The 114,966-nt window shown below is 71.0% G+C and carries 103 protein-coding genes and 2 pseudogenes (2 of these 105 only partly in view); 55 read left to right on the top strand and 50 right to left on the bottom strand.

What is annotated here, in order from left to right; translation table 11 throughout:
- The 3 genes from V5E28_RS17985 to V5E28_RS17995 all read right to left on the bottom strand — a co-directional run.
- A protein-coding gene (locus V5E28_RS17985; RefSeq protein ID WP_442945828.1) for an alpha/beta hydrolase family protein crosses the window boundary here: on the bottom strand, positions 1-132 show its beginning. It extends 747 nt beyond the left edge of the window; the window shows 132 of its 879 coding nt (coding positions 1-132); it begins with the start codon at positions 130-132; its stop codon lies beyond the left edge, outside the window.
- Between the two features lie 98 nt (positions 133-230).
- Positions 231-2,951, bottom strand: a complete 2,721-nt coding sequence (locus V5E28_RS17990) for a LuxR C-terminal-related transcriptional regulator (RefSeq protein WP_336208077.1) — start codon at positions 2,949-2,951, stop codon at positions 231-233.
- A 109-nt stretch (positions 2,952-3,060) separates the two neighbouring features.
- The gene (locus V5E28_RS17995; protein ID WP_336208078.1) at positions 3,061-3,687 is read right to left on the bottom strand and encodes a phosphotransferase; all 627 of its coding nucleotides are present in this window, start codon (positions 3,685-3,687) and stop codon (positions 3,061-3,063) included.
- 167 nt (positions 3,688-3,854) lie between these two features.
- Between V5E28_RS17995 and V5E28_RS18000 the strand changes: the two genes are divergently transcribed.
- Positions 3,855-5,543: an ABC transporter ATP-binding protein gene (locus tag V5E28_RS18000; RefSeq protein WP_336208079.1), complete on the top strand. Its 1,689-nt coding sequence runs from the start codon at positions 3,855-3,857 to the stop codon at positions 5,541-5,543.
- 4 nt (positions 5,544-5,547) lie between these two features.
- Positions 5,548-7,305 carry an ABC transporter ATP-binding protein gene (locus tag V5E28_RS18005; protein ID WP_336208080.1) on the top strand — a complete coding sequence of 586 codons (1,758 nt, stop codon included), beginning with the start codon at positions 5,548-5,550 and terminating at the stop codon, positions 7,303-7,305.
- A gap of 564 nt (positions 7,306-7,869) precedes the next feature.
- On the opposite strand, the gene V5E28_RS18010 is transcribed toward V5E28_RS18005, so the two are convergent.
- Together V5E28_RS18010 and V5E28_RS18015 are read right to left on the bottom strand one after the other, a co-directional pair.
- Positions 7,870-9,246 carry an alpha/beta fold hydrolase gene (locus V5E28_RS18010; protein ID WP_336208081.1) on the bottom strand — a complete coding sequence of 459 codons (1,377 nt, stop codon included), beginning with the start codon at positions 9,244-9,246 and terminating at the stop codon, positions 7,870-7,872.
- 141 nt (positions 9,247-9,387) lie between these two features.
- Positions 9,388-11,460: a S9 family peptidase gene (locus V5E28_RS18015; protein ID WP_336208082.1), complete on the bottom strand. Its 2,073-nt coding sequence runs from the start codon at positions 11,458-11,460 to the stop codon at positions 9,388-9,390.
- 45 nt (positions 11,461-11,505) lie between these two features.
- Between V5E28_RS18015 and mshB the strand changes: the two genes are divergently transcribed.
- From mshB to V5E28_RS18030, 3 genes are read left to right on the top strand one after another with little or no spacing between them, the layout of a single operon-like run.
- Positions 11,506-12,411 carry an N-acetyl-1-D-myo-inositol-2-amino-2-deoxy-alpha-D-glucopyranoside deacetylase gene (gene mshB, locus V5E28_RS18020; protein ID WP_336208083.1) on the top strand — a complete coding sequence of 302 codons (906 nt, stop codon included), beginning with the start codon at positions 11,506-11,508 and terminating at the stop codon, positions 12,409-12,411.
- An 11-nt stretch (positions 12,412-12,422) separates the two neighbouring features.
- A complete protein-coding gene (locus V5E28_RS18025; RefSeq protein WP_336208084.1) occupies positions 12,423-12,836 on the top strand; it encodes a DUF6113 family protein in 414 nt (137 codons plus the stop codon).
- Positions 12,837-12,853: 17 nt separating this feature from the next.
- Positions 12,854-13,354, top strand: coding sequence for a flavin reductase family protein (locus tag V5E28_RS18030; protein ID WP_336208085.1), 501 nt, complete (start codon positions 12,854-12,856; stop codon positions 13,352-13,354).
- Between the two features lie 60 nt (positions 13,355-13,414).
- Here the strand turns inward: V5E28_RS18030 and V5E28_RS18035 are convergent, their stop codons facing one another.
- A complete protein-coding gene (locus tag V5E28_RS18035; RefSeq protein WP_336208086.1) occupies positions 13,415-14,344 on the bottom strand; it encodes a hypothetical protein in 930 nt (309 codons plus the stop codon).
- Between the two features lie 75 nt (positions 14,345-14,419).
- Here V5E28_RS18035 and V5E28_RS18040 point away from each other — a divergent pair, with 75 nt between their 5' ends.
- The gene (locus V5E28_RS18040) at positions 14,420-14,839 is read left to right on the top strand and encodes a hypothetical protein (RefSeq protein ID WP_336208087.1); all 420 of its coding nucleotides are present in this window, start codon (positions 14,420-14,422) and stop codon (positions 14,837-14,839) included.
- A 119-nt stretch (positions 14,840-14,958) separates the two neighbouring features.
- Here V5E28_RS18040 and V5E28_RS18045 read toward each other — a convergent pair whose 3' ends face one another.
- The 8 genes from V5E28_RS18045 to V5E28_RS49550 form a co-directional block, all read right to left on the bottom strand.
- The gene (locus V5E28_RS18045) at positions 14,959-17,469 is read right to left on the bottom strand and encodes a penicillin acylase family protein (protein WP_336208195.1); all 2,511 of its coding nucleotides are present in this window, start codon (positions 17,467-17,469) and stop codon (positions 14,959-14,961) included.
- A 340-nt stretch (positions 17,470-17,809) separates the two neighbouring features.
- Positions 17,810-19,177 carry a cysteine--tRNA ligase gene (gene cysS, locus V5E28_RS18050; protein WP_336208088.1) on the bottom strand — a complete coding sequence of 456 codons (1,368 nt, stop codon included), beginning with the start codon at positions 19,175-19,177 and terminating at the stop codon, positions 17,810-17,812.
- Between the two features lie 19 nt (positions 19,178-19,196).
- On the bottom strand, positions 19,197-21,041 hold the full coding sequence (locus V5E28_RS18055) for a sigma factor-like helix-turn-helix DNA-binding protein (protein WP_336208089.1): 1,845 nt from the start codon (positions 21,039-21,041) through the stop codon (positions 19,197-19,199).
- A 48-nt stretch (positions 21,042-21,089) separates the two neighbouring features.
- Complete coding sequence (locus V5E28_RS18060) at positions 21,090-22,949, bottom strand: UvrD-helicase domain-containing protein (RefSeq protein WP_336208090.1); 1,860 nt, start codon at positions 22,947-22,949, stop codon at positions 21,090-21,092.
- A 5-nt stretch (positions 22,950-22,954) separates the two neighbouring features.
- Complete coding sequence (locus tag V5E28_RS18065; protein WP_336208091.1) at positions 22,955-24,949, bottom strand: hypothetical protein; 1,995 nt, start codon at positions 24,947-24,949, stop codon at positions 22,955-22,957.
- A 135-nt stretch (positions 24,950-25,084) separates the two neighbouring features.
- On the bottom strand, positions 25,085-25,861 hold the full coding sequence (locus tag V5E28_RS18070; RefSeq protein ID WP_336208092.1) for a class I SAM-dependent methyltransferase: 777 nt from the start codon (positions 25,859-25,861) through the stop codon (positions 25,085-25,087).
- Between the two features lie 101 nt (positions 25,862-25,962).
- A complete protein-coding gene (locus V5E28_RS18075) occupies positions 25,963-27,021 on the bottom strand; it encodes an ABC transporter substrate-binding protein (RefSeq protein ID WP_336208093.1) in 1,059 nt (352 codons plus the stop codon).
- Positions 27,022-27,038: 17 nt separating this feature from the next.
- Positions 27,039-27,269 (bottom strand): putative acetyltransferase, encoded by a 231-nt coding sequence (locus tag V5E28_RS49550; protein WP_442945829.1) that lies wholly within the window; start codon positions 27,267-27,269, stop codon positions 27,039-27,041.
- A gap of 115 nt (positions 27,270-27,384) precedes the next feature.
- Between V5E28_RS49550 and fdxA the strand changes: the two genes are divergently transcribed.
- The 3 genes from fdxA to V5E28_RS18095 all read left to right on the top strand — a co-directional run bounded on the left by fdxA (position 27,385) and on the right by V5E28_RS18095 (position 29,675).
- The gene (fdxA, locus tag V5E28_RS18085) at positions 27,385-27,708 is read left to right on the top strand and encodes a ferredoxin (RefSeq protein WP_336208095.1); all 324 of its coding nucleotides are present in this window, start codon (positions 27,385-27,387) and stop codon (positions 27,706-27,708) included.
- Positions 27,709-27,785: 77 nt separating this feature from the next.
- Positions 27,786-28,901, top strand: a complete 1,116-nt coding sequence (gene dapC / locus V5E28_RS18090) for a succinyldiaminopimelate transaminase (protein ID WP_442945830.1) — start codon at positions 27,786-27,788, stop codon at positions 28,899-28,901.
- 105 nt (positions 28,902-29,006) lie between these two features.
- Entirely contained in the window at positions 29,007-29,675 is a 669-nt protein-coding gene (locus tag V5E28_RS18095; RefSeq protein WP_336208097.1) for a DUF4178 domain-containing protein, read from the top strand.
- A gap of 9 nt (positions 29,676-29,684) precedes the next feature.
- On the opposite strand, the gene V5E28_RS18100 is transcribed toward V5E28_RS18095, so the two are convergent.
- Positions 29,685-30,509, bottom strand: a complete 825-nt coding sequence (locus V5E28_RS18100) for a hypothetical protein (RefSeq protein ID WP_336208098.1) — start codon at positions 30,507-30,509, stop codon at positions 29,685-29,687.
- 37 nt (positions 30,510-30,546) lie between these two features.
- Here V5E28_RS18100 and V5E28_RS18105 point away from each other — a divergent pair, with 37 nt between their 5' ends.
- The 6 genes from V5E28_RS18105 to V5E28_RS18130 all read left to right on the top strand — a co-directional run bounded on the left by V5E28_RS18105 (position 30,547) and on the right by V5E28_RS18130 (position 35,361).
- Positions 30,547-31,380: a 2,3,4,5-tetrahydropyridine-2,6-dicarboxylate N-succinyltransferase gene (locus V5E28_RS18105; RefSeq protein WP_336208099.1), complete on the top strand. Its 834-nt coding sequence runs from the start codon at positions 30,547-30,549 to the stop codon at positions 31,378-31,380.
- Positions 31,377-32,432 carry a succinyl-diaminopimelate desuccinylase gene (gene dapE, locus V5E28_RS18110; RefSeq protein WP_336208196.1) on the top strand — a complete coding sequence of 352 codons (1,056 nt, stop codon included), beginning with the start codon at positions 31,377-31,379 and terminating at the stop codon, positions 32,430-32,432. The genes V5E28_RS18105 and dapE overlap by 4 nt, the downstream gene beginning before the upstream one ends.
- A 249-nt stretch (positions 32,433-32,681) precedes the next feature.
- On the top strand, positions 32,682-33,479 hold the full coding sequence (locus V5E28_RS18115; protein WP_336208100.1) for a TIGR00730 family Rossman fold protein: 798 nt from the start codon (positions 32,682-32,684) through the stop codon (positions 33,477-33,479).
- An 11-nt stretch (positions 33,480-33,490) separates the two neighbouring features.
- Positions 33,491-34,075: a TIGR00730 family Rossman fold protein gene (locus V5E28_RS18120; RefSeq protein WP_336208101.1), complete on the top strand. Its 585-nt coding sequence runs from the start codon at positions 33,491-33,493 to the stop codon at positions 34,073-34,075.
- 69 nt (positions 34,076-34,144) lie between these two features.
- Positions 34,145-34,810 carry a hypothetical protein gene (locus V5E28_RS18125; protein ID WP_336208102.1) on the top strand — a complete coding sequence of 222 codons (666 nt, stop codon included), beginning with the start codon at positions 34,145-34,147 and terminating at the stop codon, positions 34,808-34,810.
- Positions 34,807-35,361 carry a DNA-3-methyladenine glycosylase I gene (locus V5E28_RS18130; protein WP_336208103.1) on the top strand — a complete coding sequence of 185 codons (555 nt, stop codon included), beginning with the start codon at positions 34,807-34,809 and terminating at the stop codon, positions 35,359-35,361. The genes V5E28_RS18125 and V5E28_RS18130 overlap by 4 nt, the downstream gene beginning before the upstream one ends.
- 42 nt (positions 35,362-35,403) lie before the next feature.
- On the opposite strand, the gene V5E28_RS18135 is transcribed toward V5E28_RS18130, so the two are convergent.
- From V5E28_RS18135 to V5E28_RS18145, 3 genes are read right to left on the bottom strand one after another with little or no spacing between them, the layout of a single operon-like run.
- Positions 35,404-37,647 (bottom strand): polysaccharide lyase 8 family protein, encoded by a 2,244-nt coding sequence (locus V5E28_RS18135; protein ID WP_336208104.1) that lies wholly within the window; start codon positions 37,645-37,647, stop codon positions 35,404-35,406.
- 43 nt (positions 37,648-37,690) lie between these two features.
- The gene (locus V5E28_RS18140; protein WP_336208105.1) at positions 37,691-38,467 is read right to left on the bottom strand and encodes an enoyl-CoA hydratase-related protein; all 777 of its coding nucleotides are present in this window, start codon (positions 38,465-38,467) and stop codon (positions 37,691-37,693) included.
- Entirely contained in the window at positions 38,464-39,267 is an 804-nt protein-coding gene (locus tag V5E28_RS18145) for a PaaX family transcriptional regulator (protein WP_336208197.1), read from the bottom strand. The genes V5E28_RS18140 and V5E28_RS18145 overlap by 4 nt, the downstream gene beginning before the upstream one ends.
- 156 nt (positions 39,268-39,423) lie before the next feature.
- Here V5E28_RS18145 and V5E28_RS18150 point away from each other — a divergent pair, with 156 nt between their 5' ends.
- Complete coding sequence (locus tag V5E28_RS18150) at positions 39,424-39,591, top strand: DUF3117 domain-containing protein (RefSeq protein WP_020545024.1); 168 nt, start codon at positions 39,424-39,426, stop codon at positions 39,589-39,591.
- A gap of 78 nt (positions 39,592-39,669) precedes the next feature.
- Complete coding sequence (locus V5E28_RS18155; protein ID WP_336208106.1) at positions 39,670-41,079, top strand: leucyl aminopeptidase; 1,410 nt, start codon at positions 39,670-39,672, stop codon at positions 41,077-41,079.
- A gap of 6 nt (positions 41,080-41,085) precedes the next feature.
- Here V5E28_RS18155 and V5E28_RS18160 read toward each other — a convergent pair whose 3' ends face one another.
- Positions 41,086-41,724 (bottom strand): O-methyltransferase, encoded by a 639-nt coding sequence (locus tag V5E28_RS18160; protein ID WP_336208107.1) that lies wholly within the window; start codon positions 41,722-41,724, stop codon positions 41,086-41,088.
- A 161-nt stretch (positions 41,725-41,885) separates the two neighbouring features.
- On the opposite strand from V5E28_RS18160, the gene sigE reads away from it, so the two are divergent.
- The 5 genes and pseudogenes from sigE (at position 41,886) to V5E28_RS18185 (ending at position 46,083) form a co-directional block, all read left to right on the top strand.
- Positions 41,886-42,611 (top strand): RNA polymerase sigma factor SigE, encoded by a 726-nt coding sequence (gene sigE, locus V5E28_RS18165; RefSeq protein WP_442945831.1) that lies wholly within the window; start codon positions 41,886-41,888, stop codon positions 42,609-42,611.
- 1 nt (position 42,612) lies between these two features.
- Positions 42,613-42,705 (top strand): annotated as a pseudogene (locus tag V5E28_RS18170) (zf-HC2 domain-containing protein); the annotation flags it as partial.
- Positions 42,706-43,005: 300 nt separating this feature from the next.
- Positions 43,006-43,152, top strand: a complete 147-nt coding sequence (locus V5E28_RS18175; protein ID WP_336208204.1) for a hypothetical protein — start codon at positions 43,006-43,008, stop codon at positions 43,150-43,152.
- 165 nt (positions 43,153-43,317) lie between these two features.
- Entirely contained in the window at positions 43,318-45,243 is a 1,926-nt protein-coding gene (locus V5E28_RS18180) for a S1C family serine protease (RefSeq protein ID WP_336208108.1), read from the top strand.
- A gap of 480 nt (positions 45,244-45,723) precedes the next feature.
- The gene (locus V5E28_RS18185) at positions 45,724-46,083 is read left to right on the top strand and encodes a sec-independent translocase (RefSeq protein WP_336208109.1); all 360 of its coding nucleotides are present in this window, start codon (positions 45,724-45,726) and stop codon (positions 46,081-46,083) included.
- Positions 46,084-46,205: 122 nt separating this feature from the next.
- Here the strand turns inward: V5E28_RS18185 and V5E28_RS18190 are convergent, their stop codons facing one another.
- Complete coding sequence (locus V5E28_RS18190) at positions 46,206-47,345, bottom strand: Mrp/NBP35 family ATP-binding protein (RefSeq protein WP_336208110.1); 1,140 nt, start codon at positions 47,343-47,345, stop codon at positions 46,206-46,208.
- Positions 47,346-47,526: 181 nt separating this feature from the next.
- Between V5E28_RS18190 and V5E28_RS18195 the strand changes: the two genes are divergently transcribed.
- Positions 47,527-47,997 (top strand): MarR family winged helix-turn-helix transcriptional regulator, encoded by a 471-nt coding sequence (locus tag V5E28_RS18195; RefSeq protein WP_336208111.1) that lies wholly within the window; start codon positions 47,527-47,529, stop codon positions 47,995-47,997.
- Here the strand turns inward: V5E28_RS18195 and V5E28_RS18200 are convergent.
- Positions 47,981-48,448, bottom strand: a complete 468-nt coding sequence (locus V5E28_RS18200) for a DUF1003 domain-containing protein (protein WP_336208112.1) — start codon at positions 48,446-48,448, stop codon at positions 47,981-47,983. The genes V5E28_RS18195 and V5E28_RS18200 overlap by 17 nt on opposite strands.
- Complete coding sequence (locus tag V5E28_RS18205; protein ID WP_442945832.1) at positions 48,445-49,650, bottom strand: magnesium transporter MgtE N-terminal domain-containing protein; 1,206 nt, start codon at positions 49,648-49,650, stop codon at positions 48,445-48,447. Before V5E28_RS18205 ends, V5E28_RS18200 begins: the two co-directional genes overlap by 4 nt.
- 97 nt (positions 49,651-49,747) lie before the next feature.
- Between V5E28_RS18205 and V5E28_RS18210 the strand changes: the two genes are divergently transcribed.
- Positions 49,748-50,713 (top strand): EamA family transporter, encoded by a 966-nt coding sequence (locus tag V5E28_RS18210; protein WP_336208113.1) that lies wholly within the window; start codon positions 49,748-49,750, stop codon positions 50,711-50,713.
- Here V5E28_RS18210 and V5E28_RS18215 read toward each other — a convergent pair.
- On the bottom strand, positions 50,650-51,072 hold the full coding sequence (locus V5E28_RS18215) for a hypothetical protein (protein WP_336208114.1): 423 nt from the start codon (positions 51,070-51,072) through the stop codon (positions 50,650-50,652). The genes V5E28_RS18210 and V5E28_RS18215 overlap by 64 nt on opposite strands.
- A gap of 44 nt (positions 51,073-51,116) precedes the next feature.
- Here V5E28_RS18215 and V5E28_RS18220 point away from each other — a divergent pair, with 44 nt between their 5' ends.
- Entirely contained in the window at positions 51,117-52,055 is a 939-nt protein-coding gene (locus V5E28_RS18220) for an HpcH/HpaI aldolase/citrate lyase family protein (RefSeq protein ID WP_336208115.1), read from the top strand.
- Here the strand turns inward: V5E28_RS18220 and V5E28_RS18225 are convergent.
- Both V5E28_RS18225 and V5E28_RS18230 read right to left on the bottom strand, forming a co-directional pair.
- On the bottom strand, positions 52,052-52,600 hold the full coding sequence (locus V5E28_RS18225) for a DUF6529 family protein (protein ID WP_336208116.1): 549 nt from the start codon (positions 52,598-52,600) through the stop codon (positions 52,052-52,054). The genes V5E28_RS18220 and V5E28_RS18225 overlap by 4 nt on opposite strands.
- On the bottom strand, positions 52,597-53,325 hold the full coding sequence (locus V5E28_RS18230; RefSeq protein WP_336208117.1) for a hypothetical protein: 729 nt from the start codon (positions 53,323-53,325) through the stop codon (positions 52,597-52,599). The genes V5E28_RS18225 and V5E28_RS18230 overlap by 4 nt, the downstream gene beginning before the upstream one ends.
- Before the next feature lie 206 nt (positions 53,326-53,531).
- Here V5E28_RS18230 and V5E28_RS18235 point away from each other — a divergent pair, with 206 nt between their 5' ends.
- The 3 genes from V5E28_RS18235 (at position 53,532) to V5E28_RS18245 (ending at position 59,552) form a co-directional block, all read left to right on the top strand.
- Positions 53,532-54,428: a CPBP family intramembrane glutamic endopeptidase gene (locus V5E28_RS18235; protein WP_336208118.1), complete on the top strand. Its 897-nt coding sequence runs from the start codon at positions 53,532-53,534 to the stop codon at positions 54,426-54,428.
- A gap of 503 nt (positions 54,429-54,931) precedes the next feature.
- A complete protein-coding gene (locus V5E28_RS18240; protein ID WP_336208119.1) occupies positions 54,932-58,177 on the top strand; it encodes a hypothetical protein in 3,246 nt (1,081 codons plus the stop codon).
- A gap of 70 nt (positions 58,178-58,247) precedes the next feature.
- Complete coding sequence (locus V5E28_RS18245) at positions 58,248-59,552, top strand: MFS transporter (protein ID WP_336208120.1); 1,305 nt, start codon at positions 58,248-58,250, stop codon at positions 59,550-59,552.
- A gap of 3 nt (positions 59,553-59,555) precedes the next feature.
- Here V5E28_RS18245 and V5E28_RS18250 read toward each other — a convergent pair whose 3' ends face one another.
- Entirely contained in the window at positions 59,556-59,951 is a 396-nt protein-coding gene (locus V5E28_RS18250; protein WP_336208121.1) for an NUDIX hydrolase, read from the bottom strand.
- A 74-nt stretch (positions 59,952-60,025) separates the two neighbouring features.
- Here V5E28_RS18250 and V5E28_RS18255 point away from each other — a divergent pair, with 74 nt between their 5' ends.
- The 3 genes from V5E28_RS18255 (at position 60,026) to V5E28_RS18265 (ending at position 62,436) form a co-directional block, all read left to right on the top strand.
- Positions 60,026-60,652 carry a DUF6758 family protein gene (locus V5E28_RS18255; protein ID WP_336208122.1) on the top strand — a complete coding sequence of 209 codons (627 nt, stop codon included), beginning with the start codon at positions 60,026-60,028 and terminating at the stop codon, positions 60,650-60,652.
- Positions 60,653-60,719: 67 nt separating this feature from the next.
- Positions 60,720-61,442 (top strand): MBL fold metallo-hydrolase, encoded by a 723-nt coding sequence (locus V5E28_RS18260; protein WP_336208123.1) that lies wholly within the window; start codon positions 60,720-60,722, stop codon positions 61,440-61,442.
- A gap of 1 nt (position 61,443) precedes the next feature.
- Complete coding sequence (locus V5E28_RS18265; protein ID WP_442945833.1) at positions 61,444-62,436, top strand: RecB family exonuclease; 993 nt, start codon at positions 61,444-61,446, stop codon at positions 62,434-62,436.
- A 3-nt stretch (positions 62,437-62,439) separates the two neighbouring features.
- Here the strand turns inward: V5E28_RS18265 and V5E28_RS18270 are convergent, their stop codons facing one another.
- Both V5E28_RS18270 and V5E28_RS18275 read right to left on the bottom strand, forming a co-directional pair.
- On the bottom strand, positions 62,440-63,366 hold the full coding sequence (locus V5E28_RS18270; protein ID WP_336208124.1) for an oxygenase MpaB family protein: 927 nt from the start codon (positions 63,364-63,366) through the stop codon (positions 62,440-62,442).
- A complete protein-coding gene (locus V5E28_RS18275) occupies positions 63,356-64,246 on the bottom strand; it encodes an alpha/beta fold hydrolase (protein WP_336208125.1) in 891 nt (296 codons plus the stop codon). Before V5E28_RS18275 ends, V5E28_RS18270 begins: the two co-directional genes overlap by 11 nt.
- Positions 64,247-64,328: 82 nt before the next feature.
- Here V5E28_RS18275 and V5E28_RS18280 point away from each other — a divergent pair, with 82 nt between their 5' ends.
- Complete coding sequence (locus V5E28_RS18280) at positions 64,329-64,892, top strand: GNAT family N-acetyltransferase (RefSeq protein WP_336208126.1); 564 nt, start codon at positions 64,329-64,331, stop codon at positions 64,890-64,892.
- Positions 64,893-65,419: 527 nt separating this feature from the next.
- Here the strand turns inward: V5E28_RS18280 and V5E28_RS18285 are convergent.
- Positions 65,420-66,850: pseudogene (locus V5E28_RS18285) on the bottom strand (DEAD/DEAH box helicase); the annotation flags it as partial.
- A gap of 350 nt (positions 66,851-67,200) precedes the next feature.
- Between V5E28_RS18285 and V5E28_RS18290 the strand changes: the two are divergent.
- The gene (locus tag V5E28_RS18290) at positions 67,201-67,845 is read left to right on the top strand and encodes a ferritin-like fold-containing protein (protein WP_336208128.1); all 645 of its coding nucleotides are present in this window, start codon (positions 67,201-67,203) and stop codon (positions 67,843-67,845) included.
- 331 nt (positions 67,846-68,176) lie between these two features.
- Here V5E28_RS18290 and V5E28_RS18295 read toward each other — a convergent pair whose 3' ends face one another.
- From V5E28_RS18295 to ligD (V5E28_RS18315), 5 genes are all read right to left on the bottom strand, one after another.
- Positions 68,177-68,410, bottom strand: a complete 234-nt coding sequence (locus V5E28_RS18295) for a DUF3107 domain-containing protein (RefSeq protein WP_336208129.1) — start codon at positions 68,408-68,410, stop codon at positions 68,177-68,179.
- Positions 68,411-68,492: 82 nt separating this feature from the next.
- On the bottom strand, positions 68,493-69,113 hold the full coding sequence (locus tag V5E28_RS18300) for a TetR/AcrR family transcriptional regulator (protein ID WP_336208130.1): 621 nt from the start codon (positions 69,111-69,113) through the stop codon (positions 68,493-68,495).
- Positions 69,114-69,173: 60 nt separating this feature from the next.
- A complete protein-coding gene (locus tag V5E28_RS18305) occupies positions 69,174-69,374 on the bottom strand; it encodes a hypothetical protein (protein WP_336208131.1) in 201 nt (66 codons plus the stop codon).
- Between the two features lie 42 nt (positions 69,375-69,416).
- A complete protein-coding gene (gene ligD, locus V5E28_RS18310; protein ID WP_336208132.1) occupies positions 69,417-70,298 on the bottom strand; it encodes a non-homologous end-joining DNA ligase in 882 nt (293 codons plus the stop codon).
- 34 nt (positions 70,299-70,332) lie between these two features.
- Entirely contained in the window at positions 70,333-71,214 is an 882-nt protein-coding gene (ligD, locus tag V5E28_RS18315) for a non-homologous end-joining DNA ligase (RefSeq protein WP_336208133.1), read from the bottom strand.
- An 83-nt stretch (positions 71,215-71,297) separates the two neighbouring features.
- On the opposite strand from ligD (V5E28_RS18315), the gene ku reads away from it, so the two are divergent.
- Together ku and V5E28_RS18325 are read left to right on the top strand one after the other, a co-directional pair.
- Entirely contained in the window at positions 71,298-72,182 is an 885-nt protein-coding gene (gene ku / locus V5E28_RS18320; protein ID WP_336208134.1) for a non-homologous end joining protein Ku, read from the top strand.
- Positions 72,183-72,991: 809 nt separating this feature from the next.
- Complete coding sequence (locus V5E28_RS18325) at positions 72,992-73,318, top strand: hypothetical protein (RefSeq protein ID WP_336208135.1); 327 nt, start codon at positions 72,992-72,994, stop codon at positions 73,316-73,318.
- A 274-nt stretch (positions 73,319-73,592) separates the two neighbouring features.
- Here V5E28_RS18325 and V5E28_RS18330 read toward each other — a convergent pair whose 3' ends face one another.
- From V5E28_RS18330 to V5E28_RS18345, 4 genes are all read right to left on the bottom strand, one after another.
- Positions 73,593-75,080, bottom strand: coding sequence for an MFS transporter (locus V5E28_RS18330; RefSeq protein WP_336208136.1), 1,488 nt, complete (start codon positions 75,078-75,080; stop codon positions 73,593-73,595).
- A gap of 8 nt (positions 75,081-75,088) precedes the next feature.
- Positions 75,089-75,706: an NADPH-dependent FMN reductase gene (locus V5E28_RS18335; RefSeq protein ID WP_336208137.1), complete on the bottom strand. Its 618-nt coding sequence runs from the start codon at positions 75,704-75,706 to the stop codon at positions 75,089-75,091.
- Positions 75,707-76,254: 548 nt separating this feature from the next.
- Entirely contained in the window at positions 76,255-76,491 is a 237-nt protein-coding gene (locus V5E28_RS18340; protein WP_336208138.1) for a hypothetical protein, read from the bottom strand.
- Between the two features lie 521 nt (positions 76,492-77,012).
- Complete coding sequence (locus tag V5E28_RS18345; RefSeq protein WP_336208139.1) at positions 77,013-77,258, bottom strand: hypothetical protein; 246 nt, start codon at positions 77,256-77,258, stop codon at positions 77,013-77,015.
- Between the two features lie 631 nt (positions 77,259-77,889).
- Between V5E28_RS18345 and V5E28_RS18350 the strand changes: the two genes are divergently transcribed.
- From V5E28_RS18350 to V5E28_RS18410, 13 genes are all read left to right on the top strand, one after another.
- Positions 77,890-78,330, top strand: a complete 441-nt coding sequence (locus V5E28_RS18350; RefSeq protein ID WP_336208140.1) for a hypothetical protein — start codon at positions 77,890-77,892, stop codon at positions 78,328-78,330.
- Positions 78,331-78,406: 76 nt separating this feature from the next.
- A complete protein-coding gene (locus V5E28_RS18355) occupies positions 78,407-79,657 on the top strand; it encodes a serine hydrolase domain-containing protein (protein ID WP_336208141.1) in 1,251 nt (416 codons plus the stop codon).
- 746 nt (positions 79,658-80,403) lie between these two features.
- Positions 80,404-81,300 (top strand): alpha/beta hydrolase, encoded by an 897-nt coding sequence (locus tag V5E28_RS18360; protein ID WP_336208142.1) that lies wholly within the window; start codon positions 80,404-80,406, stop codon positions 81,298-81,300.
- 42 nt (positions 81,301-81,342) lie between these two features.
- Positions 81,343-82,524, top strand: a complete 1,182-nt coding sequence (gene moeZ, locus V5E28_RS18365; RefSeq protein WP_336208143.1) for an adenylyltransferase/sulfurtransferase MoeZ — start codon at positions 81,343-81,345, stop codon at positions 82,522-82,524.
- A 49-nt stretch (positions 82,525-82,573) separates the two neighbouring features.
- Complete coding sequence (locus V5E28_RS18370) at positions 82,574-83,293, top strand: hypothetical protein (RefSeq protein ID WP_336208144.1); 720 nt, start codon at positions 82,574-82,576, stop codon at positions 83,291-83,293.
- Positions 83,287-84,504 carry a S8 family serine peptidase gene (locus tag V5E28_RS18375; protein WP_336208145.1) on the top strand — a complete coding sequence of 406 codons (1,218 nt, stop codon included), beginning with the start codon at positions 83,287-83,289 and terminating at the stop codon, positions 84,502-84,504. Before V5E28_RS18370 ends, V5E28_RS18375 begins: the two co-directional genes overlap by 7 nt.
- Before the next feature lie 56 nt (positions 84,505-84,560).
- A complete protein-coding gene (locus tag V5E28_RS18380; RefSeq protein WP_336208146.1) occupies positions 84,561-85,463 on the top strand; it encodes a hypothetical protein in 903 nt (300 codons plus the stop codon).
- Positions 85,464-85,468: 5 nt separating this feature from the next.
- On the top strand, positions 85,469-86,614 hold the full coding sequence (locus tag V5E28_RS18385) for a S8 family serine peptidase (RefSeq protein WP_336208147.1): 1,146 nt from the start codon (positions 85,469-85,471) through the stop codon (positions 86,612-86,614).
- 22 nt (positions 86,615-86,636) lie between these two features.
- Positions 86,637-86,996, top strand: a complete 360-nt coding sequence (locus V5E28_RS18390; protein ID WP_336208148.1) for a hypothetical protein — start codon at positions 86,637-86,639, stop codon at positions 86,994-86,996.
- Complete coding sequence (locus tag V5E28_RS18395; protein ID WP_442945835.1) at positions 86,984-87,304, top strand: MGMT family protein; 321 nt, start codon at positions 86,984-86,986, stop codon at positions 87,302-87,304. Before V5E28_RS18390 ends, V5E28_RS18395 begins: the two co-directional genes overlap by 13 nt.
- Positions 87,305-87,503: 199 nt before the next feature.
- Complete coding sequence (locus tag V5E28_RS18400) at positions 87,504-90,251, top strand: CDP-glycerol glycerophosphotransferase family protein (RefSeq protein ID WP_336208149.1); 2,748 nt, start codon at positions 87,504-87,506, stop codon at positions 90,249-90,251.
- Positions 90,252-90,442: 191 nt separating this feature from the next.
- Positions 90,443-93,613 (top strand): ATP-dependent helicase, encoded by a 3,171-nt coding sequence (locus V5E28_RS18405; RefSeq protein WP_336208150.1) that lies wholly within the window; start codon positions 90,443-90,445, stop codon positions 93,611-93,613.
- Positions 93,607-96,864: an ATP-dependent helicase gene (locus V5E28_RS18410; RefSeq protein ID WP_336208151.1), complete on the top strand. Its 3,258-nt coding sequence runs from the start codon at positions 93,607-93,609 to the stop codon at positions 96,862-96,864. The genes V5E28_RS18405 and V5E28_RS18410 overlap by 7 nt, the downstream gene beginning before the upstream one ends.
- Here V5E28_RS18410 and V5E28_RS18415 read toward each other — a convergent pair.
- The 4 genes from V5E28_RS18415 to V5E28_RS18430 are packed head-to-tail and all read right to left on the bottom strand — an operon-like array spanning position 96,861 to position 102,165.
- Positions 96,861-97,934, bottom strand: coding sequence for a type III PLP-dependent enzyme (locus V5E28_RS18415; RefSeq protein WP_336208152.1), 1,074 nt, complete (start codon positions 97,932-97,934; stop codon positions 96,861-96,863). The genes V5E28_RS18410 and V5E28_RS18415 overlap by 4 nt on opposite strands.
- Positions 97,931-99,547 (bottom strand): IucA/IucC family protein, encoded by a 1,617-nt coding sequence (locus V5E28_RS18420; protein WP_336208153.1) that lies wholly within the window; start codon positions 99,545-99,547, stop codon positions 97,931-97,933. The genes V5E28_RS18415 and V5E28_RS18420 overlap by 4 nt, the downstream gene beginning before the upstream one ends.
- Complete coding sequence (locus V5E28_RS18425; RefSeq protein WP_336208154.1) at positions 99,548-101,032, bottom strand: IucA/IucC family protein; 1,485 nt, start codon at positions 101,030-101,032, stop codon at positions 99,548-99,550. It lies immediately after the preceding gene.
- Positions 101,029-102,165 carry a siderophore biosynthesis protein gene (locus V5E28_RS18430; protein ID WP_336208155.1) on the bottom strand — a complete coding sequence of 379 codons (1,137 nt, stop codon included), beginning with the start codon at positions 102,163-102,165 and terminating at the stop codon, positions 101,029-101,031. The genes V5E28_RS18425 and V5E28_RS18430 overlap by 4 nt, the downstream gene beginning before the upstream one ends.
- A 146-nt stretch (positions 102,166-102,311) precedes the next feature.
- Here V5E28_RS18430 and nudC point away from each other — a divergent pair, with 146 nt between their 5' ends.
- A complete protein-coding gene (gene nudC, locus V5E28_RS18435) occupies positions 102,312-103,286 on the top strand; it encodes an NAD(+) diphosphatase (protein WP_336208156.1) in 975 nt (324 codons plus the stop codon).
- Positions 103,287-103,364: 78 nt separating this feature from the next.
- On the opposite strand, the gene V5E28_RS18440 is transcribed toward nudC, so the two are convergent.
- Both V5E28_RS18440 and V5E28_RS18445 read right to left on the bottom strand, forming a co-directional pair.
- Positions 103,365-103,613, bottom strand: a complete 249-nt coding sequence (locus V5E28_RS18440; protein WP_336208157.1) for a glutaredoxin family protein — start codon at positions 103,611-103,613, stop codon at positions 103,365-103,367.
- Positions 103,614-103,682: 69 nt separating this feature from the next.
- On the bottom strand, positions 103,683-104,480 hold the full coding sequence (locus tag V5E28_RS18445; RefSeq protein WP_336208158.1) for an alpha/beta hydrolase: 798 nt from the start codon (positions 104,478-104,480) through the stop codon (positions 103,683-103,685).
- A 258-nt stretch (positions 104,481-104,738) separates the two neighbouring features.
- Between V5E28_RS18445 and V5E28_RS18450 the strand changes: the two genes are divergently transcribed.
- The 4 genes from V5E28_RS18450 (at position 104,739) to V5E28_RS18465 (ending at position 108,531) form a co-directional block, all read left to right on the top strand.
- Positions 104,739-106,781 carry an ATP-dependent DNA helicase UvrD2 gene (locus V5E28_RS18450; RefSeq protein WP_336208202.1) on the top strand — a complete coding sequence of 681 codons (2,043 nt, stop codon included), beginning with the start codon at positions 104,739-104,741 and terminating at the stop codon, positions 106,779-106,781.
- Positions 106,782-106,888: 107 nt separating this feature from the next.
- Positions 106,889-107,773, top strand: a complete 885-nt coding sequence (gene tesB, locus V5E28_RS18455) for an acyl-CoA thioesterase II (RefSeq protein ID WP_336208159.1) — start codon at positions 106,889-106,891, stop codon at positions 107,771-107,773.
- 95 nt (positions 107,774-107,868) lie between these two features.
- Entirely contained in the window at positions 107,869-108,132 is a 264-nt protein-coding gene (locus V5E28_RS18460; protein WP_336208160.1) for a hypothetical protein, read from the top strand.
- 129 nt (positions 108,133-108,261) lie between these two features.
- Positions 108,262-108,531 (top strand): WhiB family transcriptional regulator, encoded by a 270-nt coding sequence (locus V5E28_RS18465; protein ID WP_189141775.1) that lies wholly within the window; start codon positions 108,262-108,264, stop codon positions 108,529-108,531.
- A 412-nt stretch (positions 108,532-108,943) separates the two neighbouring features.
- On the opposite strand, the gene V5E28_RS18470 is transcribed toward V5E28_RS18465, so the two are convergent.
- The 6 genes from V5E28_RS18470 to V5E28_RS18490 all read right to left on the bottom strand — a co-directional run bounded on the left by V5E28_RS18470 (position 108,944) and on the right by V5E28_RS18490 (position 113,759).
- Positions 108,944-109,534: a hypothetical protein gene (locus V5E28_RS18470; protein WP_336208161.1), complete on the bottom strand. Its 591-nt coding sequence runs from the start codon at positions 109,532-109,534 to the stop codon at positions 108,944-108,946.
- A 269-nt stretch (positions 109,535-109,803) separates the two neighbouring features.
- Complete coding sequence (locus V5E28_RS18475; protein WP_336208162.1) at positions 109,804-110,160, bottom strand: DoxX family protein; 357 nt, start codon at positions 110,158-110,160, stop codon at positions 109,804-109,806.
- Complete coding sequence (locus V5E28_RS18480; RefSeq protein ID WP_336208163.1) at positions 110,154-110,558, bottom strand: hypothetical protein; 405 nt, start codon at positions 110,556-110,558, stop codon at positions 110,154-110,156. The genes V5E28_RS18475 and V5E28_RS18480 overlap by 7 nt, the downstream gene beginning before the upstream one ends.
- A gap of 197 nt (positions 110,559-110,755) precedes the next feature.
- Entirely contained in the window at positions 110,756-111,064 is a 309-nt protein-coding gene (locus V5E28_RS49555) for a phosphotransferase-like protein (RefSeq protein ID WP_442945837.1), read from the bottom strand.
- Positions 111,065-111,170: 106 nt separating this feature from the next.
- Entirely contained in the window at positions 111,171-112,505 is a 1,335-nt protein-coding gene (locus tag V5E28_RS18485) for an ABC1 kinase family protein (protein ID WP_336208164.1), read from the bottom strand.
- 63 nt (positions 112,506-112,568) lie between these two features.
- Complete coding sequence (locus V5E28_RS18490; protein ID WP_336208165.1) at positions 112,569-113,759, bottom strand: thiamine biosynthesis protein ThiF; 1,191 nt, start codon at positions 113,757-113,759, stop codon at positions 112,569-112,571.
- A 258-nt stretch (positions 113,760-114,017) separates the two neighbouring features.
- Between V5E28_RS18490 and V5E28_RS18495 the strand changes: the two genes are divergently transcribed.
- Both V5E28_RS18495 and V5E28_RS18500 read left to right on the top strand, forming a co-directional pair.
- Positions 114,018-114,800 carry an enoyl-CoA hydratase/isomerase family protein gene (locus tag V5E28_RS18495; RefSeq protein ID WP_336208166.1) on the top strand — a complete coding sequence of 261 codons (783 nt, stop codon included), beginning with the start codon at positions 114,018-114,020 and terminating at the stop codon, positions 114,798-114,800.
- 67 nt (positions 114,801-114,867) lie between these two features.
- Positions 114,868-114,966 carry the 5' portion of a M48 metallopeptidase family protein gene (locus V5E28_RS18500; RefSeq protein WP_336208167.1) on the top strand. The gene runs 417 nt beyond the window's last position, so the window shows 99 of its 516 coding nt (coding positions 1-99); it begins with the start codon at positions 114,868-114,870; the stop codon falls past the right edge of the window.

Here is a 114,966-nt window from a genome sequence, read left to right on the forward strand (position 1 = left end):
GCTGTCGGTGGGGTCTGGGCCGCGATCGTACGGACCGGCGGCGTTGGCGGTTGGGGCGATGGCGAGGGTGGCGCACGCCATGGTCACGACCATGGCGAGCTTGGTGAGGGTTCTCGCGGTGGGCAGAGGCACGTCGGGAACTCCATGTGCTCAGGGGGTCTGGGGGGTTGACCCGTCCGCCGACATTGTTGAACCCGCCCGTCGGCCCCGCATCGCGTGAATCGCCGGTCTCAGGACAGCAGGCGCGCCAGCTCGACCCGTGAGCGCACGCCCAGCTTGGCGAAGACGTTGCGCAGGTGGTGGTCGATCGTGCGCGGGCTGAGGAAGAGCTGCGCCGCGACCTCCCTGTTGGTCGCGCCCTCCGCGACCAGCCGGGCGATCCGCAGCTGCTGGGCGGTGAGCAGGCTTTCCGGATCCCCGGCGGGTGAGACGCGGGCCACGGTCTCGCCCGAGGCGCGCAGCTCCGCGCGGGCCCGTTCGCTCCACAGCACCGCGCCCAGCCGCTGGAACGTCTCCAGCGCCCCGTGCAGGTGCTCCCTCGCGGCGCCGGGCCGTCGTTCCCTGCGCAGCGCCCCGCCGTACAGCAACTGCGTGCGGGCCGTCTCGAACTGGCACGCCCCCTGCCGGTGCAGCTCAAGGGCCTGGATGAACAGCTCGCCCGCCTCGCCCTGCGTGGCGAGCAGCGCCCGGCAGCGCGCCACGAGCGCGCGCCGGTCGGGGCTGCTGGTGCTGCCCACCCACCGCTCCAGCACCCGCAGGGCGGCCGCGGCCCTCCGTTCGTCGCCGGTACGCGCGGCCGCCTCGATGAAGTGCGGGCTGGCCATGACCCGGATGACGACATGGTCGTTGCCCCGGTGGCCGCGCAGCCTGGCCGCGGCGTCCGCCGGGCGCCCGGCGGCCAGGTCGAGGTGGGCGAGCGCCCAGTTGCCCAGGGTGGTGGCGATGCCCAGGCCGTGGGACTCGGCCAGGCCGAGTGCGGCGTTGGCGTGGTCGCGGCAGCCTTCCGCGTCGCCCTGGACCGCGGCGGCGTGCGCCAGCCAGGCCAGGTGCTGGGCGGCGGCGTTGAGCTGACCGGACGCCTGCGCCAGCCGCAGACCCTCGGCGGCGTGGGACGCGACGGACGCGTAGCGGCCCAGCCAGAACTGCGCCTGGATCACCGACTCCAGCAGTTGCGGCACGACGGTGACCGCGCCGCGCCGGCGGGCCGTGTCGATGGCGCGGGCCGCCAGCTCGATCGCCGTGGCGTCCTCGCCGAGCAGGAGGCTGGCGACGCAGGCCCACACCAGCGTCACCGGGCTCGTCACCGCCGAGGCCAACTCCACGACCCGGCGCAGCGGCGCCGCGGCCGCGCCGTGGCGGCCGCCGAAAGTGGCCGCCATCCCCTCCAGATACTCGAACATGAGCTGCGCGGCCGCGCAGTCGTCGCTGCGGCGCAGCAGCGCGGCCTGTCGGGCGATGACCTGGAAGCTGCGGATGTCGCCGGCCATGTAGCTGGCCTCCGCCGCGTGCAGCAGGGCCTTCACCCCGACGAGCCGGTCGTGTTCGAGCAGCCAGGTGGCCGCGGCCAGGAGTTTGTCGCGGGCGCTGTCGGCGTGGCCGCTCAGCAGCTCCAGCCGTCCGTACATGAGCTCCGCCTGGCCGCTGGAGGAGTCGGACACCACGGGGCAGCGCAGCCGGGCCAGGAGTGACCTGGCCCGCCGGAAGTCGCCGGACGTCCACGCGTGGCGGGCGGCCGTGGCCAGCCAATCGGCCCTGTTCGCCTCGTGGCCGGTGAGCTGCGCGGCGCGCTCGTACGCCAGCGAGGGGCCGGGATGGCCGTGCCGGGCGGAGGTGGCGGCCGCGGTCACCAGCTCGGTGGCGAGCCGTTCGGGCGGCCCGTCCAGCGCGATCGCCCGGTGCCAGGCCCTGGCGAGCCGCCGGTGCTCCGCGCCGGGGAGGTTGCCGAGCAGCCGGTGCGCCGCGCGCCTGCGGGCCAGCGGCGCGTCGGCGTAGGCGACGGCACGCACCGTCTCGTCGGTGTATACGTACCGGTCCGCCTCGACGCGGATCACGCCCGCCTCCTCCGCGGGCGCCAGCACTGACAGCGGGTCGGCGGGCTCGGCGGCCAGGATCAGGGTCGCCGTGTCGAGACCCGGATCGGCCGCCAGGAGCAGCAGCAGGAACCTGGTGTCCTCCGGCAGCCCCGCCAGCCGGCCGGCGTGGGCCCGGTGCAGCCGTCCGCCGACCGGCAGGCCGTCGGGCGGCGCGGCCAGCCCGGCGAGCTGCTCGGCGCTCAGCGAGTCCACGAGCTCGCGCAGGGCGAGCGGGTTGCCCCGGGCCACCTGTTCCAGAGCGGCACGCAGATCGTCGGAGAGCCTGCCGGGCAGCAACTCGTCGGCCAGCGCGCGGCTGGCCGCCTGGTCCAGCGGGGCCAGGGCGCGCACCGGCAGATCGTCGGGCAGCTCGCCGGCCTGCCTGGCCGCGAACAGCATCGCGACCCGCTCGCCCGCGAGCCTCCTGGCCGCGAACGCGAGCGTCTCGCGACTGGCCCCGTCGAGCAGGTCCACGTCGTCGACGCAGACCAGCACCGGCTCGGCGGCGGACAGCTCGCTCAGGAACTCCATCAGGGCGGCGGGCAGCGCCACCCCGCCGTCGGTGACGCCGAGCCGCAGCGCCCACGTCAGCACGTGCGACCGGATCAGGCCCGACACCGGGTGCAGCAGCGCGTGCAGGCCGGAGAGCGGCAGGTGCGCCTCCTGCCGGATCCCGCAGGCGCGCAGCACGGTGAAATCGCCCGCCAGCGCGGCTGCGAGGTCCAGGACGGCGGTCTTGCCGATACCCGGCGCGCCCAGCAGGGCCAGTGCGCCGCCGTCGCCGTTGCGGGCCCGGTCGAGCAGCCGGTGCACGGCGTCCTCCTCGGCGGCACGGCCATGCAGGGCCGGCGGGCGCGTGACAGGGGAGGCTAACGACATGACCAGAGTGTTACTCGCCAGTGTCAACTGATAAAGGGGGGTGATGTAAAGGCGTCGGGAACTGGCGATATCGCCGATGCACCGGGTGATCATCCAGCGGCGGGAGCCGTTACGGCTCGCCGATCCAGGTCGTGGTGTCGTCGATCCGCTGCCGCCACAGCTTCTCGCCCTCGCCGCCCGGCTCCCACCGGGTGGTGAACTCGAGCAGGTTGCGGCAGCGGGCCAGCATGCAGGCGTGCCGGTCCGCCCACGGCGGCGCGGGAGCGCCGTACGCCTCGAAGAAGTGCCGCAACTGATGCACGTGCTCCGGGTGGTGGGCGCGGACGATCCACTCGCACCAGGCGAGATCCTCCAGCGGGTGGCCCGGGTGCGCCCACTCCCAGTCGAGGATCGCGGCCGTCTCGAACGTCTCCGGGTCGAACAGCATGTTCTGCGGGCCGTAGTCGCCATGCACGATGCCCAGCCGGTGCAGACGCGCCAGCGTGCGCCCGCACTCGGCGAGTACCTCGGCGGCCCGGCCGTCGTCGAGCAGGTCCTGCCCGTGCGCGCCCGCCACGAACCGCATGCTCACGCTCGTGTCGGTGACCGAATGCACCCGCGGCACGGGCAACCGGCCCCGAAGCCGCCGCAGGAACCTGGCCTCAGTCCTGAGCCGGACCCCGGCGTCAGGGCCCTGGTAACACTTGACGACCAGAGCGCCGTCTCCGACCGTGCTGTTGGTGTACCCGTGCTCCACAGGCAACGATTGTGGCGTACTCCTGGGGCAGGTGTTAGCTGACGCGCCCGGATCGTTCACGTGTTGTACGGCGCGTCATGTTGATCATAGTTTCGGTCACTTCACGCTACGGCTCCGCCGGAAAATCGTTTGTGTGACCAGCGATCTTTTGAAAATCTTAACGGGCTATGCGCTCCCTTCCTGAAGCCGATCCCGGCGTGCCCGACATCCGCAGCCCGCTCCGCTATCTGTGGTGGAACGCCCGGCGGCAGAGCCGTGCCCTGCTGACCGGCATCGCCTTCGCCACCCTCTGGTGGCTGGGCCAGGCGCTGGTGCCGGCCGTGCTCGGCAAGGGGGTCGACGCCGTCAGGGCCGAGGACACCCGCGCTCTGCTCACCTGGTCGGCGATCCTGCTGGGGCTCGGCCTGGTGCAGGCGTTCACCGGGATCATGCGGCACCGCTACGCCGTCTTCAACTGGCTGTCCGCCGCCTACCGCACCGTCCAGCTCACCGCCAGGCACGCCGCCCGGCTCGGCGCCACCCTGCCCAAGCGCCTGTCGACCGGCGAGGTCGTCAGCGTCGGCAACTCCGACATCGCCCACATCGGCAGCTCGATGGACATCCTGCTGCGCGGCACCGGCGCGATCGTGGCGATCGTCACGGTCACCGTGATCCTCATCTCCACCTCGCTGCCGCTCGGGCTGCTCGTGCTGTTCGGCGTGCCGGTCATGGCCGTCGCGGTCGGGCCGTTGCTGAGGCCCCTGCACCGGCGGCAGAAGCGGCACCGTGACCTCACCGGAGACCTGTCCACCCGGTCGGCCGACATCGTGGCCGGCCTGCGGGTCCTCCGCGGCATCGGCGGCGAGCAGGTGTTCGCCGGCCGCTACCGCGAGGAGTCCCAGCGCGTCCGGCACGCCGGCGTCGGCGTCGCCCGGGTCGAGTCGCTGCTCGAAGGCGCCCAGATCGTGCTGCCCGGCGTGCTCATCGCCATCGTCACCGGCGTCGGCGCGTCGTTCGCCGTCGCCGACGAGATCACCCCCGGCCAGCTCGTCTCCTTCTACACCTACGCGGTGTTCCTGATCGGGCCGATGCGCACCGTCACCGAGGCCGCCGACAGGCTGACCAAGGGCCACGTCGCCGCCCGCCGCGTGGTGCGGATCCTGTCCATCGAGCCGGAGATCTCCGGCGGCGCCGGCGACAGCCCCGGCGGCGTGCTGCGCGACTCCTACAGCGGCGTGACCGTCCAGCCCGGCAAGCTGACCGCCCTCGCGGCCGGCACGCCCGAAGAGGCCATGGCGATCGCCGACCGGCTCGGCCGCTACTCCGAGGGAGACGTCACCTTCGGCCCAGCCGACCTGTCCACGCTGCCCATGGACGAGGTCCGCTCGCGCATCCTGGTCGCCGACAACGGCGCCCGCCTGTTCACCGGCATGCTCCGCGACGAGCTCGACGTGCGCGGCACCGCCACCGCCGAGCAGCTCCGGCAGGCCCTGCACGCCGCCTGCGCCGAGGACATCGTCGAGGCGCTGCCCGAAGGGCTCGACGCCCAGGTGGCCGAGGCCGGGCGGGAGTTCTCCGGCGGCCAGCAGCAGCGGCTCCGGCTGGCCAGAGCCCTGCTCACCGACCCGGAGGTGCTGATCCTGGTCGAGCCCACCAGCGCCGTCGACGCCCACAGCGAGGCCCGCATCGCCGAGCGGCTGGTCAAGGCCCGCGCCGGCAGGACCACGCTGGTCTGCACGACCAGCCCGCTGGTGCTCGACCGCACCGACCAGGTGATCTTCGTGGAGGACGGCAGGGTGCACGCCGAAGGCGCGCACCGCGACCTGCTGGACTCCTCACCCGCCTACGCCGCGACCGTGACCCGAGGGGAGGACTGACGAGATGGCACGCGAGATCCTGCCCGTCGCCGATCAGAAACAGGTGCGCGCCTATGCCCGGCGGCTCACCCTGAAATACCCGCGCCAGCTCGCCGTCGCCCTCGGCCTGCACGGGCTCGCGGCCGTCGCCGGGCTCGCCGTGCCGTGGCAGCTCGGCGACCTGGTGCAGGACGTGCAGGACGGCGCTCAGGTGAGCCCGGTCCTCGTCGCCGTCGGCATCGGCGGCTTCCTGCTGCTCCAGGGCCTGCTCGTGCGCTTCGCGGTGCTCGCCTCGGCCAGGCTGGGCGAGAAGGTCCTCGCCGAGCTGCGCGAGGAGTTCGTCGACCGGGTGCTCGCCCTGCCGCTGTCCACGGTCGAACGCGCCGGCGCCGGCGACCTGCTCACCAGGACCTCCCGCGACGTCGACTCGCTGTCCAGGACCGTGCGGCACGCGGTCCCGGAAACGCTGATCGCGGTCGTCACGTTCACGATCACGATCGGCGCGCTGGTGCTGGTCGGCCCGCTGCTCATGCTGCCCGTGCTGATCGCCGCCCCGCTGCTGTTCTTCACCACCCGCTGGTATCTCAGGCGGGCCCGCGACGGCTACCTGCGCGAGAACGCCGCCTACGCCGAGATGACCGAAGGGCTGGCCGAGACCGTCGAAGGCGCCAGGGCCATCGAGGCGCTCGGCCTGCACCAGCGGAGGCAGGAGCGCACCGACCGCGACATCGCCGGCTCGTTCGCCGCCGAGCGCTACACGCTGGGCCTGCGCACCGTGTGGTTCCCCGCCGTGGAGCTCGGCTACGTCATCCCGGTCGTCTCGACGCTGCTGGTCGGCGGCCTTTTCTACACCCGCGGCTGGGTCACGCTGGACCAGGTCGTCACCGCCACCCTGTTCGCCCAGCAGCTCATCGACCCGCTCGACCGGTTCCTCATGTGGATCGACGAGCTGCAGGTCGGCGGCGCGGCCATGTCCAGGCTCCTCGGCGTCGCCAACGTGCCCGACGACCGGACCCCCGCCGACGCCCGCCCCACCAGCGAGCTGCTGCGGGCCGAGGACGTCCGCTACGCCTACCGCCCGGGGCGCGACGTGCTGCACGGCGTCTCGCTCACCGTGCGGCCCGGGGAGCGGCTGGCCATGGTCGGCCCGTCGGGCGCCGGCAAGTCCACCCTCGGCAGGCTCCTCGCCGGCATCCACGGCCCGCGCACCGGCGCGGTCTCCGTCGGCGAAGTCCCCCTTGTGGACCTGCCCCTCGACGACCTGCGCGGCCACGTCGCGCTGGTCACCCAGGAGCATCATGTCTTCAAGGGCAGCCTGCGCGACAACCTGCTGATCGCCCGCCCCGGCGCCGACGACACCGCCGTCCGCGCCGCCCTGACGGCGGTGGACGCCCTCGACTGGGTGCTCGCCCTGCCGGACGGGCTCGACACCGAGGTCGGCTCGGGCGGCGTCACCGTCTCGCCGGCCCACGCCCAGCAGCTCGCCCTGGCCCGCCTCGTGCTGGCGGACCCGCACACGCTGGTCCTGGACGAGGCCACTTCGCTGATCGACCCGCGAGCGGCCAGGAACCTGGAGCGATCCCTCGCGGCGGTCCTCGACGGCCGCACCGTCATCGCCATCGCCCACCGCCTCTACACCGCCCACGACGCGGACCGGGTCGCGGTGGTGGAGGACGGCCGCATCAGCGAGCTCGGCTCCCACGACGAGCTGGTGGCGGAAGGCGGCTCCTACGCGGCCCTCTGGGACAGCTGGCACGGCACCCCGACCAGCACCCGCACCTGAGATGCGACGGGGGCGCCGCGAACCCGGCGGCCCCGTCCCGGGGTGGACCGTGGCACTCGGCGCAGGGCACAGGCGGCGTGGCCTTGAGGTCTGCTGAGGCGGGGGCTGAGGTGGGGTGGTCTTGAGGTTTGGCTGCGGGGTGCACGGCTGGACAGTCCTGGGACTGTGTGAAGGGTGCCGCCGGTGCCTGCTACGGGGACTCGTCCGGTGCGACGGCGAGTCGTGGTGAACCAGGCCCGAACCGGCGACGTTGATGGGGGCGTCAAGCAGAAGCGCTTTCATCCGGTGAGCGGAGTGGCGATGACTCGGCCTCGAACGGGGCCAGGCAGAGGTCGGCGTGACCATCGGCGTGGAGGGCCTCTCAGAAGGTGTCCGAACTTGTCAGGGAAACCCTCCGACGCCGTTCACCATCCAGCTCGACGAGCCCCTGGGCGACCGGGTGCTCATCGACGCGTCGGTCCACCCACGTCGCCGGATCACCCATCCCTGATGGTGTCCGCGTGAGCATCGCTCGCCGGCCTCATCAGGCCCGGCCAGGTGTGGGTGCCGGGCACCTTCCCCAGGTCAGCACTTCGTGCCCTGAGGCGGGACCACCTTGTCGGCGAAGTAGCGGTTGATGTGGTCGCGGGCGCAGGGGTTGGCGCCGTAGAGGGTGTGGCCGGGGCCGTCGTGGCTGATCGTGGAGCTGCCGGCGATCGGGGCGAGGACCCGCCCGACCGCATCGGACTCGCCCCACGCGCCGGCGCCGAGCAGGGGCGGGAGGGTCTTGGGCAGTGGGGTGGGCGGGTTGGTCACGGGTGCGGGCCAGCCGATGCAGGAGAGCGTCCCGGTGGCCAGCGTGTTGGCGGCACCCGCGTTGGGGGCGACGCGGCGCAGGCGGGCGACGATGGAGTCGAGCTCTGCTCGGGTGGTGGCCCGGGGCCAGTCCAGGCACTCGGTGATGCCGGTGGACTGGTCGGGGTAGCGGAGGCCGCGCTCGGGGACGAAGCCGGCGGCGTTGCCGCCATGGGCCTCGCGGATGGCCTTGGCCAGCGCGGGCCAGGCGGCCTCGCCCCGCTTGGCCGCGCCGATCGCGAAGGACTGCAGGTCGCGGCCGACGTAGGCGACACCGTTCCCGGCCGGGACGGGGGTGCGGTCGGCCCGGGCGACGAGAGAGCGCCACTTGCGCGGCACGTCGCGGCACTCACCCGCGGCGCACCAGGTGAAGAAGCGGGTCAGGAGCTTCTCGTTGCTCTTGGCCATCTCCTCCAGCTCGCGGCCCCAGTCGGCGGAGCTGTGGCTCCAGGTGCCGTCGAGCACCATCGTGCGGACCTGGCCGGGGAACAGGCGGGCGTAGGCCTGGCCGTAGAAGCCCGCGTAGGAGGCGCCGTAGTAGTTGAGCTTGGCGCCTCCCAGCGCCTTTCTGATGGCCTCCATGTCTCTGGCGTGGTCTGCGGAGCTCATGTTGGCGAACAGCTCGGGGTCGCTCTGGCGGCAGGGCTCGGCGATGCCCCGGTTGGTGTCGGACAGGCGGGCGAAGTCGGCGTCGTCCTCGGGGAACTCGGCGATCGGGGTGCGGGACCAGAGGCACGGCAGGCCGGTGCCGAGGCCGCCGAACTGCTTGCCGTAGCCGCGGGTGTCCCAGGTGACGATGTCCATGCGCTCGCGCAGCTCGGCCCACCACTCGGGGACACTCTGGGTGAGGCCGACGCCGGGGGCACCCGGGCCGCCATAGGCCACCAGGGCCGCCCCCTCGGAGGCGCCGGTGGCCTTGAGGCGGCCGAGCTTGAGCGTGATCCGCCGGCCGTCGGGCTTGTGCCAGTCGACCGGAACCTGCAGGTCGGCGCACTCCATGCCGATCCTGTCGTTGGGGCACGCGCTCCAGGCGAGGGCGGCGGAGTGCTGCGCCTGGACGCCACCCGAACCGAGGACGGCCAGGGCGATCACGATTGACTTCAACATGCGGCCCACGATCGCGGAACCGGCATCCCTTCCACATCAGACCACGGTCTGGTCCGGGAGGGCGCAGATCAGCCCTGGGTCTGTCATCCCAAGCCGGCCGGCCCGAGGTCCGTCAGCCCGGGCCCGGCCGGCTCGGAGGCGTCATCCCAGCACGTGCAGCGACCTCTTGAGGAACTCGACCTGGAGCAGCATCAGGTTCTCGGCGACGACCTCCTGCGGCGTCATGTGGGTGACGCCCGACAGCGGCAGCACACTGTGCTGGCGGCCCGCCGCGAGCAGGGCGGACGACAGGCGGAGCGTGTGGGCGGCGACCACGTTGTCGTCGGCCAGCCCGTGGATGAGCAGCAGCGGCCGGTCGAGCTTGGCCGCGTCGCCGAACAGCGAGGAGTTGTCGTAGACCTCGGGCTGCTCGTCGGGGTGGCCGAGGTAGCGCTCGGTGTAGCAGGTGTCGTAGAGCCGCCAGTCGGTCACCGGAGCCCCCGCCACGGCGGCGTGGAACACCTCGGGCCTGCGCAGCACCGCCAGCGCGGCCAGGAAGCCGCCGAACGACCAGCCGCGGATCGCCACCTTGGTCAGGTCGAGGTCGTCGGGATACTGCTCGGCCACGCCGTGCAGGGCGTCGACCTGGTCCTCCAGCGCGGGGGTGGCCAGGTCGCCGAGCACGGTGCGCTCGAAGTCCGGCCCTCTGCCCGGGGTGCCGCGCCCGTCGGCCACGATCACGGCGAAGCCCTGCTCGGCGAACCACTGGCTCTCCAGATAGCCCGCGCGCCGGTTGAGCACCCGCTGCGCGTGCGGACCCCCGTACGGGTCCATCAGTACCGGCAGCGGGCGCGAGCCGGGCTCGTGCCACGAGGGCAGCACCACGGCGGTGGCCAGCTCGCGACGGCCGGAACGGCCGAGCGAGACGCGCAGGTCGAGGCCGGGACGCTCGGCGAAGGAGGGGATCGGGATCGCCATGCCGTCGCGCCGTACCACTGTGGTGGCGACGCCTTCGACGTCGAGGCTCTGCTCGCTCAGCACGCCCACGCCGCCGGCCATCCGCCCGCTGAACACGCCGGACCTGGTGGAGACGGGCAGCAGCGAGTGGCCGTCCCAGGTCCACAGCTGGATCTCGGTGGGGTCGCCGCTCGCGCTGAACAGCACGCTGTCGTGGTCGACGTCGAGGACGGCGCGCACCTGCAGGGTGGGCGGGGTGACCGCGCGGTCGCCGACGAACAGGCGGTTCCCGCCGTCGGCGGAGGCCACCCAGACCAGGGAGCCGTCGTCGAGGTGCGCGGGCACGCCTCCGACGATGTCGACCCAGGCCGGGTCGGTGTCCTCGCGCACCAGCGTGGACCGCCCGGTCGCGGGATCCACCGTGAGCAGGCGCATCGCCTTCTGGTCGCGCGACAGCGTCACGATGGACAGCGCGTGGGAGTCCCAGGACGCGTTCGCCAGGTATTCGTGCTCGTACGGCACCACGACCCGGGACCCGTCGAGACCGAGGACGTACAGCTCGGTGACGGCGTTGGGCGTGCCCGCGGCAGGGTAGCGCTGGGCCGCGGCCGGCCGCTCGGGGTTGGCCGGATCGGCGATGTACCAGGTGCGGACCGGTGCCTCGTCCACCCGCTCCACCAGGAGCGCGTCGCTCGACGGCGACCACCAGTGGCCGCGCATCCGGTCCATCTCCTCGGCGGCGATGAACTCGGCCAGCCCGTAGGTGACCGTCGAGGACTCCGGTGTGGCCAGCACCCGGTTAGCGTCGGTGACCAGGTCACGCACGTGCAGGGCGCCGCCGGCGACGTAGGCGACATGTCGCCCGTCGGGGGAGATGCGGGGGTCGATGACCGCCCCCGCGGTCTCCAGCCTGCGCGTCCGGCCGTCGGGCAGCTCGGTGACGTAGAGGCTGCCGGACAGGGCGAAGGCGGCCCTGGTCACCGTGGAGTCCGTGGAGTAGGCGACCACGCCGCCGGCCTGCTCGCGGCTGCGCTCGCGCCTGGCGCGCTCCTCCGGCGGGAGCTCACCGTCGTCGCCGTCGAGCGTGCGCGGGTCGACGACCAGGCGCTCGACGTGCGTCTCGGTCTCGAGCTCCCAGAGGCAGGTCACCGGGTCGGTGCCAGCCTTGGTGCGCAGGAACACCACCCTCCCGCCGTCAGGCGAGATCGTGAAGCCCCTCGGCACTCCAAGGGTGAACCGGCGGGTCCTGGCCGACATACGCGGGAAGCTCTCACTCATGGGCCCAATCCTGCCAGCACGCAGGTGTTGGTTACGCTCGGGACCATGATTGACCGACGGCTGCTGCTCGTGCACGCCCACCCGGATGACGAGTCGATCGGCACCGGGGCGACCATGGCCCGCTACGTCGCCGAGGGCGCCCACGTCACCCTCGTGACCTGCACGCTGGGCGAGGAGGGAGAGATCATCCCCGGCGAGCTCGCGCACCTGGCCGCCGATCGGGACGACACGCTCGGGCGGCACCGCATCGGCGAGCTCGCCGCCGCCTGCACGGCGCTCGGCGTGGAGGACCACCGCTTCCTCGGCGCTCCCGGGCGCTGGCGCGACTCGGGCATGATGGGCGCCGCCTCCAACGACAGGCCCGACGCGTTCTGGCAGGCGGACCTGGACGAGGCGGCGGGGGAGCTGGTCAAGGTGATCCGCGAGGTGCGGCCCCAGGTGCTGGTCACCTATGACGACAACGGCCACTACGGACATCCCGATCACATCCAGGCCCATCGCGTCTCCCGGCGGGCGGCCGAGCTGGCCGCGGACAGCGGGTTCGGCGAGGGCGAGCCGTGGGTGATCGCGAAGTTCTACCACACGGCCAGCGCCAGGTCCGTGATGCGCCGTACGAACGAGGCTCTCGCCGAGACCGGCGTGGGCTTCATCGTCGAGAGCGTGGACGAGATGCCGTTCGGCAGCCCCGACGAGGCGATCACCACCGAGATCGACGCGCGCCCGTGGGTCGGGCACAAGGTGGAGGCCATGCGCGCGCACGCGACGCAGATCACCGTGAAGGAGCCGTGGTTCGCGCTGTCGAACAACATCGGCCAGGAGGTGCTGGGTGTGGAGCACTTCATCCTGGCCGGCGGGGTGCTCGGGCCCTCCGTGCCGGGTCCGCCGATGGAGGCCGGAGGGCTCGGCGAGCCGCACGACCGCGAGAACGATCTGTTCGCCGGGATCCACTAACCTCGTTCGACATGGAGCAACGCAGCCAGGCCGAGTCCGCCCTGGCGGGAGCCGCCTACGGCATGCTCTTCGTGCTGGGCGTCGTCATGGGCGTCGTGGGCGGGTTCACACAGGCGAGCTGGAAGGCCGGGCCGATCCCCGTCACGGCGATCATCTGGCTGCTCGCCCTGTTCGGCGTCTGCCTCGGCGCGGGGAAGATGATGCGCTCGCGCCTCGGCTCCGGCGTGACCGCGGCCGGGTGGGTCCTGGTGTCGATGGCGTTCTCGTTCGAGCTCGGCGCGGGGGATCTGGTCATCTCGGGGAATCCCGCAGGGTACGTCTATCTCTACGGGGGGATCGTGGCCGTGATCGCGGCCTTCCTGCTGTCGCCCTCATCAGGCGGTTCGTGGTTGCTGCACGGGCACCCGGAGAGCAGCCGGTCATAGCCGCATAAAGTAACTTCGTGCACCATGGATCTATAGAGCGGCACGTAGATCGGCAAACCTACCGTAAGGTCGTCGGCCGTTTCGCCACGGGCGTGGCGATCGTCACCACCCGGATCGGCGACATCGACCACGCCATGACGGTGAACTCGTTCACCTCCGTGTCGCTGCATCCCCTGCTCGTGCTCTTCTGCGCGGAGAAGGTGGCCCGCTTCCACGACGCCGTCCTGGAGGCCGGGGTGTGGGGGGTGTCGGTGCTGCCCGAGTCCATGGAGGACGCCTCACGGTTCTTCGCACACCGCGGCCGTCCGCTCAACGGGCAGCTCACCTCGTGGCCGCACCACCGCGGGGAGTCGGGAGTGGCCCTCTTCGACGCCGCGCTGGCGACCGTGGAATGCGGCACGCACGCGGTTCATCCGGGCGGGGATCATTCGATCATCGTGGGGGCGGTGACCGCTCTGGGAACGCCCGCCGAAGGCTCTCCGCTGATCTATCACGAAGGTCAGTACAGAAAACTGTAAAGGTGATTCAGTCTTCCGGCCCGGCGCCTGAAGGGAGACGCCGGGCCGGAAGAGGTCGCGTTACTGAACCGGGGGCTCAGGGTCGGGAGTCGTCGTTTCCGTGGGGATGTCGGTCGGCGTCTCGGTGGGAACGTCCGTCGGGGTCTCGGTCGGGGTGGGGCAGACGGGGATCTCCTCCGTCGGCACGTCCGTGGGGGTCTCGGTCGGCGGAGGGGTGTCCGTCGGCACGTCCGTCGGGGTCTCGGTCGGCGGAGGCGTGTCTGTCGGCACGTCCGTGGGCGTGACCGTCACGGTGGGTGTGTCCGACACCGTGGGCGACACCGTGGGCGGCACCGAGGGGGTCACCGTCGGAGGCTCTGTCGGGGGCTCCGACACGGTGGGCGTGTCCGACACCGTGGGAAGGTCCGTAGGCGTCGTGGGAACCGGCTGGCAGGTGAACGTCACCGTCGGCCCCGGCTCCGTGACGGTGACCGTGACCTCCTGTGTCACCGTCTCCGTGACCGTTTCGGCCGGCGGGGGCGGCTCGGTGACCGTGACCGTCGCCGTGGGCGTGGCCGTCACCGTCTGCGTCGGCCCGGGGAGGGGCGTGACCCTGATCCGGGGCTTGCCGCGCAGCTTGTACGTGCCCTTGCCGATCTTCTTCTGGATCTGACCCGCGCCTGTGGTCACCGGAAGCTGAGCGCTGGCGGTCTTGCAGGACTTGCTCTTGCAGGCTCGCTGCTTGACGCTGAATCTTGCGGCTCCGTCGTAGGCGATGGAGACGTCCAGGTAGGAGATGCCCTTCTTCTTGACGATCTTCGTCTTCGCGGTGTAACGCCCGTTGGTGGGGGTCGGAGTGGGGGCTGAGACGGCGCGTAACGCCATCTGCGCACCGGAAGGAGATTCGGTGAGACGTAGGGGATCGGTCGCTGATGTCTGGGTGATCGCGATTCCGCCGGCTCCAGCCAGAGCTGCAGTGCCGAGCAGCGCGCCCAGGATTGTGAATCTCATAATCCTGCTCTTGTGGGAGATTTCAGGACGCAGATCATTATTCCGATTTGTCAAGATTGGTCAAGACTGAGACGCATGAACAGGCGACACCGGTTCCGGCGGGTGGTCAATTACCTCAACCTCACCACTCCGCTAGGCCTGCTGATCTCCATCGTCGGCGGCGCATCCAGGCAGCCCGGACCCGACGGGCTCGTGCTCGCCTGCGGTTACCGCTTCCGCTTCCCCGTCGCCGGCGCGTTCACCGTCGGCAACGTCGTCCTGACCAGGCGCGACTCGCTCGACGAGCGGTTGCTGAGACATGAGAGCAGACACGCGACCCAGTGGGCCTGCTGCGTGGGCCTGCCCATGCTCCCGCTGTACCTGCTGTCGATGCTGGTCTCGGTCGTGGTGTGCGGCGACCAGGCCTCCTACAACCCCTTCGAGCGCCTGGCGAACCTGGACGACGGCGGCTACCCGCGCGCGTCACCGCGCTGGCGCAGGCGCGCGGGCGCCTGACCGCCTTTCCGAGTCGTTACTGCGTGAGGCTTTGACGTGCCTCACGTCGGCGGCGATCATCTCAGCACGCAGTGTTTCCCAGGTGAGAGAGCCCGGAGCCGAGCTGCTCCGGGCCCCGGTCACGGGGTGAGGCGGAGGGTGTGGACGGCGGCCTTCCTGACGGAGTCGGCGTCCGAACGCATCGGCAACAGCTCACCCTTGGCCCACAGCGGCGCCTGGTCCCAGTAGTTGTCGTGGAAGGCGTGGCCGGAGGCGCCGGTCAGGTTGATCCACTGCGACTTGTCCAGGTCACCGAGGTCCACGATCATCCGCATCGATGGCACGGTGGTGACCGAGTAGTCCTTCTGGACGTTCCAGCCGATGGCGTTGACCGCGTCCTTGCCGCCCGGCGCCTCGATCGGGCCGCGGTTGAACAGGGGCTCGATCGGCGTGATCCCCGACGTGCCGAGCGAGCCGTGGGTGAGCGTGAGCCGGTGCAGCTCGCCCCACCGCCACGCCGTGACGTCGCCGCCGAGCAGGCCGGAGACCTCCTGGTAGGCCGAGGCCATGGCCTGGCGCAGGATGTCGTCGCGGCGTTCGACGAGCTCCTTGGTCGCGGTGTCGTCCCAGAAAGGGTCGTCGGGGGAGTCGAGCAGCCGCCCGACGACCTCGTACCAGCGGTCGCCGCCGCTCGGCCGGGCGTCCTCGGGCAACTCGTCGTGGAAGGTCAGCTCCAGCAGGTGGCGCCAGACCGCGTTGAAGTACGCCGCGGGGGCCGAGTCGACGCCCTGGGAGCCGTCCCAGTCGTCGAGCAGCTTCCTTGCCTCGACGCTCGGGCCGGCCAGGTCCACCTCCATCAGCGCCGGGACCAGCCTCGGCGCGAACCTGTTGCCGGTGTCCTGCTGGACACGCGACATGGTGGCGGCGTCCACCTTGCCCGTGGCGATCTCCTGGTTGAGCCGGTCCACGATGCGCTGGGAGCGGTAGCCGTACGCCCAGTCCTTCGTCAGCAGCGGCCGGTAGCGCTGGGGGTCGATGACGGAGTTGTTGGCGGTGACGATGTACCCGTCGGCCGGGTTCTGCACCGACGGGAGCTGGTCGTACGGGATGGGGGCGGTCTTCCAGTCGTACTCGCCCGTCCAGCCGGGGACCGGCACGGTGCCGTCGCCCTTGGCGCGCACCGGGATGCGGCCGGGGGCCTGATAGCCGATGGTGCCGGCGGTGTCGGCGTAGACCAGGTTCTGGGCGGGCACGTCGAACAGGGCGGCGGCGGCGCGGAACTCGTGCCAGTCGCCGGCCTCGTTCAGCGCGAAGATCGCGTCGACGGTCCTGCCGGGGGTCAGCGCCGTCCACGACAGGGCCACGGCGTCGGCCTCGCCGCTCGGCTCGGCGCCGCTCATGACGCCGTCGACCAGCGGCCCGTGCCGGGTGGCGCGGACGGTGAGCGTGACGGTCCGTCCGCCCGCGACCTTGATCTGCTCCTGCCGCGTCTCCAGCTCGACCTGCCGACCCTGGTAGAGGTAGGTGTCGCCGGTGACCTTCTCCAGGAACAGGTCGGCCACGTCGGGGCCCAGGTTGGTGAACCCCCAGGCGATCTTGTCCGTGTGCCCGATGACCACGCCCGGCACGCCCGAGAAGGAGAAGCCGGTCACGTCGTACGTGCACGCCTCGGTCTTCTTGCGGCAGTGCAGGCCGACCTGATACCAGACGGACGGCATCTGCGCGGACAGGTGCGGGTCGTTGGCCAGCAGCGGTTTGCCGCTGGCCGTGTGCTCACCCGACACCACCCACGAGTTGGAGCCGATGCCGTCCCGGTCCACGCCGGCCATCGTGCCGGGCACCGCGTCGAACGTCGCGGCGGCCCCGGCGAGCGCGGCCGCTCCGGTGCGGGCGGTGCGGGCGCCTGTCCTGCGCCGCGGCTCGGCCTGCTGGTCGAAGCGCTCCTTGGTGATGGTGCCCTGGGTGACGATCACGGCGTGCTTGTCGTACGGGTAGCCGGGGTAGAGCTGCGCCACCCGGTCCGGTGGCAGCTTGGTGAGCGCCAGCGCGCGGTCGATCTCGTCTTCGAGGTTGGAGCGCAGATCCCAGGCCATGGCCTTGAGCCAGGCGACGGAGTCGAGCGCGGTCCACGGCTCGGGCGTGTAGCCGCCGTTCTGCACCTTGAGCACGGAGTATTCGAGGCTGCGGTCGGAGGCGTTGGGGTTGGCCGCCAGCCAGGAGTTCACGCCCTTGGCGTAGGAGTCGAGGTAGCGCCTGGTCCGGTCGGTCAGGTCGGGCAGCTCCTGCTCGGCGACCTTGCGCCAGCCCATGGTCCTGATGGCCTTGTCGTTGTCCAGCGTCGCCGCGCCGAACAGCTCCGACAGGCGGCCCGAGGTCACGTGCCGCCGGAAGTCCATCTCCCAGAACCGGTCCTGGGCATGGACGAAGCCCTGGGCCAGGAACAGGTCTTCGGAGGTGTCTGCGTAGATGTGCGGGATCCCCGACTTATCCCGATAAACCTCTACATTTCCGGTTAAGCCCGGAAGGCGCAGCGTCCCCTCCAGTTGCGGGAACGACTGCCTGACCGTGTAGGCGACGACCGCGGAGAGCACCAGTGCCAGCACCAGGAGGATGGTCAGAATCCGCAGTAACCAGCGCAGTGGCCAGGGCATCCACGCATACGGCCTCAACCTCACGAATACCTCCATCTCCCCAGGCTGTCCTAAGTCTGGCAGCCCTCGCCCACTCCTCCCGCCGCCGTTACGCGTGGTCCCGGCCCCTGTGCGGCGAGACATCTCGCAACTCCGTTGCAACCCAAGATCTGCCTATCGTGCGTACGGCGCGTATCCGTCCACACCCCCGCACCAGGACGGCGCCACCGGGCGGACGGCCCCTGCCATGCCGTCCGCCCACCCCCACGAACGATCTTGCTCACTATAGTTGATCATGAACGGCGGCATGGTCGCGCCAGAGCGCCCGCCGTCCGTGCGCGACGGCGGGCAGAGGCCCCGATCAGGACCAGGCCTGGCCCTCGGGCGTGTCCGTCACCTTGACGCCGAGTGCCGCGAGCTCGTCGCGCAGGCGGTCGGCCGCGGACCAGTCATGGGCCTGCCTGGCGCGATCCCGCTCCTGCAGGAGCTCGGCCGCTCCGGGCGGGAGCACGGCCGGAGCCTTGCCGATCTCGGAGGACAACTCGAGGGCGAGCACCTGGTCCAGGTGCAGGAACGACTCGAACTTGGCCCCCGGCGCCACGGACTCGTCGCGCTCCAGCTCGCGCAGGACGCGCAGCGCCGTCGGAGTGTCGAGGTCGTCGTCGAAGGCGGCCTCGGTGCGCTCCACGTAGCCGGCGGCCATCGGGGCGCTGGGCGACTCCGACCACTCCGCGACGCGGGCGCGCCAGCGGCGCAGGGTGCGGTCGGCGGCGCGCAGGGTGTCCCAGGTGAGGTTCATCTGATGGCGGTAGCGGTGCTCCAGGAAGGCCAGCCGCACCGCCAGCGGGTCGAGCCCGGCGTCGGCCACGTCGGAGAGCAGCACCACGTTGCCGGTGGACTTGGCCATCTTGCGGCCGTCGAAGAGCAGGTGCTCGCCGTGCACCCAGTGTCTGACGACCTCGTGGCCGGCCGCCGAGTCGGACTGGGCGCGCTCGTCCTCGTGGTGGGGGAACCGCAGGTCGATGCCGCCCGTGTGGATGTCGATGCGCTCGCCGAGGAAGCGCAGCGACATGGCGGAGCACTCGACGTGCCAGCCGGGAAAGCCGCGGCCCCACGGAGTGTCCCAGGTCAGCTCGCCTTCGGCCGGCTTCCACAGGGCCCAGTCGGCGTGGAAGCGCTTGCGGGGGTCGATGGCGTTGATGCGGTGCGCGGGCTTCAGTGCGTCCAGCCGATTTCCCGAAATTTCGCCGTAACTGGGGAAGGTTCGGGCGTCGAAGAAGACCGAGCCGTCCGGGACCGTGTACGCGTGCCCCTGCTCGATCAGCTTGGCGATGAGCTCGACCATCAGGTCGATCGTCTCGCTGGCGCGCGGGGTGTGCTCGGGCGGCCGCAGGTTGAGTGCCGAGGTGTCGGCCCTGAACGCGTCCTCGTAGTGGCGGGCCAGCTCGGCGGGCGAGCGCCCCTCGGCCTGCGCCTGCCGGCGGACCTTGTCCTCGCCGCTGTCGGCGTCGTCCACCAGGTGACCCACGTCGGTGATGTTCTGGCAGACGACCATGCGCACCCGCTGCCGCTCCAGCACCCTGCGGATCAGGTCGGACAGCAGGTAGGAGCGGAGATTGCCGACGTGCGCGTGCCGGTAGACGGTCGGCCCGCAGGTGTACATGCGCAGCGCGCGGGCGGGCTCGATGGACTCGACCTGTCTGGTGCGCGTGTCGTAGATCCGCAACATCCTTCGAGCCTAGCCGGATTCAGCCGCCCAGGTAGCCGAGGATGTCCCGGTCACCGCGCTCGCGCAGCCGGGCGAACACCTCCTCGCGGGTGGCCGTCTCCGGCAGCCCGATGCGGGCGCCGATGAGCCGCAGGCCCTCCGCCTCCGAGGTGACGGGCGCGGTGTAGCCGATGAGGTAGAGCGCCCGGTTCAGCGGCGGCATCGCGGTGGCCGCGCCGGGCAGGTAGCGGGTCAGCAGCTCGCCGCCGTCCGACACGGTGAGGAAGACGTGGTCGCCCTCGCCAGCCTTGAAGTCGGCGAGCACGTTGCGGATCGAGCCCATCGTGGGCTGGTTGTGCCAGCTGATCACCACGTCGCCGGACGACGTCGAGGCGGTGAGCTGCCCGCCCGGCGCCATCCCGAGGTAGGCCGCGAACCCGGTGGGCAGCGGCGAGCCGGAGCCGCGCAGGTGCTCGGCGTTCACGTCCACCCGGTGCCACCAGCGCCCGTCGCGGCTGCGGAAGCTGCGCCGGGTCTCCGAGACGTCCTTGCGCGGCTGGTAGGGCTCGGCCTCGCCGGTGGGGGAGGTGCCCGCCACGCGGATCCAGCCGCGCTGGGTCCGCTCGAACCCGGGCCCGCCCGAGTAGGCGCGCACCGAGCTCTCGCTCACGTCGTAGCGCGAGGTGAGGCTCGACACGATGGTGCTGACCGAGGCCTCGCCGCCGGCCCGCTCGATCTCCCTGGCGATCATCTCCCTGATCCCCAGATACTCGTCGCCGCCCCAGCGGGTCAGGCCGTACTTGTTCCTGTCCACCCGGCGGAAGCGCTCGTCGGCGGTGAGCTGGTTGCGGATGCCGACCAGGCTGTAGTCCTCGCCGATGCGCTCCTGGATCTCCTCCGGCGCCATGGGCCGCCCGGAGACGGACAGCACCGCCTCCGCCTTCTCGTTGATGCTGCGCGGCCACGGCACCACGTGCTGGTCGAGCACCCGGAGCAGAGGCACGGCGAGGATCCACCGCTCCGCCACGTCCTCGCGGACGCCGAGCTGGGCGACCATGGCCACGGCCTCGGCCAGCGGCCGGGGCCCGTCGGCGAACAGCTGGCGGGTCTTCTCCCGCAGCTCGTCCGCGCCGCCCGCCACCAGCCAGCCGTCGGCCTGCTCGTAGCCGGTCAGCAGGGTGCGCACGAACCTCCAGACGGGGATGCCCAGCGTGCGCAGCTCGCCACGGTGCCAGGGCACGGCCGCCGCCAGGTCGTCCGCCGGCACGGCCGAGCCGAGCCGGCCGCGCAGCCAGGTGACGTGCGCGACGAGCGCGACCGCCTCCGGGCCGCCCAGCCAGGCCTCGACATGGTCACGCAGGTCCCGCTCGATCTGCCTGATGCGTTCCCTGGTCACCGAGAAGCGCTGGGCCAGCTCGTCCAGCGTGACCCGGTTGACCGCGTACAGCCTGTCCCTGGCGATCGCCCGCTGGCGCTCGTCCAGGGCCGCGAACACGGCGTCGATCAGCTCGGGCAGTGGCCGGTCCGGTCTGGCGGGCACGGGGACGGCCGCGGAGGCGGGTTCGAGCAGCCGGTCGAACACGCCGCCGAACAGCTTCTGCACCACGTCCTTGCCGAGCATCTCCGGCGTCCGCTCGGCCTCGGCGGGGTCGGAGAAGCGCAGCAACGGCAGGATGTCGCCCAGCAGCAGGTGTCCCCAGTGGGCCACGGCGAGGTCGGCGAGCCGGCCCGCCACGGTCTGCGTTCCGACGATGGCGCACACGCGGTCGAGCGGGATCGCCTGCCACCATGCCTCGGGCAGCTGGGGCTCGTCCGCGATCGGCGCGATCTGACCAGGGGAGGTCCAGCGCAGGGGTGGCGCGAGGTCGCTCAGGCTGAGGTTCATTGGGGTCCAACCGGCAAAGGGTAGATATCCGCAGTTCAGACTATGTGATCAGAAGGACAGAAATGGGCTTCCTCTCCCTGAATGCGATATATAGAGCATCGAACGGGCCCGCGTACAGGCCACGAACAGCATGCTTCGCTCGCGTTGCAGAGCTCTGGCACGGGCGCCGGGATCGTCGGGAGGATGCTCCGGCACGACCCCCTCGGCCACCCCGATGAGGGCCACCCGGTCGAACTCCAGGCCCTTGAGATCGCGGAACGTCGACACCCGCACCGGCACGTCACGCAGCACCCGCTTGGCCTCGCGCACGAGCCGCCGGTTACGGGCGCCCACGGCGATCCGGTCCGCGGGCACGCCCTCGTCCAGCCAGGCCGCGATCGTGGTCTCCAGCCCGGCGAGCTCCGCCTCGGGCGTGTCGTAGGCCCGCAGCACCGGCCGCCGCCCGGCGCTCGCGCCGCGGAAGCCGTACATCGCCGACATGCCCTTGACGAGCCCGTCGGCGGGACCGCCGCCGCGCAGCCTGACCGCGAACGTCACCAGCTCCTGCGACAGCCGGTGGGAGAGCTTCAGCGTGTGCTGCACCGCCGGGATGCCCACCGCGCCCAGCGCCACGTGCGTGTCGGTGACCCGCTGGTGCGGGTCGCCGACGATGAACAGGTCGTCGTGCGTACGCGGCACCGCGGCGCGCAGCAGCCGCCACAGCGCCGGGCTGACGTCCTGCGCCTCGTCCACCACGACGTGCCGGTACGGCTTGCGCCCCGGCTCCACGTCGTCGAGCAGGTCGCCGGTGGTCCTCGACAGCAGGATGAGGGCCTCGTCGATGAGCTCGTCCATGGTCCGCGCGCCCGGCCCGACCAGCGCGGGGCGGCGTCCCTCGGCCTGGGCCACGATGCGCATGGCCAGCCGTTCGGGGTTGTCCACCTCGACCCGCTTGCGCACAACCTCGTCCTGGACGAGCAGGTCCAGCCTGGACGACAGCTCGTCGGCCAGCCCCTGCGAGAACGTCACCAGCAGCACCGGCCCGCTGCCGTGCGCGGCCAGGTGAGCGGCCCGGTGCAGGGCCACGAGGGTCTTGCCCGTCCCGGCCCCGCCGACCACCAGCACCGGGTGCTCGTAGCGGGCGGCCCGGGCCAGCCGGTGCTGCGGCGGATGCAGGAACGTGCACCAGTCGGGCGCCGTCAGCACCTGCTCCAGCTCCACCTTGTCGGCGGCGAACGCCGCGCGGTCCGGGCTGCGCAGCAGCGCCGCGTACAGGTCATCGGGGTCGATCGGCTCCTCGCCGGACTCGCCCTCGTCCCTGTCGCCGGATCTGGCGTCGGCCCTGTCGAGGGCCCGGCAGCCGTCCAGCTCCCGCCAGGCCTCGGTGAGCGTGCCGCCTCTGGCCAGCACCGCGAGCGGCAGGTGCTGCGTCGGCGGCAGCAGCGGTTCGAGCGCCTCCACGTCGGCCTCGGTGGTGATGAGGCGCACCAGGGACAGCACGTGCACGTCGATGCCGAGCGCCATCAGATCGCCATCGCAGATCGGGTCGAACAACCTCGAGTCACCCGCCGAGCGGCGCAGTGCGGGTTCGACCCGCTCCAGCGCCTCCGCGTCCCACTCCTCGACGACGCCGATCACCGAGTTGATCCCGTAGCGGTGCCGGGCGGCGTACGCCCACGCCTCCGGGTCGGGCAGCACGGTGAGCAGCCAGTAGACGTCCCGCTGGCGAACCACCACCCCGCGCATGCCCTCGGCCAGGCGCAGGGTCGCCACCCGTGGATCCCTGCCGCCTCTTACCCGCTCGGGATGCGGGGCGCCCGCCACGTTCAACAGGAAGCGCCGCAGCGCGACCATGGCGTCCCTGCGCACCGGCTGGGCCAGTGCGCTGAGCTCCCTGGGGAACTCCGGGCCGATCGCGAGCCGCGGCACGGCTCTCAGTCCAGCAGGGCGAGCAGGTCGCGGTCCCCGCGCTCGCGGAGCCTGGTGAGCAGATCGGGCAGGCCCACCGGACCGGTCAGGCCGATCCTGGTGGCGATCACCCTGGCGGCCTGGTCCCGCGTCCCGCCCGGCGCCGTGTAGCCGACCAGCCGCAGCGCCTTGGTGATCTTCTCGGCGCCCTGCGCGGCGACCGGCAGGTGCCTGGCCCGCAGCACGCCCTCGTCCGAGAGCGTGAGGAACAGGTGGCCGCCCTTCTTGGCTCCGACGTCGGCGAGCAGCCGCTCGATCGTCTCCAGCACCGGCCTGCCGTGCCAGGTCATGGTCAGCTCACCGGCCGCGCTCCTGACGGTCCTGCTCTCCCCGGGCGACAGCCCCAGGTAGGCGGCGAACCCGGTGGGCAGCGCGCACTCGCTCCCGGCGAGCTGCTCGGCCGTGACGTCGATGCGCAGCCACCACCGCCCGTCCGGCTGGCGGAAGCAGCGCCTGGTCTGTGCGACGTCCTTCAGCGGCTGGTACGGCTTGCCGGCCTGCTCGCCCGACGACCCGTTGCCCTCACCTGTCGGCATGGCCGGCGCGAACGCCTGGAACTGCGACGGCACCGGATCCGGCGGCATGAACCCCGGCGGCAGCGACCCCGCCTGCGCGGGCATCGGCACCGGCCCCAGCGGCATGGCCGGCGCGAAGGCGGCCTGCGCCGGCTCCTCCGGCCTCGCCTCGACCTGCTCCGGCGGGGGAGCGTGCGGCCCGGGCGGCAGCGTCGCGAGCACGAACTGCCAGGCGGGCACCTCCAGCGCGCGGATCTCCCTGGCGTGCCAGTCGGCCGCGCTGATCAGCCGTTCCTTGGGCGCGGTCGTGCCTATCGTCTTGCGCAGCTCGTCCAGGTGCGCCCGGTACGGGGCGGCCTCCTCGCTGGCCAGCCAGTCGTCGAGCCTGGCCCACAGCCGAGCCTCGGTCGCGGAGATCTCGGCGGGCGGCACGGCGAACAGCTTGGCGAGCTGGTCCACCGCCGACGGCTCGTCGGTGAACACCCGGTTCTGCGCCACGGCCCAGCTCTTGTCGTCCAGCCCGGAGAAGGCGGCCTCGATGAGCTCGGGCAGCTCCCGCCCCTCGTCCTGAGGCTCGTCCTGAGGCTCGGCCTGCGGCTCGTCCTGAGGCTCGTCCTGGGGTTCGGCCTCCAGCTGCGCCTCAAGCTCGGCCGCCTTTTCGGCGGCGGGCTCGGCGGCGGGCTCGGGAGCGGGCTCGTCGGCGGCGTCGAGCACGGGTTCGGCCGGGGCCTCGGGGGCGGGCTCGGGCTCGGCCGCATCGGAGATCGGCTCGTCGTCCGCGTGGAGCACCGCCGGCTCGTCCTCCTCGCCGGCCTCCTCGCCGTGCTGCGCGACCTGCTCCTGCGGCTCGTCCTCGGACTCCTCGTCCAGGGTCGCCTCGCCGCGCTCCTCAGGCTCGTCGTGCTCTCTGTGCTCCTCGTGAGCCTCGTGAGCCTCCTGAGCGAGCGGCGCGACGGCCGGCTCGGCGACCGGGGCCTCCTCAGCCGCCTCCACAGGCGGCGCGGAGGGCTCGGCGACGGGCGGCTGCGCCGGGTGTGCGGGAGCGACCGAGAGCCGCACCAGAGCGGCCGAGAACAGCGTGTTCAGCACCGGACGGGCCTGGATGAACGGCTGGTCGACCAGCTCCCTGCTGGTGAGGGCCAGCAGCCCAGGCCACGAGCCGGCCCGGTCGAGCGCGATCGCCACGTGCGGCTCGTCCGCCTCGTCGGGATCCAGCATGTGCAGCGCCGGGAGCACGTCGCCCACGGCGGCGGCGGGCCAGTGCTCGAGCGCGATCTCGGTGAGCAGCCCGCCGAGCGATTCGGGGCCGATGGCCGCCAGCACGCGCGGCATGGGCAGGCTCCGCCACCAGGACTCGGGCAGGTCCGGCTGCCCGGTGAGCAGCGTGATCGTGGACGCGTCGCTCCACCTCAACGGTGGTACGAGGTCGCTCAGGCAGAAGTTCATCCCGTTCCGTTCACCAGCCCCTCACACCGCCGTTTCGCCGCGGGCTCTTCAACGTCGTCTTGCGATGCCATCATCTCGCGCCCACGGAACAGACCATAGTCCGGCAAAACAGCCCTACGCATCATGCACTACGCATCAGCGCCGAACGGCCGCAAACCGTAGACGCACGTAATCGGCCATCCAGCCGGTCTCCCGGCGCAGCGCCGGCGCGGCCAACTCGTTCACCCGCTGGAGCAGGGGGTCGACGATGTCCGGTGGCAGCCCTTCGAGCGCCGAGGCGGCGAACACGCGCACCCAGTCGGCGGCCCCGGCGGGGCACTCGTCAAGCGGCGTGGGCCGGTCGAAGTACTCCAGCAGCCGCAGGACGAAACCCTCCCGCTCCAGCCGCCGGGCGTACTCGGCGGGCGTGGGGAAGTACCAGGGGAGTTCGGGCTCGCGCAGGCCGTACTCCCGCCAGGCGGTCAGCATCGCGGCGGTCAGCTCGGCGCAGTTGCCGGCCCCGCCCATCTCGGCGACGAAGCGCCCGCCGGGCGCGAGCGCCTCGCGCACGCTGGCGATGACGGCGGCGGGGTCGCGGCTCATCCAGTGCAGCGCGGCGTTGGAGAAGACCGCGTCGTACGGCCGGGCCACGGTGAAGTCGTGGCCGTCGCCGACGATGAAGTTGATGCCCGGATACTGCGCCAGAGCCTTTTCGATCATGCCGGTGGAGCCGTCGATGCCCAGCACCTCCGCGCCGCGGAAGGCGATCTGCGCGGTCAGCACGCCGGTCCCGCAGCCGAGGTCGAGGACGCGCTCGCCAGGCTGCGGGTCGAGCAGGTCCACCAGCGGCGCGCCCTGCGTGGAGACGTAGCCGAAGCTGCTGTCGTAGGCGCGACTGTTCCACCGCTCCAAGCTCGGTGTGTCGTATCGCAAGACGATCAGCTCTCATTCGTCAGACATCGGGCCCCCGTGGCCGTGCTGTCCGTTCACTTTAGAGCCAGATTGTCTCTGCGACATATCAAGTCACACTGGACTCACCCCACGCTTCGCGCCCACTCCTTCTTCAGGTAGGACCTCGCGGCGTCGGTCTGCGGGATCGTCAGCAGCACGGGAGGCCCGGGGACGGCGGGGAGCCTGGCCGCCTGCTCGGTGTCGAGCGTGCCGCGCATGATCATGGCCTCGCCGCGCGCCGGGCGGGCGTAGCCCTTCTGGAGCAGGTTCTGGCCCTCGTCGGAGAAGAGGAACTCCTGCCAGAGCCGGGCGGCGGCCGGATGCGGCGCGTCCTTGCTGATCGCCTGCACGTGGTAGGCGCCGAGCGGCGCGCCACGCGGGATCGTCACCTTCCAGGATTCGGAGTCCTGGGCGCTGCGGGCGGCGTTGAGGTGGTCCCAGTTGACGATCACGTTGGCCTTGGCGGGGTCGGTCAGCTGCCCGGCCTTCTTCAGCCTGCCGAACAGCTCCACGCCGTACCGCGGCTGCGGAGTCCCGTTCTGCAGGGACGCGGCCATGACACCGCCGAAGGCCGCCGCCGAGCGCAGCGGGTCGCCGTCCAGCGCGACCTTGTACTCGGGCTTGGCGAGATCGGCGAAGGAGGCGGGCGCGGGCACGGCGCGCGGGTCGTATCCGATGGACATGTAGCCGCCGTAGGCGGCGTACCAGCCGCCCGACGGGTCCTTGATGTGGTCGGGCAGATCCTGCCAGCCCCGCACCCGGTAGGGGGCGAACTTGCCGGCCGAGGCCACGGCCACGTCCAGAGTCAGGTCGAACACGTCCGGCTTGAGCTGCGCGGCGGCATCGATCGAGCGGCGGCTGCTGGCGTTCGGCTCCAGCTCCTTGACCTCGATGCCGTACTTGTCGGCGAAGGTCTCGATGATCTCGCCGTAGTTCACCCAGTCATGGGGCAGCGCGATCACGGTGAGCGCGCCCTCCTGCTTGGCGGCCTGGGCGAGCCGCTCCAGGGTGCCGAAGCCCTCCTTCATGGAGGAGGCCTTGACGTTGACGGGCTTACCGGGTTGGGCGGGCACCGGAGGCGACGCGCCGCATCCGGCGCTGACGAGGATGGCTGTTACGGCTGCGCAGGTACGTACGGTCACACAATGAATACTTACCGTTACTTCCGCCCAGGTCGAGGAGGCGCGGCCGGAACGACCCGCCCGGCCACCAGCGTCTCTTCGGCGATCTCCACGACGGTGCCGTCACGCTTGCGGACGCTGAGCACGCCGCCCTCCCAGGACTCGAGTGTTCCCACGGCGTCGCTGAACCCGCCGGGCACCCTCCTGCGCGTGGTGATCCGTGCCCCTACGTCCGTTGCTGAGATAGTGATCACGAGGCGAGCGGCCACGAGTTTGCCACCCTCCGTTCCGGCCAGTTGGCAAGCACGGCAATACTAGGGCTTAGCAAACCGCGGTCAGAGTCATACCCATGTGCGGAATGGTGCGGAGAAGAAGGAGCTCGAGGTGACCTACGTCATCGCGCAGCCTTGCGTGGACGTCCTGGACAAGGCGTGCATCGAGGAATGCCCCGTCGATTGCATCTACGAGGGCGAGCGCATGCTTTACATCCACCCCGACGAGTGCGTGGACTGCGGCGCGTGTGAGCCTGTGTGCCCGGTCGAGGCGATCTTCTACGAGGACGACCTTCCCGAGCAGTGGAAGGAGTTCTACAAGGCCAACGTGGACTTCTTCGAGGACCTGGGGTCGCCCGGTGGAGCCTCGAAGGTCGGCAAGATCGAAAAGGACCACCCGGTCGTGGCCGTCCTGCCGCCGCAGGGCGAGGCGTAACCGGCCGCCTTGCGGCGCGGTTCACCCGCGGGCACAGCGCCCGCGGGACGGTCCGCGCCGCCTGCCCGTGATCGTGCATGCCGGTTCCCTCCGCGGCGCGTCCACCGAAACCCTGGAGAACCGTGAACAACCTGCCTGACTTCCCCTGGGATCGGCTGGACCCGTACAAAGAGCTCGCCCGCGCCCACCCCGGCGGCATCGTCGACCTGTCGGTCGGCACCCCCGTCGACCCGGTGCCGGAGCTCGTCCAGGACGCTCTCGTCCAGGCGGCCAACAGCCCTGGTTACCCCTTCACGCACGGCACCAAGGCGCTGCGCGAGGCCGCCGCGGGCTGGCTGCTCCGCAGGCACGGCGTCAGCGTCGGCCAGCAGGACGTGCTGCCGCTGATCGGCTCCAAGGAGTTCGTCGCCTGGCTGCCCACCTACCTCGGCGCCAAGCGGGTGGTCTTCCCCGAGCTGGCCTACCCCACCTACGACGTGGGCGCCCGCCTGGCCGGAGCCGCCGGCACGGCCGCCGACGGCCTGCTCGCGCTCGGCCCGCAGCACGTGGACCTGGTCTGGGTGAACTCTCCCGGCAACCCCACCGGCAAGGTGCTGCCCGCCGAGCACCTGCGCAAGGTCGTCGCCTGGGCCCGCGAGCGTGGCGCGGTCGTCGCCTCCGACGAGTGCTACATCGAGCTCGGCTGGGAGGAGCGGCCCGTCTCGATCCTGCACCCGGACGTCTGCGAGGGCTCGCACGACAACCTGCTCGCGGTCCACTCGCTGTCCAAGCGCTCCAACCTGGCCGGATACCGCGCCGCGTTCGTGACCGGTGACCCCGTCCTGGTCAAGCGGTTGCTGGAGACCCGCAAGCACGCCGGCATGCTCATGCCCGACCCGGTGCAGGCCGCGATGACGGCGGCACTCGGCGACGATCGGCACGCCGACGAGCAGCGCGAGCGCTACGCCGCCCGCCGCGCCGCCCTCCGGCCCGCGCTGGAGCGGGCGGGCTGGCGTATTGACCATTCGACGGCGGGCCTGTATTTCTGGGCGTCCAACGGGCAGAGTTCGTGGGACCAGGTAAGAAAACTTTCCGAAATCGGAATTCTGGTCGCGCCCGGTGAATTCTACGGACCAGCAGGTGGGCGGCACATCCGCGTCGCGCTGACGGCGACCGACGAACGCGTCGATGCGGCAGTGCGCCGGCTCCAGTAGTATCGCCCCTCAAGCGCCCGTCCTTTGGGGAGGACGAGGTCGCGGGCAGCACAAATAGATAAAGGGCGTTTGCCGAGGCGAACCGCGAGTGGAGCGAGCCGAACGATGAGCATGACCTCCATGGTCGTTCTCGGGCTGAGCATCGCCACCGTCCTCCTCCTCTTGGGGGCCTTCCTGGCCACATTGCGCCAGGACAGGAAGGGCCGGACGGCCGAGCAGCCGGTCGAGGTCGCTCCCATCGAGACCCCGTTACCGGCGCCGGTCAGCCTGCCCGGGCATGCCGGCTCCGACTACGCCGACCCGCGCACCATCAAGGTGGGCGACAGGATCGAGGTGCACGGGTCGCCGTCCCGCGTGCTCGGCGCCATGCACATCTCCTGGCAGGGTCAGCAGTGGGTCGAATTCCGGCTGCGCGACAGCGCCCGCCGCGTGCAGTGGCTGTCCGTGGAAGTGCGCAAGGGCCTGGCCGAAGGTGATCAGTCGCATCTCGAGGTGCTGCTGTGGACCGACGTGCCCACCCAGGGCATGGTCCCGGCGCGGAGCATGCTGATCATGGAGGGCGTGGAGTTCTTCCCGCTGGATCGGGGCACGGCCGCCTTCCGGTCCGAAGGCAGCACCGGCGCTCCCGACAGGGGCCTGCTCGACTTCGCCGACTACCGCGCCACCGACGGGCGGCTGCTCTCCTTCGAACGGATCCAGGGCAGTTCCTGGACCGCCGCCTACGCCCAGCCCCTGGCGCCCGGCTCGATCAGCATCGTCAGCCGCGCTTCCTGACCGGACGCGCTAGGCCAGCTCGACCTCCCCGGCGCCCGCCTTGCCACCCTGCTGCCAGCCCTTCTGGCGTAGGTCGTTGGACCAGGTGGCGCCGCTGTAGGCCACCCGGCGCAGGTCGTACTTCTGGGCGTGGGCCACCGACCAGGCGGCGACCAGCCAGCCGCGCCTGGCGCTGGTGATGGACGTGCTGCCGAGCGCCCGGGAGAGCTGGCGGCGGGCCTCGCCGGTCTTCGGGCGGGGGGCGGCGCTCTGGGTGCCTCCGTCGGGCGGATACCAGCAGTGCAGGGCCTTGGGGACACGCCCGGTGAACGCCGCCGCGAGGATCTTGGCCTCCTCCTCGTGCGGGCCGTAGGCGTAGCCGGCGGCCGAGCGCTGCACCGCCTGGGCCGCCTCCGCCACCGGAAGCTTGCGGTAGCCCTTGACCTTGACCAGGGCGGCGAAGAACTTGTTGGTGGCGTAAACGGGGTCCATGAGCTGCTTCTTCTTGCCCCAGCCCTGGGACTCGCGCTGCTGGAACACGCCGACCGAGTCGCGGTCGCCGTAATCGACGTTGTAGAGCTTCGACTCCTGCAGAGCCGTCGCGTAGGCGATCACCACGGCGCGCTCGGGCAGCTTGCGGCGCGCCGCGACCGCCGCGATCGTGGCCGAGACCTGCGCCTGCTCGATGTCCAGGTGACGGTCGCCCAGGGAGGTGCGCACGTTGCAGTAGGCCTCGGGCGGGGCCAGCGGTTGGACCCGCTTGAGCAATTGGTAGAGCCCGAAGGAGATGCCCACCGCGAGGACGAGGACGATGACCGCGATGGTGATGACTCCCCGGGAGAAGCGCAGGCGCACGCTGAAAAACCTACCCGGCCAGATAGGCTCCGTGGCCATGAGCGACGTGAGCACCCTGTCACCGATGCCCGCGGTGATAGACGCGCTGTGGGAGCGCCGTGCCGAGTTGTCACCCCTCGACGCCGAGGCGCGCAACGCCGTCGTAGCCGCCGTGGACCTGCTCGACAGAGGCAAGGCCCGTGTCGCCCGGCTGTCCGGTGGCGAGGTGGTCGTCGACGAGCGGGCCAAGCGGGCGATCCTGCTGAGCTTCAAGGTGCTCGGCATGGCCAGGTCACAGGTGGGCGACTTCCAGCACCACGACAGGGTTCCGCTCAAGAACACCTTCGACGGGGTCCGGGTGGTGCCCGGCGCGATCGCGCGCTGGGGCTCCTACCTGGCGCCGGGCGTGGTGCTGATGCCGTCGTTCACCAACATCGGTGCCCACGTCGACGCCGGCACCATGGTCGACACCTGGGCCACGGTCGGGTCGTGCGCGCAGATCGGCAGGGACGTCCACCTGTCCGGCGGCGCGGGCATCGGCGGCGTGCTGGAGCCGCCGAGCGCGGTGCCGGTCGTGGTGGAGGACGAGGCGCTGATCGGCAGCCGGGCGATGATCGTGGAGGGGGCGCGGGTGGGACGCGGGGCAGTGGTCGGCGCCGGCACCATCCTGTCGGCGTCCATGCCGGTCGTCGACGTGCGGACCGGCGAGGAGCTGGGCCGTGGCCGGATCCCCGACTGGTGTGTCGCGGTGGGCGGCACCCGCCAGAAGGAATTCCCCGGCGGCACTTTCGGGCTGCCCTGCGTGCTGGTGCTCAGACGCCTGGAGCCGGGGCAGCGCCACGACAAGGCAGCGCTCAACGAGGTGCTGCGCGAACACGGAGTGAATACCTGATGGACCTGACCCAGGATGTGCGCGCGCTGACCGCGGCCATCGTCGACATCGAGTCGGTGAGCGGCGCCGAGCAGGCGCTGGCCGACCAGGTCGAGCGGGCGCTGTCCGCCCTGCCGCACCTGAAGGTGGACAGGTCGGGGCAGACCGTCGTCGCCCGCACCGAGCTCGGGCGGGGCGAGCGGGTGCTGATCGCCGGGCACCTCGACACGGTCCCCGTCGCCGCCAACCTGCCCAGCCGCCTCGAGGGCGATCTCCTGTACGGCTGCGGCACCTCCGACATGAAGGCCGGAGTGGCGGTCGCGCTCAAGCTGGCGGCCACCGTGCCCGCCCCCAACCGCGACGTCACGTACGTCTTCTACGACTGCGAGGAGATCGAGGCGGAGCGCAACGGGCTGACGAGGGTCGCCCGCGACCACCCCGCCTGGCTGAGCGCCGACTTCGCGGTGCTGATGGAGCCCACCGACGGGGAGATCGAGGGCGGCTGCCAGGGGACGCTGCGCGCCGAGATCACCGTGCGGGGCAAGCGGTCCCACAGCGCGAGATCGTGGTTCGGCGTCAACGCCGTCCACGGCATCCAGCCGGTGCTGGCCAGGCTCAACTCCTACCAGGCGCGGCTGCCGGTCGTCGACGGGCTGGAGTACCACGAGGGTCTCAACGCGGTCGGGGTGCGCGGTGGGGTCGCCGGCAACGTGATCCCCGACGAGTGCGTGGTCACGGTCAACTACCGCTTCGCCCCCGACCTGTCGATCGAGCAGGCCCAGCACCATGTGCGGGAGGTCTTCGACGGCTACGAGGTCGGCTTCGTGGACGCGGCGCCCGGCGCGCGGCCGGGGCTCACCCACCCGGTGGCGGCGGCGTTCGCCACCGCCGTCGGCGGGACCCCGCGTGCCAAGCTGGGCTGGACGGATGTGGCCCGCTTCTCGGCGCTGGGCGTGCCGGCGGTCAACTACGGTCCCGGAGACCCGAACCTGGCCCACCAGCAGGGCGAATACGTGTCGCTGACGAAGATCGTGGAATGCGAGCGGGCGATGCTGGCCTGGCTCGCGACATGACGGAAGCCCGGACAACGTGAAAGTGGCTCTCCTCGCCGGCCATTTGGCGGGGAGAGCCACTTTCAGTCCCGAGCAGCACCCTCGCCGGTTAGACGCAGGCTCGGCGAAATTCGGTTCCAGGTTTCCCGGGAAGTTTTTCAAGATTCTTCTGGACGACGCCCGGGAACGGCCCCGACCCAGGTAGACGTGGGTACGGGCAGGCCGGACGGGCCGTCCAGGAACCATCTTCGAAGGGTTAGCGTGATCCATATGAAATCAAACCGCGCCGAAAGGCGCCAGGGGCAGGCCGTGCTCCGGGGCAAGCTGGTGAGCGACTCCACCCACGACCAGCGCCTGCTGGCCCGGCAGGGCCCGGCCGACTGGGTGCACATGGACCCGTGGCGGGTGCTGCGCATCCAGGCGGAGTTCGTGGAGGGCTTCGGGCAGCTCGCCGAGCTGCCGAGAGCGGTCACCGTGTTCGGCTCGGCCAGGACGCCGAACGACTCGCCCGACTACGAGATGGGCCGCGCGCTCGGCACCGCACTGGCCCAGGCCGGCTACGCCGTCATCACCGGAGGCGGTCCGGGCGTCATGGAGGCGGCCAACCGCGGGGCCACCGAGGTCGAGGGCGGCGTGTCGGTCGGGCTCGGCATCGAGCTGCCCTTCGAGCAGCGCATGAACGACTACGTGGACCTCGGCATCGAGTTCCGCTACTTCTTCGTCCGCAAGACCATGTTCGTGAAGTACTCCTGTGGCTTCATCGCCCTGCCCGGCGGCTTCGGCACGCTCGACGAGCTGTTCGAGGCGCTCACGCTGGTGCAGACCCGCAAGGTCACCTCGTTCCCCGTGGTGCTGCTGGGCACCGAGTTCTGGGGCGGCCTGCTGGACTGGATCAAGAGCAGCCTGCTCGGCACCGGCAAGATCGCACCCCAGGACCTCGACCTGATCACGGTGACCGACGACGTGGACGAGGCCGTGCGCATCATCGTGGACGCCGACAGGGCCAGGTCCACGGTGGACGAGGAAGAACAGGAGGCCGTCGAAGTCCAGGTGGCCGAGCCGCAATAGGCTGGCTCTCCGTGAACATCTGCGTCTTCTGCTCCTCCAGCCAGCACATCGACGACAAATATCTCCGCCTGGCGGAAGAGGTCGGCACCGAGCTCGCCCGGCGTGGCCACACCCTGGTGAGCGGCGGCGCCACCGTCTCCTGCATGGGCGCCGTCACCACGGCCGCGCGCGCCGCCGGCGGCCACACGGTCGGCGTGATCCCCCAGGTGCTCGTCGACATCGAGGTCGCGGACAGGGACTCCGACGAGCTGATCGTCACGGCCGACATGCGCGAGCGCAAAGGCGTCATGGACGCCCGCTCCGACGCCTTCCTGGTCCTGCCGGGCGGCATCGGCACCCTTGAGGAGCTCTTCGAGATCTGGACGGCCAGGGTCCTCGGCATCCACGACCGCCCGCTGGTGGTCCTCGACCCGTGGGGTCTCTACCAGTCGCTCAAGGACCTGGTCTCCGGCATGTACGACGCCGGTTTCACCCGGGCGAACGTCTTCGACGCCATCTCCTGGACCACCACCGTTCCGGAGGCGTTCGACCACTTGGCGGGCCGTACCCAGCCCGTGCGGCCCAGCGTCGAGGAGCTCGGGGAGGCGGCGGGCTGAGAGTCCAATCATGCCCCAGGCGCGGCAAGTGCGGGACTCGTGCCCGGGTGGTATGAGTACGATGCCAATGTGCTGGTCATACTCGCCATCGCCGCGCTCGCCATCCTGGCCTGCGTGGTCCTGGTATCCCTGGGTAAGGGCGGTGAGCTGACCGAGTTCCCGCCGGACGTGCCGCCCCTCAACCTGCCCGAAGCCGGGCAGCTGACGGCCGTGGACTTCATGGCGTTGCAGCTGCCGGTCAACCTGGTCGGCTATCACACGCAGAGCGTCGACGAGACCCTGCGCAGGGCGGCCAACGCGATCAGTTCCCGCGACACCAGGATCGCGGTGCTGGAGCAGCGGGTCTCCGAGCTGCTGTCGAGCCGGCTGCACGCCCGCCAGGAGGTCTACGCGGCCCCCGGCAGCGGCCCGCGCACCGACCACGAGCCCGAGGCTCCCGCCAGGCCGAGAGACCTTCCCGAGGAGGGCGACCCGCTCCCCGACTCCGGCGACCATCTGCCGCAGGCAGTGGACGGCAACGCCGCTCACGCCCGCGCCGGGTGGGCGGACGCCTCCAACGGCGACAAGCCCGCCGGCACCGCGACGACCGCGGGCGGCGACGAGGACGCAGCCGCTGAGCGCGACGACGGCTCCGAGTCCCGCCCCGACAGCGGTGGGGAACGGGAGCAGGACCCCGAGCGGGACGCCGAGCCCGTGCGGGCGTCACTCGGCGAGCACCAGGACGAGCGTCCGTGACCGAGCTCGTCCGATGCACGTGGGGAGGCATGACCGACCCGCTCTACCTCGCCTACCACGACGAGGAGTGGGGCCGTCCGGTCCGCGGGGACGACGGGGTCTTCGAACGGGTGACGCTGGAGGCGTTCCAGTCGGGCCTGTCATGGCTGACCATCCTGCGCAAGCGAGAGAACTTCCGCGCCGCGTTCGACGGCTTCTCCATCCCGAAGGTGGCGGCCTATACCGAGCAGGACGTCGAGCGGTTGCTCGCCGACGCCGGCATCGTCCGCAACCGGGCCAAGGTGGAAGCGGCCATCGCCAACGCCAGGGCCGCCACCGAGCTCCCGGGCGGCCTGTCGGACCTGGTCTGGAGCTACGCCGACCCGTCGGCCCCGGTGCCCAGGTCCATGGCGGACATCCCGGCCATCACCCCGGCCTCCAAGGCGCTGGCCAAGGAGCTGAAGAAGCACGGCTTCAAGTTCGTCGGCCCCACCACGGCCTACGCCCTGATGCAGGCCATCGGCCTGGTCAACGACCACATCGAGGGCTGCGTGGCCCGTGTGAACGCCTGACGCCTTCCCGGGGCGCGAGCCTCCGGCAGGCGGGCCCCTGGCTCAGGTCGGGACGAGCTCGCAGGTGTGAGTCCGGCCACGGGAGCCGCCCAGCCTCACCGTGATAGCCGGATATTTCCTGATCCGCACCTCGACGGTGTCGTCCGTTCTGCCCACCCTGCTGACCGGGTGGTCCAGCGTCAGGGTCACCGTGTCCACAGAGTGGCTCGGATCGGCGACGGCCACCGAGATCCGGCGCCTTGCCCGGCGCACCAGCACCGCGCAGGGCGCGTCCACGGCGACCCGCATCCCCCCGCCACCCCGCTCGCCCTCTTCCCGGCCCTCAGGGGGGTCGCCCGCCCCCGCGCGCGTGCCGCCCCTCACCTCGTCCTCGCCGCACACCGCGCCTGCCTGCCAGAAGGTCGCGGCGATCAGCCCGTCCCACTGGACGGCCTGCGCCGCGGGAGTGTTGGACAGCACCCGCAACGGCGATGAGCGGCTGAAGGCGCGGGTGCGCCGGAGTGTCGCGTTGGGCAGCAGGACGTAGGCGTACGCGGCGTCCACCGGGCTGACGCCGTGGTCGAACCAGATGGTCACGTAGTCGCGGGTGACCGGCTCCGCCGTCCCCCCGGTGTCGAGGCCGGTGTTGATGTCGTGCCACGTGCCCGTACGGGACTCGCGCAGGCCGCGCACCGGCCCGACCTCGGGGAAGACGTAACCGCCGACGCCTTCCAGATGCGCCCAGCGCTCCTCCAGGCGCGGCTCCGCGCCCGTGACGCGGTTGTCCACCACGGTCTCGATCGTGCGGCCGTCATGACTGGTGATGCCGCTGCCGAGCGCCACCACCGCGTCGTCGAGGCAGAACCACGACTTGCGGGCCCGCAACGACACGCCGTCGCCGATGAGCTCCATGGACGCCGCGCCGTAGCGCCCGCCGAGCACCGCCCCGCCTGCCCACGTGTTGGCGGGCCGGTGGGCGCTCATGCTGAGGTCGTCACGCGGGCGGGTGTCCACGGTGGTGCCCGGCAGCCGGCGTGGGTCCGCCGTGGGCCAGAAGCCGTCCTCGAAACCGCCGGTGTAGAGGTACGTCATGCCGTCGCCGGTGTGCCAGCCGTGCAGGTTCTCGTCGTTGATGGCCTCGTAGGCGGCGATCCGCCGCGACGACATGCTGATCGCGAACGACCAGCCGGGACGCCGGTGCACCACCCGGTCCATCGACGGGAACACGAAGTGCCCGGTGAGCGGCGGCGCCGCGGCGACCCCCGCGCGGCGCCGGAACGCCAGCTCCCTGCGGGTGGGCACCGGATGACCGCCGCCGCGCTCGATCCAGCCCTTGGCCAGCTCCTCGAACCGGGTCCGGTACGGCTCCGGCGCGCTCTCGGCGAGCAGGAGCACGGCGCCGGCGACGGCTCGCCCGGCGTCTCGGCCGGAATGGCCCTGCCGCGACGCGGCCCGCCCCCGGACCGCGTCCATCATCAGCCCGTCGAGCACGAACGGCGAGAAGGACCGCTCCACCGCGTCCAGGATCACCCGCTGCCCGGGATCGGTCACGGCCCAGGCCGACCCGCCGAGCAGGGCCATGGTCTGGGCGACGGCGGTGAGCAGGGACACCCCGTAGGACCCGGTGTAGGCGACCTCGCCGTGCTGGATGAAAGACCCGTCGCGATAGAAGCCGTCGCCGGAGTCCACGTACCCGAACACGCTGCCCTGGCCGTCGTCCAGCACGGCGGACAGCCCGTCGCGGGCCTGAGCCAGCTTCGGCCCGTCGCGTCCGGCGACACCCCGCAGGGCGATGATGTAGGCCTTGTCGGCCCGGTTCGCCCCGCTCTCCACGATGGCGCGGTAGCCGGTGCGCCGATCGGCGTCCGGGCAGAACCGATCGATCGCCCTCAGGTAACCGGCCAGCCGCTGGCCTCCCAGCCGATCCCCCAGCAGCACGCAGAGCCGGGCCAGCTCCCCGGGCGACCCGATCTCCCAGAACCACCAGTTACCGGTCTCGGCCGACCCCTCGTTGAAGTGCCGTCGATGGAGCAGATCGAGCCCGTCGACCACCCGCTCCAGCACCTCGTCGTCGCCGAACTGAACCGTCCCCGGAGTGACCCAGGCCATGGCGATCACCCGCAGGCGCCCGTAACACCCGGTCACCTGCCCCTGCCGCCCGTCAAGCGGGAGATCATCCCAGAGATGCGGATGTCGCATCCCCTTGAGCAGTCCGGAGGCGGCCGCGCTCAACCTGGCCGGATCCGCGACGCCCTCGTCGACGAGCAACGCCAGAGCAGTCTCACGAAGCGCCAGGAAATCATCCATACCGCGTGCCCGTACCCGCACCACGGGACACCACCCAGCCGGTTCAGCGGCCCCCGAAGGTCGGACGCTCCTTGGCCAGGAACGAGGTCGTGGCGGCGAGGTGGTCGGCGGTGGCGGCGCACTCGTCCTGCAGGTCGGCCTCCACGGCCAGAGCGTCGGGCAGCGAGCTCGTCGCCGCGTGGGCCAGCGCCCGCTTGGTGGCGGCGAAGGCCCGCGTCGGTCCCTGGGCGAGCCGCTCGGCGAGCTCCCCGGCGGTCTTGAGCACGTCGTCGGCGGGCACCACGCGGGTGACCAGGCCGAGCTCCAGCGCGCGGGGCGCGTCGACGGGCTCGCCGAGCAGCATCAGCTCTGTCGCGCGGCCGAGGCCGACCAGGCGCTGCAGCGTCCACGAGGCGCCGGAGTCCGGGGCCAGCCCGATGCCGGCGAAGGCCAGTGCGAACTTGGCCTTCTCCGATGCGACCCGCAGGTCGCAGGCGAAGGCGAGGGAGGCTCCCGCGCCCGCGGCGACGCCGTTGACCGCCGCCACGACGGGCTTGTCCATGGTGGTGATCAGCTCGACGATCGGGTTGTAGTGCTCGCGGACGGTGTTGGCCAGGCCGCGGCCCGCCTCCAGGTTGTCCGCGTGCTCGCGCAGGTCCTGGCCCGCGCAGAAGGCCCGGCCCGAGCCGGTGAGCAGGACCGCGCGCACCTGCTGGTCGCCCGCCGCCTGTCGCAGCGCTTCCAGCAGCGCGGTCTTGACCTCCGCCGTCAGCGAGTTCATCGCCTCGGGGCGGTCGAGCGTGATGGTGGCGACGGCGCCGGTCACTTCGTAGCGGATCAATGTAGCTCCCTGTCGACGAACGCGGCGGCTGCGGGCAGCAGCCGTGCGGCCTCCTGCTCGAAGAAGGCCCTGGCCTTCTCTCCCGGCCAGCCTGCGGGCAGCAGCTCGGACGGCAGGCCGGGGTCGCGGAACAGGAAGTTGCGCCACCCGTGGACGAGTTTGCTCCTGGTCGCGAACACCCGGTCGGCCGGGGCCCTCTCGGGCATGGCGCTGATCAGCGTGACAGCGTCGGCGTGCCAGCCCTCGTACGCCTCGCCGATGGCGGTCAGATCCCACGCCCGCGAGACCAGCTCGCGCGGGTCGCCCTCGAGCGCCGCGTCGAACCTGTCGGCGCGCACGCCTTCGCCGTCGAGCAGGTTGTCCAGCTCGATCGAGGAGCGCGGGCCGATCCAGGTCGTCTCCGACAACGCGGCGTAACCGAGGAAGGTCAGGTCGGCCCTGATCCGCTCGCGCCGCGGGCGCTCCTTGACCGGGCCGAAAACGATGACATGCCAGCGGCCCTGCCAGGTCACTGTCCCGGCTCGGTAAATTCTCAGCGCGGCCTCATCGAGGCGCCTGACGCACTTGGGGGTGAGCCCGTAGCCGGCCCCTTGGGGCAGCCTCACGGACTGTAACCACCCCTGCCTGACCATGCGCGAAACGGCGGTACGCACGGCGGGGGCGGCTATTTCCAGTGGGTTCATCAGGCGGACGAGTGCGGCCACGGACGCCTGCCCACCGCGCGAGCGCAGGTGGTCCCCATACAGGTCGAACAGAGCGGCGCGTGCGTGCACGAAGTCCAGTTTGGACGCCTTCTCCACCTTGGACAACGCATTCTGGGAGGAGATCGTTACCCATGAGGGCTCTCGATGCGGGAGAATAGGACATCACAGAAGACGTGAATGCGCCGACCACCCCCGATGGGAGGTCGGAAATCGCGCGGGCCGCGGGAGCCCAGGGCAGGAAGGGATGCACGCATGGCGGCGATGAAGCCGCGGACCGGCGATGGTCCGCTCGAGGTCACCAAGGAAGGGCGCGGCATTGTCATGCGGGTCCCCCTGGAGGGTGGTGGCCGGCTCGTCGTGGAGATTTCCGCCGACGAAGCGAAGGCGCTCGGCGAGGCGTTGAAGAACGTCGTCGGCTGAGATTCCCCGACTCAACTTTCCGGTCCCACGACCCTGGCGTACACCGGCGCCAGGGTCGACGACGTTCGAGGAGTGACAGTGCCCATTGAGACCGCTGCTTCGGTGGTGGCCGAGATACCGGACGACGCCGAGCTGCTGGCCGTGCCCTACTCCTCGGACCTGAGTCCCGCGCTCGCGATCGACCTGCACCTGCCTGTCACCGGCCTGCTCGCCCACTACGAGGCCAAGGGCGAGGCCGGCGAGATCGTCGAGGTTCCGGTGGCGCGAGGCGACGGCGTCGGGCGGGTGCTGTTCTACGGCGTGGGCGACGGCTCCTCCAGGGCGCTGCGCAGGGCGGCGGCCGCGCTGAGCCGCCGGGTGCGCGGCAAGGCGGCGCTGGCGGTGGTGGCGCCCGAAGGCGACGTCACCGCGTTCGCCGAGGCCGCGCTGCTCGCCTGCTACTTCTTCAAGATCGGCGCTCCGGGCAAGCGGCCCGTGGGCTCGCTCACCTTCGTCGGCGCCGACGAGCAGAGCGTACGGCGCGGCCAGAGCGTGGCACGGGCGGTCGCGCTCGCCCGTGACCTGGCCAACACTCCCGCGTCGGTCAAGAACCCCGCCTGGCTCGCCGAACGCGCCGCCGAGCAGGGTGTCCCCACCCGCGTGTGGGACGAGGAGCAGCTCAAGGCCGACGGATTCGGCGGCATCCTCGCCGTCGGCCAGGGCTCGGTGTCCCCGCCCCGGCTCATCCAGCTCTCCTACACTCCCGCCGAGCCGGCCACCCGGCACGTCGTGCTGGTGGGCAAGGGCATCACGTTCGACTCGGGCGGTCTGTCGCTCAAGCCGACCGACAACATGAAGACCCAGAAGACCGACATGGCGGGCGGAGCGGTGGTCATCGCCGTGCTCGGCGCGCTGGCCGAGCTCGGCGTCCCCATCCGGGTCACCGGCCTCGTCGCCGCCGCCGAGAACATGCCGTCCGGCACGGCCCAGCGTCCCAGCGACGTGATCAAGCAGTACGGCGGCCGCACCGTCGAGGTGCTCAACACCGACGCCGAGGGGCGGCTGGTGCTGGCCGACGCGCTCGCCTACGCCGACGCCGAGCTCGCTCCCGACGCGGTCGTCGACATCGCCACCCTCACCGGCGCGATCACCGTGGCGCTCGGCCGGAGCATCGGCGCTGTTTACTCGACCGACGACGAGCTGGCCAAGCAGCTGGTGGACGCGGGGCAGTCGAGCGACGACAAGCTGTGGCGGATGCCGCTGATCGAGGAGTACGCCGCGGGGCTGCGGTCCTCGATCGCGGATCTGGCCAACATCGAGATCGGCACCACCTACGGCGGCGGGTCCATCACGGCGGCGCTGTTCCTGCGCGAGTTCGCGGGCAAGCGGCCGTGGGCGCACCTGGACATCGCGGGTGTGGGACGCAGCACGGTGGACGAGGGCATCCTGACCAAGGGCGCCACCGGATTCGGGGTGCGCCTGCTGCTCGAGTGGCTGGCCAGGCCGTGACGTCCGCTATTCGGCGATCTTGATCGCGGCGAGCAGCCCGTCGCCCAGCGGCATCAGCAGCGAGCGCAGCCGGTCGTCCGCCTGCACGAGCTTGCCCAGCTCACGCACCGACACGGTGTCGGGGTCGCGCTGGGCCGGGTCGGCCACCCGGTCGTGCCACAGCGCGTTGTCGAAGGCCACGATGCCGCCCACCCGGAGCAGGCGTACGGACTCGGCCAGATAGTCGGCGTACTCCTGCTTGGCGGCGTCGGCGAAGACCAGGTCGTAGCCGCCGTCGGAGAGGCGGGGCAGCACGTCGAGCGCGCGGCCCGCGATCAGCCGCACCCGCCCTCCCGAGAACCCGGCCTCCGCGAACGCCTGACGGGCCAGCCGCTGGTGCTCCGGCTCCACGTCGACGCTCGTCAGCGTGCCGTCGGGACGCATGCCGCGCAACAGCCACAGGCCGGACACGCCGCAGCCGGTGCCGACCTCGACGACCGACTTGGCGTTGACCGCGGTGGCCAGGAAGCAGAGCGCCGCCCCGCCTCCGGGAAGGATGGGTGGAGCACCCATCTCCAGGCCGCGCTGCCGCGCCGCGTGCAGGATCTCATCCTCATGATGGAACTGCTCCGCATAGGCCAGAGTGGCCTCTACCGGACTGGTCATCGGCCTCCTCCCCCCACTTTCGTGCGATTGGTCACCGATCGCAGCCTAGGGGAGACACGCCGGGACGGGAACTCAGGAGCGCCTCGAGGCGTTGCAGGTTTAAACGGGCTTTGCCGGTCCGGAAGGCAGCCAGTGCGCATGAAGGGACAAAACCAGGCACTATGGCGGTAGCGGTGGTCCCAGAGAGAGGAGTTCTGGTGGACGAAAGTGACCACCAGGCTGATACTCCGATGTCAAACGCGCCCGTGTCCGGCGCCGGACACAATGTGCCCGATTCCGGTACGAGTCTCAACGCGCCCCAGCCTGGCGCGAGTCCCCATCCACCCGAACCCGACTGGACCCCTCCGTCGTGGGACGAGGTGGTGCGGACTCACTCCGCGAGGGTGTATCGCCTGGCATACCGCCTGACGGGCAACGTCCACGACGCCGAGGATCTCACCCAAGAGGTCTTCGTCAGGGTCTTCAGGTCGTTGTCGAGTTACACCCCGGGCACGTTCGAAGGCTGGCTGCACCGGATCACCACCAACCTGTTCCTCGACATGGCGCGGCGCAAGCAGCGCATCAGGTTCGAGGGGCTCGCCGACGACGCCGCCGAGCGGCTTCGCGGCCGGGAGCCGTCACCGGCGCAGGCATTCGACGACGCACACCTCGAGCCGGACATTCAGGCCGCGCTCGACGCGCTCGCACCGGAGTTCCGGGCGGCGATCGTGCTGTGTGACATCGAGGGCCTGTCGTACGAGGAGATCGCGGCCACGCTCAGCGTCAAGCTGGGGACGGTCCGGAGCCGTATTCATCGTGGCCGGGCGCAGTTGCGGGAGGCGCTCGACCATCGGGCTCCCCGTAATTCCCAACTCCCCCCGACCGTTACCCGTGGGGAGGAAGTCTGATATGGCTCATCTTGGAGAACGTGTTTCCGCGCTCGTCGACGGCGAGCTCAACCATGCCGAACGCGAGCGTGCCCTCGCTCATCTGACCTTCTGCGCTGACTGCAGGCGTGAGGTGGAGTCGACGCGGGCGCTGAAATCGCGCCTGCGGTCGCTCGACGGCCCGGCAATGCCGGCCGATCTCACGATGTCGCTGCTGCGGATGTCGGAGCCGGGCGGGCCTCTGCCGCCCCGGGAGCGGCCTTTCCCTACCCGGACGTTCGGCGGCGTCCCGATCCCTGGCCCCCACAGCATCGCCCCTTTGGACAACCGCCCTCGACGGGGCGCCAATGGTGGCGCTTCTTCGGGGCCGGGCCGCGGGGCTAGGCGCCGCACGGCCTATGTGGCGGTCAGCGTGATGTCCGCGGCCGTCGCGCTCGGCACGTTCTTCGCCGTGTCCGCGCCTGAGCAGCAGGGTCCGCCCCCACCGGTCGAGCTGGTCAAGCGGGTGCAACAGCCGCCCACGGTGCCGCAGACGAGCCCGCCGTCCACCGCCACGCCCTGAAAGCCCGGCCCTGCTGGGATACTCGTGATGGCGTAGTCCATGGTGTGGTGGGCATACGATCTGGGATCGGGATTTGTCAGAGATTTTGCTGACAACTGCTTTACGACTCTCGTATGCCGATCACGCCATGATTGCGGTGTCCGAGCAAGGAGTGGTGAGAACTAGATGACCGACGAGACGCGCCCCACCGAAGGACGCACGCCGTCGGACAACCCTGAGCCACAGGGGAGGCCGGAGTTCCTGCCCGCAGGTGAGGGAGCGGAGCCTGGCCGGCGATCCGACGCGGCTCCTGGCAACCCGTGGGGTGATCCCTCGGGCAGTGGCGGCACCGCCTTTTTCGGCAACCCGTCGTCCCCCTCCTACGAGGACTCCGCGTTCGGCGCCCCCAACGGAGGCACCCGTGCCTACGAGAGCCCCTTCTCCGGCGGGCACGGTGGAGACGGCCCGTCCTTCCAGCCGCCGCCTGGAGGCGACAGTTCGCCCTTCCAGCGGCCCGTTGAGGGCTCGGCCTTCGACAGGCCGCCCGGCAGTGGCGGCTCAGCCTTCAGCGGTCCCGGTGGGGACGGTCCGGGTTTCAGCGGTCCCGGTGGCGACGGTCAGGGATTCGGGACCGGGATCGACGGTCCGGCCTTCGGCAATCCGGGAGGCGACGGTCTGGGTTTCGGCAATCCGAGAAGCGACGGTCCGGCCTTCGGCAACCCGGGAGGCGACGGTCAGGGATTCGGCAATCCGCGTCGTGAGGGACCGGGCTTCGGCAGTCCCGCGGGAGAGGGGCCGTACTTCGGCAACCCCGGGGGAGAGGGGCCGGCCTTCGGCACCGCCGAGTGGCCGTTCTTCGGCAACCAGGCGGGGCGCGCCGGCGGCCCACCGCCGCCGCCCAACGCGCTGGGAATGGGCCCCGCGTGGGCCCCGCCACCCCCCGGCTCGCCCGGCGGCGTCACCGGCGCGCCCGGCCGGCGTGGACCGGGCACCTCGGTGTTGGTCATGCTCGCGGTGGTCATCGCCCTGACGGCGTCCGTGGTCGGCAGTGCGGGCACCTACCTGCTCACCAGGCCGAGCAGCGGCACCGATCCCTCCTACAGCCTTCCCCAGGCGCCGACCGGCGCCACCAACCGGGCACCCGACTCGGTGGCCGGTGTGGCGTCCCGGGTGCTGCCCAGCGTGGTCTCCCTGGAGGTCGGCAACGGCGGCAACACCGAAGGCGCGACGGGGTCCGGCTTCCTCATCAAGGACGGGTACGTGGTGACCAACAACCACGTGGTCGCCCTGGCCGCCAAGGGCGGCGAGATCAAGATCATGTTCAACAACCGCAAGACCACGACCGCCCGCATCGTCGGCCGTGACCCGGGCTCCGACCTGGCCGTGGTCAAGCCTGAGGAGACGTTCGGCACCCCCGAGATCACGCTCGGCAACTCCGACCAGGTGGTCGTGGGCGACCCGGTGATCGCGATCGGCTCGCCGCTCGGCCTCACGGGCACGGTCACCACCGGCATCGTCAGCTCGCTCAACCGCCCGGTCATCGCGGGTGACGAGAGCGGCACCAGCAGCGAAGAGCCCGCCTACATCAGCGCCATCCAGACCGATGCCGCCATCAACCCCGGCAACTCGGGCGGTCCGCTGGTCAACGTCAGGGGCGAGGTCGTCGGCGTCAACTCCGCCATCGCCACCCTGAGCCGCTCCCTGAGCAACCAGAGCGGCAGCATCGGCCTCGGCTTCGCCATCCCGGTCAACCAGGCCCGCCGCGTGGCGCAGGAGCTGGTCACCACGGGCAAGGCCAAGCGTCCCAAGATCGGCATCGTGCTGGACCGGGAATACCGTGGCGAAGGCGTCCGCATCGCCTCCGGCAACCAGGGCGGCCGCCCGCCGGTCGACGCGGGCGGCCCCGCCCACCAGGCGGGCCTCAAGGCCGGCGACGTGATCATGGAAGTCGACGGCCTGCGCCTCCAGGACGGCAACGAGCTCATCGCGCTGATCCGCAGCAAGGCCCCGGGTGCCAAGATCACCATCAAGTACGAGCGCGACGACCAGGAGCACACGGCGACCCTGACGGTGAGCGCCGACGATGAGGAGCCCGTCCCCACCCCCTCCTGACGGCAACCTGACGAGAAGCTCAGGCCACCCTGGCGTGGGCAGCGAAAGCCCAGTCTGTCTTGGCGGTGGGGCGGCCTTGGCCGTCCTGGCGTGGGCAGCGAAAGCCCAGGCCGTCTTGGCGGTGAGGGGCGAAGCCTTGGCCGTCCTGGCGGTGGGCGGTGAAGCCCAGACCGTCTGGCGTGAGCGGTGCAGCTTGGGCCGTCCTGGGGCGGGGGCGACGGGGGCGCCTGGTTCTGGTGGTGGGGGCCGTGGGGTGGCCTTCCTGCCGTCCTGGCCGCCGCTCACGCCGCCTGCCCGCGGTGCGGGGCCGGGGGTGCCCGCTATGGGGTTGGGCGTCCTGATAGGGGTTGGAACGAGGTTCGCCCTAGTGCATGGTGAATTAGTACCTACGGTGGAGGTCGGCCCACCCCGGACAGCCCTTAGTCTGTGGGATAGGCCGAGGTCGTTTCCTCGGAGCGGCTGGACTGCTAGGAGTGCAGGGTGTTCGGACTTGGCTGGATGGAAATCGGCGCGCTGATCATCATCGCGCTGCTGGTCTTCGGTCCGGAAAAGCTGCCCCAGGCGGCTTCCCAGGCCGGCAAGACGCTGCGCAACCTGCGCCGGATGGCCAACAACGCGCGCGACGACCTGCGCGCGGGGCTGGGTCCTGAGTTCTCCAACTTCGACCCGTCCGACCTGAATCCGCGTAACTTCGTCCGCAAGCATCTCCTGGACGACATCGACGACGACTGGAACAACAAGCCGCAGCAGGAGCTGGAGCCCGTCCCCGCCTACGCGGGCGCTCCGGTGGACGAGCTCGGCGTCGGAGAGATCCCGCCGTACGACTCCGAAGCGACCTGACGAGGCCGGCACCGACGTCGTCGCGAACACGACGTCGCGAGAAGCGCCATCCGCGCAGCAGCCCGTACACGAAAAGGCCCTCCCGGATCATCCGGGAGGGCCTTTCGCGTGGGGCGTGACGGTCAGCCGCGGTTGGGGGCGAGGCCGAGCTGGAGGCCCTTGAGGCTGGAGGAGCGCTTGCTCAGGCCGGCGGCGATCTGGCGCAGCTCCGTGGCGGCGGGCGAGTCGGGGTCCGTCAGAACCAGGGGCTTGCCCTCGTCGCCGCCTTCGCGCAGGCGCAGGTCGATGGGGACCTGACCGAGAAGGGGGACCCGGGTGCCGAGAGTGCGGGTGAGCGCGTCGGCGACCGTCTGGCCGCCGCCCTCGCCGAAGACGGCGATGCGCTCGTCGCAGTGGGGGCAGGGGAGCCAGGCCATGTTCTCGATGACGCCGGCGATCTGCTGGTGCGTCTGGGCGGCGATGGAGCCGGCCCGCTCGGCCACCTCGGCGGCGGCCATCTGCGGAGTGGTGACCACCAGGATCTCGGCCGACGGCAGACGCTGGGCCACCGAGATGGCGATGTCGCCGGTGCCGGGCGGCAGGTCGAGCAGCAGGACGTCGAGGTCGCCCCAGTAGACGTCGGCGAGGAACTGGTGCAGCGCGCGGTCGAGCATCGGGCCGCGCCAGACCACCGCGCTGTTGCCCGGAGGCTTGAACATGCCGACCGAGATGACCTTGATGTCATGCGCCACCGGCGGCATGATCATGTCTTCGACCTTGGTGGGCCGCTCGGCGGCGCCGAGCATGCGCGGAATGCTGTGGCCGTAGATGTCGGCGTCGACGATGCCGACCTTGAGGCCGCTCGCGGCCATGGAGGCGGCCAGGTTGACGGTGACGGAGGACTTGCCGACGCCGCCCTTGCCGCTGGCCACCGCGAAGACGCGGGTCAGCGAGCCCGGCTGGGTGAAGGGGATCTCCTTCTCCGGGCCGCGGTCGCCGCGGAGAGTGGTCTGGAGGGTCTTGCGCTGCTCGGCACTCATGACGTCGAGCTCGATCTCGACGCCCGTGACACCTTCGAGCTTGGCCACCGCGGTGGTGACGTCACGACGGATGGTGTCCTTCATCGGACAACCGGACACCGTGAGGTAGACGCCGACGCTCACCTTGCCGTCTGCGGCGATGTCGATGCCCTTGACCATGCCGAGGTCGGTGATGGGGCGGCGGATCTCGGGGTCGATGACGGTGGCCAGGGCGGCCGTCACCTGTTCCTGGGTTGGTGCCATCGAAGTCTCGGCACACCTGTGGAAAAGGGGTGCCGTCCCTCCTTTGCCGGTATATGTGGGACAGGCGCTGCACGCCAGTTGAGGATGTCCCTCCATGTTATGAACCCGCGGGGTGGCCCAGTTAATCCAGCGCGGTGATCCGCGCTTTTTGAGTGTCCGTGCAACGTTCTAAGGTTACTGCGTGACTGTTCCGCACGACGAGGGCCTGACTCCCGAGGAGCTGACGGTCTGGCGGATGCTGCAGCGGGCGCAGGTGCGGATCACCCGCCAGCTGGAGACCGAGCTGCTCCTCGCCCACGACCTGCCGCTGGCCTCCTTCGACGTGCTCACGCACCTGGCCGGAGCGCCCGGGCGGCGGCTGCGGATGAACGACCTGGCGGGCCGGGTGCTGCTCTCCCGCAGCGGGCTGACCCGGCTGATCGACCGGCTGCAGCGTGAGGGGCTGGTGACGAGGGAGGCGTGCGCGGACGACGCCCGCGGCCTGTTCGCGGTCCTCACGAGGGCCGGCGAGGAGCGCCTGGCCGATGCGACCCCCACCTACCTGCGGGAGATCAAGGCGCGATTCATCGACCCGCTCGGCCCGTGCGAGATCACCCGGGTGCGCGGCATGCTGGCCAGGCTCGCCGAGCGCGATCTCACCGCTGCTCCCTGAGCTCCTCTCCCAGCCGCTGGAGCTCCGAGCGCAGATAGTCGCGGGTGGTCATCTCGTTCAGGGCCAGCCGGAGCCCGGCGATCTCGCGGGTCAGATACTCGAGGTCGGCCCGGTTGCGCTCGGCCGTCCGCCGGTCGTGCTCGTACTGCACCCGGTCCCTGTCGTCCTGCCTGTTCTGCGCGAGCAGGATGAGCGGCGCGGCGTAGGAGGCCTGCAGCGACAGCATGAGCGTGAGGAAGATGAACGGGTACGGGTCGAACCGGAGGCCGCCCGGGGCCAGCACGTTCCAGATGATCCAGACCGCCACGAAGACGGTCATGTAGACGAGGAAGCGGGCCGTGCCGAGGAAGCGGGCGATCCGCTCCGACAGCCGGCCGAACGCCTCCGGATCGTAGTGCGGACGCAACGAGCGGCGCAGGTCCCGGGGCTGGTCCAGGCGTTCGGTCGTCATGGTTGGCTCTTCTCGCGCCAGTCTTCGGGAAGTAGATGGTCGAGCACGTCGTCCACCGTCACGGCGCCGACGAACCTGTTGAGCTCGTCCACGACGGGTGCCGCCACGAGGTTGTAGTTCGCCAGGTAGAAGGCGACCTCCGGGAGCGTGAAGTCGGGCCTGATCGGGTCGATCGACGGGTCGATGACGCCGCCCAGCAGTGTGGACGGCGGGTCGCGCAGCAGCCGCTGGAAGTATGTGACGCCCAGGTAGGCCCCCGTGGGCGTCTCGTTGGGCGGTCTGGTGACGAAGACCTGGGCGGCGACGGCGGGCGTCAGGTCCTGCTGGCGGATGTGCGCGAGCGCCTCGGCCACCGTGCTGCTCGGCGGGAGGATCACCGGCTCGGTGGTCATCATGCCGCCCGCGGTGTCCGGGGGGTAGGTGAGCAGTCGCCGCACCGGGGCGGCCTCCTGCGGCTCCATGAGCGCGAGCAGCTGGGCCGCTTTCTCGTCGGGCAGCTCGTGCAACAGGTCGGCGGCGTCGTCGGGGCCCATCTCCTCCAGCACGTCGGCGGCCCGCTCGGGCTCCAGCATGCCGACGATGCCGACCTGGTCGCCGGGCGGCAACTCCTCCAGGATCTCGGCGAGCCGGTCGTCGTCGAGGGCACGGGCGATCTCGTTGCGCCTCTTGCCGGGCAGGTCGTGCAGGGCGCTGGCGATGTCGGCGGCGCGCATCGAGTCGAAGGAGGCTATGAGCCCGGCGGCTCCCTGGTCGTCCTGCAGGATGTCGAACCCCTCGACCTCGCTCCAGTCGACGATCAGGGGCTCGCGCCTGCGCCGGCCCTTGTAGACGGCGACCTTGGTGATCTCCCAGGTGGAGGGTCTGGTCTCGGCCATCGCCACGTCGTAGACGGTCATCACCTCGCCCTGGACCCGAACGGTCAGGTCCAGCATCTCGCCGATCACCAGCGTCTCGGTGGCGCGCTGCTGGAACCTGCGCATGTTGATCCGCCCGGTGAAGACCACGGCGCCGGCCTCGATGCCGCGCACGCGGGTAATGGGCAGGAAGACCCGGCGGCGTGGCTGTACCTCGACCACCATGCCGTGGACGCTCGGCGGCCGGCTGCCGCGCAGGCCGGTCACGACGTCGCGGATGCGGCCGATCTTGTCGCCCGCGGGGTCGAAGACCGGCGTGCCCGCCAGGCGGGCCACGAAGATCTGCACGTCAGTCAGGCTAACAGCGCGACGGCATTGCGCTGCGGACCCCGTACCTGTCAGTATCAAACATATTGAATGGTAATTACTTCTCAGGTGGTGTCGTATGCGATATACGGGATTGGCGATCGCTTTTCTGTCCTCTATGGGCTTCGCCTTCTCGGGCCCCATGGCCAAGTACCTCATCGCCGGCGGGCTCGCGCCGATGGAGGCGGTCTGGGTGCGGATGGCCGGCGCGGGGGTGCTGCTGATCGCCGTGCTGGCGGCGCTCAGGCCGGCCGCGCTGCGCATCCCTCGCTCCCGCTGGCCGTTCGTGGCGCTGTACGCCGCCATCGCCGTAGCGGGCGTGCAGTCGCTCTATTTCGTGGCGATCACGCGGCTGCCGGTGGGAATCGCGCTGCTGCTGGAGTTCATGGCGCCGGTGATGGTGGTGATCTGGGTCCGCTTCGTGCGCAAGGTCCGGCTGGCGAAGGCCGCCTTCGTCGGCGCGGTGACCGCCGTGGTGGGCCTGGCCATCGTGGTCGAGGCCTGGCAGGGGATCCGCCTGGACGCTTTGGGCCTGCTGCTCGGACTGCTCGCCGGGGCCTGCTGCGCGGGATATTTCCTGATGAGCGATAGCTTCGGGGACGACATCGACCCGCTCGGGCTGATCGCCTGGGGCATGACCGGCGCAGCCGTGGTGCTGGTGCCGTTCTCCCGCCCGTGGAACATCCCGTGGGACGCCTTCACCTCGACCGCCAGCCCCGGCGAGGGCGCGCTCACGCTGCCGGTGCTCGGGGCGTATCTGTGGATGGTGCTGGTCGCCACGGTCATCGCCTACATCCTGGGCGTGAACGCCGTGCGGCGCCTGTCGGCGGCGGTGGGCGCGACGGTCGCCTCGCTGGAGGTCATCGGCGGCGCCATCGTGGCCTGGGCGGTGGTGGGCGAGCAGCTGGGCGCCTTCCAGATCATCGGCGGCCTCATCGTGCTGTCGGGCGCCCTGCTCGCCCAGACGGCCACCGCGGCCCGTCAGCCCTCGCCGCCGGCTCCGGTGGATCCGGTGGATCCGGTGGAGCCCGTACGGGTGGTCTGAGGCGTCAGCCGCACGACCGTGGAGCTCTCGGCCCACCGTCGCGTCAGATGCTCGCTGTCGCGCGCGTTGAGCCGCTCCTTGGCCAGCGTCGCGACGGCGTCGGGCTCGGCGGACTGGTCGACCACCGTCACGGCGGCGTCGAAGGCCGCCAGCCTGGCGCCGTTGTCCTTGCTGCGCAGCGTGACCCTGACGGTGTCCAGGTCGCCGAGGCCGGGCAGGTCCTGCTCCTCCCCGCCCGTCACCAGATAGATGGCGCCGTCGTGCCAGGCATGCCAGGCCAGGCGGGGGCGGTCCAAGTCGAGCCAGCAGATGCCGGACTTCTTGGCGCCCTCCTGGATGGCCGCGATGTTGTCGCTCACGCCTCGACTGTAACCGCCCGCACCCCAGCCGCTAGCGTGTGCGCATGCGCTCACGTCGGTCCGTTCTCGCAGTGCCCGGTAGCAGCCCCCGCTTCCTCGAGAAGGCGCAGAGCCTGCCTGTGGACGAGGTGTTCCTCGATCTGGAGGACGCCGTGGCGCCCCTGGCCAAGGAGGAGGCGCGGCGCAACATCGTGGCCGCCCTGCGCGAGGGCGACTGGACGGGCAAGACGCGGGTGGTCCGGGTCAACGACCTCACGACGCGGTGGACGTACCGCGACGTGATCGAGATCGTCGAGGGCGCCGGAGACAGGCTCGACTGCCTGATGCTGCCCAAGGTGCAGAACCCGACCGAGGTCGTCTGGCTCGACACGCTGCTCACCCAGATCGAGAAGACGATGGGCTTCGAGGTCGGCCGGATCGGCATCGAGGCGCAGATCGAGAACGCGCGCGGCCTGGTGAACGTGGACGCCATCGCCGGGTCGTCCGAGCGGCTGGAGACGCTGGTGTTCGGGCCGGCCGACTTCATGGCCTCGATCAACATGCGCACGCTCGTGGTGGGCGAGCAGCCGCCCGGATACGAGGAGGGCGACGCCTACCACTACATCCTGATGCGGCTGCTCATGGCCGCCAGGATGCACGACCTGCAGGTCATCGACGGTCCTTACCTGCAGATCAAGGACGTCGAGGGCTACCGGCGGGTGGCCCGGCGGGCCGCCGCGCTCGGCTTCGACGGCAAGTGGGTGCTTCACCCGCTGCAGATCGACGCGGCCAACGAGGTGTTCTCGCCGTCGCAGGAGGACTATGACCACGCCGAGCTCATCCTCGAGGCGTACGAGCACTACACCACGGTCGAGAAGCGCGGCGCGGTCATGCTGGGGGACGAGATGATCGACGAGGCCTCGCGCAAGATGGCGCTCGTCGTGGCGGCCAAGGGCCGGGCCGCCGGGCTGAACCGCCTCAAGCGGTTCAGCCCGGAGGATTAGACCTTGAAGCCGATGGTGGTGAAGAACCAGAAGGACGAGGTCAGCCAGAGCCCGACCAGCGCGGTGAACGCCAGCCCGCCCAGCACCGGGAACGTCCAGCCCGGCGTGTTCTCCTTGCGCAGTGACAGCATCTTCGCCGTGAACACCCCGTAGAAGAAGCAGCCGAGCAGCGAGTGGATCATCACCCGCGGCACGTCGTACTGCAGGCCCAGGGCGTACAGGCAGTGGAAGGCGACCGGGATGGTGAGCAGGAAGGCCAGCCTCCCGGACCAGCGGTGCACGCCGGCCGGGATGTCGACGCCGAGCTTGCCCCACATGGACAGGGCCGTGACGACCTGGACCACGGCCAGCACGGTCGCGCCCGTCGTCAGCCACACCTTCATCGGCAGCGCGGCGGAGAAGCCCGCGATGCCGACCGCGAACCCGGTCGGGGGGTGCACGCGGCCGTAGACGCCGAGCGCGAGCATGATCAGGCCGCCGACGAGCAGCGGCACCAGCAGCGAGGCGGTCCCGCGTGCCGAAGGTCGCTGGTGGATGGCGGTCATTGCATCTCCTCGATGAAACCGTCGACGTCCTCGGGGGTGACGGTCGTGCCGTCCACGGTGACCGGGCTGGTCGGCTGGTCGCCGTTCAGCTCGGGGGTCGGCACCTGCTTGTCGTTCAGGAAGGCGGTGCCGACCTGCGTGAAACCGCCCTGCGGCCGCTTCAGCACGATCCAGCCGGCGCGTACCCTGGCGCCTCTGACGATCGCGCTGGCCCGGTACAGGCCCGACGGCTTCACCGCGGTGGGGGCGACGAAGCTCCACTTCTTGCCGCCGACCGCGACCTGGCCCTCGGCCTTGCCGCCGCCGAGCTCGGCCGTGACCTTGGCGCCGCCGAAGCCTTCGAGCTCGAGGTCGGCGCTGCTCGCGTCGCCCTTGAACCAGGCCTCGGTCTTGCCGTCGCAGAAGTAGCCGACGGCCTTGCCATCGCGCAGGGAGATGGCGATGAGGCCGCCGTTGCCCTTGACGCGCCCCGCGTAGTCGGCCTTCCTCGGCGCGGCCGGAGTCGACTCCTCGAATGTGGGTGTTTCGGAAGGGTTCGGGTCGGCGGCCGTATTGGTGGCCTCAGGTGTCTCTTCGGGTGCCTCGTTCGGTGTTTCGTTCGCGGTCTCGTTCGCGGTGGCGACGGTGTTGTCCGCCGCTGGTGTCGCGGTGATGCTGGCGACACCCAGCCCCACGGCGAGCACGGCGCCCGCCGTCAGGGTGACGATAGGTCCCAGCCTTGACATGGACTTCTCCCAGGGTCGAAATGCTTACCCCCCGAGCATCCGCCGAAATAGCCGGACCGTCTGTGAACTATTGCGCACCAGGCGGACAGAATATACAGATGCAGGATAATCCCGGGCCCCATCTTCCGTACGGTTCGCAACCGCCCAGCAGGCCCGCCTACCCGTACGCGCCGGCGCCGCCACCTGGGCAGTCCTGGTTTCTTCCGGTGCCCGAAGGGGCTCGTTACGATCACCTGGCCAGAACTCCGGCGAGCGACCTGTGGCGCCAGGTCGTCGGCACCATCCTGGTCGCCGTGGGCTTCTTCTCGGTCGGCGCGGTGGTGCTGCTCGGGGGCTCCGTCGTCGGGCTGATCCTGGAGATCCCACCGCCCGTCAACCCGGCCCAGATCTCCGGCGATCCGGTGTTCGGGATGATCCTGTTGCTGTTGTCGCTGGCGGCCGTGACCCCGGTGGTGTTCGGCACGGTGGCGCTCGTGCAGCGCCGCCCACCGGGGACGCTGTCCTCGGTTGCCGGACGGCTGCGCTGGCCGTGGCTGCTGCGCTGTACGGGTGTGGCGGTCCTGTCGCTGGTCCTGGGGCAGTGCGCGCAGTTCGCCGCGCTGGCGGCGACGGGCGAGACGGTCGAGGGCATGCTCGGCTGGGTCGGCTGGGCCCGGTTCCTGCCGGCGCTCATAGTGATCGTGCTGCTGGTGCCGTTCCAGGCCGCCGCGGAGGAGTACATCTTCCGCGGCTGGTTTCTGCAGGCGTTCGGGGCCCGGTTGCGCAATCCCTGGTGGAGCATCCTGATCAGCTCCGCGCTGTTCGCCTCGCTGCACGGATACTCGTGGGCGGGGCTGGTCGACGTGTTCGCCTTCGGGGTGGTCATGGGGTTCCTGGCGGTGCGTACCGGGGGATTGGAGGCTCCGATCGCGCTGCACGTCGTGAACAACATGGTGGCTTTCGGGTTGAGTGCGGCCGCGGGGCAGCTCGAGGACGCCCTGCAGCAGGACAAGGTGCCGGTGCCGTGGCAGTCGCTGCTGGGAACGGTGGTGCAGCTCGGGGTGTTCAGCATCGGAGTGCTCTATCTCGCTAAAAAGCGGTCAGTCAGCACTATTTCCGGATAAATGTCCGAGGGGTACCGGGAATCTCGCTAGAGAGGTCTCGCCATTCCGGCTCCGGCATGCTGGTCTGGATGTTGTCGGCTGCGCGAGTTCCGGAGGTGATCATCGCGGGTGGCCGGGGTAGAAGTAGTCGCGTGCGATAGTTCCTGGAGTAAGGACATAAATGCCGAAATATGCGCACAAACGTGGAAGACGCCCCTTGGAACGGTCCGCGACCACGACCGCTCCGCCCCGTTGACCAGGCCCGATTCGGCAGGTTCCACCAGCTCGCCGAGTGCTGACTAGGAGGTACGCGCGTGGCCTCCGGCGCCAGTGACCCGCCACGGCGACCGCCGGGTGACGACGATCCGCGTGCTGACGACGCGCACGACCCGGATCCTCGTACGGCTGACACGCACCCCCAGGGGTCTCGTGCCGACGACACGCGCACTCCGGGTCCGCGCTCCTCCGACGAGCCCCGGATCCGGCATTCCCCGCCTGGCCCCTCGGATGACAGGGCCCGCGGTGTGCCGCTGACCTCCCCCTGGGGCATGCCGCCGTTCGCCGCCCCCACTCCGGACGACTCCCAGGAGCCCGCCAAGGGCCGCAACCCGTACAGCTCTCCGACGGCCGATCCCGAGACCGAGCCCCGCCGCCGCCCCCGCCGCACGGTCGACCGCCCCGACAAGCTCGTGGCCAGCGGCCCACCCCGCCCCGTCCCGGCCCCTGACACGGAGTCCCCACCCAGTACGGTGCCCCGTCCCTACGTGGGTTACGGGGATGGCGGGGAGCGTGAGACCGAGACGGGGCGCGGGACCGGCACCGGTGCCCGTTCCGGAGCCGGCTCGTGGTTCGATGCCGCCTCGCGACCTTCCGAGGCGCCGGCGGACCGTGCGAAGGAGGGCGACCCCCGCCGGCGGACGGAAGCACCGGGGCAGGCCTCGGCCCAGCGGGACCGGCCGCCGTCAGAGGAACAGGCGGCGCCGGAAGGACGGGCGGCGGCGCGCCCCGAGCCGGAAACCCGGCCCCAGCGCGGCGCCAGAACGGCCCCCTACCGCATGACCCACCGCCCACCCCCGCCCGGCGCCACCCCGGCTGCGGCGGAGGGCGCCGGGCATGAGGAACCCGCCCGGCGCGACGACGACGCGACCCGGCCCGGCGAGGTCGTCCCTGGATCCGCCGCGGCGGTGGGAGGCGTCGCCCGCAAGGGTGGCGAGGAGTCCACGGACTGGCGTGACGACACGAGGCACGACACGGCGAAGGGCGGTCAGGCCGCCACGGACACCGGTGCGGATTCCGTACGGCATGACGCGGGCGACGACGCGGAGGACGTACGGGATGACCGAGGCCGCGATGTGCGGCGGGGTGAAGGCGACGGGGAGGAGTTGGTGCGGCGGGTGGGGCGGCCGCCCGGAGGCCGGCCCACGAGGCCGGACCTGCTCGTCGCGTCCGGGCCGGCCGGCGGCAGGCACCAGCGGGGTCCCGCGCCCGCCGCGGTCCGCCGGTCGAGTCCGATGCGGCGCAGGCGCAGCGCGGCCGTTCCCATCGCCGTGGCGCTGGCGCTGGCCGTGCTGGTGGCGGGCGGCGTGCTCGTGTGGCAGTGGCGCGACACCGGAGATCCTGGGCTGAGGCTGGCCACGGGCACCGGCCGGTCGGGGGACGAGCTGTTCACCGTCCCCGCCTCCACGGGCCAGGGCTCCAACCAGAAGCTCAACGACATGGCCTCGGCGGGCGGCGCGGTGGTGGCCGTGGGCAGTGACACGACGAGCCCGACGCCGCGCCCGTTGTTCCTGTTCTCGCCGGACGGCAAGAAGTGGCAGCTCGGCAAGGTCACCGGCTCGACCACGCCCACGGTGCAGCGGGTCGTCGGGGGCGCGGGCCGCTGGCTGGCCAGCGGCGGTGACGGGCTGAACGAGCGCGGCCTGTGGACGAGCACCGACGGGCTGACGTGGCAGGCCGTGGAGCCGAGCGGCCTGGCCGCCTTCAGGAACGGCGATCTGGTCCACGACATCGCCAGGACGGCTTCGGGGTTCGTCGCGGTCGGCAGGACGGCCCTGCAGGACGGCGGTTCCGGCGCGGCCGCCTGGCATTCGGCCGACGGGCGCGCCTGGGAACGGGTGGACACGCGCGGCCTGGACGTCGGCGAGCTCAAGGCGGTGGTGGCCAAGGGGGACACCGTGGTGGCGCTGGCCCAGCCGGCGCAGGGCGAGGGGGCGCGGGTCATCCGTTCGGCCGACGGCGGGCGGGCCTGGGAGGCGACCGGCTTCCAGCTCCCCGAGGCGCTGCCGCGGATCGGGACGCTGGCCGTGACGCCGAAGAGGTTCGTGCTGGTGCCGACGAGGCAGCGCACGATCACCGGCGAGGTGCGCGTCTACTGCTCGCCGACCGGCGCCGCGTGGTCGCAGTGCGGCACGATCGGCGGGCTGAGCGAGGCGAGCCCGGGGGTGGAGTCGCTGATCTCGCACGCGTCGGGGGTGGCCGCCGTCAGCCTGGCGAGCCTGGGCGGCTACTCGGTGCTGAACAGCGCCGACGGCCGCGCCTGGACCGAGCGGGCGGAGTTCGGCGACCTGGCGGGGGCGACGCTGCGCGGGTTCACGATCTCGCCGGGCGGCACCCTGTTCGCGGGCGGTGACCAGGCGGCGGCGGACGTGGACAACCAGCTCGTCCTGATGGCCGCGCCTCCGCGCGGCAAGCCGTCGCGGGTGCGGCTGGCGCAGGTGGACGGGCTGTCGAGGGTCGCCCGCGAGACCAGCAGGCTGGCCGGCCACGAGGGCAGGTACGTCGCGGTCGGCTCGGCGTCGGGTGACGCGGGCATCTGGACCAGTCTCAACTGGCAGGACTGGACCTCCATCAGCCTCGGCGGCCCGGGCCTGCAGCAGCTCCATGACGTCGCGTTCGGCCGTCGCGGCTGGCTCGCGGCCGGTGGCACGCAGTCGGCCCTGCAGGTCACCGAGCCGCTCCTGGTCACCTCCCAGGACGGGCGCGAGTGGAAGAAGGTCGCGATCTCCGGTGACCTGGCGCGTCCGGGCGACCACCCCCACCTGGACACACGGGTGCTCGCCGCCGGGCCGAAAGGCTACGTGCTGGCGGGCGAGGGCCGAGGCCCGTCCGGTACGGTGTCCGCCGCCATCTGGTTCACCCCTGACCTGCGCCGGTTCACGCGGTCGAAGAGGCTCCCGCAGGGCGGCTCCGACGTGCGCGTGCACGATCTGGCCGCGACTCCGGCCGGCTACGTGGCGGTCGGCGGGGCGGGGGCCGGCTCCGACGAGAGCGGCGTGGTGTGGGTCTCGGAGGACGGCGTCAACTGGAAGGCGCGCAAGCGGGTGGCCCCACCGGACTCGACCTCGGCGGGGCTGCGCCAGGTGGCCACTTACCAGGACAGGCTCGTGGCCATCGGCACCGCGCAGACGTCGTCCGGCGCCCGCCGCGCCTTCTCCGCGATCTCCGAGGACGACGGCGCCACGTGGAAGACCAGCTGGCTCCCGGCGGAACAGGCGGCGGCGGTCTACGACCTGGCGGCGGCCGAGCACGGTCTCGTCGCGGTCGGCTGGCACGGCAGGCCCGGCGAGGGGGACAGCGCGGCGTGGGTCTCGCAGGACGGCGAGACGTGGAGTCGCCTGGACCTGACGAAGGACCGCCTGGCAGGCCAGGGGAGCCAGTGGCTGACGGCCGTCACGGTGGCGGGCGAGGAGGTGGTGGCGCTGGGCCGCTCCACGACCTACAGCGACGACCACCTGATCCTGTGGACGTCCACCCTCACCTCGAACCGGTGAAGCCTGAAAGTTATTGACACGTCCATTGCTGCCGGTGAAGCTTGTCGTCAATTCTGGCGGGAGGTCCCACATGACGGCTACGGCACGCGACGACCAGGGCGTCGATCCCGCGCGCTCGCGGCGCGCCCTGGTGGCGGGCTCGGTAGGCAACTTCATCGAATGGTACGAGTTCGGCGTCTACGGCTACTTCGCCACCATCATCGCCGCCAACTTCTTCACCCCCGCCGGCGCGAGCGACCTCGAGGCGCTCGTCAGAACGTACGCCTCCTTCGCCCTGGCGTTCTTCTTCCGCCCGCTGGGCGCCGCCGTCTTCGGCAGGCTCGGCGACCGGATCGGGCGGCGGCCCCTGCTGATCGTGGTCGTGCTGCTGATGTCCGGCGCCACGGCGCTGATCGGGCTGCTGCCCACCTACTCCGCGATCGGCGCCGCCGCACCGTGGCTGCTCACGCTGGTCCGCATCCTGCAGGGGTTGTCGGCGGGCGGCGAGTTCGGCGGCGCCGTGTCGCTGATGACCGAGTTCGCGCCCAGAGGCAGGCGCGGGCTCTACGGCGCGTGGCAGTCGTTCACCGTGGCGCTCGGGCTGCTCGGCGGCGCGGGAGCGGCGGCGCTGCTGGCCACCGTGCTGTCGGAACCCGATCTGAAGCAGTGGGGCTGGCGGGTGCCGTTCCTGCTGGCGCTGCCGCTCGGCGCTCTGGCCCTGTGGCTGCGGCTGCGGCTGGAGGAGACCCCCTCCTTCCAGCGGGCCCACGCGGGCCAGGCGCACGCCAAACCCGGCGCGGGCGAGGTGGCCAGGGCGATCCTGCTCGGCATCGGGCGGCTCATGGGCTGGTCCGCCGCCGGCTACACGTTCCTGGTCGTGATGCCGTCCTACCTCCAGACCACCCTGAACGCGACCTTCCAGCAGGCGCTGGTCGCCACGGTGGTGGCCAACCTCGGATTCGCGCTGGCGATCATCCCGGCAGGCGTACTGAGCGACCGGATCGGCAGGCGGCCGGTCATGGTGGCGGGCGCGGCCCTGGTGGTCGTCCTCGCCTTCCCGCTGATGAACGTGCTGCAGGATCCCGGTGCGTCCGGCCTGGTCAAGGGGCTGGCGGTGCTGGTGGCCGGGGCCGCGGTGGGGCTGATGGCGGGACCAGGCCCGGCGATGCTGTCGGAGATGTTCCCGACCACGGTCCGCTACACCGGACTGGGGCTGGCGTACTCGCTGTCCAACGCGGTCTTCTCCGGATCGGCGGGACTGATCATCACCGAGCTGATCAAGACGACGGGCGACGTGGACATCCCGGCCTACTACGTGATGGCGGCCTGCGTCGTCAGCGTCGCCGCCCTGCTCACCCTGCGCGGCGACGACCACCGCCGGGACCTGCGCGCCTGACCGTCATCCGGGCAGGACACGCCACCGCGTCAACGTCTCCAGCAGGCCGTCCGTGAGCGGGAGCCGTACCAGCTCCTCGTGGGCGCACCAGCGAGCGTCGGCGGCGTCGTCGCCGGCGGCGAGCGAGCCGCCGGTCACGGTGGCGAGATAGTCGCGGATGACGTACGTGTCACCGCCCAGGCCGGGCCGGTCCACGGTGCCCGCGAGCTCGCCCACCGATACCCGCAGGCCGGTCTCCTCCATCACCTCGCGCGTCAGGGCCGCGGCGTCCGTCTCGCCCGGCTCCACCCGCCCGCCGGGCAGGGACCACAGGCCCGCGCCAGGCGGGCGGCCGCGGCGGATGACGAGCAGCCGCCGGGAGGCGTCGAAGACGATCGCGCCGACACAATTTACGCGCACCTGACCAACATTACGGCGGGACAACAGGAAGCGGTCTTGACGGGGCGGCGCCTGAAGAAGCACCGTGGGTAGCTGTGAGAGCGGCTCCAACCTGCCCGCGGTGTTTTGGCCCGCTTCACGGGCCGAGTGCGGTGTCGAGTGCATGGCGTTGCGACGCGCACGGTGACGTCCTGCCCTATCAACCTCCCTGGCCGCCGTCCCAGACGGCGGTGGAGGAGATGCGCAAGAACTCTCTGGTGCCCGTGTGGCTGCCTTGGCCGCTGCCCGCCGGCTGGCTGGTGACGGGCTTCGGGGAGGTGGGCGAGGAGCGCCGGGGCGTCAGGGCCAGCGTGGTCGCGCTGACCGGGCCCTCACTCTCGCAGGGGCCCGCCGACCTGCTGGTCGTCGCCGAGGAGCCGGGCGTGGGACTCGGAGCCGCGTTCGCCGGGCTGGACGGGCCCGATCCCGGCGAGGGGTTCGACACCGGGCCGCCCAACGCCAAGATCGAGGTGCTCGGCCACCCGACCCCGCTGTGGTGCGTCGGCGCGGCGGCCGACCGGGCCGTCTACGCGGGCGAGGCGATGGGCAACTGGCTGTGGACGATCGCCTGGCCGTCGGATGCCGGATGCCTCATCGGGCTGGGCGAGCTGACCCTGCTCGATCTGCGCGACCACGACCTCGACGTGCCCTTCGGGGCGTTCTCGCCGAGGCTGGAAGATTGAGGCTCGCCGGACAACTCACCATCAACGCGATACGTGTACCGACCCGGACGGGCTAGAGTTCGGAGGCGTGACAGCGCGTATCGAGCGAGTGGTGACCGAGGGCGTCGTCGACATCGACGACGTCGAATACAAGGTCGAGAACAACACCTGGATCATCGGCGACGACGACGAGGTGATCGTCATCGACCCGGCGCGTGACGCCGACAAGATCCTGGAGCAGGTCGGCGAGCGCGAGGTGCTCGCCGTGATCTGCACACACGGCCTGCCCGACCACGTCGGCGCGGCCATCGAGGTGGCCAGCAGGGACGAGGCGGTCATCGCACTCCACCCCAAGGACAAGCCGCTCTGGCGGGAGACCTGGTCGGAGACCTGGCCCGACATCGACATGGAGGACGACGGCATCTTCGGTGTCGCCGACGTCCAGCTCGACGTCATGGAGACGCCCGGCGTCTCGCCCGGCGGGGTCTCGCTCTACTGCGAGGGGCTCGCGGCCGTCTTCTCCGGCAAGACGCTGCAGGCCGACGGGCCGGGCAAGCTCGGCGGCGAATACCCTCGCCTGGCCGACCAGCTCACCGCGATCGGCGGGCGGCTGTTCACGCTGCCCGCCGAGACCCGGGTGCTCGCGGTGCACGGTGACGAGGTGACGATCGGCGACCTGGAGCCGCACTTCGACGACTGGATCTCCGGCTCGCTGACCCGTTCTCCGTCCGAGGCCGCCCCCGCCGCTGAGGGCCCGCTCTCCGACGGCACGAAGATCTCCGGCATCAAGCTCGGCCCGGGCGACGAATAGGGTGTACGACCAGCTCCCGCTGGAAGGGATGCCGCGGCGGCTCTACTCGTGCACGCCGTCGCGGTTGAACGCCTGGCTCGACTGCCGGCGCCGCTACCGGTTCACCTACCTCGACCGGCCCCAGCCCTCCAAGGGACCGGCCTGGGCGCACAACAGCGTCGGGGCGAGCGTGCACAACGCGCTGGCGGCCTGGTGGCGAGAGCCGTACGAGCGGCGCACGCCGCTGACGGCTGCCATCCTGCTCACCAACGGGTGGATCGCCGAGGGGTTCAGGGACACCGCCCAGTCGGCTGAGTGGCTCGGCCGTGCCCGCGACCTCGTGTCCGGATATGTCGCCACTTTAGATCCGTCGGATGACCCCGTCGGCGTGGAGCGGACCGTGGCCACCCGCACCGGCGTCATCGCGGTGTCCGGCCGCATCGACCGGCTCGACCGGCGCGGCGACGAGCTGGTGGTCGTCGACTACAAGACCGGGCGGCGGCCGCTCACCCAGGACGACGCGCGCTCCTCGCTCGCGCTGGCGATCTACGCGGTCGCGGCGTCCAGGATGATGCGGACCCCCGCCCGCGCGGTCGAGCTGCACCACCTGCCGACCGGCGAGATCGTCGAGTGGCGGCACACGGAGGAGTCGCTCGGGCGCCACCTGCGGCGGGCCGAGGAGATCGCCCTGGAGGCCTCGGCGGCCGACGAACGCTACCGCGAGGTCATGGGCGCTCCGGCCGCCAAGAGCAGACGGCCCTCAGGAGCCGCTGGAGGGCGCGCCGGCACGCCGAGCGGCACCGACCCCGCGACGGCGGTCAAGGGCCCGAGAGAGGCTTCTGGGGCGCGCGCGGACAGGCCCTCCGTGGGGCCGGCCCCCGTCACCGACGAGCTCGACGCCCTCCTGGCCCCCAATCCCGGCCCGATCTGCGGCTGGTGCGACTTCCGCCGCCACTGCCCCGAGGGCCTGGCCGCCGCTCCCGAGCATCGCCCCTGGGACGCCCTCGCCGAGTAGAGGTCAGGTCGCGGGCGCCTTCGGCCAGCGGCGGGGGTCGGTCAGTCCCTTGAGCCCCCTGCTGACGTCATAGCCGGCCGCACCCAGCCGCGACCGCGAATCGCTCAGCATCTGCCTGGTCGACGGCATGAACGCGCGGTCGTGCAGGTGCTCGGGCAGCGAGTTCAGGGCGAACCTGAACGCCTGCAGCCCGGCCGTGACCGCGCCCCGCGGCACCTCCGGCAGGACGCCGTACATCCGCCGGGCCCACCGCGGCAGCGTGTAGTAGCACAGCGCGCCGAACGGGAAGTAGCCCGGCCGGGCGGGCGACAGCAGCCGCAGCTCCCGGGGCAGCCGGGGCCAGAGCAGGAACCGCACGGTGGACGCGGCCTCCTCGGTGACGCGCAGGCTGGGCCGCACCCGCTCGAAGTAGGCGTCCAGCTCGGCACGCGAGCCCGGCACGTCGTCGAGGTGCAGGCCGACGTAGGCGGCGCTGGCGCGCTGCTCGGCGAGGTAGCGGTCGGCCTGGCGCCCGGTGAGGCCGAGGCCGCCGCGCCTGGCCACCTCCAGATAGGACGAGACCTCGGCGCAGTGCACCCAGAGCAGCAGCTCGGGATCGTCCACGCGATGGGTCCTGCCGGTGGCGGGATCGGTGATGCGCAGGCCGCGGTGGAGGGCGCGCACCCGCCTGCCGATCTCGGCGGCCTCCTCCGGGGTGCCGAACGTGACCCGGCCGACGAAGTCGGCGGTGCGGCGCAGGCGGCCGAACGGGTCCGCCTGGAAGTTGGAGTTCTGCCACACGCCGAGCATCGCGAGCGGATGCAGCGCCTGCAGCATCAGGCCGCGGACGCCGCCCACCCACATGGAGCGGTCGAGGTGCACCTGCCAGGTCGCGCTCTGCGGTGGCTGGACGACGATGTCCGCCACGGTGGAGGTGTGATCACATGGCATGGGACCTGGTGTCCAGGTAGTGGCTCTCGGCGGTGTTCCAGAACCTGACGAGCGCCGTGGCGGTCGTCTCCGGCGCCTCCACGGCGGGGGAGTGCACGGCGCCCGGGACGACCACGCACTCCGCGTTCAGGCTGCGGGCCATCTCCGACTGCGTCTCGGCCGGCCAGCCGTCGTCGTGCTCGCCGTACAGCACCAGGGTGGGCACCTCGATCTGGCGCAGCTCGTCGGTGCGGTCGCGCATGGTGAGCACCTGCTCGGCCATGTACCGCAGGCCCGTGGGCGAGTTGGACAGCAGGCGCCTGCGCAGGAACGCGATGATCTCGTCGGGCACCCCGTTGGCCAGCGCCTCCGGCTCGAACCCGGCGTGCCACACGTGCTCCAGCCCCAGCTCGGGGATCTCCCGGGCCATCTTGCTGCCATGGTGGGCGCGCTTGCCCATGATCGCCGCCGGGCCGGAGCTCATCAGCGTGAACGAGGCGAACTTGGTGCGCCCGTCGATGACGGCCTCGCGCGTGACCAGCCCGCCGAAGGAGTGGCCCACCAGGTGCACCGGCTCGCCGTCGCCGAGCTGCTGGGACAGGAGGTCGATGTCGGCTCCGAGCGCCGCGCAGGTGTAGGCCGCAGGGTCCTCGGGGCCCGGCGTCTCATACTGGCCGCGCAGGTCGACGGCCAGCACGCGGCGGCCCGACTGGGCCAGGGTCTGCAGGACCGCGATGAAGTCTTCCTTGCTCCCGGTCAGGCCGGGCACCAGCAGCGCGGGCCAGCGCTCCACCACGCCGCTGACCGGCAACGCCTCCAGGGCCGCGAACATGCCCTGCGGCGTCTCGAGCTTTCTTGGTGCAACGCCAGGAGGCAGGTGCAGGAATCGCGGCGTACTCACGTGGGGCAACAATACCCAGAGGTCAGCACGTCAACACCGGCGTACGCATTACGCTGGTGCGAGTTTTGGGGAGTTGTGAGGTATGCGGGAGCTGCAGATCCGTCTCGCGAACGCGTGGGACGACGTCGAAGAGGTGTTCGGCCCGCAGGGGGGCCAGTCGGGCTGCTGGTGCATGTGGTTCCGGATGCCGGGCGCGGAGTTCAGGACGCTCGAAGCCGGCGAGCGCCGCGCACGGCTGCGCGCGCTCGTGGAGTCCGCACGCCCGCCGGGGCTGCTCGCCTATCTGGACGGGACGCCCGTGGGCTGGTGCGCGGTCGCGCCGCGCGAGGAGCAGGCGCGCATCGGCCGCTCGCCCAGTACCAGGCCCGCCGACCCCGATGAGACCGGCGTGTGGTCCGTGACCTGCTTCTACGTGACCCGCCAGGGGCGTGGCCAGGGCATCGCGGCGGCCCTGCTCCAGCGGGCCGTCGCCTTCGCCGCGGCCGAGGGGGCGGTGGCGGTGGAGGGCTACCCGACGGACTCCGACCGCAGGCTGGCGGCGGCCGAGCGGTACCACGGGTGGCGCTCGCTGTTCGAGCAGGCGGGATTCGAGGAGATCGCCCGCCGCACGCCGACCCGGCCCGTCATGCGCCTGTCCCTCGCCTGACGCCGTCGCGGGCCGTACGGCTGGAAGGGCCCCGTACACGCGAAAGGCGCGCACCGCGGTGTGCGGTGCGCGCCCTTCGTCTGCGGTGCCTAGCCCGCGCGGCGGCGGTTGCCGCCACCGCCACCGCTACCGCCACGCGGCTGGCGGCGCTGCTGCTTGCGCTCGGTGGCGGCGGACGGGGCGATGTCGTCGTCGTCCGTAGCCAGGTCCGGCGACTGGAAGATCACCGAGAACGGGCTGGCGGGGATGATGCGCTCCGGCTCCTTGCGGGCCGGGGGCGGCGGGGTGGAGAAGTCGGGAGCCTGCACGCTGGCCTGCTCGGTCGCTGTTTCGGTCACCGGGGTGGCCTCCATGATGGGCTCGGGTACGTTCGCCGGGCGGGTCACCGGAGAGAGGTCCGCGACCGGCGCCTGCTCGGAGACCGCTACGGCCTCCACGATGCCGGCCCCGACGTCGGCCCCGTTGTCAGCCTTGACGTCAGCCTTGACGTCGGCCTTCGTGTCGGCCTTCGTGTCGGCCTTCGTGTCGGCCTTCGCCGGGCGGCGGGTGCGGCGGCGCGGCTCGGCGGCCACCGTCTCCACCTCGTCCGTGGAGATGATCGCGGGCGTCTCCTCAAGATCACGGGAGCGATCGTTCACGAGCTCGACCTCCGGCGTCTCGACGGCAGTGCCCTCTTCGGCGAGCTTGCCACCGCGGGTGCGGCGGCGCTGGCGCGGCGCGCGAGCGGGACGCTCGCGCTCCTCGCGCTCGTCACGACGGCCTCCTCCGCGCGGTCCCCCGCGCAGGCGGGGCCGGCCCGTCTCGCCGAGGTCCTCGACGTGCTCCGCCGACAGGCCCGCCCGCGAGCGGTTGGCGCGCGGGAGCACACCCTTGGTGCCTTCGGGGATGCTGAGCTCGGTGTAGACGTGCGGCGAGGTGGAGTAGGTCTCCACGGGGTCGGGGAAGTCGAGGCCGAGCATCTGGTTGATCATCTTCCAGCGCGTCAGCTCCTCCCACTCCACGAAGGTGACCGCGATGCCGGTGCGCCCGGCCCGGCCGGTGCGGCCGATGCGGTGCACGTAGGCCTTGTCATCGGCCGGGCAGTCGTAGTTGACCACGTGGGTGACGTCGTCGACGTCGATGCCCCGGGCCGCCACATCGGTGGCGACCAGGACGTCGATCTTGCCGTGCCGGAACGCGCGCAGAGCCTGCTCGCGCTGGCCCTGGCCGAGGTCGCCGTGGACGGCCGCGACCGCGAACCCGCGCGTGTCGAGCTGCTCGGCGACCATGTCGCAGGCTCGCTTGGTCTCGCAGAAGACCATGGTGAGCCCGCGGCCCTCGGCCTGGAGCAGCCGGGCGACGATCTCGATCTTGTCCATCCGGTGGGCCCGCCACACGATCTGGCGGGTCTTCGGAGGGGTGTCGCCGTCGCCGTCTTCGAGCTCGGCTCGCACGTGCGTGGGACGGTTGAGGTATTTCCGGGAGAGCCCGACGATCTCGCCCGGCATGGTCGCCGAGAACAGCATCGTCTGGCGCTCGGCCGGGATCAGCTTGAAGATCCGCTCGATGTCGGGCAGGAAGCCCAGGTCGAGCATCCGGTCGGCCTCGTCGAGCACGAGGCTCGTGATCTGGCTCAGGTCCAGGTGCTTCTGCTTGACCAGGTCGAGCAGGCGGCCGGGGGTGCCGACGATCACGTCGACCCCGGCCTTGAGCGCCTCGATCTGCGGCTCGTAGGCCCGTCCGCCGTAGACGGTCAGGACTCGGGAACCGAGCTTGCCCGCGGCGGTGACCAGGTCTTCGCTGACCTGGACGGCCAGCTCACGGGTCGGTACGACGACCAGCCCGCGCGGCTTCTTGCGGTTTTTGCGTGGCTTGCCGATGCCTTGCAGCATCGCGATGCCGAACGCGTAGGTCTTCCCCGTGCCCGTCCTGGCCTGACCGATGAGGTCCTGGCCGCTCAGGGCGAGCGGGAGAGCCATCTCCTGGATCGGAAACGGTGTCGTGATGCCCTCGGTCTCGAGGGCATCGGCGATCTCTGGTGTGACTCCGAGGTCTCGGAAAGTCGTCAGCGTGGCCTGCCTCAGTCTCAAATGAAGGCGGGCCTGCCGGGACCGACGGGCGGAAATGAATCCCCGTGCCTGGGTCCTCGCGGTAGAGCCAGCCCTCTCGCGTCATCAGCGACCGCGCACCCGGGGAGTCGGGGGTTATCGGGGGAAACCCCCGAATTAACACAGTGCGGTCGCACTTTCACAGAGCAGTGTACTCGATACCACAACGTTGACCGAGCTTACGTATGTTCCCGAAGATTGACCGAAGTACGCTGCGAGGCATGAACGAGTCCCCTGGGGGCGTCGACCTGCTCGGCGTCCTGGCCTATGCCGAGCTCAGCGCATTCACGAGGATGACCGAGGACGCCGCGCTCCTGGCGCCGTCGCTGGCCGACCGGACCGCGCTCAGCGAGCTGGCCGTGGCGGAGTATGAGCACTTCCGGCTGCTGTGCGAGCGGCTCACCGAGCTCGGGGCCGATCCCGAGGGGGCGATGCTGCCCTTCGCCGAGGCGCTCGACGCCTGGCACACCCAGACCAAGCCGGCAGACTGGCTGCAGGCGCTGGTCAAAGCTTACGTGGGCGTGGGCATCGCGCTCGACTTCTACCGGGAGGCGGCCAGGCGGCTGGAGCCGTCGATCGCGAAGCTGGTCGACGAGGTGCTGGCGGACGGCGGCCGGGCCGGGTTCGTGGTGGAGAGGGTGCGGGCGGCCCTGGCGTCCGATCCGGCGGCGAGCGGGCGGCTGGCGCTGTGGGCGCGGCGGCTCGTCGGCGAGGCGCTCAGCCAGGCCCAGCGGATCGCGGCGGCCCGGCCGGAGCTGGCCAGGATGCTGGAGGAGTCGGTGGCCGACGACCAGGCGGACATCTCCCGGCTGTTCGCCACGCTCACCGAGGAGCACGGCAAGCGGATGTCCGCGCTGGGGATCTGACCGCCGCCTGCCGGCGGCGATCGGGTGCGCAAAGGAGGCCACTCCGCACATCGAGCGGCGCGAGGGCACGAAACGGTTGTACGGTGCCAGACATGAGGGCCTCGCGCCGCTACGGCAGTTCCTTGACGAGATGTGGGCCGAATCGCTGGACTTCGCGCGCCGTGCTGCGAAGGGGAAGCGCGGACTGTCCGGCCACCGAACAGGAACGCGATCGCGTCCCCCGGCGCCGGCGGCCCCGCGGCTGCCGGCTCGACGACCCCCACGAGCATCCCTGAGGCCCGGCCTGGAGGTGCGCATGCCTCTCCAGGCCGGCCCGGGGGAGTGAAACGCGTCAGAGGGTGCCGCCGAAGCCCACGGGGCGGGTCTCGTCCTCACCGATCTCGAGGAATCCCAGCGACGCGACCGGCACAATGACGCGCCTGCCCTTCACGTCGGTGATGGTGAACACGCCCCGATCGGCGGCAAGGGCGTTTCTGATCTCCATTTCGACCTGGTCGGCTGACAGGTCGGTCTCGACAACGAGCTCACGGTGCACCGAACGTACGCCGATCTTGATTTCCATCATGCTCCCTTTCGACGGGGCTTGCTCATCCCATCGTGGCTGCCGGACGCCGGAAAAGCGCCGCTGATCGCGACCAGCGAACGGGTTATGCCGTACGCGGAAAACCGCTGATGCCTCGCCAGGCGAGCCGGGCCATGAGCTGCTCGGCCGCGTCCTTGGGGATGGAACCCTGCGTGGTGACCCAGTAGCGGGCGCTCACCTCGGCCATGCCGACCAGCCCGACCCCCAGCAGGTGGGCCTCGTCGCTGGTGCAGCCGGTGTCCTCCTGGATCACCGCGCTGACCATCTCGGCGCATTCGCTCAGCGAGCGCTCGACGAGCTGCCGCACCGGCGCCACGTTACGCAGGTCGGACTCGAAGACGAGGCGGAAGGCCTCACCCTGTGTGGAGACGAAGTCGAAGAACGCGCTGAACGTCGCCTGCACCCGCAACTTGTTCTCGTGCGTGGAGGCCAGCGCCTCGCGGCAGCGGTTGACCATGTCCTCGACGTGCAGGTCGAGCAGCGCGAGATAGAGCTCCAGCTTGCCCGGGAAGTGCTGGTAGAGCACCGGCTTGCTGACTCCCGCCCGGTCCGCGATCTCGTCCATGGCCGCCGCGTGATAGCCGTTCTCGACGAACACTTCCTGCGCCGCGCTGAGCAACTGCCGACGACGGGCGAGGCGGGGCAGCCGGGTGCCCCGGGGCTTGGCGTCCGGGGTAGCGGTCACGCGGGTCTCCATGTTTTCGAGCGGGTCGTCCCGACATCCTACGTGCGAGTAGCCGCCGTCTCAGCGATAGTCGTCATCATCCAGCTCGACCACACGGTCCTGGTCCGCCGCGTCGGCGGGATCGACCTCAAGGGGAAACTCGAGGCGCGGCCGGCCCTCCGCTTCGTCCAGCTGACGCCGCTGCTCGGCGGCGTCCGCCTCCGGAGCCTCGATCGGCAGCTCCTCGTCGTCGAAGTGCCCCTCGTCACCGCGCACGTCCATTTCCGACATCTCGGTCCCCCCTCTACGTTGGCCGCGTCCAGCCTACGCCCGGCTGAAAAGGTCGCCCTGTTTCTCCACTCTGGCGAGCACGTCGGATGTCGTGAACACCAGCTCGTCGGGATGTTCGCAGCTCTCCACCTCCTTCCACAGCAGGGGTGTCGAGACCGTGGGACGCGCCCTGGCACGCAGCGAGTACGGCGCCACGGTGGTCTTGGCTGGATTGTTCTGGCTCCAGTCGATGAACACCTTGCCTGGCCGGAGCTTCCTGGTCATCACGCTGAGCACCTGCTCCGGATGCTCCTTCGCGAGGCCCTGGGCCAGCCGCTTGGCGTACGCCGACGGCTCCTCGCGGCCGTCCCAGTCGGCGTACAGCTGCATGCCCTTGCTGCCGCTGCTCTTCGGCCTGGGGGTGAGCCCGTCGGCTTCCAGCACCTCGCGCAGCATGAGGGCCACCCGGCAGCACTCCACGATCGTGGCGGGTTCGCCGGGGTCCAGGTCGAACACGAGCGTGTCGGGCGGCAGCGCCTCCCCGTCGGGGGACACGCGCCACTGCGGAACGTGCAGCTCCAGGGCCGCGAGGTTGGCGTAGTAGACCAGCGTCGGCAGGTCCTCGACGATGGCGAAGTCGATGGTCTCGCGGTTCTTGGTGCTGCCGGGCACGGGCAGCCGGACCCTGCGCACCCAGCCGGGGGTGTGCTCGGGCGCGTTCTTCTCGAAGAAGCTGGCGCCCTCGACACCGTTCGGATAGCGCTTGACCGTCAGCGGTCTGCCTTGGAGGTGCGGCAGCAGCACCGGAGCGACGCGGCTGTAGTAGTCGATGATCTCGGCCTTGGCGAAGCCCACCTCCGGATAGAGCACCTTGTCCAGGTTGCTCAGCGTCAGCTCGCGCCCGTCGACCTTGACCGGAACCTTCGCGCCGCCCATCAGACCGTGCCCACCCCGCTCGGCCGCGGAACCCTCACAGCGTCACCTCCGAAGGGATCTTGTCCGGACGCAGGCCCCGCCATACGGGGTGCCGCAATCTCTGCTCGTCCGTCCACATCGTGTAAGCCACCTCCCCGACCAGATCGGGTCTAACCCATCGATTACGCCACGGAACCTTGTTGTGGAAGGGGCTGCGGGGGATCTCCAGCGGGCCCAGGAGCGCATGAAGCAGGTCGAGGACCTCCTCGGTGAACCCGGTCCCGACATGGCCCACGTACATCAGCCCCTCGGTCGTGAACATGCCCATGATCAGCGAGCCGATCCCGCCCGACCTGCGGCCCTTGCCCGGCTTCCAGCCGCCGATCACCACTTCCACGGTGCTCAGGTTCTTCACCTTGACCCATGCGGGGGAGCGCACGCCGGGCTGGTAGGGCGAGTCGAGGCGCTTGGCGACGACGCCTTCGAGGCCCTGCTCCGAGGTGGCCGCGAGCAGGTCGGAATCTCCGGAGAAGTACGGCGGAGCCCCGATGTCCAGCTCGTCCAGCAGCGCCCGCCGGTCCCGGTAGGGCAGGTCGCACAGGGACACGCGGTCGAGGTAGAGCAGGTCGAAGGGGAGGTACGTGACGGGGTAGCGGGCCAGCATCAGCGGCTCGGGATCGGTCAGGTGCATGCGGTGCTGCAACCGGACGAAACTCGGCCTGCCCTGCTGGTCCAGTGCCACGACCTCACCGTCGATGACGGCCTTCCTCACCCCGAACGCCGAAATTTCGGGATATCGGCGGGTGTAGTCGGCGCCGTGCCTGCCGGTCACCCTCAGCGCGCCGTCCAGGTGCACGATGGCGCGGATGCCGTCCCACTTGACCTCCAGGCCGTACCGCTCGTGATCGGAAGGTAGTTCCCCAGGTACAGCGAGCATTGGTTCGATGGGGTATGGCATTGGTTGCACCATGACGGGTATGTGCCCATTAGCGACCCGCCCGCTACCGCTGAGGAGTGCCCATGCGCAGCATCTGGAAAGGTGCGATCTCCTTCGGGCTGGTCACGATCCCGGTCAAGCTCTACTCGGCGACCGAGCAGAAGGACGTCACCTTCCACCAGGTGCACCGCGACGACGGCGGCAGGATCCGCTACAAGCGGGTGTGCACGCTGGACGGCGAGGAGGTCTCCTACTCCGACATCGCCAAGGGCTACGAACTGGGGACCGGCGAGATCGTGGTGCTCACCGACGAGGACTTCGAGGGCCTGCCGCTCAGCACCTCCCGCAGGATCGACGTCCTCCAGTTCGCCCCCGCCGAGCAGATCGACCCCATCTACTTCGCCAAGTCCTACTACCTCGAACCCGACGCCCAGGGCGCCAAGCCGTACGTGCTGCTCCGCAACGCGCTGGAGAGCTCGGGCCAGGTCGCGGTGGTCAAGGTGGCGCTGCGCCAACGCGAGTCGCTGGCCACACTGCGCGTGCGTGACGGTGTGTTCGTGCTGGAGACGATGCTCTGGCCGGACGAGATCCGCAGGCCCGACTTCGAGTTCCTCGAAGAGGACATCGAGGTGCGCGCCCAGGAACTCAAGATGGCCGAATCGCTGATCACCACGATGGAGGCCGACTTCGACCCGACCGAATACCACGACACCTACCGCGAGGCGCTGCAAGAGGTGATCGAGGCCAAGGTCGCGGGCAAGGAGGTCGTCGCGCCGCCGGAGGGCGAGGAGGAGGCCGGACCTGCGGTCGACCTCATGGCCGCGCTGCGGGCGAGCGTGGAGGCGGCCAAGCGGGAACGCACGGGCGAGCCCGCCAAGCCCAAGAAGGCCGCGTCCAAGTCCTCCGCCTCCAAGGACGCCAAGGAGAAGGAAGCCGCCCCCAAGCGCAAGGCCCGCAAGTCGGCGTAACAGCAGCGGGGACGCATCCACGCCGGGTCGCGCCATAGGGGCTCGCCCGGCCTTTCACGGCGATGTACGACCAGACCGGCCAGTCCGCCGTCACCTTGGAAGTACGGCCGAACGCGCCGCCACCGGGGTACGGCCCGGATACCCGCAACGCCGATGTGGCGTCAGGGCCCCACGTACGGCCTGGCTGCTCATGGCGCCGGGGCACCGCATGCGGCCCGGCTGCCTGTAGTGCCGGTTCGTGGGTGGCGTAGGCCCGGCTGCCTGGATCCGCGCTTCGACTGCCGGTCCGGCCGGGCCTTTCGCCGGCCCTCGGGAGCGCGATGACCACTTCACACGCCGAAGGGTCTCGGCCGGGGTGAGCGCGAGTCGCTCCTGTGGGCAAGAGGAGCCCGGTCACCCGCTGGCGCCCGACCGCCGACCCGGCCGTTTGGAGCACAAGGTCCAGCGATCCCACCACCGGGGGCAAGAACGGAGCTCGTGATCTTGGTGTGCGATGCCCGCCCGTTCTCGTGGACCTGGGTCGGTGTGGCGGCGGCCAGTGGCCGGTCTCGTGAGCTGCGGGTGCCGCACCGAGCCGGGTAGATCGTCAGGCGGGACAAAATCGGACAAATCACGGCATTTCATTTTATAAACGCTGAATATAAGCAATAGGGTTGTTAGTGTATAGCAAAATAGGGTCATTCCTGTTTGTTCGTCTCCTGTCCTGGAAATGACTTTTAGCGGATGACTCGTTAGCGGCCATCCGAGACAGTTACCGGTAATCCGGAAACGTCGAGAACGGGGCAACCGAACCTTTAGGGGGAAACGCAATGCCCAAGCTCAAGAGTGTTATCGCAGGAGTCGCCCTCAGCACGGCAATGACTGGCGGGGCGGTCAGTCTGGGCGCGATGACCAGTGCGGCCAGCGCCAGCGCCACCACCGTCACCAACGCCGGCGCGAGCACGTCCGTCTTCGCCGGCTGGGGCTGCGGCCGTCACCGTCGCTGCGGCTGCGGCGGCTGGGGCGGCGGCCGCGGCTGGGGCTGGGGTCGTCACCACCACGGCCACCGTCAAGGCAAGATCCGCATCAGGATCATCAACAACAACCACAACAACAACCACAACGACAACCGCCGCGGGAACGTTGACGACGACTGACCCCGACCAAGGGATCACGCTTCAGCTTGAGCCTGTGTCGTATATCCAAGCGTCCTAGAATTTTATCAGCGTAGATGAATTCCGAAGCGCCTGGATGAATGCCCGTATTCGATGGGAACGCCGTTCTTCTTTGAGCAGCGACGTTCGCCGGGTGATACGGGCATTCGGCATTCGCGGAATAGTCGAGCCGACGCCTGGACAACTCTCGGAACGAGCGATCGGGCGACGTACCGGATTGCGTCCTACTCAGGCCCCGGAAGCCGCGGGCGGGCCTTCACCCCCGGCGGCGGGGCCCGAGCATGGCCCAGATGACGACCGCGAGCATCGCGCAGGCCGCCGCCACGGACCACGACACGACCTCCCACGCGTCGGTGAGCCGGGCGGCGTGCAACGCCCGGTCGGGCCCGGTGAGCTGACCGGCCGCGATCCGGGCGGCGGTCTCCGCGGCACCGTCGCGGGCTTGGAGCAGGTTGATCAGGGCGGTGCCGAAGAGCGTGGTGGCCAGGGTGGCGCCGCCGCCGCGGACGGTGCTGAGCAGGCCCGCGGTCATCCCGAGCCGATCGGGCCTCACCTGGTCCATGGCCTGGGCGTCGTTGACGCCGATGACCAGTCCCATCCCCGCGCCGATGGCCACCAGCGGGCCGGCGAGCCCTGGCGCGCCGATGCCGGGACGCAGCGTGGTGAGCCACGCGTTGCCGGCCGCGAGCAGCAGCAGGCCGACCGTGACGATCGCGCGGGCGGGGACGCCGCGGTTCACCAGCCAGGCCCCTGCCTGCGGCATGACCAGAACGGGTGCGGTGAGCAGCAGCATCGTGAGTCCCGCGGCGCCGGGCGAGGCTCCGTCGACGCCCTGCAGATAGGTGGGCAGGAAAGCCAGCACCCCGGCGGGAGCGGCCGCGACGGCCAGACAGGCCAGGCACCAGGCCGTGAATCGCCGGTCGCGCAGCAGCGTCAGGTCGAGCACCGGGTGAGAGGCGCGGCGTTCGGCCACGGTGAATGCCGCGAGCAGGGTCACGCCCACGGCCAGCGGGACGAGCACCCACGCGCTGTCCCAGCCGGCTTCGGCGGCCTGGTTGACGCCGAACATCGTCATCGCGAGAGCGCTGACGAGGGTGACCGCGCCGATGACGTCGATCCGGGGCCGGGCCGCGGCCCGCGTTTCGGTCATGAGCGCGGTGCCGGCCCAGATGAGGACGCCGGCGGCGGCGAACGCGGCGAACGTGGCGCGCCAGCCGAGCGAGCCCACCAGCCAGCCGGACAGGGTCGGGCCGATCGCCATGCCCACGCCCGCGGTGCTGCCCACCGCGGCGAACACCCGGGTGCGGGCGGGCCCGGTGAAGGTCTCGCCGAGGATCGCGCCGCCGGTGCCCATCACCCCCGCGGCGCCGACGCCCGACAGAGTCCGGGCCGCGTCCAGGAGGAGGATGCCGGGGGCCAGAGCACTGGCCAGGGCTCCGGCGGCGTAGACGGCGGCGCCGAAGGCGAACACGCGGCGGCGGCCGAGCAGGTCGCCGAGCGCTCCGGCCACCAGCATCAGGCAGGACGCGGCCAGGAAGTAGCCGACGACCACCCACTGCAGGACCGGGCCCGAAGCGTCGAGCTCGGCGCCGATCCGCGGCAGCGCCACCGTGGTGCCGGACATCAGCATCGGCAGCGTGAGGTAGCCCAGCAGCACCACGACCAGCGCCAGGGCGGGCCGCCCCCGCCGGCGGGGGTCCGGACCGCCGGCGAGCCCTCCTGCGGCGTTGGCGAGAACGGACATGGCCGATGTCAGGCCGGCTGGAGGCCGGCGGCCGTGGCGCTCTCCCGCAGCGGCTTGAGCGCCTGGGACCAGGAGATGAGCTCGTCGAGCATCTCGTGCAACGTCGGCTCCTGGTGGTCGCCGGGGGCGCAGACGCCGGGCTCGGCCGGATCGGTGACCTCGAAGTCGGTGAACGCCGACAGCGCGACCTGGGTGCGCACGGTGGCGACCTTCAGTTCGGCCAGGGTCAGCCGGAGCTGCTCCACGGCACGGGTCCCGCCATGGACGCCGTGGCTGACGAAGGCGGCGGCCTTGTCGTTCCACTCGGTGAACAGGTAGTCGATCGCGTTCTTCAGCGCGGCGGGGATCGAGTGGTTGTACTCCGGGGTCACGAACACGAACCCGTCGAACGAGCCGATCGCGGCGGCCCACCTGAGGGTGTGCTCGTTGCGGTAGTCGCCGAACAGCGCGGGCAACGGCTCGTCCAGCAGCGGCAGCCCGTACGCGGCCAGGTCGACCACCTCGAACGTCACCTGGCCGGCCCCCGCGGCGGGATGCCTGTCCGCTGCTTCGGCGACCCACCTGGCCGCGACCTCCGTCCGGCGGGTCGGGCGGGTGCTGCCGATGACGATGGCAATCCGGATCATGTGTCCGTCTCCTCTGTTCCGCTCTCACGACGCAGGCCGAGCCAGCTCCTGCTCGGCCGTAAGTAAAGTACAACGAGTATGGCAGAAAGTAAAACGCCCACTGCAAATAGCTCGCATGCTACGGCGGTGAGCGGACCGCCCAGTCGGCGTCCGCACCTTCCTGTACGGACACGCGCTGCCGGCATCCCCAGGACGGCGGAGATCCGGGCAGCGTCCCTGGACGGGTGCGGGAGAGGAGGGGGTCTGGCGAGATTCGGGTGGGGCGCGGACCGCTGTCTTCGCGTGTCTTCGCGTGTCTTCGCGGGGGAGGCGATCGGGCGGGGAGAGGCGGCGGTCGTCGAGATGACGGGGTGCGGGCCGGCACGGGCCTGTCGTCCGGATCGCGGGGCAATGCCGAGTGCCCGTATCCGATGGGTGAGTTCGCTGCCCGGTGAAGAGCGGCGATCCATCGAATACGGGCACTTAACCAGGTGCTAGGAGTTCATCGCGTCGATGAAGCCCTTCGCTCCTGGGGTGATGCGACACAGGCTCAAGCTGAAGCGTGATCCTTAATCGTTCCAGTTGCGACGGTCACGGTCCTCGTCGCGCTCCTGGCGGTTGTCGTTGGTGTTGTGGGTGTGGTTGTTGTTGGTGACCGTGACACGCACCTTGCCCTGACGGTGGTGGTGGTGACGGTGGCCCCAGCCCCAGCCGCAACGGCGGTGGCCGCCGCCCCAGCAGCCCGAACCGGCGAGGACGGACGTGCTCGCGCCGGCAGTGGTGCCGGCGCTGGCCGCCGAGGTCATGGCGCCCATGCTGACCGCGCCGCCAGTCATTGCCGTGCTGAGGGCTACTCCAGCGATAAGACTCTTGAGCTTGGGCATTGCGTTTCCCCCTAAAAGGATTGGTTTGCCCCGTTCTGATGTTTCCGGATTACCCGGGAACTATCGCGGATGACTGCTATGACCATCCGTGTCGGTTATATTTCCGGGCCCCATGGCGGACAAACCGGCAGTTGTCTTGTTTTGCTCCGCAATAGCATTTTCATTGCACTTATCAAGGATGTCGCCGCAAATGCGCATACGCGTGGCGAACGGCATGTCGTACGTGCTTCCGAAAACCTGCGGGCATGGCAAAGGCTCCCCGGGCGATGCCTGGCGAGCCTTCAATGGAAAAACGTTGTCTGATTGAGCGGGCTTTTTGAGTGCCCGTATTCGTGGTCGGCCGTCCACGAACGACCGGCCGGCGAATACGGGCACTCATTCACGCGCCCATGGGCATATGCCAAAATTGCTCGACTAGGCGGGCTGGGGCTGGACGCCCGCCCTCAGTTCGCTTCTTCGTCGTTGCTGTTCCGGTTGACGTTGTCCGTGCAGTTGTTGTTGTGGACCCGGATGCGGATCCCGTGACCGTGGTGGTGGTGGTGGCGGTGGGAGGTCTGGCAGTTCGCGGCCACGACGGGCGTGGCGGCGTTGGCGGCGGCCGTGGTGGTCAATACGCTCATGCCGATCGCGCCGCCGGCCAGCGCCGTGCTGATGGCGACTCCCGCGATAACACCCTTGAGCTTGGGCATTGCGTTTCCCCCTAAAGGATTGGTTGTCCCGTTCTCGACGTTTCCGAATTACCTGGATGCCGTCTCGGATGGCTGCTGAGCCGCCATCCACCGAATGGCATTTCCGGGACAGTTAGGAGGTAAACGGAAGTTACGCTATTTTGCTGTAGACCAAGAGCTTTATTGCTCACATCAAATACCATCGAGTGCAATGATGTGACTTGTCCGATTATGCGGCAATTGAGGATCGGATAGTCGGCTTCCACCGTGGTGGGGAGAGGAGGCCTGCCGCCGTCTCGCCGCTCGCACCAGAGGGTGTCATCTGCTCTCCAGGGCGACACCGAGCGCCCTCGGTCGCCGCGCCATCTTCGTCCGCCATCTGACTGACATGCTTTCCGCTCTCGAAGGCCACAAACGAAGATCGATAGCCTTTATCCATAGTTGGAAAGTCATGAGATCGTTTAGATATCCATAAACAGAAATGAGGTGATATGTCCGTATTTCGGAGGGCTGTCCGGGCAGGGGGAAGCGTTCTCATGTCGTGAGACCGAGTGTCGGTTGCAGTTGAAGCTGTCGGTCTTCGCGTGTTGTTGTCGGTGCTCGTGTCGGTGTTCAGGGTGAGTCGTCGGATTCCGCCTTCAGCTCCGATCCTTTGCGCGCGCTGGCCGGCAGCGCGAGGCCTCTGGCCGAAACCGCCGCCATACTGCAGGACCTGGAGGTCACCGGCCCCGCCGAACCGTCAGCCGACGTCACCGACTACTTCGCCCACAAGATCTGGACCGGCGCCGCACGCGTGCCGGCCGGGCCGCTGATCGTCACCATCGCCACCTTCGCCAGGAGCTCGCACCTGCCCCCCACGCGGTCCGGCCCGCCTTGGGCGAGCTTCGCACGAGCGGCAAGATTTCCTGCTGCCGCTACTTCCGCGGCCAGAAGACCGAGAGCGACCCACCCGCCTGATTCCCGAGGCCGGGTCCGTCACCCCTTCTTCCCGATCAGGCCCAGGAGGCGCCGGCCCAGCGCCCGGCCGGGCAAGGCGGTATGGACACCCGCCTTGCCCGGCCCGGCCGACGACGGCCACGCCGACTTGGTGTGAGAGCTGACTTCTGTCATGCGGGACCTGTGACACAGCGCACTGACCTCCGCCGAGCGGAAGGCTCATGCTGAGCGCCATGACCATTCGTCGATTCCGCACGCTCGCCTCGCGGCTGGGAGCCGCGACCCTGGCCGCCGCGCTGCTCGCGGCGGCACCCGCGGCCGCCGCTGAGGACGGCGGCCTCGACCGGCAGCGGCTGCGCCAGACGCTGGACGCCATGCACGAGGCCGGCATGTACGGCACCTATTCGAACGTCGTGGACGGCCGGCGGAGCTGGCAGGGCGCCGCAGGCGTCGCCGACGTCGAGACCCGCCGCCCGATGCGGCCCGAGATGGTGCACCGGGCCGGGAGCATCACCAAGTCGTTCGTCGCCGTGGGCGTATTACAGCAGGTCGGCAAGGGCACGATCGAGCTCGACGCCCCCATCGGCCGCTACCTACCGGACCTGATCCCGGGTGAGCGCGGGCAGCAGATCACCGTACGCATGCTGCTCAACCACACCAGCCACATCGCCAACCACACCGAGGTGATCTTCCCGACGATCGAGAGCCTGGACGCCAACCGCTTCCGCGTCTTCCCGCCGGAGGAACTGGCGCGGGCGGGGCTCGGCGCCCCAGCGACCGGGCAGCCGGGGGTGACACCCGGGGCGTACTCGAACACGAACTTCGTCATCGCCGGCCTGCTGCTGGAGAAGGTGACGGGCACGAGTGCCGAGCGGTACATCACCGACCACGTCTTCCGGAAGGCCGGGCTGCGGCACACGGCGTTCCCGCGCACGCCGTACCTGCCTGGGCCGAGCTCCAAGGCGTACGAGGCGCTGTTCGGCTACTTCGACCCGCCCAAGGACTACAGCGTCTACAACATGTCCTGGGCCTGGACGTCGGGTGCGGTCGCCTCGACGATGGAGGACCTCAACCGCTTCTTCCGGCTGCTGCTGCGCAGCGAGCTGCTCGACGCGACTCTGCTCGCCGAGATGCAGAAGACCGTGCCCATCCGGTCCTTCTCGGGCGCCGTGATCGACTACGGTCTCGGGATCTACCCCCTCGACCTGCCGTGCGGCAGATTCTGGGGACACGACGGGAGCATCCCCGGCATGCAGACCTTCGCGTTCTCCAACACCGGCGGCGGCCGCCAGTTCGCCTTCGGCACCAACCTGAGGAACTACCAGCAGCTCGACGAGAACGGTAGTCCTGTCACGCATGCCATCGACTTCGCGCTCGGGAACCACTTGCTGGAGGCGGCGTGCGGGCCTGACGCGGGCGCGGCGACCAGGGCGGCACGGCCGCTCCCGGCGATCGGCGTGGACGGGGGCACGGCCACACCGTGACCGGCGGCGCGGCGCGGGCGGGTCACCGATCGGCGGCCCGCCACAGCGCCGCCGGCCTGCCTACCCCGGACGTAAGTTCTCTCGCCGACAGGAAGACCTGAACAACACGGCTCGAAACCGTTCGAACCGCAGATCGGAACCTGTCCCAGCCGCCGACTTCATCCGGAAGGGACACCGAGTAGCTGAAGGCCGTCGGCTGGGTGGCTGCGGTAGTGGTCGGTGGCGGAGGCGATGTTGGTCCAGCCGAGCAGGCGTGCCAGACCGATGGCCAGGTTGCGCAGGCTGGCCAGGACGCGGGGAGCTGCTCCGATTCGATGCTCCAGTGGCCGCGGATCAGCGCGGCGAGCTGGGCGTGGGTGACCCGGCCCGGTGGGAGGCTGGTGATCGCGTACGCAACGGCCTCGGCTGTCCGGCGGGCACGAAAGAGCCGCGGGCACCGTCGGGGCGCCGCGGCTCCCCGAAGCGGCCGGTGCCTGCCGATCTTCTTGAAGTGGCGGCCGAAGCGGTACCTCCTCCGGCCCCAGCCGGTGCCGTGGATCCGGCGCCACCTGCCGAACCTCTCGCAGCTCCCCCCGCGTCCGATCGCCCGGATACGGCTTGTGGATACGGCCGGACACCATGCCATCCCCCTTTCGTATTGTTGGACGTACGCGCCTGATGCGTTCTTGACCGAGGCCGGTCACGGGTCTGTCCGGAATCCGGACCGCATGCGGGCGGGATGGTTGTCGAGACGGCAAGGAGCAGACATGGCAGAGCCGGTCCCGCACTGGCCGGGGCGCATGATCGGCCAGGTGCACGTCAGGTCGACCCCCGAGGGCGCCCCCGAGCAGGCGGTGTTCGTCCACGGCCTGGCAGGTTCGGCGACCAACTGGACCGATCTGATGGACGAGCTGCAGGACGTCGTCACCGGGCACGCCATCGACCTGCCCGGAGCGGGGTTCTCTCCCGAGCCCGCCGACGGCGACTACAGCGTCGCCGCGCACGCCGCGGCGGTGATCGGCCTCCTGGAGCACACCGGGCCCGCCCACCTGTTCGGCAACTCGCTGGGCGGCGCGGTCTCGGTCAGGGTCGCCGCCATCCGCCCGGACCTGGTCCGCTCGCTCACGCTCATCTCACCCGCGCTGCCGGACCTGCTCCCGAGGTACGGCCCGGTACGGGTGGCGGCGGCGGCCACGCCCCGGCTGGGCGAGTGGGTGGCCGACAGGCTCAGGCTCGTCCCCGCCGAGCAGCGGATCAACGCCTCCTTCACCATGGTCTGGGCCAACGTGCGGGCGGTGCACCCGGTGCGGCTGCGCGACGCCGTCGAGGAACTGCGCAGGCGGGACTCCCTGCCGCACGCCGTCGCCGCCATGATCGGCTCGGCCCGGGGCATCGTGGCCGAGTACTTCCGGCGCGGCGAGGGCAACCTGTGGCGGCAGGCCGAGAAGGTCCAGGCGCCTACCCTGATCATCCACGGCAGGCACGACCGGCTCGTCCGGCCCGCCATGGCCGCGAAGGCGGCTCGCGCGTTCCGGCAGGTCAGACTGGTTCTGCTGCCCCGGGCGGGGCATGTGGCGATGATGGAGCTGCCGTGCGTCGTGGCCGCCGAGGCGCGCCGTCTGATCGGTGAGACGCGATTGGGGAATGCCCCACTGCCCGGCTAGGTTTCACACAGAGATAAGACCTTTGAAACGGGAGCGTAGAAAGTGTCGTTGCCACCGCTGGTCGAGCCGGCCGCCGAGCTCACCGTCGACGAAGTACGCCGCTACTCGCGCCACCTGATCATCCCTGACGTGGGGATGGCCGGGCAGAAGCGGCTGAAGAACGCCAAGGTGCTGTGTGTGGGCGCCGGTGGCCTGGGGTCGCCCGCGCTGCTCTATCTCGCCGCGGCCGGCGTCGGCACGCTCGGGATCATCGATTTCGACGTCGTCGACGAGTCCAACCTGCAGCGCCAGGTCATCCACGGCCAGTCCGACGTGGGCAGGCTGAAGGCCGAGAGCGCCGCCGCCTCTGTCCGCGAGATCAACCCCCTGGTCGACGTCGTGATCCACAACACGGCGCTGACCACCGAGAACGTCATGGAGATCTTCTCCGGCTACGACCTCATCGTCGACGGCACCGACAACTTCGCCACCCGCTACATGGTGAACGACGCCGCGGTGCTGCTCGGCAAGCCGTACGTCTGGGGCTCGATCTACCGCTTCGACGGCCAGGCGAGCGTCTTCTGGGCCGAGCACGGCCCCTGCTACCGCTGCCTCTACCCCGAGCCCCCGCCTCCCGGCATGGTCCCCTCGTGCGCCGAGGGCGGCGTGCTGGGCGTGCTGTGCGCCTCGATCGGCTCCATCCAGGTGAACGAGGCCATCAAGCTGCTCACGGGCATCGGCGACCCGCTGGTCGGCCGACTGATGATCTACGACGCCCTGGAGATGAAGTACCGCGACGTCAAGGTCCGCAAGGACCCCGAGTGCGTGCTGTGCGGGAAGAACCCGACGGTCACCGAGCTGCTGGAGGACTACGAGGCGTTCTGCGGCGCGATCTCCGACGAGGCCGCCGAGGCCGCCACCGGCTCCACGATCACCGCCCAGGAACTCAAGGCCATGCAGGACAACGGCGAGGACATCTTCCTCGTCGACGTCCGCGAGCCCAACGAGTACGAGATCGTCTCCATCCCGGGCGCCACGCTGATCCCCAAGGGCGAGTTCCTCAACGGCTCGGCCCTGGAGAAGCTGCCGCAGGACAAGCGCATCGTGCTGCACTGCAAGTCGGGCGCGCGCTCCGCGGAGGCGCTGGCGGTCGTCAAGAGCGCCGGCTTCGCCGATGCCGTTCACGTCGGTGGCGGCGTGCTGAGCTGGGTCAAGACCGTGGACCCGAGCCTGCCCAGCTACTGAGTCCGGTTTCTGGGGATGCCGCAGGGTCGCCCGCATTAAGGTCGATCCTGTGGACAACGTTCGCCTCTGGCCCTCCCTCGTGGTGGCCTCCGCGCTGACCCTGGTCTGCGCGGTGGCCGCCGGGGTCACGGCCGGCGAGGCGAGCTCGGAGCTCACGCGGGGCCCCAGCGCGGCCGAGCTCCAGGCGGCGGCGGAGCGCGAGGTCGCCGAGCGCTGGCGCACCTGGGAGGCCGGGCGGATCTTCCCCGCCAGCCTGCCCTACTCGGCCGAGCAGGGCGGGCAGGAGCGGGCCAGCCGGGTCGGCATCTCGCCGCGCACCGGCTGCGCCGACTCCGTCGACGCCAAGGTGGCCAGGGCGCTGGACACGGCGGGATGCAGGGCCGTGCTCCGCGCCACCTACATCGACGCGCTGCGCGGCGTGCTCGTCACCGTCGGCGTGGTCGTACTGCCCGACGAGCCGCGCGCCGCCCGGGCCAAGGTCGCGTTCCCGGGCACCGGCAAGCCCGTGCCCGGCCTGCGGCCGCTGGCCTTCGACGGCACGGTGTCCCACCGTTTCACCCCTGCCGTGCGGCAGGCGGGCTCGGTCCGGCAGGCGGGCCCGTACCTGGTGCTGACCACGGCGGGACAGGTCGACGGCAGGCCTGCCGTCGGGGTCGGCGAGCAGCGTCCGACCATCTTCGCCTTCGCCGCGGAGATCTCCGAGCGGGTCCTGGCGGACCTGAGCGAGCTGCGGATGCCCGACTGCGCGTCGAAGGAGTGGCAGTGCTGAGCCGGGCCGGCGCAATCACGCTGGCGGGGGCGCTGCTGTCCGTTGCCGCGCCCATGCCCGCGCTCGCGGACGAGGTGCGCGGCGGCCAGCAGCCGGTGATCAAGACGCTCGACCTGCGGGAGGCCTGGCGGGTCAGCAAGGGTGCGGACGTCACCGTGGCCGTGCTCGACTCCGGGGTCGATCCGGGCCACCGAGACCTGGTGGGGTCGGTGACCGTGGGCAGGGACTTCACCGATGGCGCCAACCCGCCGGGGGTGCCGCCCCGCCGCCTGCACGGCACGTACATGGCCTCGCTGATCGCCGGGCACGGCCACGGGCCGGACGGCCGCTCCGGCGTCATCGGGGTCGCGCCCGAGGCCGGGCTCCTGTCGGTGCGGGTGATCCTGGAGGACGAGGAGCCGGGGTTCAGGGAGTTCAACACCGCAGAGCGGTTCGAGAACGTGGTCGCGAGGGGCATCCGCTACGCGGTCGACCAGGGCGCCGACGTGATCAACCTGTCGATCTCCAAGGAGCTGGCCACGCGGCAGGAGCGGGCGGCGGTCCGGTACGCGATCTCCAAGGGGGTCGTGCTGGTGGCCGCGGCGGGCAACGAGGGCGCGCGCGAGGTCGCCGCCGGTGGGGCCGCTCCCTACTCTTACCCGGCGGCCTTCCCCGGAGTGGTGGCGGTGGGCGCGACGGACGGGCGGCTGCGGCGGGCGTCGTTCTCCAACTGGAACTCCTCGGTGCTGGTGGCCGCGCCCGGCGTCGACATCATGGGCGCGGGGCCCGGCGACGAGTACTGGGTGGGCAGGGGCACGTCGCAGGCGACCGCGCTGGTCTCTGGAGTTGCCGCCCTGATAAAGGCGAAATATCCAGATATGTCGCCTCCGCTGGTCGTGCAAGCCCTGGCCGCGAGCGCGAGCGACCGCCCGCCGGGCGGCTACGACACCGGCACCGGGTTCGGCGTGGTCAACGCCGCCAAGGCGCTGGCCGAGGCGGGCAGGCTGGCCGGGCACACCGTGACGGCCGCCGCCGGCCAGGCGCACGACCCCGCCAGGCCGCTCGGCGGCGGCCCGGCCGGTCCCATCAAGGTCGTCGAGCGGGACAGTGGGCACGTCATGGCCTACGGCTCGGTCGCGGCGGCGCTGGCCATGGGAGCGCTGGGCTCCCTGGCGGCCATATTCGTACTGGTCAGAAGGGTGCGACGGGCACACAATCGCCAAGACGCATGATCCGTCCCGTTACGGGGACGAATTAGACAGGCAGGCGAGCTGGGAACGAGGCGGTGGTGAAGGCACGCAGGACCACGTCAGGGCTGCCACGCGCCGGGGGAGAAGCCGCGCCGGGACGGAGGAATCCGCTCGGCGCCACCACCGGACGCAGGTCGCGCGTACGCGACTGGCCCGCGGCCAACGCCCGGAGCCGGGTGGCCGCCAAGGAGCGCGCCGAGGCAGACGCGCTCCAGCAGGGCGTGCGCTACCGGCGGCTCTTCGTGACGCTGGTCAGCGCCACCGTGGCCCTGGCAGCCGTCGTCGTACTGCTCGGCACCGTGGGCCTGTTCAAGGAGACCCGCTCCCGGCCGCTGACCCCCGAAGAGCAGAACCGTTACAAGCAGGAGGAGATCGCCAGGCGCTGGCAGGCCTGGCCCGCCACGGGCGTCTTCCCTGAAGAGGTGAAGTACCTCGGCCTCGAGCGCGCCCAGCAGTACGCCAAGCGCGTCGGCATCGCCCCCGAGACCAGGTGCCGCAGCGCCGTGGACCCCTCGGTCGCCTCGATACTCGACGACCACGGCTGCCTCACCATGCTGCGCGCCACCTACGTCGACCAGACCTCCACCTTCGTCATGACCGTCGGCGTGGCCGTGCTCAAGGACGAGGAGTCCCGGGTCACCGCCACCGAACAGCTCTCCCAGGACGACCGGGTCGGCGTGCTGCCCGTCGCCTTCCCCGGCACAGTGACCGAGCGGTTCGGGCCCGACCAGCGCCAGCGCACCGGCTGGGTGGGGGCCGGGCCGTACATCGTCTTCTCCACCGCCGGCTACGCCGACGGCCGGACCCGGGCGGCCGTTCCGCCTGAGGAGATCCTGCACAGCGAGCTCTGGCCGGCCGCCAAGTCGGTCGGCAACCAGATCGCCTACTTCCTCGCGGATCCGCCGAAGGTGCCGCCCTGCACTCAGGGGAACGTGTGCTGACCGCCGTGCGTGTGCTGACCGCCGCGCTGCTCGCGCTGCACGCCCCCGCGCAGGAGCCCATCAGGGAGCAGCAGCAGTGGGTGCTCGACGCGCTCAACGTCGAGCAGGCGTGGAACGTCACCAAGGGCAAGGGCGTCACCGTGGCGGTGATCGACAGCGCCGTCGACACCAAGGTGAAGGAGCTGCGCGACCGCGTCACCGTCGGCCCGGACATGGGCTCGGCCTCGGCGGAGGGCAAGGTGACGCCGGGCAGGCACGGCACCGCGATGGCCGGGCTGATCGCCGGGTCGGGCAAGGACGGCGGCCTCATCGGCGTCGCCCCGGAGGCGCGCTTGCTGTCCCTGCCGCTGGCGGTGGACGAGGAGCCCGAGATGCACGTGATCCCGCCGCTGCAGGACCAGCGGGGCGGGCTGGAGAGCCCGCTGGCCCGCGCCCTGCGCTATGCCGCCAACCACGGCGCGCAGGTCGTCAGCATGTCGATCGGCACCTACGGGCCGCACAGGTCCGAGCGCGAGGCCGTCTCCTACGCGCTCGGCAAGGGCGTCGTGCTCGTCGCGGCCGTGGGCAACGACGGGCAGACCCAGTACGCCAAGGACAAGGGCAGCTCCTACTGGAGCTTCCCGGCCGGCTATCCGGGCGTCATCGGCGTGGCGGCCGTGGACAAGAAGAGCCAGGTCGCGCCGTACAGCAGCGACAACCTGTCCGTGCTCGTGGCCGCGCCCGGCTCGGGGGTGCCCGTCGTCAAGCGCGGCAGCGGCTACGAGGCGTCCGAGGGGACCAGCGCGGCGGCGGCGCTGGTGGCGGGGGTGGCGGCGCTCGTGAAGTCGCGCCACCCGAGCCTGCGGCCCGAGCAGGTGGCGCAGGCGCTGGCCGCCGGATCCAGGGGCCGCCCGGCCGCCGGATACGACGACAGGAGCGGGTTCGGGGTGGTCGACGCCGCCGCCGCGCTCAACGCCGCCGCGCGGCTCACCGGCCAGCAGCGCGCCGTGCCCATGCCCGACGACCAGCACTTCGGGCAGGGCGAGAACTCGCCCGCGCCGTCGGCGCCGGGGCCCGATCCGTGGCGGCTCTGGCTGTACGGCGGGGGCGTTCTGGTGGCGCTTGTCATGTTCTGCGGGGCACTCGTGATGCTCAATCAGCGTAGGGAGTAAAGATCCGCTATGGTCGCGCGTCATGGGATACGAGCTACGCGTGGTTCGTGAGTCGCCTCTGGCCTTTGGAGAGCTGGCGAAGGCGATCGCACCGGCCGGTTTCGAGCTGCGCGGATCGGACGAGATCGTCGCCAGGCACGGCGACGGCACCCACCCTGTGGGCGTATGGCGGGAGCAGCTGATCGGGGAGCCCGGCTCCGACTGGCAGGTGGCGCAGCTCGTCCGGCTGTCCGCCGCCCTCGGCGCCAGGCTGGTCGGCGAGGACGGCGAGGTCTACGCGCTGCGTGACGGGGTCGTGGAGCTGCTGGCCGGTGGCACGGCGACGGAGATCGGGAAGCTGGACGAGATGATCGACGCGGGCCCGGCGGCGTGGACGCCGTAAACCCGTTCGCCGAGCGGGTGCTCGATCTCGTCGAGCGCATCCCGCCCGGCAGGGTCATGTCCTACGGCGACATCGCCGAGTACCTCGGTCAGGGCGGGCCCAGGCAGGTCGGCCGGGTGATGTCCACGTGGGGAGGCGGTGTGCCCTGGTGGCGGGTGGTGCACGCCGACGGTACGGGCGCCCCTGATCACGAGGCGCGTTGCCTGGCTCGCTGGCGCGAGGAGGGCACCGCGCTGCGCGGTGACCGGGTGGACATGCGCAGGGCGCGCTGGGACGGGCGTTCAGCCGATTCTCAGGAAGTGCCATGACCTGCTTGTTCAGTTACATGGCGAATTGTTGCCATGTGACTCCTATTAGCATGGGCAGAACACTGACGGCGGCCCGAAAGGCGGTGCCTTCCCGATGGCTACCGGCGTAACAGCCCAGAGCCCGGGCGGCGAAGCGGTCCCCGACCGCCTCAAGGCCGTCCAGGATCTCTGCGATCGCGGCGAACCGCTTGACGCGATCATGCGCGTCGTAGGGTCCGGCGGCCGCGACTCCACGTTCGACACCGAGGTGCTCAGCGGTCCGCTCGGCGCGCGGATGGATCTGGCGGTCAAGCGCGGCGCCGCCCGCAGGCGCGAGCTCGTCACCCTTCTGCGCCCCTACCTGGCGGGCGTCGACCAGGGCGTCAAGCGCGAGCTGCCCGTGGCCCGCCGCCTCATCTGCCACCTGATCGAGCACCGCCCCGACGAGGAGCTCGTCGAGGGCGAGACGCTCGCCAAGGTCGTCGCCGCCGCGGCCGAGCCGTCCAAGCGCATCCGCAAGGGCCTGCGCTGGTATGCCGACCTGCCGTTGCGCGACGAGCTGCCGGCCGAGCTGTTCCGGCTCAGGCGCGCCGACCTGGTGCCCGTGACCCACATCGACGACATCGTCTGGGCCGGCGGCAAGCTGCGCATCACCGGCTTCGCCTACCTCGCGGGCCTGTCGGTCCGCAGCCACCGCTTCAACCGGGCGACCGTGGTGCTGCGCGGCCCGCGCTGGCTGCCGCCCGTCCGCCTGCGCACCCGTCGCGTGCTCGCGCCCGAGGCCACCCACGGCGCCCGCGAGCCGGGCTGCAACTACGACTGGTCCGGCTTCAGCGCCGAGCTCAACCCGTGGGCGCTGCGCTGGCGCGGCGCGGCCCGGGGGCTCGTCTCCGCCGTACGGCGCCGGCTGCGCAGCCGTCCCGCCGTGCGCGACACCACCACCTGGCGGGCCGAGATCGTGTTCTGGAGCCGCGGAGCCAGGGCCACCGGCCTGCTTCGCGGGGCCTCCGTGGGCCGCAGCGAGCGCCCCGCCGGCCGCCGGCTGAAGCCCGGCTGGTGGGCCAGGCCGGTCTGGACCTCCGACCGCGCCCTGCAGGTCGTGCTCCAGCCCAACCGGGCCGAGCTGACCGGCGTCGTCGTCGACGAGGATCGCCTCGGGCTGCAGATCTTCCTGCCCGACCGCACGGTGACCAAGGGGCACGCCCGGCTGGGTGGCCACCGCATCGCCGCCGACTTCACCCCCGCGGGCAAGGGCACCGAGGTGCTCATCAGCCTGGCCGTGCCGGCGCTGCTGCAGGAGAAGGACGGCCGCCGCCTGTGGGTCGAGCCCAAGGGCGACCCGGCGGCCTCCGTCATGCTGGGCGACCTGGCGGGCACCAGGGCGACCGTCGCGGACCGCGAGATCACCGTTCTCGGCGACCGGCGCGACCGGGTGGTCGTCTCCGCCCACCGGATCCGCCCGGTGATCGTCTCGGCGGTGTGGGAGGGATCCACGCTCGTCCTGAGCGGCCACTACCCTGACGCTCCCGGACCGCGCTCGCTCACCCTGCGGCACCGCTCCGGCCTGTCCTACCTGATCCCGATGGAGCGTACGGGCGAGTCCTTCACCGTGCGGCTCACCCCGGCGGCCATGGACCGCTTCGGCGAGACGGTGCCGCTGTCGTCCGGCACCTGGAACATGTCCGTACGCCACCCCGCCGGCGAGATCGTCCCGGTGCGCATGGAGCACGCCTCGCTGGAGTCCCTCGACGAGGAGCCGCGCACCCTCGGCGGCCACTCCTTCCGGATGGTCTCCACCCGCTTCGACGTGCCCGTGGTGCTGTCGGAGGAGGAGCGGCCCGCGGTCGAGAAGGGCGTGGCGGGCACCCACGTGCTGCGGCGCGTCTTCTACCCCGCGCAGCGCGCCGAGCCGCTCAACGACGCGACCGTCTACGTGGTCAACGACGGCCGCCTGTATGCCGACAGCGTCCGGGCCGTCTACGAGGAGCGGCTGCGGCGCGGCGACGACCGCGAGCACATCTGGATCGTCAAGGACGGCGCGTTCACCCCGCCCGGCCCGGCGACCGTGGTGCGCGCCAACAGCCGTGAGCACCACGAGGCGCTCGCCCGCTCCCGCTACATCGTCACCAACTCGTTCCTGCCCGTCTGGTTCCGCTCCCGCGAGGGCCAGGTGGTCGTGCAGACCTGGCACGGCACGCCGGCCAAGCACATCGGCAACGACCAGCCGCACATGGCCCGCGACCCCCGCCCGCCGATCTGGCACCGGCAGGCCGCCGAGGTGCGCGGCTGGGACGTGCTGCTGTCACAGTCGCCGTGGGCCACCCCGGTGCTGCGCAAGGCGTTCGGCTACCAGGGCGAGGTCCTCGAGAGCGGCCTGCCGCGCAACGACGTCCTCACCTCACCCGACAGGGACGACCTGGCGGCGGCGGTCCGCGAGCGCCTCGGCTTGGCCGAGGGCAAGCGAGTGATCCTCTACGCCCCCACCTGGCGCGACTACGACCGCAAGAACGCCATGGTCAAGCTCGACCTGGCCAAGGCCCGTGAGGCGCTCGGCGCGGACCACGAGCTACTGGTGCGCGCCCATCCCATGCAGGCCATGCCCGCCGTGCCTGACATCGCCCGCGACGTCACCACTTATCCCGACATCGCGGATCTGCTGCTGGTGACGGACGTCCTGGTGACCGACTACTCCTCGGTCATGTTCGACTTCGCCGTGACGGGCCGCCCGATCGTCTTCTACGGTTATGACCTGGCGAAGTACTCCACCAAGCGGGGCCTGTACGTGGACCTGCCGGAGATCGCGCCGGGCCCGGTACTGTCGACGTCGTCGGACGTGGTCGACGCGCTGCGGTCCATCGACGAGGTGGAGGCGGCGCACGCCGACCGCTACAGCGCCTTCCGGGCCACCTTCGCCCCGCGCGACGACGGAAAGGCCACCGCCCGGGTCGTGGACCACATCTTCTCCTGAGTTCTGCCAGGCTCAGTGTCTCGGCGTGTCGGTGATAATCCTGACATTTGCCCAGATACCGTAGGCGATCGTGCGGGGCGACCGGTCAAGTCGGCACGATCTACCCCTGTGGTCTGGTGGAATCTAGTGTTGTGAGTGGTCAGACCTGGCGACTGGTGCGCCGCAGCAGTGGGGGGCCTGCAGAGGCCCCTGTGCTGGACGAACATCAGCGAGCCGCGGTCGAGCACCAGGGCGGCCCGCTGCTCGTGCTCGCCGGGCCGGGCACCGGCAAGACCACCACGATCGTGGAGAGCGTCGTCGAGCGGATCGAGCGGCGTGGAGCGGACCCAGAGCGGGTGCTGATCCTCACCTTCAGCCGCAAGGCCGCCGGCGAGCTGCGCGAGCGTGTCACAGGACGGCTGCGCAGGACCACCCGCACGCCGCTGGCGTTGACCTTCCACTCCTATGCCTACGCGCTGCTGCGGCGCGAGGCCGTGCTCGCCGGTGAGCAGCCGCCGCGCCTGCTCACCGGGCCCGAGCAGCTCCTGGAGGTGCGGCGGCTGCTCCACGGCGAGCTGGAGGACGGCGCTCTGGAGTGGCCGGAGGACCTGCGCGAGCCGTTGAAGACCCGCGGGTTCGCCGAGGAACTGCGCGACTTCCTGTCGCGAGCCGCGGAGCGCGGGCTCGACGGCGAACGGGTGCAGGAGCTGGGCAGGCGCCACGGCCGGGCCGACTGGGTGGCGGCGGGCCGGTTCTCGCAGCGTTACCAGGTCCGCTTCGACCTCGATCCCGATCCGGCGCTCGACTACTCCGAGCTGATCAGGGCGGCGGCGGGGCTGCTGACCGACCCCGACGTGCGCAGGCGCGAGCGCGCGGCGCAGGACGCGGTGTTCGTGGACGAGTACCAGGACACCGATCCGGCTCAGGAGTTCCTGCTGCAGCAGCTCGCGGGCGACGGCCGGGACCTGGTCGCGGTGGGCGACCCCGACCAGTCGATCTACGGTTTCCGCGGCGCCGACGTGCACGGCATCATGAAGTTCCCGGAGCGTTTCCGTACCCGTGACGGGCAGGACGCGCCGGTGGTGGCGCTGAGGATCTGCCGTCGCAGCGGCGCCGAGCTGCTGGAGGCCTCGCGCCGGGTCGCCGCCCGTCTGCCCGCCGCGCCCATGCCCGACGCCACCCCCGGCGGCCGCTCCAGCGGTCACCGGGACCTGTTGCCGCTGCCGGAGACGCCGGCCGGGGACGTGCGCGTGCTGCTGGCCGACAGCACCAGCCAGGAGGCGGCCGTGGTCGCCGACACGCTGCGGCGGGCACACCTGATCGACGGGGTGCCGTGGCACCGGATGGCGGTGCTGGTGCGCTCGGCGGTCCGCCAGGTGCCGCTGCTGCGGCGCGCGCTGGTCAACGCCGGGGTGCCCACGATGATCGCCGGCGACGAGGTGCCGATCGCGCAGGAGCCCGGGGTACGGCCACTGCTGACCATGCTCCGGGTCGCGCTGGACCTCGCCGAGCTGGACGAGGGCGTGTCCGAGGAGCTGCTGACCGGGCCGCTCGGCGGGACGGACATGATCGGGGTACGTCGTCTGCGCCGCGCCCTCAAGATCGCCGAGAACGAGGCGGCCGCCGAGCCGCCGGCCGAAGGCGAGCCGGTGGCGGAGGTGGAGCCGGTCACCCTGCCCTTCGTGCCGCGCTCGTCCGGAGAGCTGCTCGTGGCGGCGGTCAAGGACGCGCGCGAGCTCGTCCGGATCGAGCCGCACATCGCGCTGCCCGCGGAGCGCGTCGCCAGGCTGCTGGCCACGGCCAGGGAGGCGGTGCGGCAGCAGGGCAGCGCCGAGGAGGTGCTGTGGGCCGTGTGGCAGGGCAGCGGGCTGGCCGAGCGGTGGACCGAGCTGAGCCTGTCCGGTGGCGCCCGGGGGGCGCAGGCCGACCGGGACCTCGACGCGGTGGTGGCGCTGTTCGACCACGCCGCCCGCTTCGTCGACCGGATGCCCAAGGCCGGGCCCGAGGTGTTCCTGGACGACCTGGCCTCACAGGAGATCCCCGGCGACACGCTGGCCGAGCGCGCGCCCGACGGCGACGCCGTGCGCGTGCTGACCGCGCATCGCTCCAAGGGCCTGGAATGGGACGTGGTCGTCGTGGCGGGCGTGCAGGAGGGGGTCTGGCCCGACCTGCGACTGCGCGGGTCGATGCTGGGTGTGGAAGATCTGGTCGAGGTGGTGGAGGGGGCGCGGCCGAGCGCCGCGTCGCTCGCCTCGAAGCTGCTGGCCGAGGAGCGGCGGCTGTTCTACGTGGCCGCCACCCGCGCCCGCCGCAGGCTGGTGGTCACCGCCGTGGGCGGCGAGGACACCGACGAGCGGCCTTCGAGGTTCCTGTCGGAGCTGATGCCGGGCGCGGTCGAGGAGGCCACGGTCGACGACCGGGCCAGGTGGCTGAACATGGCCGCGCTGGTGGCGGACCTGCGCAGCGCCGTCACCGACCCCACCAAGCCCGCCGGGATGAGGCGGAAGGCCGCCCAGCAGCTCGCCAGGCTGGCCGCCGCCGGAGTGTCCGGTGCGCATCCCAACGACTGGTACGCCCTGACCACCATGACCGACGACCGCGCCCTGAGCTGGCCGGACGACGTGGTCAGCATCTCCCCGTCGGCGGTGGAGAGCTTCACCAAGTGCGGCCTGCGCTGGCTGCTGGAGACGGCCGTCGGCGCCGCCGGCACCAGCTCCGCGCAGGGCCTCGGCACGGTGATCCACGCGCTGGCCGTGCTGGCCGCCACCGACCTGCCCAACGAGGACCTGCTCGGCAAGCGCCTGGACGAGATCTGGACCGAGCTCGACTTCGGCGGCGTATGGTTCAACCGCAAGCAGCGCCAGGTGGCCGAGCAGATGATCGGCAAGTTCCTCCGCTGGCACAAGGAAAACCCGCGAGAGCTCGTCGCCCTGGAAGAGGCGTTCGTCGCCACGGTGGCCGACGGCGTCCAGATCAAGGGCCGCGTCGACCGGGTGGAGCGCGACTCGGAGGGCCGGGCGGTGATCATCGACCTCAAGACGGGCGGTTCCAAGCCGAAGCCGGGCGAGCTCGACCGTCACCCGCAGCTCGGCGTCTACCAGCTCGCGGCGCTGCTGGGCGCGTTCGCCAGGCACGGCATGACCGAGCCCGGCGGGGCCGCGCTGGTCCAGCTCGGCAAGGCGGCGGGCAAGAGCGCCGCGGTCGAGCAGCAGCAGCAGGCGCTGGCCGAGGACGCGAACCCCGGCTGGGCCGGGGACCTGGTCGACACCGTGGCGATCGGCATGTCAGGACCGTTCTTCCAGGCGAAGGTGAACGACGGCTGCCGCACCTGCGCGGCCAGGGCGAGCTGCCCGGTGAACGACAGCGGGGGACAGGTGTGCTGAACCCGGTCGAACTGGCCGACAAGCTCGGCATCCTGCCGCCCACCCGCGAGCAGGCCGCCGTCATCGAAGCCCCCCTCGAACCCATGGTCGTCATGGCCGGCGCCGGTTCGGGCAAGAGCGAGACGATGGCCGGCCGGGTGGTCTGGCTGGTCGCCAACGGGCTGGTCAAACCGGCGAACGTGCTCGGCCTGACGTTCACCCGCAAGGCCGCCGCCGAGCTCGCCACCCGCGTCAGGGAGCGGCTGGGCGGCCTGGCGGAGGCGGGCCTGGTCGAGCCCGCGATGCTGGACGAGGAGCCGACCGTCTCCACCTACCACGCCTACGCCGCCCGCCTGGTCACCGACCACGCCCTGCGTGAGGCGCTGGAGCCCACCATGCGCCTGGTCACGCCGGCGGTCTCGTGGCAGCTCGCCTCCCGGGTGGTGGCCATGTACGACGGGCCGATGGACAGGATCGAGCTGAGCCCGCCGTCGGTCACGGCCGCGGTGCTGGAGCTGGCCGGGGAGCTGTCGGAGCACCTTCGCGCCGCTCCCGACGTGCGGCGGGTCGGCGAATGGCTGCGGGAGAGGTACGACGCGCTGCCGGGCAGGACGATCGCGGCCCAGCGCAAGCCGCTGGCCGTGCAGGCGGCCAGGGAGCAGCTGCTGCCGCTGGTGGAGGCGTACGAGCGGCTCAAGCGCGGCCGGGAGGTCATCGACTACGGCGACCAGATGTCGCTGGCGGCGAGGATCGCCGCCAACCACAAGGAGGTCGGCGAGATCGAGCGCTCCCGCTTCTCGGTGGTGCTGCTCGACGAGTATCAGGACACCAGCCACGCCCAGCTCGTGCTGCTGCGCTCGCTGTTCGGCGGCGGCCACCCGGTGACGGCGGTGGGCGACCCCTGCCAGTCGATCTACGGCTGGCGCGGCGCCTCGGCGGGCAACCTGCGCCGCTTCCCCCGGGACTTCAGGATCGGCTCCGGCGACCTCGCCCCGGTGCGGCAGCTCAGCGTCAGCTTCCGCAACGGCGACCGGGTCCTCGACGTCGCCGCCCGGATCCAGCTGCCGCTGCGCATGGAGGCCCGTGAGGTGCCCGTCCTGGTTCCCGGCTCCAACCGGGTCGACCGCGGCCGGGTCACCTGCGCCTTCCACGAGACCGCCGAGGACGAGGCCAGGTGGATCGCCGACGGCCTGGCGAGACTGCTGGGCCAGGAGGTCGCCCCCGACGGCCTGCCCTGGGGCGAGAAGGAGCGCAAGAAGACGCTCGCCATCCAGCCGCAGGACGTGGCGATCCTGGCGCGCAAGCGATCGCAGTTCCCCGCCCTGCGCAGGGCCCTGGAGGAGCGCGACATCCCGGTCGAGGTCGTCGGCCTGGGCGGCCTGCTGACCGTGCCCGAGGTCAACGACATCGTCGCGACGCTGCGCGTGCTCTACGACCCGACGGCCGGTGACGCGCTGGCCCGGCTGATGGCGGGACCGCGCTGGCGGATCGGCCCGGCCGACATGCGGGTGCTGGGCGAGTTCGCCCGCGAGCTGAACCGCGAGTCCCGCGACAGCCGCCGTGCCGACGACCCGCTGGACCAGGTGGTGGCCGATCTGGCCGAGGAGCGCGGCAGCCTGGTGGACGCGCTTGACGAGCTGCCCGACCGGGAGGCGTGGCTGGGCTCCTTCTCGCCGCTGGCCGCGACCAGGCTGGTCGCGCTCGCGCACGAGCTGCGCCAGCTCAGGGCCCACACCGGGCAGCCGCTGGCCGACCTGATCAGCGAGGTCGAGCGCAGGCTGGGGCTGGACATCGAGGTGGCGGCCCGTGGCGGCACGGTCAGCGCCTTCGCCGCCCGGGCCGACCTCGACGCCTTCCAGGACGCCGCGTTCCGGTTCGCGGGCGACGCCGAGGATCCGACGCTGGGAGCGTTCCTGGCCTACCTGCAGGCGGCCGAGAGCGAGGAGTTCGGGCTGGAGGCCGGCCGGGTCGGCGAGAGCAACAGCGTCAAACTGATGACCGTGCACGCCTCCAAGGGCCTGGAGTGGCCCGTCGTGGTGGTGCCCGGCCTGTCGCAGCTCGTCAGCTCCAAGGGCACGATCGCCTCCGGCAGCATGTTCCCCGCGACCCCCGTGACCAACAGCCGCTGGACCGACAACCCGCGCAAGCTGCCGTACGCGCTGCGCGGCGACGCCGCCGACCTGCCCAGGCTGAGCGGGCTGGGCAAGGAGGAGCTGGCCGTTTTCGACGAGCTCTGCCGCGACCGCGACGTCACCGAGGAGCGGCGGCTGGCGTACGTGGCCGTCACCCGCGCCCACTACCACCTCATCGCCTCCGGCTACCGGTGGGGGAGCGCCTCCAAGCCGCTGGCGCCGTCGGACTTCCTGCTGGAGATCCGCGACACCGCCGACCGGGTGGCGTTCTGGGCGCCCGAGGTGGTCGAGGGCGCCACGAACCCGCTGCTGGCCGAGCCCGCCGAGGCCGTCTGGCCGGTCACCCCTGAAGGCCTGCGGTACGAGTCCGTCCTCGACGGCGCCAGGCTGGTGGAGAACGCGCTGGAAGGCACGGAGGCGGCCGAGGAGGACGAGCCGCTGCGCGCGTTCGAGGAGGAGCGTGTGCGCGCCTGGGAGCGCGACACCGACCTGCTGCTGCGCGAGCGCGAGATGCACCGGCGGCGCCGCGCCACGACCGTCGAGCTGCCGACCAAGCTCACCGTGTCGTCGCTGGTCACGCTGGCCGCCGACGCCCGGGAGCTGGCCCGCAGGATCCGCCGCCCGGTCCCGGTCAAGCCCGCCCCGCTGGCCCGCCGCGGCACCTCCTTCCACAAGTGGCTGGAGACGCGCTGGGACCAGCAGCGGCTCATCGACGACTTCGAGCTGGACGTCCTGCGGGAGCCGGAGGAGGCGGACGTGCGGCTGGCCGAGCTGCAGGAGCGCTTCGAGCAGAGCGAGTGGGCAGGGAGGCGGCCGCACGACCTGGAGGTGCCGTTCGAGACCATGATCGCCGATCGGCTGGTGCGGGGGCGGATGGACGCCGTCTTCGAGCTGCCGGACGGCCGCTACGAGGTCGTCGACTGGAAGACCGGCGCGCCGCCGAAGGGCAAGGCGGCCAAGGCCGCGTCGGTGCAGCTCGCCGCCTACCGCCTGGCCTGGTCCCACCTGGCGGGGGTGCCGCTGGAGAAGGTGGGCGCGGCCTTCCACTATGTGCGCGCGAACCGCACCGTGCGGCCGGTGGACCTGCTCGACGCCGACGGCCTGGTGGCGCTCATCGAGGCGGTCCCCAGGGGCTCCTAGGCCCGCAGATAGCGGAAGGCCGGCCGAGGATGCATCAGGAAGTCGTGGTGGGAGATGTTCCAGGCATAGGCCCCGGCCATCCCGAACACCACCGTGTCTCCCACCCGCACAGAAGTCACGATTTGTCGGGCGAAGACGTCTTTGGGGGTGCATAGCTGGCCGACGAGGTTGACCGGCTCGTCCGTGAGGGCTGGGCCGTCGCCGGTCGGCAGGACCGTGAAGGGCTGGTCGTGGCCCTTGGTCACCGGGGTTCGCAGGTGGTGGGTGCCGCCCAGGAGGATCGCGTACGCCTGGCCGCGCACCCGTTTCACGTCCACGACCCTGGTGACGTAGTGGCCGCAGTAGGCCGTCAGCGCCCGGCCCGGCTCGATGCGCACCCGCTGGCCTGGCCGGCGCACCCCGGCCAGCCCGGCGCCGTAGCGGGCCCAGTCGAACCTCCCGGCGGGCGAGGTGTAGGACACGGCCATGCCGCCGCCCAGGTTCACCTCGGCCCGGTCGGTGTCCAGCAGCGTCCCGGCCAGCCGGAGCAGCTCCGGCGCCGCCAGGCCGCTGGCCAGGTGGGCGTGCAGGCCGCGCAGCCGCACCCGGCCGGTGAACAGGGGCAGGCACTCGGCGACACCGGCCTCGTCCATGCCGAACGGGCCGCTCATCGTGAGCGCGGCGCCCTCCACCGGCAGGTCCGGGTTGATCCGCAGCAGCACGTCGGCCTCCAGTCCGGTCGCGAGCAGGCGGCGCAGCTCGTTCGGCGACTCCACGTGGATGCGGTGGTGGGGCAGCCGCAGCTCGGCGTCCGTCTTCCCGGGCCCGCCCAGGGCCAGCGGCCTGCCGGGAAGCAGGCCGGAGACGTGCGCGTGCTCGCCCTCCGACGACACCTCGAAGCCGTCCACGTGCCTGTCCAGCACCCGCAGCAGCTCCGCGTCCGGATTGGCCTTGACCGCGTAGTACAGCTCGATGTCCGGCAGCGCGCGCCGTACGGCCGCCGCGTGCTCGTCCAGGGCGGGCAGGTCGTAGAGGTAGGCCGGGACGGCGGGGAGCCGCAGGGCGGCTTCGCGAACTCCGGTGGCGATCATGCGAGCGGGTTCGCGATCGGGACGTATCCGGCGGACCGGTCGGCAGCCCTGGCCCAGCGCACGCTCAGGTTGGCCTTGGCCGGCAGCGGGGACCCGGCCAGGAGGTCCGACAGGGGCAGCGGCCAGCCCAGCTCGCCGGCCTGCCGGACGAAGATCTCGCGGGCGGCCTTCCACAGGTGGGGCAGCAGTGTCTCGTCGCCACCCGCCACCGTCCCGGCGATCTCCATGAGGTGGTTGACCAACAGGCAGTAGACCACCCTCGCCCAGCCGCGCTCGGCGTCGTACGACAGCGCCTGCGCCACCTGCGGCGCCAGGCCGGTGAGGTCGTGGCGGCCGGTGACGAGCTTGGTGCCCTCCAGGTCCCGGAAGACCGCCTCCACGGGCAGCCCGGAGTCGTCCAGGCCGACCAGGACGTTCTGCAGGTGCGGTTCGAGGATCACGCCGTGCTCGAAGTAGAGCTCCAGGACGGGCGGCGCGACAGCCGAGACGTAGGCGGCCCACCAGGCGACCGGGTCACGGCCGAGCGCCCCCAGGCGGGGCGGTCCTGCCGGGCCGGCGAGCACCGCGTCCGGCCTGGCGGATCCGGCCGGGCCGAACCCCGTCCCGGCGGCGAGGGCGCCGGCCAGGATCGGGGTCACGCCGGGCGAGCAGGCCGTCCACGGGCCGTCCCTGACGATCACGCCGAGTCCTTCCAGCAGGCGCGGGCCGAGGCGGGCCGAGCGGTAGCCGGGCTCGGGGAGCCATCGCGTTCCAGGGAACTTGCCGGATATTTCATCGAATATCGGGGTGAGGCGGCTGGTCAGCTCCACCGCACCGGCCAGCTCGTACCAGGCGTTCTTCCGCACGCAGTTGGTGATCCGCACGTCGAGGCTGAACTTCAGGCACGCCCCGGCCGCCGGCGCGTACACGGTCCGCACCGACGAGGTGGGCACGACGGCGGGCCCCGGCCCCAGATCCACCAGCTCGCCGCCCAGCCGGGGCCGCAGCAGGTCGAGCTGCCACGGATGGGCGGGCAGCAGCCGGTAACCGGCGGGGGCCACGCCCAGCAGGTCGAGCGCCCCCGCGTCCCCCTCCTCGGCCAGCACGTCCTCGCGTACACCCAGCAGCCGGAGCGGGAACCGCGCGTGCGCCTCGGGCGCGTAACGCAGCCACCCGGCCCCGCCCCGCGCCTTCGGGCTCGGGTGGAACGGATGCCCGTACACCAGCGCCTGCTCCGAGGCCAGCCACGGATCCGCCGGAGGCACGGCCGCGGCCCTGGCACGCAGGATCTCGGCCACGGCCTCGCGGCTCGCCGCCACCTGCCCGGCGAACTCCCCGTTGTGGTCACGGTCGCCGCCCAGATCGGCCTCCGCCAGCCGTACCAGCTCGTCGGCCGTCAGCGGGTGCCAGGCGCCCGCTTCGAGGCGCTCGGGGCGGCCCTCGAAGCGCAGCGCGGCGCCGCCGCGCGTGCGCGCCCGCAGCAGCGCGCCGCCCACCCGCAGCAGGAGGTACGGCGGCGCGGGCCAGACCAGGCCGCGCGGCCCGGCCACCTCCCGCACGCAGCAGCGCAGCAGGGCCGCGAGCGTCGCCTCCTCGGCCAGCTCGGCAGGCGAGGTGAGGGCCAGACCGTGCATTCAAGCTCTCCTCAGGTAGTTGGGCCCGCTGGTGCCGTAGAACTTGTTGACGTCCCTGGCGCCGGTCCGCTCCTTGGCCACGAGCGTCCCGGCGGTGACCATGGACTTGCCGGTCAGCCTGGCCGCGTCGAGCGTCCTGGCCCGCAGAAGCCTGGCCATCGGGTCGTCGCCGTAGCCGTCGAGCGCCTCGGCCAGCGTGTCGCGCAGCAGGGCGGACGCCCGGGCGTGCGGCAGCGCCCCGAACGCGATCGCGGCGGAGGCCAGGTGGAGGGTGATGGTCACGAACACGTCGGCCAGCGCGTGCGGGTCGTCGGTCAGCATCCGGGGATCGGCGAATCCGGGCACCTCGACTCCGGCGGCCGCGAGCCTGGCGGGGGAGGCCAGCAGCCCGTCGTTGTCCTTGACCAGCAGCTTCATGCCATCGTCCGTGAAGACCAGGGACAGGTTCTGCTGGTGGGCCTCCAGCGCGACGCCGTACTCGACGAACAGCCGCACGTTCCAGCCCAGCAGGAGGCGCAGGTAGGCGGGCAGCACGTCGCCCAGTTCGGCCAGGACTCCCGGCACGGCCAGCGCGGCGACCGGCACGACCTGGCCCGGCGGGAGCCTGCGCACCATCCAGGCCAGGTACTCGTGCCCGGCGTGCGCGTACGTCTGCTCGTCGGCGATCAGCACCTCCGGACCGGCGAGCTCGCGCAGCAGCGACTCCGCCCTGGCGCCGTCGCCCAGCGTGCCCGCCTTGATCGAGCGCCGGTTGCGCGCCCCGAGCGTGCTGGTGGGCAGCGGCAGCTTGAGATGGGTGCGGGCGTCGATCTCCACGGTCCGCATCGACAGGGTGGGCCGTACGGTGACGCGCGGCTCGTCCAGGACCCGCACCCCGTCGATCTTCCGCACCTCTTCCACGGCCAGCGGGTGCACCGGGAACAGCACCTCGCCGTCCGGGAGCACCTCCGCCATCACGTCGGCGGGCAGCCTGGGCGCCGAGCCCGGCTCCAGCATCCGGTGCGGCACGGCCGCCCAGCGCAGCTCGAACGCGGGCGCGAACTCCGGCGCGTACGCCAGCAGGTCGGCCTCCGACAGCCCCAGCCGCGCCCGTGACGTGGGATAGACCGGATGGTCGGCGAACGCCGCGAGCGACTCGTAGGACGGCCTCCCGGCGAGCACGCGGGGCAGGTGCGCGTCGTGCAGCTCCAGCGCGGCCAGCGCCGCCACGCACTCCTCGAAGAACGCCGCCACGCCCTCCGCGTCCTGCGGCGCGGCGATCTCCGCCAGCGTCTCCAGGACCTGCTCCAGCCCGAGCAGCTCGCCGGGCGCCACCACGAAGTCCTGGAACGGCACGCCGGGCGCCAGTCGCACCAGCCGCCCGTCGGCCAGCGTCAGCCCGACGCCGTCCCGGCTCCTGGTCACCCGGGACGACAGCTTGCCGTAGTCCTCGCGCAGCAGCGCGTCGAGCACCCGGGCGGCCAGGTACGCCTCCCTGGGACTCATCCGACGACCCAGGGCCGGGTGGCGCGATAGTCGAGGACGGCCGCGTCCACCCGGGCCCGGTCCGGCCCGACGGCCCGGATCACGCCCAGGTAGTCGCGGTTGGTGTGCGTCTGTTCCACCCGCTCGCCGACCCGGCGCAGCGGCCGGTGCCAGAGCCTGACGCCGTCGCGGTCGAACTGCTCCGCACCGGGCGCCGAGGTGATCGTGCCCGACCGGCCGGCGACCAGGCTGACCGCGCTGCCGTACCGGCCTGTCGACGGCACGGCCGGGACGCCTTCGCCGAGGTGCGCCCGCAGGATCCACTCGAACAGCGGCACCCCGAGCACGTCGGCGAGCAGGAAGTCGCAGTGGTCGCCGATGACCCGGTAGTTGATCTCGACGATCCTGGGCCCACGCGGGGTGAGCACGTATTCGGTGTGGCAGGCGCCGAAGCCCGCGCCGATCGCCCGCAGCGCCGCCAGCACGTGCTCGTGCGGCCCCTCCGGCGCCCAGTCCAGCCGCTCCTCGACGAAGTGCGGCAGCGGCCCCAGCGTGGTCTCGAACCCGCCGAGCACCCGGATCGTCCTCCCGTCGCCCAGTGTCTCCAGCGTGCGCAGCGGCCCCTGGAGATACTCCTCCACGACCAGGGACTCGCCCGGACGCCGCTTCCTGACCGATCGGACGGCCCCGGCCAGGTCGGCGTCCACGTACAGCACGTCCTCACTGGCCACGCCCTCCCGGGGCTTGACCACGAGAGGGTAGGGCAGCTCTTCCGGCACCGGATCGGCGGGCCCGAGCCGCACGGAGAAGACCCGCTCGACCCCCGCCTCGGCGAGCCTGCGGCGGGTCAGGAACTTGTTCTTGGCGGTCAGGCAGGCGCGCCAGTCCTTGCCGGGCAGCCCGAAGTAGTCCGCGGCCAGCGCGGTCTCCGCCTGCAGGTGATCGGAGTTGGAGAAGACCGCGTCGGGCCTGCCGAGCTGCTCGATCGCGTCGATCAGGGCGCGCGGGTCGCGCACGTCGCAGGCGACCGCGCCGGGATGCCGCTCCGGCCGGTCGGTGAGGATCGTCACCTCGCACCCCAGCGCGCGGGCCGCGGGCAGGAACCCGCCGGTCACCGAGTCGGTCGCTTTGAGCGCGGTCAGGTAGAGCCGCAACGCGAGGCACCCCCGGATGGATCAGGTAAGGCTAACCTAACCCGCAAGATCCTAGTCCCTCGAAGATCCTCCCGAAGCCGGGAAACCGCAATCGGCGGCTAACCCCGAGGTCATAGGATGACATGGGATTTGGGAAGGGTGGGTCCGTGGAAACGAGCACGGAAGAACAACTCATCGGACCGCTGCTCCTCGCACGCGGCACCATCGACAGATCGGCGGCACTGAGAGCCGACGCCACTTGGTTGGAACGTGCCTGGACGGATTCGGCCACCAGGGTGCTCGTGATCGACAACGGTCGCACGCTGGTCAGGCGCACCGGCGAGGAGGTCCACGCGGTGCTCTTCACCACCGCGCAGGCCCCGCCCGGCGAGCGCTACCTGCTCGGGGTCGAGGACGGCGTCGCCTACTTCGCGGTGGCCGCACCGCTGCCCGGCATGCCGTCGGGCGACATCAACGGCCGCGTCACGGTCGCCATGAGCCTGCGCGACACCCCCGACGGCCAGGCCGTCCCCGCCGGACTGCGCCAGGTGGGCGGCCTGCTCGGCGACCGCGACGCCGGCCTGCTGGTCTACGCGGTCGCGCTCGAAGCCTGGCACGCCACCCATGAATACTGCCCGCGCTGCGGCACCCGCACGGAGGTCCAGGCGGGCGGCCACATCCGCGTCTGCCCGCAGGACTCGAGCCAGCACTTCCCCCGCGTCGACCCCGCGGTCATCATGCTGATCCGCGACCCCGACGACCGCTGCCTGCTCGCTCGGGGGCCCCAGTGGCCCGAAGGCCGCCTGTCGATCCTGGCCGGCTTCGTCGAGCCAGGAGAGTCGCTGGAGGCCGCGGTCGTCCGTGAGGTGGCCGAGGAGGTCGGTGTCGCCGTCGCCAACCCCCGCTATCTCGGCAGCCAGCCGTGGCCGTTCCCGCGCAGTCTCATGCTCGGCTTCTTCGCCGAAGCTCTCACGACCAGCCTGATCCCGGACGCGGAGGAGATCGCCGAGGCCCGCTGGTTCTCCCGCCAGGAGCTGGTCCAGGCTCTGGAGACTGGAGAGGTGAGACTCCCGCCCCCGGTCTCCATCGCCCGCCGCCTCATCGAGACCTGGTACGGCCAGCCTCTCGTGGGCGACTGGTGACATGATCGAGACCTGGGTGGCCAAAGCACCCAGGTCTCAGCGATCATCCTAACCCCGGCGAAGGCCGGAGGAAACGTGTCAGGCCGCTTCGAGGAGGGCCTTCACCTCACGCGCCGACGGGTTGGTGCGCACGACGCGCCCCTTGGGAGTCTCGATCACCACGGTCGGAACCGTCTGGTTACCGTTGTTGACGCTCATGACGAACGCGGCCGCGTCGGGGTTCCGCTCGATGTCGATCTCGTCGAACCGGATGCCTTCTCGGGTCAGCTGGGACTTGAGCCGCTTGCAGGGGCCACACCAGGTAGTGCTGTAGACCGTGAGCGCCATTTCAGACAATCCCTCCAAGGTCAGGAACACAGGCGTTGGCTGCAACAACGCCGGCAGCGCCGTTAATCCCTATCCGATGCGCTCGCTGATCCATTCCTGCACCCGCTCGGTCACGCTCACCTCGCGGTAGAGCGCGCTGGCGTGGGCCGCGCCCGGCACGGTCACGACCGTCACGGGCACGCGGGCCTTGGCCAGCATCTCCTTGAGCACCGCGCTCTGCGACGGAGGCACGAACTCGTCCTCCGAGTGGACGGTCAGCATCGGCGCGTCCTTGGCGCTGGCGTGCCAGGCGACCTCCATGCTCGCCCAGACCCGCGAGCACTTGCCCTTGGGCGCGCACCCGCCGGCCAGCAGGATCGACGCGGTGCGGAGCCTGCGCGCGTTGGGGTCGGCCGCCGTGGCGCCGTCGGTGTAGGCGCGCAGGGGCGAGATGATCGGCGACAGGCCGACGACGCCCTTGAGCCCGGGCAGGCCGTTGCCGTAGGTGCCCACGGCGGCCGCGATGTGGCCGCCCGCGGAGAAGCCGGCCACCACGAAGTTGCTCGCGTCGAACGCCCATCTGTCGGCGTGCCTCTTGGCCGTGGCGATGGCGTCCAGCGCGTCGACGCGCTGTGCGGGCCAGGCCGCCTCGGTGGAGAGCCGGTAGTTGATGTTGAAGACCGTGTAGCCGCGGTCGGCATAGCTCCGGGTGATCTCGGTCATGTACTTCTTGTCGCCGCTGGACCACCAGCCGCCGTGGATGAGGAAGACGGCGGGCCGCTTCACCCCGTCGGGGGTCCACCAGACGTCCATCTGCTGATGGCGGTGCTTGCCGTAGGAGACGGTCTCCGTGGCGAGGCCACCGATGCCGTCCGGATCGGTCGGCAAGGTCGCCGTGGGGCCCGGTGTGGGCTCTGCTGCCGCTTGTGCCGCCACTGGCGTGAGCGCGACACAAGCGAGCGCGATAGCGCTCAAGGAAACCGCAGTTCGCACGGCCTTCCCTTCTCCCCCATGCTCATGGTCGGCCCCATTGTGATGGAAGAGACCAGTTCTTTGCACCTCGTAGGCGTTGATCAGGTGACTGCCGCATGTTGCCAGAATGGAGCCCGGACCGCCACCTGCTGGGAGGATGTACGGGTGAACAGCGTGGACGATGTGCTGTCCGGCCTCGATCCGGAGCAGCGAGAGGTGGCGGAGACCCTGCGTGGGCCCGTCTGCGTGCTGGCGGGCGCGGGCACGGGCAAGACCAGGGCGATCACCCACCGCATCGCCCACGCCGTGCGCAGCGGGGTGGTCGACGCGCAGAGCGTGCTGGCAGTGACATTCACCACACGGGCTGCCGGGGAGCTGCGGCAGCGGCTGCGGGCCCTGGGCGCGCCCGGCGTGCAGGCACGCACCTTCCACGCCGCCGCGCTGCGGCAGCTCACCTACTTCTGGCCGCGGGTGATCGGTGGCGAGGCGCCGTCGGTGATCGAGTCCAAGCTGCCGGTCCTGGTGGAAGCCTGCCGCCAGATCCGGAGAAACCCGGATCGATCCGAGTTGCGGGACATCGCCGCCGAGGTCGAGTGGGCCAAGGTCACCCAGGTCGGGCCGGAGGACTACGTCGCGGCGGCGGCCAAGCACCATCGCACCCCTCCGGTGCCGGCAGAGGAGGTGGCCCGCCTGTACGACTCCTACGAGCAGATCCGGCGCGAGCGCCACCTGGTCGACTTCGAGACCATCCTGGAGCTGACCGCCGCGGTGATGACCGAGCACCAGGAGGTCGCGGGCCAGATCCGCCAGCAGTATCGCTACTTCGTCGTCGACGAGTACCAGGACGTCAACCCGCTGCAGAAGCTCCTGCTCGACACCTGGCTCGGCGGCCGTGACGACGTGTGCGTGGTCGGCGACCCCAACCAGACGATCTACTCCTTCACCGGCGCCACTCCCCGCTACCTGACGGGCTTCGCCGTCGAGCACCCCGGCGCCGCGGTCATCAAGCTGGTCCGCGACTACCGCTCCACGCCCCAGGTGGTGGACCTGGCCAACCTGGTCATCGCCAAGGGCAGGTCTCCGCACCGCCTGGAGCTGCTCGCCCAGCGCCCCGACGGCCCCCGGCCGGCCTTCGCCGACTACGACGACGAGCCCGCGGAGGCGGCCGGAGTCGCCAGGGCCATCAGAAAACTGATCGACCAGGGCGTGCCGTCCCGCGAGATCGCGGTGCTGTTCCGCACCAACTCCCAGTCGGAGGCCTACGAGCAGGCCCTGTCCAAGGCCGAGATCCCCTACGTCCTGCGCGGCGCCGAGCGCTTCTTCGAGCGTCCAGAGGTACGGCAGGCGGTCGTGCTGCTGCGCGGCGCGGCCCGCTCCGCCACCGACGAGCCCCTGGCCTCGGAGGTCCATCACATCCTGACGGGCATCGGCCTGACGCCGTCACCGCCCGGCGGCGGCAAGGCGCGCGAGAAGTGGGAGTCGCTCAAGGCGCTGGCGGACCTGGCGGAGGACATGGCCGTCGCCGGCGCGGATCTGCCCGCGTTCGTCGCCGAGCTGGAGCGCCGCGCCTCCGAGCAGCACGCGCCGCCGGTCGAGGGGGTCACGCTGGCCTCCCTGCACGCCGCCAAGGGCCTGGAGTGGGACGCCGTCTTCCTGGTCGGCCTGACCGACGGCATGATCCCCATCATCTACGCGGAGACCCCCGAGCAGATCGAGGAGGAGCGCCGCCTGCTCTACGTCGGCATCACCCGGGCCCGCGAGCACCTCTCCCTGTCCTGGGCGCTGTCGCGGGCCCCGGGAGGCCGTAAGAGCCGCCGCCCGTCCCGCTTCCTCGACGGCCTGACCGGCCGCCCGTCCGCCGCAGCGCGCTCGGCGGCGCCCGCCCGCGAACGTCGCGCGGTCGCGGCCCCGGTGAGCTGCCGCATCTGCGCCAAGACTCTGACGGCGGCGGCTGAGCAGAAGCTGGGCCGGTGCGCCACCTGCCCGGCCGACTACGACGAGGCTCTGCTGGAGAGTTTGAAGGCCTGGCGTGCGGCCACCGCCAAGGAGACGAAGGTGCCCCCGTACGTGGTGTTCACCGATGTGACGCTTCAGGCGATCGCGGAGCGCGCGCCCGCGACCGAGCAGGAGCTGTTGTCGATCGCGGGCGTCGGCCGCGTCAAGCTCGACCGCTACGGCGAGGCGGTGCTCGATCTCTGTCGTTCCGCCGCGCACTGACTCGAGACCGCCGTAACCAGTGCGAAACGGTGGAGTGGGACCATGGTGATGGGCAAGTTCGCGGACACGCCAGACTTGTGCCAGAACGGCCAACGCAAGGGGGATTCGTGAACGAGGCGCTGAAGGAGCTCCTCGACCTGCTCGACCTGGAGCAGATCGAGCTGGACATGTTCCGCGGGCGCAGCCCGGAGGAGCGCATCCAGCGGGTCTTCGGCGGGCAGGTGGCCGCGCAGGCGCTGGTCGCGGCGGGTCGTACCGTGGGCTCCGACAGAAACGTGCACTCGCTGCACGCCTACTTCATCCGCCCCGGCGACCCCTCGGTCCCGATCGTCTACAACGTCGAACGGGTGCGGGACGGCAGGTCGTTCACCACCCGCAGGGTCACGGCCATCCAGCACGGCAAGACGATCTTCACCATGTCCGCGTCGTTCCACGTTCTCGAAGAAGGCGTGCACCACCAGGCGCTGGTGATGCCGGAGGTGCCGGATCCCGAATCGCTGCCCGGCTTCCAGGAGCGGATGGCCAAGCTGGTCGGCACCAACTCCGAGCTCCGCGAGTGGCTCTCGCGCCCGCGCCCGGTGGACGCCCGATACGCCTCCCCGCTGACTTGGGAGGCCTACCAGAACCCGGAGCTGCGCAGCGCCGAGACCAACGTGTGGTTCCGCTACGACGCCGAGCTGCCGGACGACCCGCTGCTGCACGTGGTGCTCGCCGCCTACGCCTCGGACTTCACGCTGGTCGACACGATCTTGCTGGCGCACGGCATGGCCTGGGGCGCCTCGAACGTCATGGGCGCCTCACTGGACCACGCCATGTGGTTCCACCGGCCGTTCAGGGCCGACGACTGGCTGCTGTACGCCCAGGAGTCGCCCTGGTCGGGGCAGGCCCGGGGGCTCGCGCGGGGCGAGATGTTCACCGCCTCAGGTGAGCTGGTGGTGTCCGTGGTTCAGGAGGCCATGATCCGTGTGACAAAGTCACAAAATCGCAGGTAGAAAATATGTTGCCCAGTCCCGGGATCCCGGTTTAGGGTCTTGGTCAAGCGAGTCGGGCATTCCGCCCGACGATCCCAGAGTGGAGGTGAGTCCCAGTGATCAGCATCAACATGTCGGCCACGCAGTGGCTCGCCTTCGCATGCCGTGACGCGGTGAGGCTCGTTGATGGGCCGGCCAAGCTGCGGCAGGAGAAGTCTGCCCGTCGTCAGGACTCCGCTTTCTATGCGCCCGCCCATGTCAGTGCGGCCGCCCTGATCGCTCCTGCCTACGCCGCGGGCGCCGAAGTGCCGACCCAGCAGATCACCAAGGGTGGATTGCGCGGTCCGCAACCCTGGAGGGATGCGCCGGTCATAACCTGACCGGCACATAGCAGCCCCCAGGCCGCGGATCCGCACACAGGATCCGCGGCCTCTTTGTTTGTCCGTGATCCCCGAACACCCACGAGGTGCCCGAACAAGATCAAAAAGCTCGATCAAAGGAGAAAGCAGATGGGGGCGAAGACGATCATGGACCTGATCGACGAAGCCGAGATCCCCTGTCGTACCGACCCTGACCTGTGGTTCGCAGAGTCACCGGAGGACGTCGAGTTCGCCAAGGCGCTCTGTGGCGGCTGCCCGATCCAGAAGGCCTGCTTGGCCCGCGCGCTCGAGCGCGAGGAGCCTTGGGGCGTCTGGGGTGGCGAGCTTATCCTCCGCGGGACCGTCGTACCCCGCAAGCGTCCTCGCGGCCGTCCGCGCAAGCACCCGGTCGCAGCCTGAACCACGCAGCAGTCCAGCAACAGCCTTCAGACCTTTAGACCTTCAGACAGAAAGAAGCCAGACAGATGAGCCTCATGCCGATGAGTCACACGGAGCCGTATCTCTACCATGAACTGGTAAACGACCGAATACAAACTCTCCATCGAGAGGCGCGCGAGCAGCGACTGGCCGCGCGTATCGACCGTGTCCAGCGGGCACGGCGCAGGGTCGAGCGGGCGAACGAACGCCTCAGCAGAGCCCTGAGCATGGAGGGCTGATCCGGGAGATCCTGCCGCCGGCGCAGGATCTCCCGGATCACCAGATCTGTGTGATCAGCTTGTGAATATCGATCGCCCCGTGCGGAACAGAATTGTTCCGCACGGGGCGATGTTGTTGAAGGGCCTCACCATTCGGATTTCTTCCGCAGTACGGGTCAGTGCGCGGTGACTCTGGTCACCGGGGCCATTGCCGGGTCGTCCTCGGCCGACCACAGGCGGGTGGCCATCCAGGCGATTCCCGCCGCGGCGAGGACCAGGCCGATCAGATATACCGGCAATGGGACGGCGTTGCGCAGAGAGCCGGGAATCATGCCCACGGCATAGAGTGCGACGCCCGGGACAGGAAGCAGGCCGGTCCGGATGGCCGCTCCACTGAATGTCAGCACCCCCGCCACCAGAATGACAGAAGTGACGATGAAGGCCATGCCCGTGTCGCCCGAGAGAAGACCCGACACCGTGGCGCCGCTGAGTGACGGGAAAACGAAATGCAACGCGTACTCAATGGCGAAGGCCCCGGCCAGGCCGGTGGCGTTGAGGAAGTAGCCGGCCAGACCGAGAGTCCCCGCGCTGCCACGGATGAGCAGGTACAGGCCGGTGAGCGCGAACAGCCCCGCCAGCGCCGCGAACGGGGCGAGGGCATGCGTGAGAGCCGTTTCTGGAATGACACCCGCGCGCCGGAGAACGTTCACGATGAGAAGCACGGCGCAGACGAAGCCCGCCACAGCGGTTATCCGGTAGAGACGCATACAGGACCATCCTTTTCTCCGGTGACAACGCCGTAAGCATGCGCGCTGTGGGCCGCGAAGTTGAGAGCGGGCGAGCTCCTGTAAGCACCTCGAAAGAATTCGGCGTGCCGCGCGGGAGCCGGAGCGTATTCGGTCACCGTTTGCGCAGGAAGGTGTGGCGGAACCGCCCCATTCGGCGTGGACGTGTCCTTGTCGGCGTCGATGCAGCACCTGGGTCGGTAGAGGAAGATTCGCCTCGCCGACCTCACTTGATCACCGCCATGGGCCTTTCACACCGACACAACGGCGTCCAGTACAAGAGAGGCGATGGCGAGCGCCAGAAAACCGCCTGGAAAGGCCAGGTTGTAGTACACGCGGGCCCGCACGTGCGCAACGAGCGCCCCGACGAAGAAGAGCACCAGGCCGGTCGCGGCGGCGAGGCCGACGAAGGGAACCCCGACCAGGCCGAGCATCAGACCAACCGCTCCGGCGAGCTTGAGCGCGCCGAGAGGCAGCACCCAGTTCGGCGGCACTCCCACTTCGGCGGCGTTCGCGAGGACGAATCTCGCCCGCGCGAAGTCGGCCACAGCCGCACCGGCGTTGACGACGATGGTCACGATGGTCACGACGGCGTACGCGGTCAGCATTCTTCCGCCTCACCGATCATCCTGGCCGGCATGTCGCCGAGAGCAGCCGGCAGCTGGGGCACGGACGCGGTGTCATCCCACATCCCCATCCGCCGCCGGCAGGTGGCGGTCATCGAGACGCCCGACGTGCTGCTCACCGGGGTGCCGGGTGTGGCGCCTGCTGGGATGGCGGATGTGGCGGGTGCCGGGATGTCTGGCACGGCGCTTATCGGGGTGTCGGGTGTGGTGCTCGCTGGGGTGGCGGGCGTGGTGCTTGCCGGGGTGGCGGGTGTGGCGGGTGCCGGGATGGCAGGCGGCTGCCAGAAGGCGCTGGCCACCGGAATGCCCGGCAGCCGGCCCGGCGCATCCCCAGTAAGGCTGTGCAGCTGCTGGACCTCCGCGTGGGCCGTTGGACGCACAGCCGGCAAGCACATGCGAGGCGGTACGGGAACCTGGCGAGGTCGGAACAGCTTCGCGTGCCTGGCCTTTCGGACCCGGGTTCGGTGTGTGGCGAGACGCACCAACTGTGGGCTCACAGCATCGGCCTCCTTGTCAGCAGGTGCAGCTGGGCGGCACTGGTCACCTCAATGACGCTCCCTATGCGGGAAATGTGACATCAGAACGCCGGCGAAATCCCTCGCCGCACCTTTCGTGACCGATCGACAAGATCAGCGGAGATGCACGAAGGACGATGACATGCCCAGATGCGCCGATGCCGTGATGCGCCAGGTGGCGACGTGCGACGCGGCGGGGCGCCGGGGGATGACGTGCGACGCGGCGGGGCGCCGGGGGATGACGTGCGACGCGGTGATGCGCGTCGTAGCAACGTGGCGAGCGTCGACTTGCCCGAGCTGGAGGCCCCGTTGAGCATGATGATCCGCCCCGGCCCGCGATCCGGCGGCTGTGGTTCCCTCAAGAGATTCATGCCTTCTGTATGGCACGGCCGAGCTGGAGATCAAGAGCTGTGAAGGAGTGCTGTGGCAGGCGATGGCCGGTGGCCGTGAGGAGGTTGAGGGATGCCGGGGCCGGTGTCAGGTGGTGGCGAGGGCTTCGTCGTTGGGGTCCTCGGTGAAGCCCGGAACCCAGCGGACGACCTCGTCGCGGAAGCGGGCCGTGGTGCCGAGCTGGCACAGGACGCCGATCCCGGCTGCGTGTACGCGGTGGATGAGAACGTACGAGGCCGGCAGGTTGAGCTGGCGGACGACGTTGGTGGGGCGGAGGTCGGTGACGCTGGCCGCTTGGGCGCGGAGCCATTCGCGGCTGAAGGTGAACTCCTCCACGGACGTCGGCTCGACGTAGGGGGCGAGGAAGGCGCGCAGGGCGTCGGGGTCGATCTCTATGCCGGGGCGGATGAAGCCTTCGTCGCGCAGGCCCGCCACCACGGACTCCATGTCGCCCTGGTTGAAGATGCGGGTCAGCTGGCCGAAGACCGGGGGGTAGCCGCCGGGCATGCGGTTGACGGCGCCGAAGTCGAGGATGCCGAGCTTGCCGTTGGGCAGGATGCGGAAGTTGCCCGGGTGGGGGTCCGCGTGGAGCATGCCGACGCGGGCCGGAGAGCAGAAGAGGAAGCGGACGAACAGCAGGCCGGCGTGATCCCGCTCCTGCTGGGTGCCGCCGGTGATGACGCGGGACAGCGGCGTGCCGTCCATCCATTCGGTGACGAGGATCATCTCGTTGGCGGCGATCACGTCAGGGACGTGGAAGTCGGGGTCGCCGTTGAACTCCAAGGCGAAGGCGTGCTGGGCCTCGGCCTCGCGCAGGTAGTCGAGCTCTTCGGCGACCCGGTCGCGCAGCTCGGCCAGCACCGCCTTGATGTCGAGACCCGGAAGCAACGCGCCGAACAGCTTGCCGAGACGCGCGAGCTGGGCGAAGTCGCCCAGCAGAGCCTTGCCGGCCCCGGGGTATTGGATCTTGACGGCGACCTGCCGGCCGTCGTGCCACACGGCCTTGTGCACCTGGCCGATCGAGGCGGCGGCGGTCGGCTGGTCGTCGAAGGTGAGGAAGTGGTCGCGCCAGTCGTCTCCGAGCTGCTCGGCGAGCACGTTGTGCACGGTCGCGGCGGGCAGCGGGGGTGCGGCGTCCTGCAGCTTGGTGAGCGTGGCACGGTAGGGGCCGACGATCTCCTGGGGCAAGGCGGCCTCGAAGATGGACAGCGCCTGGCCGAGCTTCATCGCGCCGCCTTTGAGCTCACCGAGGACCTTGAAGATCTGCTCGGCGGTGCGCTGCTGGATCTCCTCCGCGACGATCTCGGCGGACTTGCCGCCGATGCGCTTACCGAGCCCCAGGGCGGTGCGACCGGCGAAACCGATCGGAAGGGCGGCCAGCTTGGCGGAGCGCGTGACTGCGCGGCGCGGAAGATCGCTCACACTGATGCGCGGTATCCCAACCGGGATGCCACTTCCCCCCTTCGTGGTCGATACCTGGGCAAGTCAGTCGCAGGTAGCTGACATGACCATTGTTAGCGGATTTGGATTGTTTCGCATACAACGACATTGCGGGTGGACGTCCCACGACCGTCTTTTCCAGTGCCAATCAGGGAAGACGTCCATTGTGCCGTTGGTCACAACCGCCTCCCGGCCGTCGATATGGGCGAGCGCGTGACCGGCCGCCGCGGCCGCCACCATGCTCGCCAGGACGGCATCGCAGGCGATCTCGCCCGGAGGGAAGCCGCCCAGGCGTGCGGTGACGATCGGCCAGGCCGGGTCACGGTCGCGACGAGCCAAGTCTAGGCAGTGCAGACACGCGGTCTGACCAGGCAGAACCAGTGGGCCAACGCACCCGTGGCCCTCGAAGGCGGCCGCGAGCAGGTGGGGGATGCCCAGCGCGAACAGCTCGTTGACGAGCACGCGGTCGAGCGGTCGCACAGGAGTGAGGATCACGAGATCGGGCCGCTGGGACCTGTCACTCAGAGGTGGGCCACCGGCTCTCGCGTCCACGGTCGGGCCGTGCTGGTCCGCACGCTCCCGAGAGGCGGCCGGCCGGCGGCCCCGGCCCGAGGGGGCGGGTGAGGCGGTCGCCGAGCCTGTCGGGTGGGCGGTGGGCGAAGCGGCAGGGGAACCGGTGATCCTGCGGGCCAGCGCCACCGCGCCGTCCTGGCGGCTGAGGCCCAGTTCGGACCAGGTCAGGCCGCCCGGCGTGATGTCGCGGGGGAGGGTCGGCCCAGGATCGATCACCCGGATCGTCCCCACACCGGCGGCGGCCAGCAGGGCGACGACCTGCGCGCCAACGCGACCGGCACCGTAGACACGCACCTGCGCCTGCCCCCGGCGCAGCATCGCCTGCCGCCCGCCGTCCGGGGTGGACGAGGCCAGGTCAAGGGCGTCCAGGTCGGGTCGCAACCGGTCGAGCTGGGGCAGCGGCAGCGGGAGCGGCGGGCCCCCGGCGTCGTGCAGCACACCCTGCTGGATGAGCTGGTCGAGCAGGGATCGGGCGCTGACCTCGTCCAGCCCTGCCGCGGCGGCCTCTTTCAGCACGCGGGCGAGGTCACGGGTGCCGTCGAGACCGTCGATCCACCGGCGGACCGGCTGGGTCAGACCGGTCAGCATGACGGCCCGCCGTGGGTGCACGCCGAATTGGAGGGTGTGGTCGTCGCGGTCGGTGCGCCGGAGGGCGGGTTTCACACATGGCCTCATGGCGCGAAAGATTTGCACGGGCATTCAAGATCCGGATCCCCTTTCCCCGCTGCTGTGGATAACTCACGCCCGACCCGCGCCCCTGTGGACAAAGAACCCAACGGCACCGCGGGGCGGTGACGCCGACTGCAGGGCCGCACAAAAGGCCCCTGACGATGACGCCGGGAGTACGAACCGTAAAAAGGAGAAGGGCACCCGAAAGTCGCCCTACAGCCAGAGATCACCCCGCCGGGCTACGCTCCCCGCATGAACGAACTCTTGGTCGATCGTCAGGACGATGGCGTCGTCCTGGTCACCCTCAACCGCCCCGACGTACGCAACGCGATGACCGATGGCATGACCGCAGCCTGGCGCCGGACCATGACCGATCTGGCGGGGGACAGGGACGTCCGATGCGTGGTCGTGACCGGCGCCGGGACGGCCTTCTGTGCGGGCGGCGACCTGTCCTGGCTGGGGGAGCGGGGCGTGGAGCCGGTCGACCGGCTGCGTGACAGGATGCTCGCCTTCTACCGCTCCTGGCTCTCCATCACCGAGCTCGAGGTCCCCACGATCGCCGCGGTGAACGGCGCGGCCGTGGGAGCCGGCCTGTGCGTGGCGCTGGCCTGCGACCTCGTGTACGCGGCCGACGACGCCAAGCTGCTGGCGCCGTTCACCTCGCTCGGCCTGCACCCGGGGATGGCCGCCACCTATCTGCTGCCGCGGCGGGCGGGGACGGGTCTGGCCAAGGAGATGCTTCTGACGGGCCGCACGCTTCTCGGCGCGGAGGCCGCGACTAAAGGGCTAGCAAATCGGTCTTTCCCGAAAAATGACCTTTTGCCGGAGGTGATCGCTATCGCCCAGAGGGTGGCCGGCAACGCCCCCATTGCCACCAAGCTCACCAAAGTCGCCCTCGACCGGGATCATCCGAATCTTGAAGCCGCGCTCAGTTGGGAGTCCCTCGCGCAGCCGGTGACCATGACATCCGCCGACATGATCGAGGGCCTGGCAGCGCATCGGGAAAGGCGTGTGCCCAAATTCACCGGGTCTTAATCATCTGACCAGCAGAAACAACGTCCACCCTCTGTGGAATTTCGCCAGTCTCGGCTAACGTGCATATGTGCCCCCCGAGACAGTCGAGGTCCGTCGCAGTTCTCGTCGCCGGCGTACGGTCTCCGCCTACCGTGACGGCGACAAGACGATCGTGCTCCTGCCCGCC

Source organism: Nonomuraea sp. LPB2021202275-12-8 (assembly GCF_037044575.1).
Lineage (GTDB): Bacteria > Actinomycetota > Actinomycetes > Streptosporangiales > Streptosporangiaceae > Nonomuraea.

Excerpts from the sequence above, each read along its gene's own strand:
- V5E28_RS18025 (WP_336208084.1), top strand. The coding sequence starts at position 12,423 with ATGGAGCAACGCAGCCAGGCCGAGTCCGCCCTGGCGGGAGCCGCCTAC.
- V5E28_RS18115 (WP_336208100.1), top strand. The coding sequence starts at position 32,682 with ATGAAATCAAACCGCGCCGAAAGGCGCCAGGGGCAGGCCGTGCTCCGG.
- ku (WP_336208134.1), top strand. The coding sequence starts at position 71,298 with ATGCGCAGCATCTGGAAAGGTGCGATCTCCTTCGGGCTGGTCACGATC.
- V5E28_RS18225 (WP_336208116.1), bottom strand. The coding sequence starts at position 52,600 with ATGACCGCCATCCACCAGCGACCTTCGGCACGCGGGACCGCCTCGCTG.
- V5E28_RS18000 (WP_336208079.1), top strand. The coding sequence starts at position 3,855 with ATGCGCTCCCTTCCTGAAGCCGATCCCGGCGTGCCCGACATCCGCAGC.
- V5E28_RS18035 (WP_336208086.1), bottom strand. The coding sequence starts at position 14,344 with ATGAGATTCACAATCCTGGGCGCGCTGCTCGGCACTGCAGCTCTGGCT.
- ligD (WP_336208133.1), bottom strand. The coding sequence starts at position 71,214 with ATGCTCGCTGTACCTGGGGAACTACCTTCCGATCACGAGCGGTACGGC.
- V5E28_RS18105 (WP_336208099.1), top strand. The coding sequence starts at position 30,547 with ATGAGCGACGTGAGCACCCTGTCACCGATGCCCGCGGTGATAGACGCG.
- V5E28_RS18005 (WP_336208080.1), top strand. The coding sequence starts at position 5,548 with ATGGCACGCGAGATCCTGCCCGTCGCCGATCAGAAACAGGTGCGCGCC.
- V5E28_RS18175 (WP_336208204.1), top strand. The coding sequence starts at position 43,006 with ATGTCCGCGGCCGTCGCGCTCGGCACGTTCTTCGCCGTGTCCGCGCCT.
- V5E28_RS18180 (WP_336208108.1), top strand. The coding sequence starts at position 43,318 with ATGACCGACGAGACGCGCCCCACCGAAGGACGCACGCCGTCGGACAAC.
- V5E28_RS18325 (WP_336208135.1), top strand. The coding sequence starts at position 72,992 with ATGCCCAAGCTCAAGAGTGTTATCGCAGGAGTCGCCCTCAGCACGGCA.
- V5E28_RS18470 (WP_336208161.1), bottom strand. The coding sequence starts at position 109,534 with ATGCGTCTCTACCGGATAACCGCTGTGGCGGGCTTCGTCTGCGCCGTG.
- V5E28_RS18010 (WP_336208081.1), bottom strand. The coding sequence starts at position 9,246 with ATGTTGAAGTCAATCGTGATCGCCCTGGCCGTCCTCGGTTCGGGTGGC.
- ligD (WP_336208132.1), bottom strand. The coding sequence starts at position 70,298 with ATGGGCGGCGCGAAGGTTCCGGTCAAGGTCGACGGGCGCGAGCTGACG.
- V5E28_RS18355 (WP_336208141.1), top strand. The coding sequence starts at position 78,407 with ATGACCATTCGTCGATTCCGCACGCTCGCCTCGCGGCTGGGAGCCGCG.
- V5E28_RS18055 (WP_336208089.1), bottom strand. The coding sequence starts at position 21,041 with ATGAACCTCAGCCTGAGCGACCTCGCGCCACCCCTGCGCTGGACCTCC.
- V5E28_RS18305 (WP_336208131.1), bottom strand. The coding sequence starts at position 69,374 with ATGGACGTGCGCGGTGACGAGGGGCACTTCGACGACGAGGAGCTGCCG.
- V5E28_RS18465 (WP_189141775.1), top strand. The coding sequence starts at position 108,262 with ATGGGGGCGAAGACGATCATGGACCTGATCGACGAAGCCGAGATCCCC.
- V5E28_RS18095 (WP_336208097.1), top strand. The coding sequence starts at position 29,007 with ATGAGCATGACCTCCATGGTCGTTCTCGGGCTGAGCATCGCCACCGTC.
- V5E28_RS18425 (WP_336208154.1), bottom strand. The coding sequence starts at position 101,032 with ATGAGTCCCAGGGAGGCGTACCTGGCCGCCCGGGTGCTCGACGCGCTG.
- mshB (WP_336208083.1), top strand. The coding sequence starts at position 11,506 with ATGATTGACCGACGGCTGCTGCTCGTGCACGCCCACCCGGATGACGAG.
- V5E28_RS18045 (WP_336208195.1), bottom strand. The coding sequence starts at position 17,469 with ATGCCCTGGCCACTGCGCTGGTTACTGCGGATTCTGACCATCCTCCTG.
- V5E28_RS18135 (WP_336208104.1), bottom strand. The coding sequence starts at position 37,647 with ATGGATGATTTCCTGGCGCTTCGTGAGACTGCTCTGGCGTTGCTCGTC.
- V5E28_RS18440 (WP_336208157.1), bottom strand. The coding sequence starts at position 103,613 with ATGGCGCTCACGGTCTACAGCACTACCTGGTGTGGCCCCTGCAAGCGG.
- V5E28_RS18415 (WP_336208152.1), bottom strand. The coding sequence starts at position 97,934 with ATGATCGCCACCGGAGTTCGCGAAGCCGCCCTGCGGCTCCCCGCCGTC.
- V5E28_RS18040 (WP_336208087.1), top strand. The coding sequence starts at position 14,420 with ATGAACAGGCGACACCGGTTCCGGCGGGTGGTCAATTACCTCAACCTC.
- V5E28_RS18340 (WP_336208138.1), bottom strand. The coding sequence starts at position 76,491 with ATGACCTCGGCGGCCAGCGCCGGCACCACTGCCGGCGCGAGCACGTCC.
- V5E28_RS18495 (WP_336208166.1), top strand. The coding sequence starts at position 114,018 with ATGAACGAACTCTTGGTCGATCGTCAGGACGATGGCGTCGTCCTGGTC.
- V5E28_RS18330 (WP_336208136.1), bottom strand. The coding sequence starts at position 75,080 with ATGTCCGTTCTCGCCAACGCCGCAGGAGGGCTCGCCGGCGGTCCGGAC.
- V5E28_RS18220 (WP_336208115.1), top strand. The coding sequence starts at position 51,117 with ATGCGCTCACGTCGGTCCGTTCTCGCAGTGCCCGGTAGCAGCCCCCGC.
- V5E28_RS18400 (WP_336208149.1), top strand. The coding sequence starts at position 87,504 with ATGCGCGTCGTAGGGTCCGGCGGCCGCGACTCCACGTTCGACACCGAG.
- V5E28_RS18420 (WP_336208153.1), bottom strand. The coding sequence starts at position 99,547 with ATGCACGGTCTGGCCCTCACCTCGCCTGCCGAGCTGGCCGAGGAGGCG.
- dapC (WP_442945830.1), top strand. The coding sequence starts at position 27,786 with ATGCCGGTTCCCTCCGCGGCGCGTCCACCGAAACCCTGGAGAACCGTG.
- V5E28_RS18360 (WP_336208142.1), top strand. The coding sequence starts at position 80,404 with ATGGCAGAGCCGGTCCCGCACTGGCCGGGGCGCATGATCGGCCAGGTG.
- V5E28_RS18345 (WP_336208139.1), bottom strand. The coding sequence starts at position 77,258 with ATGCCCAAGCTCAAGGGTGTTATCGCGGGAGTCGCCATCAGCACGGCG.
- V5E28_RS18200 (WP_336208112.1), bottom strand. The coding sequence starts at position 48,448 with ATGACGACCGAACGCCTGGACCAGCCCCGGGACCTGCGCCGCTCGTTG.
- V5E28_RS18390 (WP_336208148.1), top strand. The coding sequence starts at position 86,637 with ATGGGATACGAGCTACGCGTGGTTCGTGAGTCGCCTCTGGCCTTTGGA.
- V5E28_RS49555 (WP_442945837.1), bottom strand. The coding sequence starts at position 111,064 with ATGAATCTCTTGAGGGAACCACAGCCGCCGGATCGCGGGCCGGGGCGG.
- V5E28_RS18190 (WP_336208110.1), bottom strand. The coding sequence starts at position 47,345 with ATGGCACCAACCCAGGAACAGGTGACGGCCGCCCTGGCCACCGTCATC.
- V5E28_RS18230 (WP_336208117.1), bottom strand. The coding sequence starts at position 53,325 with ATGTCAAGGCTGGGACCTATCGTCACCCTGACGGCGGGCGCCGTGCTC.
- V5E28_RS18210 (WP_336208113.1), top strand. The coding sequence starts at position 49,748 with ATGCGATATACGGGATTGGCGATCGCTTTTCTGTCCTCTATGGGCTTC.
- V5E28_RS18065 (WP_336208091.1), bottom strand. The coding sequence starts at position 24,949 with ATGAACTTCTGCCTGAGCGACCTCGTACCACCGTTGAGGTGGAGCGAC.
- V5E28_RS18150 (WP_020545024.1), top strand. The coding sequence starts at position 39,424 with ATGGCGGCGATGAAGCCGCGGACCGGCGATGGTCCGCTCGAGGTCACC.
- V5E28_RS18280 (WP_336208126.1), top strand. The coding sequence starts at position 64,329 with ATGCGGGAGCTGCAGATCCGTCTCGCGAACGCGTGGGACGACGTCGAA.
- V5E28_RS18015 (WP_336208082.1), bottom strand. The coding sequence starts at position 11,460 with ATGAGTGAGAGCTTCCCGCGTATGTCGGCCAGGACCCGCCGGTTCACC.
- sigE (WP_442945831.1), top strand. The coding sequence starts at position 41,886 with ATGGCGGTAGCGGTGGTCCCAGAGAGAGGAGTTCTGGTGGACGAAAGT.
- V5E28_RS18295 (WP_336208129.1), bottom strand. The coding sequence starts at position 68,410 with ATGATGGAAATCAAGATCGGCGTACGTTCGGTGCACCGTGAGCTCGTT.
- V5E28_RS18335 (WP_336208137.1), bottom strand. The coding sequence starts at position 75,706 with ATGATCCGGATTGCCATCGTCATCGGCAGCACCCGCCCGACCCGCCGG.
- V5E28_RS18290 (WP_336208128.1), top strand. The coding sequence starts at position 67,201 with ATGAACGAGTCCCCTGGGGGCGTCGACCTGCTCGGCGTCCTGGCCTAT.
- V5E28_RS18160 (WP_336208107.1), bottom strand. The coding sequence starts at position 41,724 with ATGACCAGTCCGGTAGAGGCCACTCTGGCCTATGCGGAGCAGTTCCAT.
- V5E28_RS18475 (WP_336208162.1), bottom strand. The coding sequence starts at position 110,160 with ATGCTGACCGCGTACGCCGTCGTGACCATCGTGACCATCGTCGTCAAC.
- V5E28_RS18270 (WP_336208124.1), bottom strand. The coding sequence starts at position 63,366 with ATGCCATGTGATCACACCTCCACCGTGGCGGACATCGTCGTCCAGCCA.
- cysS (WP_336208088.1), bottom strand. The coding sequence starts at position 19,177 with ATGTTGCGGATCTACGACACGCGCACCAGACAGGTCGAGTCCATCGAG.
- V5E28_RS18245 (WP_336208120.1), top strand. The coding sequence starts at position 58,248 with ATGACGGCTACGGCACGCGACGACCAGGGCGTCGATCCCGCGCGCTCG.
- V5E28_RS17990 (WP_336208077.1), bottom strand. The coding sequence starts at position 2,951 with ATGTCGTTAGCCTCCCCTGTCACGCGCCCGCCGGCCCTGCATGGCCGT.